Genomic DNA, 115,343 nt, shown 5'->3' with positions numbered 1-115,343 from the left:
GTTCGGACACCAGAAACTGGGCTACTACCGATACCCTGCAGCATTATATCCAACGTATCAAACCTACCTATGTCTTTGTATGTCTGGGCAGTAACGAACTATATACGTCTGATATGAAGGGATGTGAAAAACGCATCCGTGCCATCCTGAGCAAGATTGGTAATATTCCGACGATATGGATCGGTCCGCCAAACTGGTGTGAGGATAATGGATATAACAAACTCCTCCGTGAGGTGATGGGACCACGAGGCTATTATCCTAGTTACAAACTTACCTTCGAACGCCAGAAAGACGGCCGGCATCCGACTATGGCTTCATCTGCCATGTGGATGGATAAGATTGTAGAGTGGATGAATAGCGGGCATTGTGTGCATCCGTTCCGATTGGAAATGCCGGATAAGCGTGACCGCAGATACAGACAGATTACCATCTTGCCTCCTGGAACAAAACACAGGGCTGACAGTACGGCTGTGAAGAAGGATTCTCTTTCTATGCCTGTTGAGGAAACTGTGCCTGAAACCCCAGAAAGTTCTGCTGCAACCAAGGAACCTGCAACTGCAGGAAAAACGTCTCCGGCTGCTGCTGACAAGACGGTTCCAGCGGTAAAGCATGTAACCCATAAAGACTCCATATAAGAAAGAGTTCAATAAATAATATCTTCAGAACAGACAAATGAATTATTCAACATTCGAAATAAGTGCCTTGTGGCATTGGATAGGGCGGCTGTTTGTTTATCAGGCAGATTCTCCGCTGATGATGGGCAGCATTCCGTTTGCGCTGCTCTTCATCTTCTTCCTTGCCATTTATACCCTGCTCAAGAGCTATTCGCGCACAGCCATGATGATGTATGTCATCTGCTTCAGCCTTTTTTTTGCCTATAAGGTGAACGGAATGGTGATGTGGATGCTGCCGCTTACGGCTTGCATCAATTATGCCGTAACCCAGGAAATGAGACTGCATGAAGGGAAGGCGCGCAAGGCGCTGCTCACCTTCGTGGTGCTTGTAGACCTGACTCTGCTGTGCTATTTCAAATATACCAATTTCATCATTGGCGATGTAGTCAACGAGATGTTCAGCACCAACTTCTCCCTGCAGTCTATCGCTCTGCCTGTAGGTATCTCGTTCTATACCTTCCAGGCTATCAGCTATGCGGTAGATACCTATAAGCGTAAGTTCGACATGGAGGTAACGCTCCTGGAATATTGCTTCTATCTCACCTTCTTTCCGCTGCTGATGGCGGGTCCTATCACCCGTGCCGCCAATCTGATACCCAGACTGAAACGAAACGAACAGGCTTCCAGTAGAATGCTGTGGACGGGACTCTTTCTCATCATGCTGGGACTGGTCAAAAAGAATATGCTGAGCGATTATATCGCACAGTTCAACAACTGGGTGTTTGATGCGCCGCAAACCTTCTCGGGTTTCGAGAATCTGGCAGCACTCTTCGGATACCCTGTCCAGATCTTCCTCGATTTCTCGGGATACAGCGATATGAGTATCGGTGTGGCAGCCATCCTGGGTTTCTATCTACCCGACAACTTCTATTTCCCTTACTGCTCACTCTCGGTTACCGAGTTTTGGCATCGCTGGCACATCTCACTTTCCTTCTGGTTCCGCGATTATGTGTATATTCCGCTGGGTGGAAACCGGAAGGGAAAGGTGCGCATGTATTTCAACAACTTCCTCACCATGCTGGTGGCAGGCTTATGGCATGGCTCTTCCTGGATGTTCGTTATCTGGGGTGCTCTTCATGGTTTCGGACTTGTGGTGCATAAGTTCTTCAGCCGTCAGTTGGGCATAAGCTTTCCTCGTACGCTGGCTGGCAATTCCCTCAGCTGGCTCATCACCTATTTATATATATGCTTTGCTTGGTCGTTCTTCCGTGCTAAGGATTTGGGGGTGTTGGGGAAGATGTGGGATAAGGTGGCAAATGATTTCAGTATCGATTATCTGGTGCCTTTCTTCCATGCCCGTCCTGCCTGGACGCTTTGCATCATAGGTGTCATGCTGAGCTATCTCTTTACCGAGCGCCAGTATCACCGTCTTCAGGCGCGGTTCATACTTCTGCCTTGGGTGACCAAACTGCTGCTCTTCATCATCTGTCTGCAGATGGTAGTTGAGGCTTCTCAGGAGAGTGTACAGCCGTTCATTTATTATCAGTTCTAGTCTTTTATGGTTAATTTTCTGTAATAAAATCTTGCTTTATGGACTTGATACTGGAAAATGATGTAATTTTGTAGGTTGAAGTATATATATTTTGAAGTAACAGACAAAACAGAAAAATTGTATGAAGAAACTATTATTCTTTTTGCTCCTGACGACGGCTGTCGTCGGTAGAGCACAGACTTCGCTTGACTTGCTGCCTGTAGGCACCGAGGCTCCCGATTTCACGATTACTGACAGTAAGACGGGTAAGAAAATCTTCCAGCTCTCAGATAAGAAGACTCAGAAGGATAAAGACGGAAAGACGGTTCCGGGTGTCTGGACCGTGCTCGATTTCTGGGCTTCCTGGTGTCCTGACTGCAGAAGAGACATGCCGATGGTGAAGGCTATCTATGACAAATACAATACCAAGATCCAGGTAGTGGGTGTTTCTTTTGATACCGATGAGGCGAAGATGAAGAAATATCTGGGCGATAATCAGTATACCTGGTTGCAATACTGTGAGTTTAAGAAATGGAAGGAAACAAAGATTTCCAAGGATTATCACATCTCATGGATTCCTACCTCTTATCTTATCAATCCGGAAGGTAAGATTGCATTCTCTACCGTGAAGGCGGAGGAGATGATGAAGAAACTGGATTCGCTCGACCAGGCTGGAGCATTGAAACCTGCTCAGGTGCAGACTGCTCTCAAGAAGGTGTATAATGAAAGCATCGATCCGATGGCTCAGATTGATGAGGCTTTGGCTAAAGCTAGAAAGAATGGCAAGTTTGTTATCTGTCAGGTAGGTGGTAACTGGTGTCCATGGTGCTTGAAGTTTGCCTATTTTGTGGAGAAAAATGTTGCGGTCAACAAGATGGTGAATGATCATTTCGAATATATTCATGTGAACTACAATCGCAGAAAAACTGCCGGTGATGCGGCGGTGAAGAAGGCTGAGCAGCTGATGAAGCGACTGAACAATCCTCAGCGTTTCGGATTCCCGGTCTTTGTGGTGCTCGATGAAACCGGAAAGGTTCTCCATATCCAGGATTCCAGTTTTCTGGAAGAAGGTAAGGGATATAACGAAGAAAAGGTGCTCAGATTCCTGAAGAGCTGGACACCTCAGGCAGTAAAAGGATAAAGAAAGAGGGTGTGTCATTAACTTATGGCACACCCTCTACCTGTTTCATATCGTAATTTTATGCATTACAAACCTCTTGCTTTCAGAAATCCGGAAGCATCTGGCTTCTCCATACCAGTAAAGTCGGTAAACATTTCCATCTGGTCCTTGGTGTTGCCACGGCTCAGAATCTTATCGCGGAATGCCTGACCAACGGCTGGATCTAAGGCACCATGCTTTGCAAAGTAGTCGGCGATGTTCACAGCCAGCACCTCTGTCCAGAGATAGCTGTAATAGCCTGCAGCATAACCGCCGCCCCATACGTGGTTGAAGTATGATGTGCTGTAGCGAGGAGGAATCTGGGTGTTGAGCAAACCGATGTTGTGGAGCTCTTCCTTCTCGAAGGCACCTGCCATATAAGGTGAAGGCACCTCTTCTTCGCTAATCTTGTGCCAGGCAAGGTCAAGACAGGTCGCAGCCAGATTCTCGCCCAGTGAATAAGCGGTCTGGAAGCTGATGCTCTTCAGCATGCGCTCTTTCAGATCGGCTGGCATCGCAGCACCGGTCTCGGTATGACGGGCGTAATGGTCGAATATTTCCGGAATAGAAGCAAACGATTCGTTAAACTGGGATGGCATCTCTACGAAATCGCGGGCAACGGCTGTTCCTGAAAGGGTATTGTACTTGCAGTCGGAAAGGATTCCGTGAAGTGCATGACCGAACTCATGGAACAGGGTAGTAACCTCATCCCATGTGATGAGAGATGGCTGACCCTCCGGTGCCTTGGCGTTGTTGCATACATTATATATGATAGGCAACTGGCCGCGCTGCTTGCTCTGCTTGGCAAAGGCGCTCATCCATGCACCGCCACGCTTGGTAGGACGGCGGAAGTAATCGCTGTAGAAGAGGGCGATTGGCTTGCCGTTCTTATCGCTTACCTCGAATACCTTCATGTCTGGGTGATAGGTTGGAATATCCTTGCGCTGCTTGAAGTTCAATCCGTATACACGATGGGCGGCATAGAACACACCGTTCACCTGTACGCTGTCGATGTTGAAGTATGGCTTGATCTCATCATCGGTAATGTTGAGCATCTCCTTCTTCATCTTTGCAGAATAATAGAAGCGGTCGTATGGCTGCAGCTTGAAGTTCTTGCCTTCAGTCTTCTGTGCATACGCTTCTATCGCCTTGGTTTCAGCATCAGCCTTAGGAGCATATTCCTTGATGAGCTGCTTCAGGAAATCATCCACATTCTTGCTGTTCTTAGCCATCGTCTTTTCGAGCGAATAGTCGGCATAGTTGTCATATCCCATCAGCTTGCCCTTCTCGGCACGCAACTTGGCAATCTCGGTTACGATAGGGAAGGTGTTGAAATCAGGATTGGTTCCGTCGGCACGGTGGATGCTTGCCATATACACCTTCTTGCGCAGTTCGCGGTTCTGGAGATTGGTGAGGATAGGCTGCTGGGTGGTGTTGATGATGACGATGCAGTAAGGCGCCTTGCCTCCGCGGCTCTCAGCATCTTTCTTGCATTGTGCAATGTCTGCATCGCTCAATCCGGCGAGCTCTTCCTTGCTGTTCACCCAAACCACGGCGTTGTTGGTAGCGGCAGGAAGAAGGTTGCCCCATTCCTGCTGCAATTCAGAGATGCGGGAGTTGATCTGCTTCATGCGCTCCATCTTCTCGGCAGAAAGAAGGGCACCTGAACGTACAAAACTCTTATAGATAACCTCAGTAAGGCGCTTGTCTTCGCCCTTGAGCTTCTTATATTCATTATCGTAAACATACTTGATGCGCTCGAAGAGTTTCTTGTTGAACGAAATCTCATTGTCGAGTTCGGTCAGCAATGGGGTTGCCTTCTTTTCGGTTTCGGCGATGCCCGGAGTTTTGTGGGCGCTGGTGAGACCGAAGAAGATGTTAGTCACCTTTTCGAGCAGCGCACCGCTCTCCTCATAGGCGAGGATGGTGTTCTGGAAGTTAGGCTTCTTCTTGTTGTTTACAATCTTCTGGATGTTGGCACGCTGCTCCCTGATAGCCGCTTCGATGGCTGGCAGGTAGTCGCTCTCCTGAATCTTGCTGAAGTCAGGAGCACCGAATGGAAGACTGCTCTTTGTTAAAAGAGGATTCTGACGGTTACCGCCCGCAGTCTGTGCGAACGATGAGGCTGGCATCTGCAAGAGTGTTGCGGCCAAGCCCAGGGTAAGGAAAGTCTTGTTAATTTTCATCATGTTTCTTTGTTTATTTGAAATTCGTTTGCAAAGATAATCATTTATTTCGGATTATCGCATTTTTATTCATATTTCTTATGGAAAATCAGCAGACAGATGGCTCCTGCCAATGCCATCGGCACACCGATAAGGGCAGGGAAGTTGTATCCTAATCCCATCGCAACAGGAATACCACCGAGGAAAGCTCCCATGGCGTTACCCAGATTGAAGGCGCCCTGAATGCAGCAGCCGCCCAGCATTTCGCCACCCTTGGCATGCTTCACGATGAGGAATTGTTCAGGCGAACCGATGCCGAAAAGACAGGCGCAGCAGATGAACATCAGTACCACAGATACCCAGCCGAAAGGTGCGAGGAAGAAGGTGAGCAGAAGTGCCGCTGCCGCCAGAAACTGGAGATAACAGGTAAAGCGGCCCGGTTTGAAGCGGTCGGCAAGCAAGGCACTCACCTGATTGCCTACTACCATTCCGCCGCCTGCAAGAATCATCAGCAGAGAGATGCTGGTTGCGCTGAATCCGCTCTCCATCTGAAGCAGCGGCGAGATATAACTGAACCAGCAGAGAATGCCGCCATTGCCCAGGAAGGTGGCGGCGATGATGAGCCACGGAGCCTTGTTGCGGAGGAAATGGAACTGTGCCTTCATACCGTTGTTTGGCAGTGCTTCTACATCCGGAACCCATCTGTGAATCATGTATAAGGTGATGAGTCCGAGCACGATACAGCTGACAAAAGGTACTCGCCAGCTGAACATGTGACTCAGGAAGGTTCCCACCGGCACACCCAGCAGGTTGGCCACCGGCATACCTGCACACATCATCGCCACGGCATTGGTTCCCTTACCCTCTTTGGCAATCTTCACCGCCACGATGGTACCCGTTCCGAAGTAGGCGCCATGAGGCAGACCTTCTATAAAGCGGGCGCAGAGCAAGAGCCAGTAGTTAGGTGCTACTGAGGCGATGACAGCTCCGAAGGTGATGAGCGAAGCCAGGAACATCAGGATATTCTTGGGTCTGTATTTATGCATGAGAATCAACGAGAAAGCTCCGGCGCAGACGCCGAGTGCATAGATGGAGATGAGATGTCCTGCTTCCGGGATGGAAACGTTCATGTTGTTGGCGATGTCTGTGATGATGCCCTCGATGATGAATTCAGCGATGCCTAAGGTAAAGGTACCCAGCGCGAGTGCAAATAGTCCTTTTTTCATTTGTTCTTATGAGTCAATATTATCCTTAAAAAATAGTTTCTCTCTTATTTTATGTCTTTGTAAGACAATAGTTTCAGAAATTCGTGTGCAAAGTTACTCATATTCTCTTTATCCTGCAAGTTTTCTCGCAGGAATATAGTAAAGATTAACAGAAAGTGTGGGGTCATTCATGCTCATTCAAGAGCTGTTAAAGGTTATTAAATTATAGGGGTATTAAGTTTTTGTTTTGATGAAAATGCTTAATTTTGCAACTTGAGAAAAGAAAGGTGCAAAAAATAGGTATGAAACGTTCGCTCAACATATTGATGGCTTTGATGCTCTCGCTCATGGTGGTTTACTTGAGCGTGGGTACTACCGTCATGCACTGCCTTCACTATGACAAGGTGATGGTGGGTATGGTGACTGACTGTTGCGTGAAACGTAGCATGCACTATGACTGTTGCCAAGGTAAGCTGGGCACACAGGTGAACAAGCATTGCATGAAAGTGGAGCTGGTAAAACTGTCGCCTACGGTCTCTATCCAACACTTGGATTTCGATGCAGCACCAATGTTTGCAGGCATCGCGCCAGCCCTTTGGCAGACGTTGCCTCGTCCTGTTATCTGTAGCATTCAAAAGGCAAGATATTGGAATCAGAATGTTCCGCATTCGCCTCCAAGGGCTTATCTTGCCCTCCTTAACCTCCTGATTATTTGATTTTTCCATATTTGCAAATAGGTTGCAAAAGTTTTTTGGTACTTTTGCAGCCAAGATTGTCGTATGCCTATCCCTATCAGTAAAATCTTAGGGTTGCATACATATATAAAAATGGTAAAATCATCCGAAGCGAAGATTTAAGATTCGGATAAAAGGAAATATATTTATGTATTCAAGATATATATTGCTCAGTACCTTGCTGGTTATTGGTGCTGAGACTTATGCAAAAAATAATAAGACAGAGGTTGAGTCTCTGTCATCATCATATAATAATTCAGTAGAAAACAACTCTGTAGATTCCTCCTCTCAGGATTCCATTTTCAAGGACGAGACCTTGCATGAGGTGAAGGTGGTGGCTCGCAAGTCGGGCACTTCCCGATTGGCTGGTGCCGTGAATGGCATCGCCGTGAACAAGGATGAACTCTTCAAGGCGGCTTGTTGCAACCTGGGCGAGAGTTTTACGACCAATCCATCGGTGGATGTGGCTTATAATGATGCCACGACGGGCGCAAGACAAATCAAACTCCTTGGTCTTTCGGGCACTTACGTACAGATGCTCACCGAGAATCTGCCGAATTTCCGTGGTGCAGCCATCCCATACGCCCTGGGCTATGTGCCGGGACCTTGGATGAAAGGCATTCAGGTATCCAAGGGTAGTGCTTCGGTGAAGAATGGCTATGAGTCGATTACAGGTCAAATCAATGTGGATTACTTGAAGCCAGAGGATGAGCAACAGGTGGAGGTAAACCTCTTTGGTGATACCAAGAGCCGAATCGAGGCAAATGCCGATGCCAACGTTCATCTATCGGATAAGTGGGCAACGGAGATATTGTTGCATCATGAGAATATCCTCAAAAACCATGATGACAATGGCGATGGCTTCTATGATATGCCAGGCAGAGAACAATATAATGTACAGAACCGTTGGCTGTATAAAGGCAAGCACTACATCTTTCATGGTGGACTTGGGGCTTTGAAGGAGATTCGTACCAGCGGGCAGGATGAGGAACATGTTCATAGTGATGATATTTATCGAATCAAGCTCCATACCAACCGCTATGAGGGTTATATGAAACATGCCTTCATCCTCAATCACGAGCATGGCACCAATATTGCCTTCATGTCCTCAGCTTCGATGCACCAGCTCGATGCCCAGTATGGCAACAGGTTCTACGACCTCAATGAGAAGAATCTCTATGGCTCACTGATTTTTGAGACCAATTTTACTCATCAGCACAATTTGTCGGTAGGTTTGAGCGTCAACCATGATTACCTGGGGCAGCGCGCCAATGTGAATGTTTCTCCAAGACCGGCAGTAGGGCAAGAAGACTCTCCTTATCTTTTGTCGGAGATGCAGAGAATGAACGAGAAGGAGACGACTCCTGGAGCATACGCCCAATACACCTATACGTTAGGCACGAAGTTGACAGCGATGGCAGGTGTCCGTTTCGACCATAGCTCTATCTATGGCAATTTCTTCACCCCTCGGTTCCACGTGAAGTATTCGCCTGTCGATGCCATCAGCATCCGCTTGTCAGCAGGTAAGGGCTATCGCACGGTATTTGGCTTGGCAGAGTACAACTATCTCTTGGCGAGCGGCAGGGAGTTTCAGATTACGGGTGATAGACTTAAGCAAGAGGAGGCTTGGAACTATGGTATGAGTACCGCTTTCTACATCCCGATGTTTGGCAAGACACTGAAACTGAACGCCGAGTATTATTATACCGACTTCAAGAATCAAGCGGTGGTGGATTATGATGCCAACAAGGGGCTTATCTCCATCTACAATTTGATGGGTAAGTCTTATTCCCACACCTTCCAGATAGATGCCTCTTATCCATTGCTGAAGGGCTTGGAGATAACAGCGGCTTATCGTCTGAACGATGTGAAGTGTACTTACGATTATGGCAAAACCTTGAAAGAAAAGCCATTGACCAGCAAGTATAAGGCGCTCTTCACAGCTTCCTATAAGACTCCACTTGGCCTTTGGCAATTTGATGCCACCGTGCAGTTGAATGGTGGAGGCAGAAATCCTGAGCCTTACCAGTTGGCAGATGGAAGCCAGTCATGGTCTCCTCGTTTCCATAGCTTCGAGCAAGTGAGTGCGCAGGTTACGAGATGGTTCCGCCATTGGAGTATCTATGTGGGAGGCGAAAACCTTACTGGTTTCAAGCAGAAAACTCCTATCTATGGTGCCAGCAACCCATGGGGAAGCGATTTCGAGCCAACCTTGGTTTGGGGACCTGTAGAGGGCAGGATGTTCTACGCAGGAGTGAGAGTACACTTTTAATTGAAAATGTTTAAAGTTGAATGATTAAAGCAAATAGAAAAGTTATGAAGAAGATTTTAGTAATGTTCATAATGATGATGGTGGCAATGGTAACCTTTGCCAAGGACATCAAGACCGTAGTGTTCACCACAACCCCACAGATGCACTGTGCGGCTTGTGAGAATAAAATCAAGAGCAACCTTCGCTTTGAGAAGGGTATCAAGAGCATTGAGACTTCTGTGCCAGACCAGACAGTCACAGTACAGTATAATGCCGACAAGACAACCCCAGAGAAACTCCAGAAAGGTTTTGAGAAGTTTGGCTATAAGGCTCGCATCCTGAAAGATGGTGAGAAGGTTGAGAAGAACACTGGGGAGAAGTGTGACTTGATGTAATGCTCTACGTATGGCGCATCAGGTAATAAGTATAAATAGGGAACGCAGCGCGTTCCCTATCTGTTAGCCCCACTCCTTCTTCACATTAAAGCAGGGGCAGGCTTTGTTGGCAAATTCATTATGACCATGAATCGTGGCTAATGGATATTCCTCCTTCAGCTGCTCGATGAGGGAGCGCATTGCCACTTTCTGGTCTCGGGTTCTTGTATCCTTCGGCTTACCTTTCTTTGATAAGCCGCCGATGTAGCAGACGCCTATGCTGATGGAATTATGACCCTTGCAATGGGCGCCAACCTCCTCTATCGCACGGCCTACATGAATGCTGCCGTCACGATAAATCACGAAATGATAACCTATGCAGCGCATTCCGCGCTCGCGGTGCCAGCGGTCAATATCCGCTACGGTGAAGTTGCGACCTTCCTTGGTCGCACTGCAATGAATGATGATTTCCTTTATCTTACGCATGATATTACTATTTTAAATGAATGAATGTTAGGGTGGAAATCCTAAAATGCTATCGAGATATCATCACTACCCCAATCTATGATACGTAACTTGATACACTCCATCTTTTTAGAAGCCTTCCTTAATCGTTCACAAAGTCGGTCGAAGTATTCCTGAGAATGAATCACCAGCCCAGAGGCTACAGCCTTACCCAGAATGATGCATCCATATTTCAGCGTCATCGGACCATTTCCGGGCTTGAGACAAGGAGAATTGATGCCCACTTCCCAAACAGCCTGTCCCTTCCTCAGGATAACAGGCATTTTCCTACTCTTATTAGCTATAGAAACAAAAGCTATCTCATAGTCTCCTGCAGGCAAATAACGCTCAGGATGTTCTATGGTATTACAAACTTTCGTACCCTTTATTACTAATGTGCCATCTACTCCCCATCGGGTAAAGCGACGGCGATAAATGATTATTTCCATAAATATCTAATAATAAAATTGATTTATTGATAGGGCCATTAAGGATTTCGTTACTGAAAATCCTTAATGACCGAAAATGACCGTGACCGTTAATGACCGGATGTATTAATAGTCACTTATTTTGAACCTCTATTATACAGTAGGTTGAACCTTCTGGTAACGCATATCGGGCAGCACACCTATCAAGCCCTGTCGCTTCCAGTTTTTCAACATCTGTCTAACAACCTCTCGAGTAACGTTTGCTCCTTTTACCGCAATACTTTGCTGCAATGCCTGCTCGAAGGAGAAAGTAACGTCAAGCCGCTCGAAGATGGAATCATTTTTGCCGCGTCGGGAACGATCATAAGTTGTCTGACCGCAATAACTCTTGGATGAGAATGCATCCTCTATGCGACTGCGGAAGAAGTAGAGTGCATTGTCCAACTGATAATCTGCCAGGATATTGAAGGCTTCGAGCATGGTTGGTGTCTGCGTCTTTACGATCATTTCCTTCCATAACAGCGGATTCTGTTTCAGCTGCTTCTCGGCACCCTGGAAACCATGTTTCTGAATCAGCGTCTCAGCCACCTTACAGAGCATGATGCAGGTCATCATTCTCATGGTCGTAGGACAGATACGGAAACGCTGGCGGGCTTTCACCTTGTCGTCATTTTTCATGGTCTCCAATCGTATCTGTTCCAGCCACTCCCTGCCCTTATTCTCCAACTTAGGCAGAACCACCTCGCCCTCCATCAGGGGCAAGAGATGAGCTATCTGCCGTATGTGCTCACGTTGAGTTTCGGTCAGCACAAAGAGATTGTCTGTTAGCGGAGTGAACGTGTTGTCCGGCGTTCGCGCCACGACAATACGGCTTTGGAAACCATCCGTATAATTGTTCACTACTCGATAGAGTGCATCTGGCGTTCCGCACATCACAACATTCCACAAAAGATGTTCGATATGAACATTCACCGCATCTGCACTTCTTGCCTCGCGCTCATAGCTCGTTCCGTCGTAAGCCTGTCTTAACATGACGGAAAAGTCGCTCATTGCCGATTTCCACTTCTGTGCTACGGTGTCAGCTTCCGGAGTGAACGAGAAGGCGTGCTTGCCTTCAGTATTAGCCAGTCGTTCTGCAAGGTTAGCCACCGTATTATTTAAAGTAAGACATCTTACAGGCAGTTTCGGCTCTTCCGGTTGCTCCTTCTTGTTCTTAGCCGCACGCTTCTTGGCTCTCCATTCATCCTCCTGCTGCTGATACATTTTGTCCATCTGTTTCACTTCCGAAGTCCATGCATCAACCACGGGGTCGATGCTTCCCTTGCCTGATGCAAAATCACCGGCGATGTAGGAGATAAGGTTCAGCGAGTTCATCTTGCCGTGAACGGAAACCTTCACGCCAGTAGCAAGCATTCCGATGGCAGGACAGATGGATGTAATCACTGGCATTGCCAGAGCCGGTCCAACAGCACTGATGGAATCACGCACGCCTAGTGGCATCTTGGGTAAAGCATCGTAATAGAACAGATCATCCTTGGCGTTAGCCTCGTCCAAGGCATTCACTAGTGCCTCGCTGTCTTCATCTGCATTCCCGTTTGAAGCCCCCTGTTTCAGTTTCTCCTGTCTCAGCGCAGCCAGCACATCCTTCAGGCGCTTAGGCATTTGCGTGATTTTCTCGTTCAATGCCGAGTTGATGCAAGCCATCTTTTCCTGTTCAGGAAACCCATCGTAGCAGGGAATGATCTGAGCCAGCAGATTGCGGTCAAAACCACAGATATGGCGCAGATTCACAGCCAGCTCAAAGGTCAGCGTATTGCGGTTGGAGCGCATCGGCTCCTGCCCATCATTATACAGTTGCCACCACTTCTTAATGATTTCCCCATAAGGAATCCCAAGATAATTGTCCTGAGCAGCAGAAGCAGCAGCAGTTGACGCAGAAGAGGATGACGCAGAAGAGGAAGAAATTCTCGAATTCTTAAATTCCTGACCCTTAAAAACCCCTTGAGAATCCTTCTTGAATTCTTCCTTCCAAGGCTCATAATGCTTGTTTGCCTTGTGCGCCCCTTCCGGCAGTTCCTCCTGTCCGTATCTTTCACGCTCTTCTAGAACCTTCCCTTCAGCTGCCACGGCAGCCTCATCATATTCATCCTTGAAAAGCCGTGGCGAAAGGAAGAGCAAATCTTCGTCATCCGATGTAGTAGTGAAATAAACCCGGTTAATGTCGTGAGCCGAAGTATCCATTTCGCACTTGAGTATCGTAGCAATCCTAACCTGATTCTCCAAGATAGTCTTGCCCTTTTCGCGCTCAAACACCGCATGTCCGCCTTGTCGTGCGCTACGTTCCAGCATCAGCAGTCCGTACTTGTCCGGTTCTTTCAGCAGCAGCTTGGCAGCCTTGGCGAAAGCCTCCGGCTCATCCATATCAAATCCGAAAGCACCGCTTGGCAGTTTCATTCCCTTCACCACGCCTTGCGGATAATGGCCGGAGTAGTTAAACTGTACCAGTCTTCTTTTCGCAGCATCGTTTCCGGCACGAGCCAGGCGAAGATTCGCCTTCTGCTCATTGCTTCCACGCAGCTGCTTATACTCCTCTTCCGAGGTGATGGAGCGGGCAACCTTGTGCCCATTCTCCACCTTAATTAAATAACAACTCATCTATCTTATTACTTATCGTTTTAATTGATAATCCACTAAAGCATCAGCCCCTTCTGCTGACTCAACAGTCAGCGTTTGGGCGATGTTGAGTCCTTCATGGCAGAACACCTTCAGCGTGAGCTGAATAGCCCCATCCTTGGTCTTGCTCAACCGACCATGCGCCAGTTTCTTTATCAGTTCCGACTGGCTTTTCGGCTTAGAAACTGCTACGAAATCAAATGTTCCGTCTTGCATTTGCTGAGCCACGCCATGACGGCGAAAAGCTTCTACAACCCCCTGATTTACAGAATCAGGACTGAAGAGGAAATACTGCTTATCATCATAGTAAGCTATTCCACCGAGCTGCACATGCTGGCAGCCGTTATTATTCACCTGCTGGTTATTCACCTGCTTTTTGTTTGCTTTTTTCATAATCTGAATTGAATTTTAGGAGAAGAAACATCCGGATTGTTGCGCGCTTTACCATGGAAAATCCTCCTCAGTTTCAACTCAGTTTTACTTTTTACCCTTTATGGTAACGTGGTTGCAAAGGGTTAAGGTTCTTTTTACCTTTTTACTTTTTTACCCTTTTACCTTTTCAATGTCTGTAACCAGAATATCCTGATAAACCTGACCATTGTGCTCATGGGTAGTAAAGCGGAGCGTAACAGCCACCAGCTCACCAGCCGCATACTTACATTGCGCCATATTGCCGAGCATTGCCGCAGCATACTGGTTCTCATACTTGCCGCCCATCTCCTGGAGAACGATGTTGCATTTCATCATCTGTCCGTTCTCACTTTTCTGACTCTGTACAGCGAACGCCTCACCCTGCTGCACCACTCTCATAAACATTCCGTTCATAATCTATAAACCGCAAGGTCTAACCTTCCTTTAAGGTTTTCTTTAATCCGCCCAACCTTGCTAAAGCTGGTGCAAAGATAGCAACACTTTCGATGCGGCGGAATAGTTGGTGAAAGAATGCCCCCTCATCTTTTCACCACTTTTTATTTCAGCTCCGCTTCAAGGATGTTTTTCATCACGATAAGCAGGCTGACGGCTCCGTCGCCCCCACAGGCCATTCGCCGTTCATATTCCTTATTAATAAGGTCGAAGAAGAGTTTCAGATAGAACCGCTCCGTAGCTTTCTTCATCTTCTTCCCGTCTCTGATATTCCTCAGCGTAGGATAGTTGATGCTGCTGTCGAGCCTTGCCAGTTTGCTGTGCGTATAGCCCAGCTTGATGACGGCTTCATAGGCAATGCCCAGAGCCGTAAGCTGATGTTTTTTTTCTGCCATGATTCCTGATCGGTTTGCGAGAGAAGCCGTGGATTCCCGATGGCCATCTTCAATCACTTTGTGAGGTTCCCCGCCTCCGCTCAGGTTAATACTAAAATAAAAAAACTCGGAAATGAGAAACTGATTCCCAAATCCGAGCGCAAAGATAAGAATATTAGTCTGTAGATAAAAATACGCATAAAAAAATAAGGAGGCTATTTCTTATCAGCTGCTTATCTGCTGGTAATCAGACAGAAAGAGGGCGCTGACAGAAGTATTCCATCAACGCCCTCATTATCTTTATCTGTAACAGCTGCTTTTTATCCGATTGCAGATAATATGAATTGCTTTATTTTAGCATGCATTTCTTTGGTTAAAGTAGTATTACTGGATCCAAAATCGGCATGGTTTCCAATATAGGCTCTCACGTTCACTCCTACAGCATCGCTGATAGTCTGAATGCTTCCTGCTAACACGAAACCATCACCATAAGGAGTAACATGCAATATGCCCAGAACATTTGCTACCAGTTTCAGATTAAATCCCCATTTATTGTTTCGAGGTTGTTCCTTTTTGAGCAAAAGGGAAATTTCTTGTTCAGCACAAATATTCCTCCAAATAGTATCGTAAACAGTCCAGTCTATGTTCAGAAAGCCTCTGATTCCCCGTGTGAGTTTCTCTATCTCTTCTACCCATCTCTCCACTTTTACCTTAGCTTCTTCGTCCATCAATTCCAAAGGAGATTTCACATTCAAATAGTCTGTTACGGGTAAAATAATCTTATTTCCCTCGTTATCGTAGCGACGATGCTTGAATGCCTTGATCAACTTCTCAGTGAAAGATCTTATTTTCGGATTCATCAGAAGATGAGCCAAGACCGAACACACTGCTCGATTCGGATTTTGCACAGCAGCATCATCCTCATTACTGGATTCTGCATCACACATTTGAGTGAAGAGTACAGTAAGAATGATGACAGCGGTTTTTTCTGACTGATGCCGATTCTTTAGTTCGCCATAGAGAAATTCTACCTCATTATCACGATGTTCCTTGATTGCAGACAGTTTCTGGCGAATCATTTCCGTTTCACTCCATACTTCTACGGCATTTAGACCGTTCAGTTGTTGCTCAAGCAAACAGAGAATCCATGTCCAGGTTCTAAACAAATCATCGCCCCTATAACGGGCACGTAAGGAGGTAAGCCTCTCCTCCGAAAAACGTTCAAACTTTTCCATCCCCTAATCAGCTTAATGAGTAAATGTATCCGGCATATCCTTCATAAAACTCTTCACCTTATCCATAGCAGATTGTCCCATGCCAGGAATCGGCTGTGCTCCGATTACCAGATTATTAAACACCTCAGAATCGAGTTCACGCACCACGAATTGGTCTTTGCCGCATAATATAGCCTTTCCTTTTTCACCATTTGGAAGCATCTTTATCCATGCTCCCGCTCCTGATGCGCCTGCAATAAGTGCAGTCTGGCGCGAATTCTCCGGATCGATTTTTACCGCACCACCTTCGTTTGCACCGAATGTAAAATCAAGATCACTATCCCAATCCTCACGGGCAGTTTTGAGATATTTATCCATCACTTTGGTCAGACGATCTAAATTGAGATGAGGGAAATGAAAAGTCACTTTACTGAAGCCATTAGGGTATTTTTTCAGCATATCCCAAAACACATTCGAACTGTAAACCGCAGATAGTTCAACCTTCAACAGTTTACTCTTCAGCAGTTTGCAGAAGGATGCTTCGAGAATATTAGCCACAGTTTTTGTATGGCTGAAAGCCGTAGATTTTCGCTCTATGGCGATGCGTTGGATTCCTGGGCGATTGTCGATGATGACCAGACAATTTCTATAATCAGCATATTTTTGAGACATCAGGTGTTCGTCGGTAATCGTTACGTTTGTAACATTTGCCACACGCATTACATAGACATTATCTTGTGGTTTCACTATTTGTTTGTGCCAGTATGGTTTCTTTCTGGCATTCTCAAACGGGAATGGTTTCTCGAAATCAGTCAGCAAAAGCTCTTCAAGCAATTGCTGGCGATTTTCAAATGATTCTTGCACATTTACTTTTACCCAGTCGGGGAACTCAAGTTGATATTCTTCGTTAGGTCTTATGATGCGTAAGAAATTGTAGTTGTAAATTGCAAATCCAGACATAGTCTTCAATGTATGTTTATTTGTTTATAAGTTTATTCAAGTTTAAATTTTATATTTATAGCCTGCTTTTTATAGCAGAATTGCCTTCAAAGGTACAAAATAATTGCGAAACATCTACATTTTATTATAAATATTAACACAAAAATGAAGAAAAAGACTTACCTAGGGATTTTAACCATTTATACAAGGAAATGAGTATAAAAGCTGATTATGTAAATAATGCTTACCGCCCCAAACAGAGCAATATTAAAGGAAGAAACTATGCAAAGGATAATGATATAAAACATACTTATGATAGCCATGTTCGATATTTTTACTCTTCTATATAGAGAAGCAAAAGAACTGATATCAAAGTGGTTTTATAGATTTCCAAAGGGAAAAACGCAAAAATGCTCTTCCTCACATCAATTCATGCTCCAAAGAAAGGGCATTTATGGCAGAAATGAGAGCGAAGGGAAGGCGAAAAATGGGGCGAAGAAGCAACGATATTGTAGGAAAAGGGCGCTGACTTATGTAGCTTATTTCTATACATTTATACACAGATAAAAATATATAATGGCTTATTATAAATCATTAATACAGAACAAAATACAAGTACAATACTAGCATTAAAAGAGTATTAATTAAAGCCTCAGAATCCGGTCATTAATGCCCGGTCATTTTCGGTCATTAAGGTTTTCGGGGGGCGAAAAAAGAGCTATAATATAATATTAAAATATTTAATATATATTATAGGGGCTAAATGACCGGAAGTGATTTTTCTTAATGACCGATAATGACCGGTTACTAATGACCGGATGCAGCCCGTTGCCATGAATCTCTTCACCTACTCTCGAAAGGCTCCATTTCACAAGATTCCGGAAAACTGAATTCAAGTTGCCGGAAAAGTATTGCTTCCTACAGCGCTTTTTCGTACCTTTGCACCAGCAATCGAAAGAAAGCTATTTTGTACCTAAAGGCGGTCATCTATGAAGACCGAGACAGGGAGCAAAAGATGACAGGCGCCGGTCATCAATGAAGACTCTGAAAAGGACAAGAAAAAGCATCTGGGAAATTGTGATTTAATAAACTCTTTAAAGCATAACATAGTATGATTAATTACAGCATCGTAATGCGTAGCGTGAACGCAAATCTTCTGGAAATCAACCAGGCGAAGTCACGCATCAACCAGGCAAAGAAGGAGGGTACAACCCCTGACCCTAAGGACCTGGAACTCGTGAAGACTGAGAAGCAGAATGCTTTCGCCATCTCGCAGTACACCGACATCATGACCATCGAGAAGTTTGCCAAGCACATCACCTCTCATGGCAGTGTTTATTCAAGAGCTGACATCAGCGCCATCCTCTACATTGCCGTAGACTGCATGCGTGAGATGTTGCTTGAGGGCAAGAAAATCCGTCTGGGCGATCTCGGTGATTTCTCTCTCCTTCTCACCTCAAAGGGTGCTGAGGATGCTGACAAGTTCACCGCACAGAATATCACCGGCGTAAAGGTTCAGTGGGAGCCAGGTCAGGAGTTCAAGAACCTTCGTGATGACGCCGAGTTCAACCTCGTAGCCAGCCGCAGCGCTCAGGCAGCCGTTATCAAGGCGATTAAGGAGGGTAAGACCAACGTTGACCTCAACGCGCCAACTACTCCGGATAATACGCCTGGCGGTTCTACCCCAGGTGGTTCAAACACCGGTCAGACCGGCAGCGACGGTCAAGGCTCTGAATCTGGCGACGGCCTTGAATAGCCCAAGGATAGACTGGCTAGGGTGCTAGCCCCTAGCCAAGCCTATCCACCCCCAAAAAAGTCAACATTCAACACTCAACATTCAAAAAAAATGAAAGCGAACACTTGGAAAACAATTCTGCAGATAGCCATCAGCATACTGACCGCTATCGCTACTACGCTCGGAGTAACGAGCTGCATGGGATAAAGAACATGGAGTCTACCTTATTATAATAAGCAGACTCATCCATAAATAAATCGACCGCTCACCTCAATACGAGGAGAGCGGTCTTTTTTTGTTTCTACCTAAAATCCGGTCATTAAGGTCACGGTCATTTTCGGTCATTAAGGATTTTTGGGGTTCAAAATGCGAATACACTGTGTGCGCAATTGAATTGGAATGCAACGTTAACCTTTCCGAGCAGTATGCATATTTTTATCTTCTTTTAAAGTTCTACGAAAAATCAATTCTTTTGATCCTTTCTTTCCTCATTTCTTATTTTTTTTTTGCTTTTTCCTTTTCTGTTTCGAAGTTTTGCCGTACTTTTGTACCGGAATAGGAAAGAAAGATAAATAAGATGAATAGACGAAAAATGAAAACTGGGTCAATGGTGATGTTGAAAGCATCATTTCTTGTGGTGGTATTTTCTATGGGAGTACTTGCTCCTGCCATTGCCCAGAACGGACAGAACAGGAAACCTCGAAAGAAGCTGAAAGAACTACTGATGAAGGCAGATAGCCTGCGACTCCAGTTGCGACAGTCTGCTGATAGGGGACGTATGCTCCAATGGGGCGACTCTCTTTTCATGGCAGAATTGGGTAAGAGCAAGATGAGTGAGAAGAAAAAGCAAAGGTTCATGAAGCATTATGTCAAGATTCAAAGACGCTTGAGCCTCTACGATCGCCAATTGTTCAGAGGAGATTCACTGCTGGCAGCCAATTATTACAAGATAAAGTATGATACTACCTACATCTCCCGTCCTCATGCCCGATGGACCATCAAACTGAGAGGCAATCTTTCTGGAGCCGATTTGGAAACTACGGCGAAGACGGATGGAACGGAAACGCATACCAAGGTGATGGCCGACTGCCGTGGAACCCTCTCCATGGCTGTGGCTTATCGTGGCTTGGGGCTTGGTTTGGCTGTAAACCCAGCCAAGCTGGCTGGCAAGAATCAGGACTTTGAGTTCAACCTCAATTCCTATAGCAACCGCTATGGCTTTGATGTGGTCTATCTCTCGTCCAAGACATTCCGTGGTCATCAGAAAATGGGAGGTAGCGAGATAGATATCCATAAGGGAGAAATCTCGCAGAAGGCTCTGAATCTCAATTTCTATTATGCCTTCAACTACCGCAAATTCTCCTTCCCGGCAGCCTTCAGCCAGAGCTACATTCAGAAGCGAAGTGCCGGAAGTTGGATGGTTGGCGCCAGTTTTGACGGTTCCAAGACGAAGGTGAAGGGAATGACTATCCGCCTTAACGAGTTGGCACTCGGTGCAGGCTATGGATATAATCTCGTTCCATCTTCTCATCTGCTGTTCCATCTGTCAGCCTTGCCAACCATCACGGTATATTCTCATGACTATACCAAGATGAGGGCTGAAGTAGAGGAGGGAAGTAGTGATACAGAAATCCCAACCGTTAAAAACAGCATGAAATATCATTTCCCGTCTGCCATCATTACCGGTAGAGGTGCAGCCGTCTATTCCTGGCGCAACAAGTTTGCCGGTGCCGCTGCTGTTTATAATTTCTCTGTAGCAGGAGATGAGGATCACCTGCAGGTGAAGAGAAACAAATGGCGAGTAAGAATGTTTTTCGGATTCAGGTTCTAGGAGCATACTTTTCTTCTTCCTATGTCAGTTTTTTTGTCGCCACCGGATTGTAGTTTTGCAGCAGAATTGACAATAACTCTATATAATAAGGTATGAATGCAGAAAGAAGAGGGGTTAGGAGTCCCTGAAAATAAAATATAAGAGGAATCCATAAGATTTCTTGTTAAAAGTTTGGTGGTTCATCAGATTTTTACTAAATTTGCCATTGGATTAGTGACAGGGCAGGGTAAAGTTCTCGCTTGAAGTCGCTATGATGCAGAGAAACAAGATTATCTTGTGGACACGAGCAAGCTATTCAGTTCTGTAGGTTGAAATCTGGTAAATTGAAACGTAGAAAGAACGAGAATTTGTTTGAGCGAGTCTACACCGTCATATAGTGTAATTTGGAATTTTCCATTCCGACTATAAATGGTAAATCGAGGATTTTTGAAGATGGCAAATTTGAAGGGGGTATAGTCAAAAATAAAGGTCATATGATGATTGATACTCCAGTATTTCCTTATTGGTTAAGAATAGAAAAATCCAAGGATGAATTTTATTAAGATGAGAAAGTTATTTTTACGGTCAAAAGTAAACCAAATGAAAAGAATCCAATTGCAAAAGTTTGGTATGCGATAAATGTCAAATTTAAAAAAACGAATGCTGAAACGTAAAAATCCCTTTGATGGAGATAGCTATTATGCTCAGTTTGCACGAGTAACCTACAAACGATTTATAAGTCGTGAGTGGGTTACTCATGCTGATGTTATGGCAGAGTATCGTGGTTTGAATTCTTCAGAAGAATTACCTTGTGGAGTTTCTAAGTGTGAAGGAAATGGTGAACTTAAAAAAGCATTTTCTGATATACGTAATAAAATCATAGAAAGATTAGGAGGTGAAAGCTTTCTGGAGGAAGGAACGAAAAATAAGCGTATTCGTTATATCGGTAAGGATGATGATCCTTTGGCTGACTTGCGTACAGCCAAAGTCATCTGTGACTTAAAGCAGTATTGGCAATTCTGTCAAGATTCTGCAGGCTTCTTCCCAATTTCATGGTTGGATTATTTCTTTAAAGATAGTAGGGATTTACTGGAGATTAAAGATACGCAGAATAAAGGTCAACAGATATTAGAAGCAAGTGAAGATAGAAATCTCACCAATATAGAGTTGCTTCCATTTCTTTATGAGGCAATAAAAAGAAAGCAAGTTCTTGCTATCTGTTATATACATTATACTGATAGTACAAAGAAAGAACTGTCTTTGATAATCTCTCCTCATTATTTAAAAGAATTCAATGGTAGGTGGTATTTGTTGGGTCATACAATAAATCATGAGGGAAAGGTATGGCGGCATCATATTGCTCTCGACCGTATTGTTGCTCGACCAAGAGAAATCTCGTCTGGGGTAACTTATGTGGAACCACAGGCTCATTATTATGAAAATTATTTCAAAAATATAGTTGGAGTTACTCATCCTAATAATGCCGAAGTAGTAAATGTGCATGTATGGGCCCACAACCATTATATGTTTATGCTTACGGAGACAAAAAAATACATCTTAGTCAAAAAAGTAGAAATACCTTTTGGTGAGTATATGGATGGTGCGTATGGAGAGTTTTCTGTTCAAGTCGAAGTGAATGACGAATTTGTAGGGCGCATCTTGCAAATGGGAGCAGGTTTAGAAATAGTTTCTCCACAGAATGTTCGAGAAAAGTTCAAAAGAAGAGTAGAAGCACTTGCAGATTTATATAAAAAACAGAAATAGACTATAAGAATTGGTTCCTTTCTTCTTGTCTTCTTGGAACCAATTCTTTTTCATTTTTTCTTGCTCGTTTTGAAAAGTTTGTCTATCTTTGCAGCGCAATTCCAAACATAGGGAGTGCAAAGGTCTTTGACATATTGGAGATATATTCAGAATGGTGGACATGATTTGACATTTGATGTTGTCTAACACATGATGCGTTGTGTATATTATTTATTATTAATTTTCAATTTTATCAAACCGTTGGCGAATAGTAGGTAATAATTACTTGCTTTAGCTGACATAAAACCAACAAAGTTATGAAACGGAACAACAGAAAAGAAAGTGTCATCAATGGTAAGAATGTGTTGAGAACTGTAGCGTTGGCTAGTTCTTGTTTAGCAGTAGCAGCAATGCTTGTACCTGCAACTCCTGTAATCGGAGGAATTGGGCTTGTTTGTTCTAAGACAATCCCATCTTGGTTGCGAGGACACGCATTCTTTTAATGCCCTCATTTTTGCATTGCTTCTATACGGACAATGTTTGTGTAGAAGCATGTAAAAGATGGCAAGTGAGTAATGTGACATTTTGAATAATCTTTAAAAAATCAAAGATATGAAAAAAGTAAACGACAAAACAGTAATCAATAGCGCGTCAGCAACATGTAGCGCTCAGTCAACAAACAACTATATGCAGTACCCAAAGTATCGTAACAAGCAAGGACATGGCTGGGCTGCAGAAGATGCTAATGCAATGGCAGACCGTCTTTCTGGAAAGAAAGTAGAACAGGTTGGTCGTGACAACTGCCTTAACGGTGCAGATCGCATTAGCAATGGTATCGAAATTCAGACGAAGTATTGTTCTTCCCCATCTAAGACTATAGGGGCTGCTTTTTCTGATGGTTCGTATCGCTATGGTGGAATGAAACTTGAAGTTCCAAAGGAGCAGTACGATGAATGTGTTCGATTGATGGCTGATAAGATTCGTTCTGGTCAAGTTCCAGGTATAACAGACCCAGCAGTGGCAAAAGATATAGTCATTAAGGGCAATTGTACCTACAATCAAGCTGTGAACATTGCCAAAGCTGGAACTTTGGATTCTGTTAAGTTTGATGTAAAGACTCAATCGGTTTCTTGTTCTATCACCTGTGGTTTTTCCTTTGTGCTTGGATATGCTAATGCTATCCGTAGTGGTAAAAGTCATGGTGAAGCTCTCAAAACAGCGTCTGTACAAATGGCCAAGTCTGGAGGTACTTCTTTGGTTGTAGGTGTTGGAACACAACAGTTACTCCGTACAACTGTCGGTCGTTCAATGGCATCGGCTGCAACAAACTCTGCCAGGACCATACTTGATGTTGCAACAACAACTCAAGTCGGGAAGACTGTTGTCGAGAAGACGGCTTCGGCGTTAGTTGGCAAGGAAGTCGTTGGACAGGCTGCGAAGAATGTAATCGCTAAGGGTATGCGAACTAACATGATAACAGGTGGAATCATGCTGGCAGCACAGACGATACCTGATGCTGTGAAAATGTGCAAGGGAAAGATGTCGGCTGGCGAGTTTGCCGAAAACACAACAAGTAATGCAGCCGGAATAGGTGCAGGTTATGCTGGTGGAACCTTTGGCGCAGCGTTAGGAACTTTTGTTTGTCCTGGAGTTGGAACAGTTATAGGTGGACTTGTCGGTGGAGTTGCAGGTGGCCTTGCTGGTTCTTCCGTTGTACGTGGAGTATTCTCGCTTTTTAAGTGAGAATACTCGCAGTAAAGCATAAGTTTTTGAGTTTTTTGTAGAACACTTAGAAGGATAAATTATGAGCAAGATAGATTTAGTGAGCATATTAGTAAGGCAACTTTGTGAGGTGGATGACCATGAGAGCGATTTGGCAGAAGATGCTTTGTACGATTTTGTGAGCAATCCTAATACATCACTTTCTGAAAAACAAGATGCATTAGCTTTGATAGAACGTAAAATCAAGCATATAGCAGAAGATATCGGTTTCTTCGAGGAAGAAGATATTTCTGTTAGGATAAGTGATAAAGATAAGTTTGCGCTATATTCGCTTCTTGTAGCTCGACGTTATCTGATGGATCAGATAATGGGTGAGCCAAGCAAGGATTACGTGGAACGTGTCTCTTACCAAAGTGATAAGTTGGCAATGCTGATGGCCGAATGTTTGAAGCAAGGTACTGAAATGTGGGATGCTGTTCAGAACTCTTCATCTTTTAAGGCGAATGACTACCTGCAATATGGGGAGTATGTATTAGAATATAAGGCTGATTCTTGTCAGGCGGTATTGGTTTTGGAAGACGATGATGTCTATGGTTCGGCTTTTCCTTTCATACATCGGCTGATTTACACTCTTGGTGAACAGATAAATCTGTTTGACAATAACTTGATGAAGAAAAAGCTGATATTGGATGCTCTTGCAGATAAAGGTTGGGCTGCGGAGGATTTGCCATCTGAGGTCACTAGTTGGGATGAAAGTGTGCTCTTTACTCCAGCTTTTGAAAAGATCAAGATATGTCCAGCACTACTTGCTTTGCATTGTTCTTTGCCTTACAGTATTCCAGATATTGTGAGAATGAACAACTTTGTTAGCAGAACAGCCATTACGTGCGAGAAAAGCTTTAGTGAAGATACTTACCATGTCAATGATGATATGATGGATATGTAAGTGTTTTGTGAGTAATAACAAATAAAAGATAGAAATTATGGAAAAGAATATCAAGAAAAGAGTGTGTTGGTTGGCTGCGGTAATGAGTGCCGTGCTGGTAGTGTTATTTGGCTATTGGTTCTTCTTGAACCCTCATGGCTATTGGCAAAAGCAGAAAGAAGCTGAAAAAAATGAATACATGGAAAAGCAAATGCTTTGGCGAAAGTCGGAGAAAATGACCATGCAACAGATGTTATCAGACATGACGTTAATGGCTAAGGGGGATTCTGTCAAGGTTTGTTGGCTAACCGGTCTCTCGCTTCCTGTTTATCGTGACTTCATTCATGGTACTGCGCAACCTACAAGGAATGCTTGGGCTGAGACAAGATATTGGTATATGTCTTCTCTTGCTAAAGGCAGAGAATGGATGGAGGAAAGAATTGAGAAGAGAATTTGTAAAAGTTTAATCTTCGTAGAATCAAGTCGATTTCAGGTGCAGAAGGATTCCTTGAAGGATTATCGTAAAGAGAAACCTACTCATACGGAGATTGAATATAACAAGATGTATCCAGCTTTTGGTAAATCTACTGATAAAGAGTTTGAAGATTGGAGAAAAGTGTAGATTCTAACTTAAAAGTGTACCTGTCTGGAGCAGCTGGATTGGAACGAATTGCCTGAGGAAATCAAGCACTTGTTGCCAAGGGTGGAAACGCTGGACTTCATACATGAGCACAGAAATGTCGTCCTTTATGGAAACCCCGGTACGGGAAAGACACATGTAGCGACAGCCTTGGTCATAAAGGCATGCATGGAGGGGATGTACGTGCTCTTCAACCACCTCTCGCTTAGGGCTGACACCAAGTCCACCTTCATTACGACAAACCTCGCCTTTGATCGATGGGGAAAAATCATAAAGGATAAGGTGTTGGTGACTGCTCTGGTTGACAGACTCACACACAATGCTTTCTTGGTAAACATGAATGGAGAGTCATACAGATTAAAAGAAACTAAGAAATTTAATGAGCAAAACAGATGATTTTATGGATTTTATTTGGTTGTTTGATTATTTAAGCATACCTTTGCAATCGGTTTGGAGTTGTACACTTTAATTAGTATATACAGAGAAAAGAGTATAAACGTTTTCATTTGTTCTAAGGAGTATGAATGCAAAGATAAAATTGGGGTTGGCTTTAGTTTTAGTCTTGTGTTTCTTGGGTTTGTCTATAGGAGCACTAGATGTGGTACCCAAATATATAGAAGATAGATACTATGTTATGGGTGTGGAAGGTAAATGGTCGAATTTAGTTTCCCTCTTGTTCTATGTCATGGCTGAAATGTGTGGCTTTTATGGTTGGTTAGTGTTTAGACATATAAAATATAAAAGAAGATATGGATAGAATTTTGGGGTATCTAGCTATGGTCTACATCTTTTTGCCCTGGCGACCGATAGTTGTATTGGTGGCAGCGATACTGTTTGTCAACATCAATGGTACGGAATTGTATGGATGGCAAGCTGGTTTGGCGCATGGATTGTTCTTCCTGCCTAATCTGGTGAGGCATCTCTTTGACGGTGATGTCCTTTTCAAGGCTACCAATTGTACTACAGGTTATCATGTTGCCTGGTGGATAGTTACAGTCGGTTCGTGCATCGGTTGGCTCGTTGATGCAACCTTCTCTTTTATGAAGGCATCGGCATTTGTAGGTAGTGATAAAGAATAAATTAATATAAATACGATGAATAGTATGGTTGATTTATGTGGTAATTTCGTGGGCCATTCGCTTGGGAACCATGGCTTATGATTGGATAGTTTCATTGTTCTAAAATATGAATAGCAACATTTTCTTCTTGCCTTTTATTGGCAGGTATTATGCCAATGGAGGCTTGTTCGGTAAGCGAATAATGATATTGGGCGATAGCCACTATTGTGACGGAGGTTGCTACGACTGCGGCAACTGCGGCAACTGCCGTCTATGTAGGCAGTGTGCAAAGTTTACGCAGAATGTCCTCCGTGACTTTCTCGATGAGAGAAAGGAGCGTCAGAACTGGATGCGTACTTTCGTGAAGTTCGAACGGTCGCTTGTTGGAGAGAAGACCGATTGGGCGTTGAGACGGAAGATATGGGATTCTGTTATGTTCTATAACTATCTGCAAGTGGCGATGACAGGTCCTCGTAAAGCTGGTACGTCAACGCAATACAAACAGGCAGCTAATGCATTCTTTGATGTCATTGATGAGAACGAGCCTGAATGTATTATCGTTTGGGGTAAGCGACTGTGGAACAATATGCCAAACGAACGATGGCAGGATGGTGACGACATCGTAGTCGATGGTTACCATGCAGCTACAGGATATTATCTCTTACGCAATGGCAAGCGAGTGAAGGTCGTAGCTGTATACCATCCTTCTGGTGGATATTCCTGGAGTTATTGGTATCGAGTGATAAAACGTCTGCTTGAATAAAATCAGACAGAGTGTTAGTGCAGCACCAATGTGTGGCACTAATATAAAGATATATTGTTTTGTTAGACCGACAAAATGTTATATCTTTGCAATCGACAGAGGAAAAAATCTCTGTATTTTAGAAACTTACAAAGTTAAATAAGTATATAAAAAAGATATGATTAAAGACGATAAAATAGATAAAGAGTTGCAAGAGGCAGGTGTCAAGTTCCTACCTTTTGTGGGCGATGAGTATTGGAATGGCATTTCCTTTGACAAGGATGGAAACCTTGTACTTGGAACGGAAGAAAATCCTGGAAAGAAGGTGCTGGTTCTTGGTGAAAGCCACTATTGTGATGAAGATTTAAGTGACGAAGAATTATCATCGTTTACAAGAGATGTTCTGGATAGCTATTTAAATTCAGAAGAACGTTGTAGTTGGAAGCGAACCTTCCTAAAGTTTGAACGTGCATTGTCTAATGCTGACACAAATATCAATAGTAAAAGTATTTGGAACCATTTAATGTTCTATAATTACCTCCAATGTCCATTGCGAGGGCTACGGATGGCAGGTGAAAAATACTATGAGGAAGCTAAGGAACCATTCTTTGCCATTTTAGAGAAGTATAAACCAGACTATATAATAGTTTGGGGACGTAGGCTTTTTGTGAATTTACCTTCAGAAAATGTACTGGAAGGTGAATATATGCCGAGTATTGAAATTAATATTTGGAGTTATCAGATAGATGGTCATACGATTATGGTTTTACCTGTTGTCCATCCTTCAGGAGGGTTCTTGTGGGGATATTGGCATGAGGTTATTGTTGAATTATTAAAAAAATGATTTTATGGAACAGGAAACAACGTTTGAGTATAATTCACTGTCTTGCTTTTTGCAACTTGAGAATCTTGATACCGACAACAAACAGACCACACCAAAGGATTCTATATTTCGAGATGTAAGCGTTCTTAAATTATATTATGATATTTTACGTAATGTAGAGAAAGATCCATTTAAATATTGGAATATCTATGCTTTACGAAATTATCTTTGGTATTTTTATGAGCTTTCTCAATCTATGTATAGCTCAATACGCCATATTATACCAAACCCATTAAATATATTTGTATCATCTGGTTTTGCTATTTTCTTTACCGGGTTATATAGCAAATTAAAGAATAAAGGCTCTAAAGAAGGAATATTTATAGTTTGCAAAAAACAAGAAGATGAAACTATCAATAGATGTGTTATGTCTTATTCTGAACTTTTAGCTTCAGATTTTAAAGAAGGCTTAGACCAAATAACAATGAAGTCAACATTTGAGGAGTATCTTCCTTTAGCTATTGAAGGTGCTCCAGCAACTATAGAAAAAATAGAAGGTTTTTCAAACGATGAATATAATAACTATGAAATGTATGATAATGGAAATTATAAGGATACAAGGCTTCATATTTTAATTGATGGGGTGGATAATATTCCTAATGATTATTTTAGGATTCTTTATGGTATATGTCCTGGTAATAAGTATGTTGATTTGAACAACAAAAAACGGATAGTTTTAGAATCTGTTCAAAAAGGAACAAATGAATTTAATAACTATCAGAATGCTATGATAGAGGCTATTAATAAGGCTATTGAGACTGCAAAAAATGATAATAATTTTAATCAATTGCCATTAAATTTTTATTCCAATCCGAAAACTATTGGTAATCCATTTCAGTATTTATTACCAATTGATTTTACAGGAACGGGGAATCCTGATTTCTGTGCTTGTATATCCGTTGATGCAAAAGGAACTGGAAGATTGAAGACCATATTAAATATGAATGAGGTCTATGGTAATGTGAGAGTTTTTGGCATGGATGCTGTAGAATCTGTAAAGGATTGGTGGGTTTAGACATTATTAAATAATTGGCAAGATGCGTCAAGTAAAAAGCAATATTTTTAATGGAGATAGTTATAAAGCGATTTTTGCACGGGCAATCTACAAGCGACTCATGAGTCGTGAGTGGGTTACTCTTGCAGAGATAATGAGTGACTATCTTGGAGAGCCATGCGAGAATCCATCGAAAGAAGAGCACTATGGAGAACTTAAAAAGGCTTTCGGTGAGATAAAGGTGCTTATTATAGAGAAAGTGGGTAAAGACAGCATTGAGGTAGAAGGCAACAATCGTAGCCAACGTTTTCGCTATATGGGTGATGTGGAGAATCCTTTGTCCGACTTGTACAATTATGGTAGGGTTATCCGTGATTTGAAAACGTATTGGCAATTCTGCCAAGACTCTGCCGGGTTCTTTCCTGAATCATGGTTGGAATACTTCTTCAAAGAATGTCAAGACCTTTTGGAGATTAAGAAGAAAAAGGAAGATGGCGAACAGGTGTTGAGTGCCAGCTTGGATAGAAAGCTAACGAATATAGAATTGCTGCCGTTTCTTTATGAAACAATTATCCAAAAGAAGGTCCTGCAGATTGAATACAAACCATACAACAAGAAATGCCAAACACAGATCGTTCATCCCCATATGTTGAAGGAATTTAATGGAAGATGGTATTTGTTCGGTTATGAGGAAGGTGATGTACCTATGCATATTTGCAATATAGCCTTAGATAGGATATGTGCGAAGCCGAAAACATGTAATGGCGTGACATACCTGTCAGCACCAAAAGGATTCTACGATAAATATTTCAAGAATCTTGTTGGCGTAACTCATTATAAGAAAGCAACGGCATTTCAGATTCGTGTGCGAGCTCATAGCAATTATATGTTTAAACTGACAGAAACTAAGCCTATACACCAAAGCCAGCAGACAACCATCCCTTTCGGTAAGCATGAAGACGGAGAATATGGCGAGTTTACAGTCTATGTTGAGCTAAACAATGAGTTTATAGGTCGTATCCTGCAAATGGGAGCTGGTCTTGAGATTGTTGGTCCTGATGAAGTGAGGAGAGAGTTCAAAAAACGTACGGCTGAGCTTGCCAAGCTGTATGAATAGCAAAGACGAGAGTGTAAAAAACATCTAATTTTACACTCTCATGTCCGTTAATTATCCCACCGCAGGCTATTCATGGGAGTATTGGTATCGTCCGCTCTCTTCTAATATGGACTTGTATTGTTCACAACAATTCAATATCTTTGTCATGGATAAGGCTTTCAGTAATCTAAAAGTCACTTTCATTGTGCTTGTTTGCACTATCTCTTAACCATTGAAACTAACTATTCGCTGTTTATGATTGACGAATAATAGTTGCCATATTTTTATCTTTTATAATGGATATAAATCGGAAATATTTTATTTTTATCTTCTATAAAATACAAAAAAGGAGTTCCCTATGCAATATAGTTTTAGATAATCCGTTATCTAACAATCCGCAAAAACGAAAATGCTGATAATCTTTGTGGATGTAGTAAGATTTGAAGCAAAAAGTGTAACATCAAAACGATTAATTATGAGAAGAATTGCATTTTATCCAGTAGGAGGCGAGCGTGTTAGTCTACCAGAGAGGCATATCAAGGCTTATGTAGACGATTATTGTCACGAGTTTGGACAGACGGATACAGACACAAAGTTGATGCATCTGCTTTATGTTGCCGACAAGGGCTTTGATATTTTATCGCATATTCGTGAGTTTTTAGACAATCATCCTGAGATTGCCCAAGATAGTATCAAGCAAACATTGGCGTATTTCGTTTCGCATCTTAGATACCCTGAAGGCGATAGATATGTGGATGACCGGTTTGCAATGGCTAATTATCTTAAAGAAACACTTAGCTTAGAGAAGGTGTTGGATCTTCTCATGATGGAGATTAGATTGAGATTCTCTTATACAGAAGACGATAAGTCTGTAAATTTTACGCAGAAATATCTTAGATGGGATAGATTGGCTTCGTTGAAAAAGTCTTTGACAAGTGAAGAACTACTCAAACGAATTGTCAATCCGTCAGGATTTTACTGCGTTTCAGAATCAGATATTGTTAAAGAAAATCTTTGGCCTACGCTGGTTGGAGAATATATGCGTTCTCATTGGTATAATGAGGATATAAAGATAGTCTATCCAAATCCTTATGAAGAACAGGTAATAGATGAGTTCAACCGAAATGCAAAGGAAGATTATAAGTATGTACTTGGTGCTCCTGCTGAGCCATGGAGAGGTAACCCGCTCAAGGCGAAAGTTGTTATTCTTAGCTTAAATCCTGGATTTAAGTTGGGAGTGAATGATAATGTGCAATATGAAAGATATAGGGCACCTTTAGAGGATGCTATGGCGGAGTTGATCAATACGCTGTCATTTCAAGTGAGAGGATTGCTCACCCCACAGGAATCTTATGTTAAGAGTCATGAAGAGTTCAAGGAAAAATATAGCATGGAGGGTTCCCAAGTCCTTTGTGGCGATGCATTGAATGAAATCGGTGACTATTATTGGTATAACAATATTAATCGCCTCAATATAAATCATCAGAAAGAATATGAGTTTTTCCGAAACTTTGCAATAGTTCAGTATTGTGCTTACACTTCTGTTTCTTTTAAGGATTTTCCAAGGGGTGTTGTGTTGCCATCTCAGGAATTAACGAAGAAACTAATTAGATATTTGGCTTATGAAAGAGAAGATGTGGGGTTTGTTATTATGCGAAGTGCAGCAAAATGGAAGGAATTATTAGATGCTGATGTTTGGGAAAAAATGCAATCACGTCTTATCGTTAATAAGAACATGAGTCAGTCTTTGTCTGAGAATAATCTTGGTAAAAAGAACTTCAATATGCTCATAGAGTATTTGAAATAACTGAAGAAAGGGTACGAGGGTATCTTAGGTTACTTTTTTAAGTATCTTAAGATACATGGCAAAGTATCTTAAGATAGTTAACGATGTATCGGGAATATACCCTCACCATTCGCCCCAGCCGTGATTTCCTTCAGGAACTGTTGTGGCATGGCAGAAATATCATCGTACTGAAGCCTGAGAGCTTGAGGCAGGAGATGATTGGTATCTTAAAGGATATGACGAAGAGTTATGAGACGGGCGAATGCCTGAATGGGGAGGAATAAAAGAATCCTCAGATTGGGAATACACTGTGTGCCCAATCTGAGGAATTCCTGTTATTTATATTCCTTCAGTCAGGAACTTGCGAAGATGCAGGTGCGTGATGCCCTCATCATCATTTTTGGTGAGCAGAGGGGTCATGGAGATAACGTACTTCGGGTAGTTGTCCTTGATGGCACGGAGATTGCCAAACTCACGCTCTCTGGTTGCATCGTCGGCTATGATATAGGAAGCTTGCACGTAGATGCGTTCGCCGCCTGGTTTGGTACATACAAAGTCGATTTCTCCAGCTTGCAGTTGTCCTACATATACTTGATAGCCCAAGCGTATGAGGTTTTGATAGATGATATTCTCTATCACTTTCTCAATGTCTCCTTCACGTGTTCCCCCGGCAATGGCATTTCTGATGCCGTTGTCTTCGAAATAAAACTTATCGTTGGTTTCAAAGATGCGTTTGCCGTGGATGTCATAGCGGTTCACCTTGTGCAGGATATAGGCTTCACAAAGGAAGGATATGTAATTGATGATAGCCGTGGACGTTATAGATTCGCCTTGTGATTTCATATATTTGGCGATACTGTTGGCGGAAATCAACTTACCGGTGTTGTCTGCGAGAAAACGTACTAAATTCTCTAAGAATGGCACGTTTCTTATTTGGTTGCGCATAATGACATCCTTAAGTAAGACGGTATGGTAAATATCCATCTGGTATTCACGTGCATCATCCTCTTCCAGTCCTATCTTTGCCAGACCAGGCAAGCCACCATACTGAATGTACAGAGCAAGTGCTTCGTCATTATCTGATAGTTGATGAAATTCCAGAAACTCGTTATAGCTCAGCGATTGGATATAGATTTCCTTATATCTGCCACCGATGAGTGTGCTCAGTTCATTGCTCAGCATGCGGGCATTGCTACCTGTGATGATAATGTCGGTGTTGGGTTCTGTGCGATAACTTCGAATGGATCGTTCAAATTCCCTGATGTCTTGTATCTCATCGATAAGGATATAGTTATGTTTATCGGACTGAAAGTGCTCTCCGATATAGTCGTTGAGATCCTGATAGGTCTGAATGTTGTCAAACTCTCTTTTCTCCTTATCTATAAAGATGATATTGTTGCAGTCATCTGCCTTCTTGCGGTCACGAATCATTTTCATCATGCAGCTTTTACCTACACGACGTTGACCTACTAATACGATGATAGTCTCCTTACCAAGATACCTTTCTATCTTGTCGATATATGATTGACGAATAATAGTTGCCATATTTTTATCACTTATAAATGAAATTTTCTGCAAATATACGATTTTTATCTTTTATAATGGATGAAAATCCTAAATATTTTGCTTTTATCTTCTATAAAAGATAAAAAATGGCGTTTTATTCTCATTTTATGATAATCATAAAGTGATTATTTATCTTCCTTCAGATACCAGTCTTTGATGTAGCCGGAATAATGTTTGGCAAACTCCTCGGCTTGGCCGGGAGCGCAGGCTTTCACCTTTCTGGCTGGAATACCCGCCCAAATCTCATGTGCAGGAACCTTGGTGCCATGGGTAACTACAGCACCTGCTGCAATGATAGCTCCTTCACCGATATCAGCCTTGTCAAGCACGGTGGCATTCATTCCGATGAGTGCGCCTTTTCTAACGGTAGCTCCATGAACGATGGCACCATGTCCCACAGATACATCATCCTCCAGGATGCAAGGCATCGTACCGGTTTGATGGATGCAGGCGCAATCCTGTACATTCACTCTGTTTCCACATCTGATGGCATCCACGTCAGAGCGCAATACCGCACTATACCAGATGCTGCAGTCATCACCAAGAATACAGTCGCCGGTCAGTACGGCGTTCTCAGCGATAAAACAATTCTTTCCCCATTGAGGATTTTTTCCCTCTACTGTCTTTATAATAGCCATATTGAATATATATTTAAATTTGGGTGCAAAGGTAACAAAAATATTGAAATCACCTTATACTATTTCAGATACTTCTTCAGCCACAAATCGAAGAACTTGTCATATACCACGTAGGCATCATCCTGCTGGGTGATGAAATCTTTCTCCAGCAATCCCTTCAGGGCGGAATTTACAGAGCTTGGCGACGGGAGATGATATTTCTTTGCGAAGGCTCCGCTCTTTACGCTTCTGGCTTCGCCCTCTGCAGAGATGGCGATGAAGACATTGCGCTGCTTTTCTGGCATCTGGCGCAGAAGGGTCTCGTAGGTGTCTGATGCCATGTTGAGATTGTAGTTGATGGCGTCATCTACCATATCCAGAGTGCAGGTACCCTGTTCGGGAGTCTTGAGGAAGAGAACATTCATTACTCGCTGGATGTATGAAGTGACACCACCGAAACGGGCGAAGAGTTCTCCGATAATGGCAGTATCTAGATGTTTGTTGCGCTCCTCGAACTTGGCTGTGGCAAACTCCTTGTATTTCTCAATATCCAGTGGCTTCAGGTTCATCAGCGTTACGCTCTGATAGAATGGGCGGGCAGGAGATGTGAACATTTCTGCCATCAGATGGCGGTGAGAACCCGAGAAGATGAAGTGGGCATTGGTGCAACGCTGAATGTAGGTACGGAGTAAAGCTTCTATGCGGTTGTCGGCATAGTTGGTGATTTGCTGAAACTCGTCGATGGCAACAAGACATGGCTTGTCGGCTTGGTTGAGATAAGCGAATATCTCATCAAGCGTAATTTCGGGATTTACTATGTTGCCGATGCCTATTCCCCAAACTGGAGCCCCGTTGATATCGAAAGAGATTTCTGAACGGAGAGAAGAGAGTGCTATCAGGAATTTCTCCCAAGCGCTTCTGCCTTTAGGGCGAAGTTCATCAATAATGGCTTTGCCGAACATATTGACCAGATCGCTGACGGAATTGGTTGAATAGATGTCTATGATAAAAGTATAATAATCTTTTTGGATGACTGGCTGGGCAAAGCAATGGTGAATCAGCTCTGTCTTTCCGATGCGTCGAGGGGAAATCAGAGCCATGTTATTCTCATTGGTCAGCATCTCTGTGATGTGCTGGGTTTCTTCCACACGGTCGCAGAAGTATTCCGGACCGGCGTAACCATTTGTGACAAAAGGATTCTTCATTACCATATCTATACCTTATTATATATTCAACGGCTGCAAAGATAATGCAAAGGAGCGCAATGTAAGCTTGCTTACAAATTGCCGAGTGCAGCTTATCTTCTGCAAAGATACAACTTTTATTCCGATTATCATAAAGTGATTATCATAAAATGATAATAAAATAAGGAATTTTATCATTTGATGATTATTATAAATTGATAATTATGATATGGAGACCCCTTTAATGTCAATAGAAAAAGGGTTGCAATCCTCGAAAAGATGGATTACAACCCTTTATACCTTAATTATATATAAGAGTTAAGATAACTCTATCAAATATTCATTTGTGGAAGCTGATTACAGTTGAGCCAACTCTACAACCTTATCTACTGCAGCGCTCAAGCCGTCCTTGTTCTTACCGCCAGCCTGAGCATAGTGAGGCTGACCGCCACCGCCGCCCTGAATCAGCTTGGCAGCTTCGCGAATCATCTTACCAGCATTCAAACCGTGATCCTTTACCATATCATCGCTGAACATTACGCTGAGCATAGGCTTGTCGTTATAAACAGAACCTACTACGCAGATCATGTTCTCTGGCAATGCCTCGCGAACCTTGAATACCAAATCCTTGGCAGCTGCTGGCTCCATTGGCAATACGGCTGTAACAACCTTCACACCATTGATTTCTTTTGCATTCTCTACAAGCTTATCCTTGGCACGCTCTACAGCCTGAGCCTGGAACTTCTCAACATCCTTCTTCAAGGCATCGTGCTCGTCGATGTACTTTCTGATGACACCTTCGAGATCCTTGGCGTTGTTGAACAAGCCCTTCAAGGCTACGATGGTATCCTGCAAACCGTAGATAGCCTCCTCGCAAGCCTTGCCAGTCAAAGCCTCGATACGGCGGATGCCGGCTGCTACGCTGCTCTCAGAGATAATCTTGAAGAAACCAATCTTACCTGTGCTCTTGGCATGAATACCACCACAGAACTCGGCAGATGGACCGAAGCGAACCACACGAACCTTGTCGCCATACTTCTCGCCGAAGAGGGCGATAGCGCCAAGTTCCTTAGCCTCCTCAATAGGAGTATCGCGGTGCTCATCCAATGGATAGTCGGCACGGATCATCTCGTTTACCATGTGCTCTACCTTGCGGAGCTCCTCATCAGTTACCTTCTGGAAGTGAGAGAAGTCGAAACGCAAGGTGTCCTTATCTACATAAGAACCCTTCTGCTCTACGTGGTCGCCCAAAACCTGCTTCAGGCAGTAATCGAGCAAGTGGGTAGCTGTATGGTTGGCTGCACTTCCCTCGCGGTTCTTGATATCTACGCAAGCCATGAAATCTGCGTTTACATCCTTTGGCAACTCCTTTACGATGTGGATGCTTTGGTTGTTCTCGCGCTTGGTGTCGATAACCTGGATGGTCTCATTCTCGCTAACGAGTACACCCTTGTCGCCAACCTGTCCACCCATCTCACCATAGAATGGAGTGTTGTCGAGTACCAGCTCATAGAAAGAGTTCTTCTTCTGAGTCACCTTGCGGTAGCGCAGGATGTGGCACTCATATTCTGTATAGTCGTAACCCACGAAGTTCTGGTCGCCTTCTTTCAAAACCTCCCAGTCGCCGTTCTCTACAGCAGCAGCATTGCGGGCACGTTCCTTCTGCTTCTTCATCTCCTCGTCGAAGCCTGCAGCATCTACGGTGTAACCATTCTCACGGCAGATAAGCTCTGTCAGGTCGAGAGGGAAACCGTATGTATCGAAGAGACGGAATGCGCTTACGCCGTCGAGCTGAGTCTCGCCATGAGCCTTGAGCTCGTCCATATCGCCATTGAGGAGGTTGATACCTTTCTCCAATGTGCGGAGGAATGAATCCTCTTCCTCTTTCATCACGCGGGTGATGAGTTCCTGCTGAGCTGGCAACTCTGGGAAGGCTGCACCCATCTGCTCTACCAATACATTGACGAGCTTGTACATGAATGCCTGCTTCTGACCGAGGAATGTGTAAGCGTAACGTACGGCACGGCGCAAAATGCGTCGGATTACGTAACCTGCCTTGGCGTTGCTTGGCAACTGACCATCGGCGATAGAGAAGGCTACGGCACGGAGGTGGTCGGCGCAGACACGCATAGCGATGTCAATCTTCTCCTGCTCATCCTTGCCCTCGCCATTCTCACCAGTAGGAGTAGTGAAGCCATACTTCTTGCCAGAGATAGTCTCGATTTCCTTGATGATTGGCTGGAAGATATCAGTATCATAGTTAGAGTGCTTGTCCTGCAACATGCGAACCAAGCGCTCGAAGCCCATACCTGTATCGATAACGTGCATTGGGAGTGGTTCGAGAGAACCATCAGCCTTGCGGTTGTACTGCATGAACACGATGTTCCAGATTTCGATGACCTGAGGGTTATCCTTGTTTACCAACTCACGGCCTGGCACCTGAGCCTTCTCCTCTGGAGTACGGGAATCCACGTGAATCTCTGAGCAAGGACCGCAAGGACCTGTATCGCCCATCTCCCAGAAGTTGTCGTGCTTGTTACCGTTGATGATGTGGTCGGCTGGCACGTGCTTAGCCCAGTAACCTGCAGCCTCGTTGTCGCGTTCCAGACCTTCCTCCTTGCTACCCTCGAATACGGTAACGTAGAGATCGGCAGGGTTAAGCTTTAAAATTTCAGTAAGATACTCCCATGCCATATCGATGGCACCCTCCTTGAAGTAGTCGCCGAAGCTCCAGTTACCGAGCATCTCGAACATGGTGTGGTGGTAAGTATCGTGACCCACCTCTTCGAGGTCGTTGTGCTTACCGCTTACACGGAGACATTTCTGAGTATCAACACGACGAACATCCTTGCCTGGGTCTTTTGTACCGAGGATGATGTCTTTCCACTGGTTCATACCAGCGTTTGTAAACATCAGCGTTGGGTCATCCTTGATAACCATTGGTGCTGATGGAACAATCTTGTGGCCTTTACCTTCGAAGAATTTCTTGAAGGATTCGCGCACTTCATTAGCTGTCATCATATCTTTTTTATATTTATCTTTAATTTCTTTTTCCTGTTTGGGAGAGGGGATTGAGTGTCCTCTCAGAAAATATTTTTGCCCTTTAGGGCATTTTCTTCCGAAAATCTTTGCAAAGATAAGAAGAATTGTTTAATTTTGCAACTAAATTAATTATTTTTGAAATTAAAGACGGAAAAAATGGCAATAATTCCAGATAAAACAACGAAATTGTACTATTCTATCAAGGAAGTAGGTGAAATGTTTGGTCTAAACGACTCTACGTTGAGATATTGGGAAAAGGAGTTTCCTTTTCTCAAACCGAAGGTTGCTGGCAACAAAGTGCGCCAGTATACCGATAAGGATATTGAGCAGGTAAGGCTCATCTACAACCTTATCAAGGTGAAGGGATTGAAGATTGCGGCTGCCCGTAAGTATCTGAACCAAAACAGAACGGGTGCCGAGAAATCTTCTGAAGTTCTCGACACCCTTATTTCTGTAAGAGACCAGCTCAAAGAACTCAAAAAGCAGCTCGATGGACTGGTTTAGTAACTTTGGACTTTATGATTAGCTAGGGTTACCACGCTTCTTCGCCGAAGACATTCTTGATGGTAACTTTAGATGCTTCTTTCTTGGTGAGCTGACGGCTCCAGGCTACGCGTGCCTTGGTTGCAGCACCTGAACCGTGGTTGTTATATTCGCTGTAGCGGGCTGTCTGTTCGTTGCTATGCTTGCCCCAGTTGTGCCATCCTTCTGGACGGATGTGGCTGCCCATTTCGCAATTCATGAAGAGGGTAGCTGCATAAGGGCGCCATGGGCGGCCCAGATAAACCTTGTCTATACCTGGCTCGGCGGTAAGCTTGCACTTGTTGAATACATAGCCATATTCCTGACCGGCAGGACTGGATGCGGCTGTGATGTAGCTGTTGGCCTTGCTGCGAATCTCACAATTCTCAAACCATGCTCTTCCCGGACCAAAGATGAAATCGGTGGTTCCTTCGATGTAGCAATCATAGAAGGCTGAACGGTTGTTGGCTATACCTGTATAAACGGTATCCTGATTGCCCAGCAGACGGCAGTTCTGAACCAGGATATGATCGCCTTCAAGATGCAGGGAGACAGCTTGTCCCAGTTTGGCAGCATTGTTCTCAATGGTGATGTTCTTCAGGGTGATGTAACTGCCCTGTACCTTCAGGGTATAAGTGCGGAATGTACCCATCGGTTTACCCTTTACAGCAGCTTCTGAATCGAGTCCACCTGTAGGCATCTTGATGTTGGCATGATCGTCCCATGTAATGATAGTGTTATCACGGTCTTCACCACAGATGGTGATGTTGGTGAGCCATGAAGGGAGGATGAGTTTCTCCTTGTACACGCCTTTCTTTACGTAGATTACCTTGCTGTAATCCATGAAAGCACGACATACTTCGATGGCTTCGTCGATGGTGCGGAATTCGCCGGTACCATCACGGGATACTACAATCGTGTCGGGGTTGTCATACTTGTTGGCTGCTGCCAGAGGCAACAGGGTCAACATCATTAAAAATGATAAGAATAATTTTTTCATATTGTTTTTAAGTTTGTTGTTTTGAATCTGTTTTTATAAGATGTTGAAATCTGTATGATTTCATAGAGAATCGCCAGATTTTAAATCCGGCGATTCTCTATTATTTATCTTTTCTTTATTATCATAAACTCCTAAGTTACAGGATCCTCTGTACTTCTTGCAGATCATCAATATTTCGGAGTTGGTTCATAATGGTCTTAACTTCTTCGCGGTCGTGAACACGGAGTTCGATGGTACCGTCGAAGATGCCGTTGTCGCTACTGATAGTTACCTTGTGGATATTGATACCCAACTGGTCGCTAATCACCTTACTTACATCCAGCAGCATGCCCTTACGGTCGATACCCTTGATTTCGATGGTAGCATCGAAGAGTATCTGCTTGTGCATGTCCCATTTGGCATCTACGATGCGGTTGCCGAAACTGGACTTCAGTTTGGCTGCTATGCTGCAAGAGCGCTTATGGATTTCGATGCGGTTCTTGTTGTCGATAAAGCCCATAACGTCATCGCCAGGAATCGCATGGCAGCAGCTAGGGAAGATAAACTGGTTGATGTTCTCCTCGGTCAGGATGAGTGGCTTCTTCTTGTTGAAGTCTTTGCCCACCACGAAAAGATCCTGAGGCTTCACGATGCCTTTTTCTTGAGCCTTCTCCTTGCTCTTGCCCAGGAATGGGATATAATTGCGCCAGCTGCTGGTCTGCTGTTTTTTAGGCTTGCCCTGCAACTCATCGAAGTCTTTATCGCCTAGGATAATCTGATGGTCTCCCAATGACTGGAAGAGGGTTTCAGGCTTCTGGATATTATGAAAATCGCATAGGCGGTCTACCACCGACGCACTCATCTCGATGCTGTTCTTCTTGAGCCATTCGGTGAGTATGTTTTCTCCCTTCTTCTGAACCTCTCGTGAATCGCGGCGCAGGATGGCCAGAATCTTGCTCTTTGCCTTGGCCGAACTGACGAAGTTTACCCATTCTTCCTGTACATGCTGGCTCTTGGAAGTAAGAATCTCAACCTGGTCGCCACTTTGCAGCTTATGGCTCAGCGGAACCAGCTTATGGTTTACCTTGGCTCCGATACAGTGGCTGCCCAGGAAGGTATGAATCTGGAAGGCGAAGTCGAGGGCAGTACAGCCTGCCGGCATCGTCTTGATTTCTCCCTTTGGTGTGAAGACGAAGATTTCTGAAGCATAGAGGTTCAGCTTGATGGCATCGAGGAAGTCCATGGCATCCGGCTGCGGATCGTCCAGAATCTCCTTGATGGTGCTGAGCCAGTCGTTCAGCTCGTTCTCATCTTCTGTATATTCACCTTCGTTTCCTTCTTTGTATTTCCAGTGGGCAGCAAACCCCTTTTCTGCTACCTCGTCCATACGGTCGGAACGGATCTGCACTTCTATCCATCTTCCCTGCTTACTCATCAGGGTAACGTGGAGTGCCTGATAACCGTTTGCTTTCGGATGGTTCAACCAGTCGCGTAGACGGTCAGGATGGCTTTTGTAGATTTTGCTGATGGCTACGTAGATATTGAAACATTCGTTTACTTCGTTTGCTCTTACCTTTGGCGTAAAGATGATGCGCACAGCAAGAATGTCGTAAATCTCATCGAAGGTAACGTGCTTGTTCTGCATCTTGTTCCAAATAGAATAAGGGCTCTTCACACGTGCTTTGATTTTGTATTCTACGCCTAACTTGTCGAGTTCTTCGCGGATAGGTGCAGTAAAACTCTCGAAGAGGGTATCGCGCTGCGATTCGGTATCGGCAAGTTTATGCTCTATGTTGGCATACTCCTGTGGATGGTCGTAGCGGAAGCTGAGGTCTTCGAGTTCGGTCTTGATCTTGTTCAAGCCCAATCGGTTGGCGAGAGGTGCATAAATATACAAGGTTTCGCCCGCAATCTTGTATTGTTTGTTGGCTGGTTGCGATTCCAGCGTGCGCATGTTGTGCAGGCGGTCGCAAATCTTGATAAGGATAACACGGATGTCATCGCTCATAGTGAGCAACAGTTTTTTGAAGTTTTCTGCCTGTGCTGATGCCTTATCGCCGAAGATTCCACCACTGATTTTGGTGAGTCCATCAACGATTTGTGCCACCTTGGCTCCAAAGATGTTTGAGATATCTTCTACTGTGTAGTCGGTATCTTCTACCACATCATGAAGCAGTGCGGCACAGATGCTCGTTGAGCCGAGCCCCATCTCCTCGCAGGCTATCTGAGCCACGGCGATAGGGTGCATGATATATGGTTCGCCCGACAGGCGCACACCTTTGTGCGCCTGTCGGGCGAAATTGAATGCCTTGGTCACTATATCTACCTTCTTGCGGTGTCGCGAACTCAGGTAGGTGTCAAGCAGGTGTTGAAAGGCATCGCCAATCAACTGGTTATCAGCCTGCTCTCTTTCGAGGTCTTTCAAGTTCTGGTCATCCATAGTGGGTCTCTCCAATAAATAATGTTCTTAATTAGACTGAAAAAACTACAGCGGACGTAGTTCTTTTATTTCACTTTGATTTTCTTTCCGGCACGGATACTGTTACCCTTGATGCCGTTCAGTTTGCGCAGTTTCTTAACGGTTGTTCCGTGGCGTGCTGCTATTTCAGAAAGGGTATCACCATTCTTGATGGTAACACTCTTGCTGCCTTGTTTTCTGTTTCTGCCTCGTTTGCTGCTCTTCTTGCTGCGTGAATAAGCACTGTGGCGACTGTAGCTGCTTCGTGGGCGGCTATAGGTAGGCTGTGCATCGTTGACATCTACTATAGCGCGCTTCTGGAAGAGTTCGTCGGCTCTGTAAGCACAGATGCTGTCCTGCTGGTCGATGAAACTACCGATGAGGGTAGATGGAAGACGCAATACCATCGGATGGTTCAATCCGTTGATGATATCATGACGATACTGTGGATTCAGATTGCGCAGGTGCTCGATGTTGATGTTCAGCACTTTGGAAATCTGCTCCAGGTGGATATCTTTTGATACTACGATAGTGTCTGTCTTTACTGGCAGTTCGCTTACCATAGGGCAGATGTTATGATCGCAGTAGTAGTTCATGATGTAGTTGGCAGCGATGAAAGCTGGTACATATCCACGTGTTTCCTTTGGCAGATATGGATAGATGTTCCAGTAGTCGGCGTTGCCTTTTGCACGATGGATGGCCTTGTTGACATTGGTTGGACCGCAGTTGTAAGCTGCAATCACGAGGCTCCAATCGTCGAATATTTTGTACAGGTCGCTCAGATAGTGAGCGGCTGCATAGGATGCTTTTACCGGGTCGCGGCGTTCATCGATGAGTGAGTTTACTTCCAGACCATATCGCTTGCCGGTAGGCAGCATAAACTGCCATAAACCTGTGGCACCAACGCGTGATACAGCTTTAGGGTTAAGTGCCGATTCGATAACTGGCAGATATTTCAGTTCCAGTGGCAGGTTGTAAGCCTCTAATGCCTCTTCGAAAATAGGCATGTAGAAGTTGCTTGCTCCCAACATGAAACTTACCGAACGGCGTAGTTTGCCGCTGTATCGGTCTATGAATTTCTGTACTACCTCATTGTATGGCATTTCGATGATGGTAGGCATTCTCTTCAGACGGTCGATATACACTTCCTTCTCAAAGACAGGGTTTACATCGCGGTATTTGCAGGTTGTATCTGCCATCATGTAAGTCTGTGCATTGTAAAGGTGGAGCAGGCTATCGAGGTTATCTTCCATTCCCTCAGGTACTTCGATTTCCTCCTGCTTTCCGTCTTTGTCGGTAACGGTGATGATATCATCGTTATCTGTTTCTTCTGTAACGTCGGTTTGGGCATGAATGCCTTGTAAGCTGAACAGCATCGCTGCTGCCATGACTAGTATTTTCTTCATATTGATGTTTTATCTCGTCTATGTTTCTAATTTCTATTTTGCGTTATAATATATATAGGTGTATTCTAACTCCTCACGCATTAAAATGTGAGTGAGCAACTTACGCCGAGGCTTCCAGACCGCAGCGGATTGGCAGTCTTGTTGCCGTTATTCAGCATGGTAGGCTCTATTCTGAGCGAGAGATCATCGGAGATGTCAAATTCCGAGAGCGATGCATCTACGTAGGCATCAATCACTGAGAAGGCATAGATGCCTATCATGACGAAGGTTCCCAAGTCTCTCCAACGGCGATATTTATCTTTTCGCTTGCGGAAGATTTCCTTATAGCGTTCTATGTTCGATTCGTTGATCTGGGCACCCAAGTGCAGAAACTGATTGTAGCTCTGGGTGTTGGGGTCATCGTCCATAATATCCATGTAGGCTTGCGAATAGTCGTGATACATCTGGTTGTTCCAGGTGATGGCGTATGTACAGCCTACGAAACCGCCATAGATGAAAGGCAGTTTCCAATATTTGCGATTGTATATCTGTCCGGCACCAGGTAATACAAGTGCCAACCACATGGCACGCTTGGTATCAGGTCGCCAGGTTGCCCAGTTGCGCTTTTTGCGTACAGGCTTTGCTGATTGGGTGAGGCTTGCCAGTTTGCTGCTGTCTTGTGCGGTAAGCATCGAGTCTATGGCTATTTTTGCCGAGTCGGCTGATGCAATGGTTGGCACATCGGTCACTTGTTTTTTTTGTTTCGACTTCTGTGCCTGTGCGCCCATCGGTGCCAGAAGCAGCAGGGTTGCCAAACAGATTTGTGATATACTGAGTTTCACTTTTATTCTTGCTTTAACTGATCGAAAACATTCATGATGTGCTCCAGCTCCTCTTCGTTGGCGAATGGAATGCTGATTTTTCCCTTGCCCTTAGCAGAGCAGGTGAACTGCACTTTTGTATTGAGAAACTGTGACAGGCGGTTTTTGAGTTGTGTAAATTCCTCAGACATCTGAGCCTTAGCCGTGATGGTTTTCTTACCGCTCTCGATGTCTTCTCCGCTCTTGAGTCGCTGTACCATCTCTTCAACCTTTCTTACTGAGTAGCCGTTCTTTTGTATCTCCTTGAACAACTTGATTTGCAGCGAAGGTGAGTCGAGGGCCAGTAGGGCACGGCAATGACCCATGTCGATTTCTTTCTTCTGTAGTGCCATCTGCACCTGGGCAGGAAGTTTGAGCAGTCGCAGATAGTTGGCGATAGCTGCACGGCTCTTGCCCACACGTTCTGAAATTTTCTCCTGTGTCATACCCTCGTTTTCCAGAAGGTGTTCGTAGGCGAGTGCTATTTCTATGGCGTTGAGGTCTTGGCGCTGGATATTCTCTACGAGCGCCATTTCCATTACGTTCTCATCGCTGATGGTGCGGATGTATGCAGGGATAGCTGTCAGCCCCGCAAGTTGTGAAGCGCGCCAGCGGCGTTCACCGGCGATAATCTGAAATCTGTTTTCTGAAACCTGTCTTAAGGTGATAGGCTGGATGATGCCTATGGCCTTGATGCTTTCGGCGAGCTCATGTAGGGCTTCGTCGTCAAACTCCCGGCGTGGCTGATTGGGATTCGCCTCAATCTGGTCGAGAGGAATTTCATTGATGGTACTGCTGCCCTGGGTGCGCACTCCCTCGGTAGAGATGAGGGCATCGAGTCCGCGTCCTAAAGCGTTGCTCTTTGTACCGTTGTTGTATTTCTTGTGTACTGCCATTTTTTTTACTTTTAATTTTGAACATTGAACTTTCTAAAAGAGTTCAATTTCCAAATCTTAACTATTCTTGTTGATAATCTCCTTTGCCAAGGCCAGATGGTTCTTGGCTCCATTGCTTTCTGCATCGTAAAGGATAACTGGGAGACCATGGCTCGGACTCTCGCTCAGCTTCACGTTGCGCTGGATTACGGTCTTGAACACCAATTCCTGGAAGTGGCGTTTCACCTCGTCGTATATCTGGTTGGCAAGGCGTAGACGACTATCATACATGGTGAGCAGGAAACCTTCTATCTCAAGTTTCGGATTCAGCTTGCTCTTGATTATCTTGATGGTGTTGAGCAATTTGCTGATACCTTCAAGAGCGAAATATTCACATTGAACTGGGATGATGACACTGTCGGCTGCCGTCAACGAATTGACGGTGATGAGGCCGAGCGAAGGCGAACAATCTATCAGGATATAGTCGTATTCGTCACGGATAGGCTGCAGTAATGTCTTAATCACCTTTTCGCGATTTTTGAGATTCAGCATCTCTATCTCGGCACCTACCAGGTCGATATGACTAGGTATGATGTCGAGTCCATCAATGTCAGTGGTGTAGATGGCATCGCGCACGTCTGCATGGTCGATGATGCATTCGTAGAGCGAGCAGTCTACCTCGCTGATGTCCACGCCCAATCCACTGGAAGCGTTTGCCTGTGGGTCGGCGTCCACTACGAGTACCGTTTTCTCTAGCGTGGCAAGCGATGCTGCCAAGTTAATGGTGGTAGTAGTCTTTCCTACACCGCCTTTTTGGTTAGCTAATGCGATGATTTTTCCCATTTTCTTAGTAAATTTTCGGCAAAGATACAAAAATATTGTGAGAAAGTCGCTATCTTTAAAGGTTTTTTCGTACTTTTGCACCAAAAAGAAAGATATTTTTATGGAAAATAAGAAACCGTTAGTATTAATTTCGAATGATGATGGCTATCATGCCAATGGAATCAAGACCCTGGTGAGCTTTCTGAAAGACTGGTGCGACCTGCTGGTTGTTGCACCGGAAAGTGCCCGTTCGGGATTCGCCTGTGCCTTCTCGGCTACTACTCCCTTGCGCCTGAAGCGTCGCCACAATATGGGGAATGATGTTGAGGTTTGGTCATGTAGCGGCACACCGGTTGACTGTGTGAAACTAGCGTTGGATCAGTTTCTTGCTGATCGCAAGCCTGATCTGATTATCGGCGGTATCAATCATGGTGACAATTCGAGCGTGAATAATCATTATTCGGGAACTATGGGTGTAGCTAAGGAGGGCTGTATGCAGCATATTCCAAGCATAGCCTTCAGCAGTTGCAATTATGATGAAAATGCTGATCTCACTCCTTTGCACGATGGGGTACTGAAGGTTGTTAAGATGGTGCTGGAGAAGGGATTGCCAGAATATACCTGTCTGAATGTCAACTTCCCGGCTTTGCCTCCGTTCAAGGGTTTCAAGGGTTGTCGGATGACTCATGGCTCCTGGATCAATGAGGTGGATCATCGCACTCATCCGCATGGATATGATTATTATTGGATGGTGGGTGAATACCGTAATGACGAACCTGAGACAACGGATACCGACCAGTGGGCTGTGAATCATGGTTACATCGCTATTACCCCAACTAAGATTGATGTAACGGATTATGATTGGTTAAAGAATTTTGAATTATGAAGTATTACCTGATAGTAGGCGAGGCTAGTGGAGATTTGCATGCCAGCAGATTGATGCGCTCGTTGAAAAAAATAGACGAGTTTGCTGAATTCCGTTTCTTCGGCGGTGATTTGATGGCTGCTGAAGGTGGCACTCGCGTCAAGCATTTTAAGGAGTTGGCTTATATGGGTTTTGTGCCTGTACTGCTACATTTGGGTACCATCTTTTCGAACCTGAAGAGATGCAAGGAAGATATTGTGAAATGGAAGCCGGATGTAGTGATACTGGTAGATTATCCGGGATTTAATCTCAAGATAGCTAAGTTCTTGAAAAAGAACACCAATATCCCTGCCTATTATTACATTTCTCCTAAGATATGGGCATGGAAGGAGTGGCGGATCCGCAGCATTAAACGTGATATCGTTGAACTCTTCTCTATCTTGCCATTCGAGGTGCCGTTCTTCGAAAAGAAGCACCGTTATCCTATTCACTATGTGGGTAATCCTACGGCTCAGGAAGTAGGGGAGTTCAGGTCGGGATATCATCAGAGTTTTACGGAGTTCTGTCAGGAGAATAATCTTGACACCTATCGTCCTGTTATCGCTTTGCTGGCAGGAAGCCGTCTGCAGGAAATCAAAGACAATCTGCCGGCGATGATTGAGGTGGCTGAGCGTTTTGAAGATTATCAGATGGTGCTTGCCGGTGCTCCTTCGATAGACGATGCTTACTATGAGAAGTTTATCAAAGGTACACCTGTCAAACTGGTGCGTAACAAGACTTATCCGCTCTTGTCGCATGCTACGGCAGCTCTTGTTACCAGTGGTACTGCAACTTTAGAGACGGCTCTTTTCGATGTGCCTCAGGTGGTATGTTATGAAACGCCTGTACCTCATCTCATCCGTTTCGGTTTCAAGCATATCATCAAAGTGAAGTTTATCTCGCTGGTGAATCTTATCGCCAATAAGGAGATTGTGCCGGAGATGCTTGCCGACCGCTTTACGGTTGATGGTATTGCCAACGAACTTTATCAGATTCTTCCGGGAGAACCTGGCAGGGATAAGATGCTGGCAGAATATCAGGAAGTTCGAACTCAGTTAGGCGATAAGGTTGCGCCGGATGAGGCTGCGGGCATCATGTTTGATCTTCTGGTTAAGCGTAGGGAAATGCTTCTCCGTATGGCTCGTGAGCGTGCTGAAGCTGAAGCCAAAGCTGCAGCTGAGGCTGCAGAACGTGCGCGACAGAAGGCGATAGCTGAAGCCGAGGCTGCTAAGAAACGTGCCGAAGAGGAAGCTTTGGCGGCGCAGAAGCGAGCAGAAAAAGAGGCTGAACTGGCAAGAATAAGAGCAGAAAAAGCCCGACTGGCTGCTGAGGCTAAGGCACGTGAGGCTCAGCAGCGTGTTGCCCAGGCACAGTATGAGGCGCAGGAAGCCCAGAAGGGTGAACGCTTTGAAGAAGAACAGGAAAAAGGTGAAATGTTTTGATAAAAATCAATCTCTTTCAGTTCTGCAGCGGATATCAATCCGCTGCAGAACTGCTGACTAAGGCAGATTTGTATCTGCTACCTATGTAGGAGTATTAGCTATCCTAAAAAAAACAAACCCAAAAATATATATTTAATTTTAAACCCTAAAAAAAATGAAAAAACTAATGACCCTCATTTGTGCCCTCTTTTGTATGGCACAAGTGTATGCAGCAAACCCTGTAAAGCAATGGGGACAGTTGCAGGTAAAAGGTGCGCAGCTTTGCGACCAGAGTGGTAACCCTGTAGTGTTGAGAGGCGTGAGTCTGGGATGGCACAACATCTGGCCTCGGTTCTACAACAAAAATGCGGTGAAATGGCTTGTGCAAGACTGGCATGCCAACATCATCAGAGCAGCCATGGGAATTCAGATAGACGACAACTATCTGGAAAATCCAGACTTTGCTCTAAAATGCATTACCCAGGTGGTAGATGCCGCCATCAAGAATGATACCTACGTGATTATCGACTGGCATGCACACAAGATGCATACAGCCGAGGCTAAGGCCTTCTTCGGAAAGATGGCGCAGAAGTATGGTAAATATCCTCATGTGCTTTACGAACTCTACAATGAACCTGTTGAGGATAAATGGGAAGACTTGAAGGTATACGCTAAAACCATCATCACGGAAATCAGAAAGTATGATCCGGATAATATCATCCTGATGGGCTGTCCGCATTGGGACCAGGATATTGATATCGTAGCAAAGAGCCCTATCGAGGGTGTGGAGAATGTGATGTATACCCTTCATTTCTATGCAGCCACCCATAAAGATTATCTGCGTGATAAACTGGAGGCTGCCGTGAAGAGCGGTTTGCCGGTCTTTGTATCAGAATGTGCTGGTATGGAGGCTTCGGGTAATGGTCCTCTGGCTCCTGATGAGTATCAGAAATGGCTCGATGTAATGGAGAAAAACAAGGTGAGTTGGGTAAACTGGTCGGTTTCGGATAAGGATGAAACCTGTTCCATGCTTTTGCCACGTGCCAAGGCTACCGGCAACTGGACAGATGATCTCATCAAGCCATGGGGCAAGATGGTGAAGCAGGCACTGAAGAAATATAATAGATAACAGCATAGTTTATCGCAAGTACTTTCGTGAGCCAACGAAGCTACTTGTGTTTTTTATGGTGATATGAAAAAAAAGAAAGGCAGGGGTTCTTTGAGGAATCCCTGCCTTTCTTTGTGCTTGGCCAAACTAAGGTTTGGCCTTTATCTCATAAAAGATGTATTATCCAAACAACTGGATGGTGTATAGGTAGATTACTGCTGCCGGTATCGCCATGAGCGAAGAGTCGAAGCGGTCGAGCATGCCTCCATGTCCTGGCAGGATGTTGCCGCTATCCTTTACTCCGAGGGTACGCTTGAAGAGGCTTTCTACCAGATCGCCCCATGTGCCGAAGAATACCACAACCAGACCTAAACCTTCCCAACCGAGAATGCTGAGACGGTGGGCTTCGCCATCGTTGGCGATATAGCCGATGATACCTGCTGCTATCAGTACGAATATGCCTCCGCCTATGCTGCCTTCCCAACTCTTGGCTGGACTGATGCGAGGAAAGAGCTTATGCTTGCCGAAAAGCGAACCGCTGCAATAGGCACCGGTATCATTGGTCCAGAGGAAAATGAAAATGCTCAAAGGCAACAGCATGTCGTAATGTATCTGGCCATCGAAAGCTGATGTCTCGAAACTCAATACATTGATCATCGAGAAAGGCAAGGCGATGTACAACTGAGAGAGCATAGTGTAAGCCCAATCGTTGATGGCATCCTTGTTGCCTGTATACAGTTCGCTGATGAAGAGATAGAGGATGGTGAGCAGATAAGGTACGAAAACCACAAAATTGCCCACAATGCCCATGCGGAAACCAGCCACGGCAAGGAAGAAGTAAACACCCGCCACGGTGCTGATGAAACGGTTTACCGTAACATTCTCCTTCTGGTTTACCAGTCCGCAATACTCCCAGATGCTCAATCCGGTAATGAGGGCGAACAGGATAACCATTGCCCTGGGATTGAGAAAGCAAGATACCATGCACATCACGAAAAATACGCCTGTGATGGATCTTATCACTAGATTCTTCTGTTTGTCAGTCATATCGGTTTGTTTTATTCGTTCTTGTTTTCTTCCGAACCTTCATCCTTCTTGGAAGTCTCATCAGAATCTGCATTCTTCTTCTGGTTCTCTTCATGCTCCTTGATGGCAGCCTGAACTTCAGGAAGTTCCTTTACGGCGTCATCGTCTATCTTAGGCTGTTCGTCTTCCATGATTTCCTGCGAACGGCTCAACCAAGGGCGTTTGCCAAAGATATGTTCTACGTCTTCTGCCATAATCACCTCTTTCTTGATCAGAAGTTCTGCTAAGGCATTGTGGCCTTCCTTGTGCTCCATCAGAATGTTCTTGGCACGAGTATACTGCTCGTTGACAATCTTCAGAACTTCCTGGTCTATCTCGCGGGCTGTAGACTCAGAGTACGGACGCTGGAATGCATATTCGTTCCGGTTGTAAAAGCAGATGTTTGGCAACGTCTTGCTCATACCGAGATAAGCTACCATAGCATAAGCACTCTTTGTGGCGCGCTCCAGGTCGTTCATGGCTCCTGACGAAATATGACCGGTGAAGAGTTCTTCTGCGGCACGTCCACCCATTAATGAACACATCTCGTCGAGCATCTGTTCCTTGGTGGTTATCTGGCGCTCTTCTGGCAGATACCATGCAGCACCGAGAGCCTGACCACGAGGCACGATGGTAACCTTGATGAGAGGGTTGGCATACTGGCAGAACCATGAGATGGTTGCGTGGCCTGCTTCGTGGAGAGCGATGCTACGCTTCTCGTCGGCAGTCATCACCTTAGTCTTCTTCTCCAGACCGCCTACAATACGGTCTACTGCATCGAGGAAATCCTGTTTGCACACAGCCTTCTTGTCGTGGCGTGCAGCAATGAGGGCTGCCTCGTTACAAACGTTGGCAATATCTGCACCCGAGAAACCAGGAGTCTGACGGGCCAGTAGATCAACATCTACTGTTTCGTCTATCTTGATAGGTTTGAGATGAACCAGGAAGATAGCCTTACGTTCGTTCAAACCAGGGAGATCTACGTGAATTTCACGGTCGAAACGTCCGGCACGGAGCAAGGCGCTGTCGAGCATGTCTACACGGTTGGTAGCTGCAAGGATGATGACACCACTGTTGGTACCGAAACCATCCATCTCTGTAAGGAGAGCGTTCAAGGTGTTCTCGCGCTCATCATTACCACCCATGGCTGGGTTCTTGCTGCGGGCACGGCCTACAGCATCAATCTCATCGATAAAGATGATACAAGGTGATTTCTCTTTAGCCTGGCGGAACAGGTCGCGTACACGTGAGGCACCTACACCTACGAACATTTCAACGAAGTCGGAACCGCTCATAGAGAAGAAAGGTACGCCAGCCTCGCCGGCAACAGCCTTAGCCAAGAGGGTCTTACCAGTTCCCGGAGGGCCTACGAGAAGGGCTCCCTTTGGAATCTTACCACCCAAGTCGGTATATTTTTGTGGGTTTTTCAGGAAGTCTACAATTTCCTTCACTTCCTGCTTGGCACCTTCCTGTCCGGCCACATCCTTAAAGGTGATGCCGATGGCATTTCCCTTTTCGTACATCTTAGCTTTGCTTTTGCCCACGCTGAAGATGCCGCCGCCCATACCGCCGCTGCCCATACCGCCGCTGAATCTTCCAGACATCCAAAGGATGAAGAATACGAAGAAGAGCAGAGGTGCCAGATTGAAGAGCGTGCTTAAGAAGTCGTTATCCTTCTGGTTGTCGTAGCTGAAGGAGCGTATCTTCTTTTCCTTCAACATCTGGTTGGCATAGCGTTCCACTTCGTCAACCGAGCCGAACTGTACTTTTACGTATGGGTTAGGACCTACAGACTTTGCCGGCATATTGTATACATCGCGCGTATATTTCGGGTTGATGTATATTTTGAGGGTGCTTTCTGTTTTATTGGCCACAACACTGAGCACATAACCCTTGTCTACATACTGTTTGAACTGGGTGTATGTGGCTTCCTTGGCAGCGCTGCCTCCAATCGCATCGCCTCCTCCTGTAAAGAAGAGGATGATCATGGTGATGAGGCAGATGGTGAAAAGCCAGGTCATATTAAATCGTGGCATCTTTGGTCCGCCATTGCCACGAGGCTTCATATTATTGCTTTGTTCCATTTTATTTTATATGTATAACTTTTAGTCGAAAAACAATGTCTGATTCATCATGTAGGATGAGAGAGACTGACTAGTCTAGATTAGGTATATGGGTAAGCTTTGCATCCTCCCATAAATGTTCGAGGTCGTAATAAGCACGTACTTCCGGAAGGAAGATGTGTACTAATACGTCAACAAAGTCCATTGCCACCCACTGGTCGTTGCCGAGACCAGCTACATTTACAGGTTTTTCTTTCAGGTTCTTGCGCACGATGTCTCCTACAGAACCTGCGATAGCTTCAACCTGAGTAGGGCTTCCTCCCTGGCAGATGATGAAGTACTTGGCAATGCTTCCATCGATTTCTGTCAGGTCGGCGATAACAATGTCTTGACCTTTCTTTTCTTGTATACCTTCTTTAATAGTCTCTACGAGTTGTTTAACTGTGTTCATTTATCTTTTCTTTCTTACTTAATTTATATTCTCTATTTTTCTGCAAAGATACATTATTATAATGGAAAATCGACTTAAAAGGCAAAAAAAATGTGGAAAATTAAAGAAATTGCGCTTTTTTTAGAAAAAAGTGCCGAAAAATTTTGTTGGTTCAAAAAAAACTAGTACCTTTGCACTCGCAATTAAGAAAAGAACATCTTGTTTGCTGATATTGGGATATGGTGTAATGGTAACACTACAGATTCTGGTCCTGTCATTCCTGGTTCGAGTCCGGGTATCCCAACAATCAAAAAGTTCTATTTTAAGTTTGGGATATGGTGTAATGGTAACACTACAGATTCTGGTCCTGTCATTCCTGGTTCGAGTCCGGGTATCCCAACTCATACGGTAAGGCATCTTTCAGTAATGAAAGATGTTTTTTTGTTTATAGGAATTCTGTTTTATGGAGTATTCATAACAATAACCCCCAGAGCTTTCGCCCTGGGGTTTATTGTATTTATTTCTTCTCGGCATCAATAGCCTTGATTTTCTGCTTTACCATTTCGAGGTCAGCCTTGAGTTTCTCAATCTTACGGTTCATTTCTTCTACCAGGCTGTTGCCCTTCTTGCTGGCCGTATTGAAGAAACCGAGGTTGTTCTCGTAGGTAGTAATCTCGATGCGCAACTGGTCGTAGCGGCGCAAGAGTTTACCACGCTCATTGCCGAGTGCATTGCCGCCTTCTTTGGCAACATTCTTCAGGTTGTTCTTGAAGTTGTCGAAGTGGCGCTTTGCGTTGGTGGCGTGAAGTTTCTTGTAGGCTGCATCGATAGCCTCATGATACTCTTTATAGACCTTGTCTTTCTCTTTGAAAGGAACGTGTCCAATTGCACTGTATTGCTTGGCAAGATTTTTGAGCTTCTTTTGGAAATCGTTGTCTGAAATCTCTGCAATTACAAGTTCCTTGAGCTGGGCAATAATGTTGCGCTTCTTGTCCAGATTAGCATGTTCCTCGCTGCGTGAACCGGCATTCTGCTTGTTGCGGGCTTCAAAGAACTTGTTGCAGGTATCCAGAAATTCCTTCCAGAGCAATTCGCCTTGTTTGTGAGGTACGGTACCCACCTTCTTCCATTCTTTCTGAAGAGCGATGAACTTGTCGCCAGTCTTCTTCCAGTCTGTACTGTCAGCCAGTTCCTTTGCCTTGTTTACGAGTTGCTGTTTCTTTTCGAGATTGGCAGAGTAGGTATCTTTCAATCCTTTGAAGAATTCTGCCTTCTTGTTGAAGAATTTATCGTTGGCGATGCGGAAACGCTCGAAAATCTTGACGTTCATCTTCTGAGGGGCAAAACCGATAGTGCGCCACTCTTTCTGAATCTCTATGATTTCCTGGGTAACCTTTTCCCAGTCCTTGGCAGTCTTGTATTCTCCTTGGTTGGCAGCCTCTACCTTTTCGCAGAGGGAAGTTTTCTTGGCGAGGTTTTCCTCTTCCTTGGCACGCAGGTCTTCGAAGTGCTGCTGGTGCTTCTTGTTGATAACAGTGCTAGCAGCCTTGAAACGTTCCCAAATCTGCTCTCTCAACTCCTTGGCAACAGGACCGATTTCGCGATATTGCTGGTGGAGGTCCTGAAGCTGGTGGAAGGCAGAAATAACATCCTCTTCCTCATTGAGTTTCTCTGCAGCCTCGCAGAGTTGGGTCTTGGCTTCAAGATTCTTCTTGAAGTCATATTCGCGAGCTTCGCTGTTCAACTTGAGCATGTCGTAGAACTGCTCTACATAGAGCTGATAGTTCTTCCATACCTCGTTTGCCTTGTCTGCAGGGATGTTTTTGATTTCCTTCCATTCCTGCTGCAAGGCCTTGAAGTCCTGATATGATTTGTTGGCCTCCTCCGGTGAGGTGGTCATGGCCTTTATCTTTTCGATAATTTCCTCTTTTTTGCGGAGATTATCTTGTTTTTCTTCTTCTTGTGCCAGGAAGATCTTGGCTCTTTTCTCCTTGATGAGTTGCATCTCAGCCTTGAAGGCTTCTTCGGTGTCATCCGGTAGAAGGATATACTTCTCTGGGTCACCGCCTTTTGCGAGATACTCTTTCATCTGTGCGTCTCTTTCTGCGAGATGAATCTTGTAGAAAGTAGTCTTGAGTAGGTCGAGTTCCTCCTTGTTTGGATTTTCGCTGCTATGAGCGATTTCCTTTACTCTTTCGAGCACTTCCTGCTTGGTGGCATAAGCCTTCTTGGCAGGGTCTTCCAGGGTGCTCTGCTGCAACAGAGCTTTTTCTTGAGAGTCCATCATGTCACTTTGTTTAGTTTATGATTCGAGTTTCTTGGGCCGATAGTCGCTTATCCGCAATTCGACCCCATACAAAATTATATTATTAATAAGTTGCAAACTTAAAAAAAAAAAATCGAATATCATGCCATGATACTCGATTTTTTAATTTTTTTTGTATTTATAATTGCCTTTTTCTTGCTAATCATCGTTTTATGTGCTCTTTCGGGCTACTTAATGCATATCAGAGTGGTATATGCTTAGAGCAGGCGCTTGTATCTAAGGAAGCCCCATGAAAGTGCAGAAACGAGCACGGAGATAACCAGGGCAATGGCAAATCCGTAATGGCTGTCTTCCATACCGTTGATTAAGTTCATACCGAACAATGAGGAAATCAGCGTAGGCAACATCATGACGATACTGATACTGGTCAGGGTACGCATCGTGGTATTCATGTTGTTGTTGATGATGCTCGAATAGGTATCCATCGTCGACTCCAGAATGTCGGAGTAGATGCTTGTAGTTTCGCGTGCCTGTGTCATCTCGATGTTTACGTCTTCGATGAGGTCGGCATCAAGTTCGTCCACCTGCAGCTTGAACTTCAACTTAGACAGGAGATTCTCGTTGCCTCGGATAGAGGTGATGAAGTAGGTAAGGGAGTCCTGCAGGCGGCTCAGGCCAATCAGGCTCTCATTGTTCACACCATGATCGAGGTTTCGTTTTGCCTTTTCTATGAGCGAATTGATCTGTTTCAATCGCTTCAGATACCAAACCGCTGATGAAAGGAAGAGACGGAAGGTCATGTCTACATAGTCGGTGAACCCCTCGCTGCGCTTCTGTTGGTAGCTTACGAAATCAATCATCATGTTGGTTTCATAATAGCATACGGTGATGGTAACATCGCGCTTATGGATGATACCCAAAGGCACGGTGGTGTATGGGGTACGGCTGCGTATTTCCTTGACATAAGGGATACGGAGGATGATGAGCATCCAGCCATCGTCATATTCATAGCGGGCACGCTCATCAGTATCGCTGATATCCGAGAGGAAATAATCAGGGATCTTGAATTCTTCTTCCAGCAAGCGCTGGTCCTCATCAGTTGGACATGTTACTTGTATCCAGCAGTTTGGCTGCCACTCATTGAGTACAGTCAGATTCTTGTCTATATTCCAATAAGTCTTCATAGTTTGCTAATCTCCACATAATAAAAGTTTGGGGTATGGAGACTAGCGCTTGGGTACGGCCTACTGAAAGGCTTCGTCGTTGCTGAATCTCCACGCCTTACAATTCATTATTGTTCTCCGCGTGATAATCGTCCATTTTGGTGTTATTTTAATGAAACTTATGCAAGTGAATTTGTATGATCTGCTACAGAGATTTTACAAGACTTGCGAAATCGACTGCAAAGGTAATGATTTCTTTTGAAAACTGGAACAAAAAAGCCGAGAATTTTCACTCTCGGCTTTCTTTTTTAATCTTTTTGTAATTTCGTTCCCCATTTTTTTTACTTTGCAGGAATCTCTGTCAGGAGCTGCTTGACGAGGTTCCAGAAAGGAGCTACGCAACTGATCTGGCAACGCTCATTGGCTGTGTGAGGGCTAAGAAGGGTAGGACCGAATGATACGACATCGAGGTTAGGATACTTGCTCAGGATGATAGAGCACTCCAGACCTGCGTGAACAGCCTGTACCTTACCGTCTGTGCCGTTCTGTTCTTTGTAAACCTTCAATACGTGTTCCAGAATGTCGCTCTTAGGGTTAGGGTTCCATCCCATATAGCTGCCGCTGAATTCAACCTTCATGCCTGCCATGTTGAAACAGCTTTCTATCATTGTGGCAAGATACATCTTGTAGTATTCGTGGCTAGAACGGGCCAGAATCTTGATAGCAGCCTTGCCGTCACCAATCTCAACGATTGCGAGGTTTGAAGAGGTCTCTACGATTTCAGGCATAGATGGAGCCATACGCAATACGCCATCGTGGCAAGCGTAGATTGCATCTACAAGATTATCCTGGATTTCGGCAGGAACCTGCATCTTAGGAGTTTCTACATTCTCAGCGAAGAACTCGATGTTCTCAGTTGTTTCAATGCCTTCGAACTCATCACAGATTTCGTCTTTCCAGTCTGCTACCAGGTCATTCAAAGCTTCAATATTCTCCTTAGGCAGGGTCAGAACAACCTCAGCCTGGAATGGGATGGCATTGCGCATGTTGCCGCCCTGCCATGAAGCTAGACGGGCATCGAGTTCTGAAATAGCTTCACGCACGAAACGAACCATGCACTTGTTGGCATTCGCTCTGCCTTCGTTGATTTCGATACCGGAGTGACCGCCTTTCAATCCCTTGAGGGTTACCTTAACGGCAGCATCTTCCTTGTCGGTTTCTACCTCTTTATAGTCGAGAGTTGCTGTGATGTCGATACCGCCAGCGCTACCGATAACGAACTCACCCCAAACCTCGGTATCGAAGTTTAAGAGAATGTCGCCGTTCAGTTCGCCTGCTGGGAGATCGTTGGCACCATACATGCCTGTCTCTTCGTCGGCGGTAATCAAGCCCTCGATAGGACCATGCTGCAAATCTTTTGATTCCATTACAGCCATGATTGTAGCTACGCCAAGTCCGTCGTCGCTACCGAGTGTTGTATGATTAGCACGTACCCAGTCGCCATCGATGATGGTTTCGATAGGGTCTGTTTCAAAATTATGCTTGCTGTCTGGTGCTTTCTGAGGAACCATGTCCATGTGCGCCTGCATAATAACGCCTTTGCGGTTCTCCATACCTGGAGTAGCAGGCTTGCGCATCACGATGTTGCCTGCTGGGTCTTGGAAAGCCTCTACACCAGCTTCTTTTGCCCAATCGAGCAAATAAGCCTGAATCTTTTCCAAATGTCCAGATGGACGTGGAACTTGTGTTAACTTGTCAAAGTTACGCCAGATTTCAACTGGGTTCAAATTCTTAATGTCAGCCATAATATTTTTATTTTAATGTTAAATGTTCAATGTTAAGTTGGGCATACGCCCTAAAGCAAGAGGATTCTTCACTCCTCACTCTTCACTCTTCACTTTCCCGGTAAACGCCAGTGCTATCCAGGCATAGATTCCCAAAAGGACTACAAGCAGGGTTTGCACGGAGTGTACGATGAGAACGAAGAAGAGGGCATCGTTTGCCTGAATGCCATAGAGTATGAGCATTGTCTTGACGGCAAAATGCCAAGGTCCGGCTCCGTTAGGAGTTGGTACGATGACCGCTATGCTGCCCACGATGAATGTCACCAGACCGCACATCAGATTAAGATGGGAGGTTGCCTCAAAGCATTGGAAGGTGAGATAGTAGTGGAAGAAATAGCTCAACCAGATGCCCAGTGTAAGGGCGATGTAGAGCGGTACATTTCTGACACCTTTCAGCGAGATGATACCTTGCCAGAGTCCTCCCAGTGTTGCTTTCACCTTATTATATATAGCGAGTCGCTTGAGCAGATAGTGAGCCAGGATGAGTACTGCTATGCCACAGATAGCTGTCACTATGTAACCTGTGGCTGTAAACTGGCTGAGTAAACTGTCCATGCTCGTACCTGTTTTCTCAAAGAAATTGAGGAATACCGGAATCTGCATCACAAAGACCAGCGCCGTAATCAGCAGCACGAGGAGTGAATCGATGGCTCTTTCTGTAACGACGGTACCCAAGGCTTTCGGAAACGAAACATCATCCCATTTCTTCAATACGCCGCATCTGGCAAACTCGCCCGCACGAGGAATTACAAGACTCAGAGCATAGGACAGGAAGATGGAGTAGATGCTGATACTGGAGCGGGCCTTCTCGCCTAATGGTTCCAGCGACTGTTTCCATCTCCATCCTCTGAACACCTGGGCAGAGATGCCAAAAGGGAACGACAGCAGCATCCAGGTCCAACTCATCTTGTGAAGCAGAACATCTTCTACTTGCTTGAAGTCGAATCCGCGATACATCCAATAAAGGATGGCGCCACCCAGAATAAGCGACAAAGCCACCTTCCATATGTTGTTTGCTATCTTCTTTATATCCATAATTAGATGCAAAGATAATACTTTTATTGACAATATCGTTCGAATCTGCATATTTTTAGCATAAATAAACGCTTGGGCGCCATTTATGGCTAAAAGTATAGCCTTTTTTTTAAGAAACAAGTGGCTCTTTCCCTTTTTTACCCAAAAAGATAAAAAAAATCGCATACTTCGTGTGGATTCTCAAAAAATAATCGTATTTTTGCAAAATATATAATATAAAGATAAGATATGAAAGCTGTAAAGCCTAAGAAGAATCTCGGTCAGCACTTCTTGACCGACCTCAATATAGCAAAGCGCATCGCCGATACAGTGGATGCCTGCCCGGATATACCTGTTCTCGAAATCGGACCAGGTATGGGCGTTCTTACCCAATATCTCGTAGAGAAACCAAGACCCGTCAAGGCGGTGGAAATCGACTCGGAGTCGGTGGCGTATCTTCATGAGAATTTCCCTACACTCAAGGATAATATTATCGGTGAAGACTTCCTGAGAATGGATTTGAACCAGATATTCGATGGAAAGCAGTTTGTACTGACAGGTAATTATCCATACGATATCTCATCGCAGATATTCTTCAAGATGCTCGATTACAAGGATCTCATTCCTTGCTGTACCGGAATGATTCAGCGCGAGGTGGCATTGCGTATGGCATCAGAACCAGGCAACAAAGCCTATGGTATCCTCAGTGTGCTCATCCAGGCATGGTATGATGTGGAATATCTCTTTACGGTAGATGAGAATGTGTTCAACCCACCACCAAAGGTAAAGAGTGCGGTAATCCGCATGACTCGCAACAAGGTGACTGACCTTGGCTGTGATGAAAAACTGTTTAAGCGTCTGGTAAAGACTGTCTTCAACCAGCGTCGCAAGATGCTCCGTGTAAGCCTCAAGCAGATGTTCCCGGGTGTAACCCCACGCGAGGATTTCTACACCACCGACATCATGACCAAGCGCCCTGAACAGCTCACTATCCAGCAGTTTGTAGAACTCACCAACTATGTGGGCGAAGAATTGAAAAGATTAGAATTAATAAAATAAAAACATATAATTATGATAGACGTTAAAGAAACTTTGAATTCTGCAGCAGAGCGTATGGAGATGGCAGCAATGTATCTCGCAGAGGAACTCTCTCATGTTCGTGCTGGTCGTGCTAATGTAGCCATCCTCGATGGTGTGCGCGTAAATAGTTATGGCAGTATGGTTCCTCTGAACCAGGTAGCTACAGTTACAACCCCTGATGCCCGTACTATCGCTATCCGCCCTTGGGACAAAAAGGCTATCAAGGATATCGAAAAGGCTATTATGGATAGTGGTGTAGGTATCACTCCTGAGAACAATGGCGAAATCGTACGTCTGGGTATTCCTCAGCCAACAGGTGAGCGCCGTAAGGAACTCGTAAAGCAGTGTAACAAGATTGCTGAGCGTGCTAAGATTGAGGTGCGCAACGTGCGCCAGGAAATCAAGGAGAAGTTGAAGAAAGCTATCAAGGATGGACTTTCTGAAGACTTGGAGAAGGATGCTGAGAACGATTTGCAGAAACTCCACGACAAGTACATCAAGCAGCTCGAAAACCTGATGGACGAGAAGGAGAAGGAAATCATGACAGTCTAAATCATTCTGGACTTACATTATTTAATAAGTGATAATGAGAGGACTCGTTATTAAAAATACAGGCAGCTGGTACACCGTCAAGACAGACGATGGCCAGCTGATTGAAAGTAAAATCAAGGGCAATTTCAGATTGAAGGGCATCCGCAGCACCAATCCTGTGGCTGTAGGCGATTATGTGCAGCTTATTACCAACCAGGAGGGTACGGCATTTATCTCTTCTATCGAAGACCGCCAAAACTATATCATTCGTAAATCACCTAACCTCAGTAAGCAGAGTCATATTCTGGCTGCTAATGTAGACCAGGCGCTGCTTGTGGTAACGGTGAATTATCCGCAGACTTCTACTACCTTCATCGACCGATTCCTGGCTGGCGCTGAGGCCTATAGAGTGCCTGTTATCATCATCTTTAATAAAAGTGATATACTTTCAGAAGAAGAATTGCATTACGAGAAGATGATGTGCACGCTCTATGAAACCATCGGATATAAATGTATCGAATTGTCGGCAGCTACAGGAGAAGGTGTTGAACTGTTGCGACCTCTTATCAAGGATAAGAAATCTTTGTTGAGCGGCAACAGCGGGGTAGGAAAGTCAACCCTCATCAACCAGCTCATTCCTGATGCAGAGCAGCGTACCGCCAAAATCAGCGAGGCGCATAATAGCGGAATGCATACCACAACCTTCAGTGAGATGCTGGAACTGCCGGAAGGTGGTTATCTCATTGATACTCCGGGCATCAAGGGCTTTGGTACCTTTGATATCGAAAAGGAAGAGCTGACCAGCTATTTTAAGGAAATCTTCAAGTTCTCTCAGGATTGTAAGTTCTCTGACTGTACCCATACCCATGAACCGGGGTGCGCGGTAATCAAGGCGGTTGAGGAACATTATATTGCAGCTAGCCGCTATCAGAGTTATCTCTCTATGTTGGAGGATAAGGATGAAAATAAATACAGAGAGGCTTTTTGATAGGGAAGAGTGAAGAACGAAGAGTGAAGAAATTTTAAAAATCATATTAATGAAAGAACAGAAGGACGTCAGGCAGCGTATCGAAGAAGGTGAGTTCGCACAGAGTGCAGAAATCAGTGCGAGCTATCTGGATGAGGACATCTTGATTATAGATAATGTCAAGGTGTTGCAGAACCCCGACCCTGTGAGATTCCAGATGAACATGATTGCATCCTGTCAGAGAGGCAGCCTGAGAGCTGAACTCAACGGGCGGGAATTCACCGTGGAGAAGGGCGATATATTTATCAGTCCGCCTAACTCTATTCTCGACATCAAAGAGGTGTCGGAAGATTTTGCATGCACAGCCATGTGTGTCAGCAATCACGGCTTGCTTGGTATTCTTCGTTCTCATATCTCGGTATGGAACCGTGCCATGTATGTGAGCAAGGTTTCGGTGTTGAAGATGAACGAGGTGGATATGGTGTTCTATTCTAAGTTTACCGACTTGGTGCGCCTCTGTCTGGATCCGAAGTTCAACGATCGCAGTTCATGGAAACCTTATCGCCGTGAGATAGTGGAGACGCTCCTGAAGAGTGCTCTCCTTGCCGTGAGCAATCTTTTGCTGACAGATCTCCCGAAAGAAACTTTGGGAACCAGTGCCAGCGATTTCTTTGATAAGTTCCTGGAGATGTTGCAGCAGAGCGAAATCAAGCATCAGCCTGTAGAATATTTTGCGCAGCAGCTTTGCATCACGCCCAAATATCTCTCCATCATCTGCAAGCGCCATTCCGGCAAGACAGCCATCGAGTGGATTACGGAGTATACGCTTGCTGATATCACCTATTATCTCCGTTCTACAACGAAAACAATCAAGGAGATTTCTGGTATACTGGGCTTCTCCAATACCTCATTCTTCGGTAAATATGTAAGAGAGCATCTGCACATGTCACCTCTGAAGTATCGTGAAAGTTTGAGAAAACAATAACAGCAAAATAAAAACTCGCAAATTCTAAAGAAAGAATCTGCGAGTTTTTTGTTTCTATCAAATAGGGTGGAGCTGGAGGGATTCGAACCCTCGTCCGCACAAGGAAACCATACGCTTTCTACATGCTTATTCCAGCCTTCGGTTTTCGAGGCATGACAGGACCTGGACCACCAATCATACCCTTATCCTCTAAAATTTCATCCATGCAACGAGGCGTACATGAACTATTTCCGATTTACCTGCACCGCTTGATCAACAAGATTCGGAACAACATCCGTTGAGCGATGTCTCGTTCCAGCACCCTGTGCTGGAATAAAGCTAGTTTACTATACTTCGACTAGGCAGCGAGAGCGTAGTTATTTTCGCCAATTAATTTTTTGTTCACTAGGATTTAGGAGGTAGCCAACGAGCCTCCGCATGCTTACGTACCATTTCATCTCGCCGTCAAATCCAGTCAACCCCGAGATTTTTCTGATATTGGGTGCAAAGATAAGGCGAAAATTTGAAACTACCAAATTTTTTAAGGAAAAAATCATACTAAAGATTCCAAATAGCTTAAAATGAGCGTTTTATGAGTTCTTGCCTTAAACATGCTAACCAAACTCTTAATGCAATGGCTGTAATAGCATCCTCATTATCATTATTTTTAGGTATTGCATACCTTCTTAGAAATATGTACCTTTGCAGCCTGATTCAAGATAGTAATAATGATTATGAATATGCTAAATAAAAAAATAACTTGGAGAAAACAACATAAATGGTTAGGCATCGGTATGAGTTTTTTCATACTGATGTTCTGCTTGTCGGGTATTTTGCTCAACCACCGTTCGCTTATCAAAGATGTGGACGTGAGCAGGAAATATCTGCCAAGCCGCTATGAATTTAAGAATTGGAATGGCGGGTTGCTGAGGGGAACGCTTGCTTTGGATGATGCCATATTGCTGTATGGAAACGGGGGAATCTGGCAAACGGATTCTAGAGCATCCACATTCAAGGACTTTAATAAGGGGATGCCAGCAGGAGCAGACTGCCGACAGATAAGAAATGTTATCAGAACGGATGATGGTTCTGTCTGGTCGGTATCTCCATTTTCACTTTACCGGTTGGGGAGTCACAAAATATGGAAAAGCGTAACTCTTCCGACAGAGCCGGAAGAGAAGTTGAGCGACATTTCTGCTCATGGAGATACGCTTTTGGTTCTCAGCCGCTCCTATGCTTATGTTTCCTTGCCACCTTATCAGAACTTCCACCGGATAGAATTGCCTATGCCAAAGGAGTATGATGGGAAGGTTACAGTCTTTCGTACGATATGGCTGCTTCACAGTGGAGAGTTGTTTGGCAGCATTGGTAAACTCATCGTAGATGGCATTGCCATCATCCTGGTGTTGCTCTGCATCTCAGGTCTTATCTTCTGGTTAAAGCCTAAACAGAAGAGGTTGCTTCGCTTTTCGCTGCAATGGCATGACAAAATAGGTCGATATACCATCATGCTTACTTTGTTGATAGCCCTGACAGGTTGGTGCCTTCGTCCACCTGTGATGATAGCCTTGGTGTTGAACAAGATGCCGTCTATTCCAGGGACGACGCTTCATAGCAAGAACCCTTGGAATGACAAACTCCGTGTGGTGCGTTATGATGAAAAGTTCGGTGACTGGCTCTTGTCAACTTCGGATGGTTTCTTTTCCGTGAATTTCCAGACAGGAAAGTTGGAGTCCATCTCCAATACTCCACCAGTCAGCGTTATGGGATTGAATGTCCTTCAGCAAAACAAAGATGGTAAATGGTATTGCGGTTCGTTTAGTGGTCTCTTTGTTTGGGATAGAGTAAAGGGGACAACCGTTGATTATTCTACCGGGAAAGCTGCTTTAAAGAACGCTGGTGCACCATTCGGAAAAATGGCGATAGCAGGTATGAGCCAGGATTTCTCTGATACGCCTGTCATTGCTGAGTATAATGAAGGAACCGACTTTGCGCCACAACCCGCTTATATGAACCAACTGCCCATGTCATTATGGAATGTGGCTCTGGAGGCTCATAGCGGTAGAATCTTCATAGGTAGTATTGCTACATATATATTTATCTTCGTGATGGGAATACTTGCCGTATGGTGCCTTTGGTCTGGGTATGTCATTAGACTAGTGAAGAAAAAATAAAAAAAGTTTTAAGGTTCTTCTCAAATTTTGGTACATTTATGTATCTAAGTTTGAGGAGACCTTTATCTGCAAAAGAGAAATCGATGCTCTTCCACCCATAATTCGCTTTGCGGTCTTTATCTTGTTGACCGAACCTTCAAGGATTCCATTGTTCAATTTGCTAGCAATAGAATTATTGATGGCGGAATAGTCCTTAATCAGTCCTTTGGCAAACTTTTCCATTTTCTCATTACCACATCCTATGACCATGTTAATCCATTTGTACAAGTTCATTTTGACCTCTCCGCTCAAAATGCCTTGAAATGTTGTTATATAATAGGCTAAATCGGTAACATGCAAGTCCTGCAGAAACAATCTGACAGTCTCCGTCTTGGTTTTCCAGTTGAAGTGAACTATTGAATTCCAAAGGTCATACTCTTCGTTCCTGATAGTTGCCTTTGCAAGAAATGCCTTGTAGGCATCATCGTATGCCTTCCAGTCTTCCTTCCATTTTCCTCTCAGTAGAAAAAGAAGTCTTTTCAGTATTTCTTTCTTCTCTGTAGAATGTAACCCCTTGGTAACCACAGAGTAATCCAATGACTTTTTACAGAGAATCCTATTTGTAATAGATTCTATGGCTTTGTAAGCCCTTAGTTGCGTTGGGTTGAGCAAGTCCTCATATTTGGTGTTCCTTAGCTTTCCCATCTTAAATCCATCAAACCCTGTTTTGTCATGGATTTCACTCAAAGTCAGTCCTTGCCTTGCATAAAGATCCATGAAAGTGTTCCATTCAGTCATTTTCTTGATTCTTCTTGCATCCTTGCACATCGATTCCAAGACTGCATATATGCTGTTATAAAGCCAACCTCTACTTATTTGTGGCTTAATGGGACCAACTAGACCTTGAGTCAGCAACTCCATTCTCTTATGCAAAAACTCCTGCAGAATCTTTGGAAAGACTGCGCTCGTCAAGTCTTCAATGACATGGAATTTGTCTGTGATAGCATGTGCTGATGGGGCTCCTTGCTTGATAGCCTTAATGAAGCATCGTCCCCTATCACGAGTGATAGTATTGACTTTCTTGTATTGTTTCAAGACATTTGCCACAATCGAAGAATCTCTAGAGTCTATCAGTTCCAAAATCTCGCCTGTGTCATGGTCTACGATAACACTGCCATAGGTATGTCTCTTTCTCTTGGCAAAGTCATCTATGCCTATATTCCTGGCAGTCCTGTCTGGAAGTCTTTGGATCTTTTTCAAATGATTTATGCAAGTATTTGGACAGCAAGTGATTCCCATCTTTCTCATGACCTTGGAGGTCGACACAGATGACATATGTATATGAAGCAGGTTCATCAACTCTATGCATCTTACACTGAATCTTGCATATTTGTTTAGCCACTTCGTCTGTTGCTCTACAAATATATGTTTATCAGACTGGCAGTAAAAACGGCGCATGTAAAGGGTGAGAACAAACCGTTTACACCCTAAAGGACACATCGTGACCGTTCTCTTTTGCCAGCCACGGGTATGAGTGGTTTTCTTGCCACAACGGTCGCAGAAGGCATGGGTAGCCGTACTCACGAGAACCATTTTGAGTTCCGTGGAAGAGAAGTCACAACTTGCGATAAAAAAGCCATCTATGGCAGGAAAAATGTCCATAAGAAGTTTTTCTCCGACCGTAGAAGCATTTATATCGGATTTTATTTGGTTGTTTCTTATCTTTTTTATAATTTTGCATCTGTTAGCGATTGTATCCATTGTAAGTCATATTTTATGATCACTTTAAACTTACATATTTTTGGAGACAATCGCTAATTTTTTATATTAAACTTTCTCAAAAATATTGCTCCTTCATATAAAATATGGGGCTTTGTACTAAAATTTGAGAAGAACCAGTTTTAATGCGTTGTTTTAATAGCCATATTGCTATATTGTATGTGTAAATGGTTGATACTCAGCGTAAAAGTGTGTATGGCAATTCTCGGAAAAGCACCGGGAATTGCCATATATTGTTATAGTGAGAATTAGTACCCTCATTTTCGTCGCGACGTATCAGATGCTACGTCGGGACGCAGTTGTTGTTACGTCGCGATATATCAGATGCTACGTCGGGACGTAATTTCTTCCGCATCGATGGCGAAGTTATGAATAAAGATTGTTCATGGCAATATATGGCAGATAACCCCTAAAAATAAAGAATTGCCATATCCCTAACAGCTTTGTAATCAGAGAGATTACTGGCTGGTATGGCAATATGGCAATTCTTGAAAGAAAAATATTTAAAAATAAGTCTTATTACTTCACGCTCCACTCAAACAAACCACAGGACAGAGTCTCTGGCTGCTTCAGCTCGAGCTTAACTGCCTTGGTCTTCACTGGGTCGAAATTCACGATGCAGGCTACACCTCGCTTGCATGGATAAGCATCGGCTCCTGGAACTTCCTTCCAGTTGCCTGCCTCGTCCTGATAGTAGAGCTTCCAGCTGTTTGGCACCTTGCAACCGCCCCATGGCTGGTCGTCGTACCAATATATGGTGCTGGTCTTGATCTCCTTGCTCTCTGGGAAGGTGTAGGTAATCCACTCTGTAGTGTTCTTCTTTGGCCACCAGTGGATGTATGGGACAGAGCGGTCGTTCTCATCGGCTGGAACCAGTCCGTCGGTGATGCTGCTCTTGGCAGGCACTGGAGAAGAGAATTCTACCTTAGCCTGAGCTGCGAGAGTTGCAGGAGCTGATGGCTTTGCAGCCTTGACATCCTGTGGCAACCATACCTTCATATTGCCGTTGCCACGATGAGCCCAGGCGAAGTATGGGATGAGAGTCAGGGTCTGGTCCTTGGTGCTCAGCTTGCCGCTCTTGTCGTAGGCGAGGGTCTGCACGTTCTCGGTCAAGGTCTCCATGTTCTGACCCTTGTAGAGTGTCAGCACATTCTTATATTTAGGGTCGATGAAGTCATCGTACGAGAGCTTGCCCTCAGCGAACTGAGGTTCGCGGTTCTCCAGGATGCTCATGATGTCGAAGCCCTGGTTGTCTGGCCACTCTGCACAATATACGATAGGACCACGCTCGATGCTGATGCAGCCACGGTCGGCCTCTACCTTGTTGTTGGCACGTACGGTGCGTGCCTCCATGTCGAAGTGAACGCGAACCACATCGCCCTTCTTCCACTTGCGGTTGATGGTATAATAGCCATCCTCTGTTACCTTGGCCTCTACCTTCTTGCCGTTTACGGTGATGGTATAGCCCAGTCGCTTGCCGTCGCTGTAGTAGTAGAGGTCAGATGGAACAGGCTGTCCCTTCACCCATCCAGGGATGCGAATCTTCATACCGAACTGTCCAGCCTTGTTGTCATCTACCTTGATGGCGATGTCGCCGTTCCAAGGATATTTTGTGTCCTGGCTCAAAGCCACCTTCTTGCCGGCTACTTTCAGAGAAGAAGAGTTGCTGAGGAAGAGGTTGACATATACATTCTTATCCTTTACGGCATATACGTAGCCTGGGAGGGATGGCAGGAAACGGCAGATGTTGCTAGGGCAGCAGGCACAGCCGAACCAAGCCTGGCGCTGATGCTGACCCATGCTCTCCAATGGGTTAGGGTAGAAGAAGCCGCCGCCGTCCATGCTCACACCACTGATGAGACCATTGTAGAGGGTACGCTCCAATACATCGTAATACTTACTCTCGCCATGGAGGAGGAAGAGACGGTAGTTGACATAAACATTGCCGATAGCTGCGCAGGTTTCGCAGTAGGCACTCATGTTAGGCAACTCGTAGTTCTTTCCGAAAGCCTCGCCGTTGTTAGTAGCTCCGATACCTCCGGTGATGTAGAGCTTCTTGCTCACGATGTTGTCCCAGATGCGGTCGATGGCGTGGATATAGGCAGTATCTCCGGTAAGGGCAGCTACATCTGCCATACCAGCATACATATAGGTAGCACGTACAGCATGACCTACAGCCTCGTCCTGCTCCAATACCGGTTTGTGGCTCTGAGAATATTCCTGTTTGATAGATGTCTTGCCACGATAGTCGAGGAAGAACTTAGCCTCTTCGAGATATTTCTTGTTGCCGGTAGCGAGATAGAGCTTGCAGAGCGCCATTTCGGCAATCTGATGTCCCGGTACCACGCAAGCCTGTCCTGGGTTGGGACCAACCTCGCGAACCACGCAGTTGGCATAGCGGATAGCGATGTCGAGGAACTTGCGGCTACCTGTAGCCTGCCAGTGAGCCACGGCACCTTCTACCATGTGACCGAGGTTGTAGAGCTCGTGGCTCAGATCCTCTTCCTTGCTCCAGCGCTTGTCGCCAGCCCAGAAATGAGGATGCTTCGGATTCTGTGTACGGGCGGTATAGAGATATCCGTCAGCCTCCTGAGCCGGAGCGATGATATCGAGCACGCTATCGATATACGCCTTGAGTTTCTTGTCTGGGTAGGTCTGTAGCACGTAGCTGGCACCCTCAATCGTTTTGTATGGGTCGGTGTCGTCGAAGCTGTAGGGCATCAGTTTGCCCACATCATAGGTGTCGCTTGGATGAGCGGCACGCTCAAAGTTCTTGTATCTTCCCTCCGACTCGCATTTGCTGAAAGCCAAAGGTATAGTCACCTTGCGAGAGGTTTCGATACGCTGTCCCCAGAACGTATTGTTCCAAACCTTTACTGATGTGAAAGGCACCGGAGTGATAGGATAACCACCCGAGCTCTTGTTTACCTTTTGTGCCGAAGCAGGCATCAATGCCAATGCTGCCAAGGCTGATGTTACTAAAATCTTCTTCATGTATTGCTAGTTTATTTTGTTTGTCTTTTGTAAGGAATGTATTCATCCCAAAGTTTCAATGAGTGCAGATAGCCTGAGAAAGGCCATGCCTCTTCGGCATTCTTGCCCAGAAGCATAAACTGCGATGGCTTGACGAGGAGCTGGATATCCTTCTGGCTGATGAGCTTGTCGTTGATGTAGATGCTCTCGATTCTACCATCGAAGCAGACGTATACGTGCTGCCACTTGCCTTCCAGGGTCTTCATCTCCTTGTAGCCGGCATCCTCATACCATCCGTAGTGGTTCATCACACCGCAGCGTGGTTCGGTGCCGTTTACCAGCATCAGCTTTTCCAGTTCATCGTGAGAAGAGGTGAAATCGGCTACGCATTCATTCTCGGCAATCTCCGGATTCAGAATCCATGCCTCGATGGTATATGGAGCGTTGTCGCGGATAGTGGCTGGGAGCATGAAGTTGCTTCTGTAACTCTCCTTGCCGGTAAAGGCGAATGCCTTCTTGCCCTCTATGGTCTTGATGATGGCTGCTGTATCGTGCTGCGTCTCGAACTCGCCCTTGAGGTGAACATCCAGCGGACTGCCGTTCTTGATGTAAGGCACGGTATCGCCCTCGTTGTAGTAGTCAGCGCTGATATCTACCACTAGTCCCTGACAGTTCTTGTCGGCTACTGCCTCACGCACGATGCTGCTCTGGGCATCGAAAGCCTTTTCTGCCGCCTCCTGTTCCCAGTTATAATAACGGAGATTGGTGAGGGTAAATTGTTTTTCGCCTGCAAGAATTTCCAGTTTTCCTTCAGAAAGATTCAGACGAGGATCGTTTTCATCTATCTGATGCCAGCTTCCGTTGTCGAAAGCTTGGGCGGTGAGGGTATGCTTGCGTGTCTTGCCGAGCTGTGGATGAGTCATCACGAGCTGGGCACCCGGTTGCAGGGTGATGGCATCTTTGCCAGCCATACGCTCTCTGAGGGCTGTACCCTGAAGAAGCGAGAACTTGCCGGCGAGCATTCCCTCGTTGTTATGCCAGGTTTTGCCGTCGAAATCGGCTGCTGTCAGACCGAGCCACTGCTGTGGGGCTGAATCTTCTACGGAACCGTAAACCTTGATGTTCCAGATGGCGCCACCGAAACCGTTCTTCTGTCCGCCGGTATAGGTGAGACGGATGTACTGCGCCTTGGCATTTCCGAAATCTACCATCGGCGAACCAGCTAGACGGTTCTGTCGCTTGTCGGAGAAGGTCTGCCAGTGCTTACCGTCATTCGATGTCTCGATGATATACTGATAGAACTGGGTTCCGTATTCAAACTGAGTCCAGATGCTCTTGATGCTCTGCTTCTTGCCCAGGTCAATCTGAATCCAAGCCGGTCCGGTGGTGCGAGGGCGCCAGAGCGTTCCGTTGTTGTCATCAACCGCATATTCCGGACGGAAGTCGTTGTCGTAGTAGGAAGAGGCGGTAACCTTGGCACCGAAGGCGAGGTTCTTAGCCACCTTCATCTCCGGTTTCAGATCGAGACCTTCATGGGTTGGAACGACTTCCTTGATGGTACCGTCGGCATTGAATTCGAGTTTATCGATTGCCACCTGGCGATGGAATCCACGGTTGGAGTGCGGATTGTCGTGGCGATGATATACGATGTAGTAGTTGTCGCCTTCCTGCAGTACGCTGTTGTGTCCCGGACCATGAACGGTTCCGTCGGCATTGGTCTTGAGGATGGTGCCGTGGTAGGTATAAGGACCGAGCGGACTCTTGGCTGTTGCGTAATCCACACGATAGCTGGCATCCTCGCAATGCTCGCAGGAGTAGAGGAAGTAGTAGATGCCGTTGCGCTTGAAGACGAAAGGAGCCTCGAAGAAGTGAGTAACCTCGGTGTTCGGGATGAGTTTGGTTTCGCTGAACGACTTCATATCAGGATTCAGCTTGCCTGCTCCGCAACCGAAGCCTTTGTAGATGCCCCAGGTTCCCCAGTACATATAGACCGAACCGTCATCATCTCGGAAGGTCTGACCATCCAGGGTGATGGCATTCTTCACGAATCTGTCTTCCACCAGCACAGCTTCGCTTTCGCCCAGTACGTTCTTCCAAGGACCGCGAGGTGTATCGCCCACACCCAGATGGAGCTTGCAAGGCTGGCAGTAGAGATAGTAATACTTGCCGTCGGCTTCGTTCTTCATCACGTCCGGTGCCCATATCCAGTGGCTGTCTGGCCAGTTCATCGGCATCAGAGTCCAGTTCTTGAAATCCTTGCTGCACCAGAGCTGTGCCGGTCCGAAACCGGCTCCGCTTCCGTCTGTGGTAGCATATATATAATAGGTGTCACCAAACTTCTTGATGGTTGGGTCGGCAAAATAGCCAGGCAGGATAGGGTTGCCGGCTCCCGGAGTGTTGTAAGCAGCTTTCTGGGCAGCCCCCATCTGAGGAACTGCCGCAGCTGCCGTTACGAATAGTGTTACAATTATATTCTTATTAACCATATCAACTTCTTTTTTAAAATGTTCATTTCTTGATAACCTTGATGACGAATCCACCGCCCGAAGCAAGATGGATCTTCATTTCTGAATTCTGATGGATGACAGATTTCTCTATCTTGTAATCCTCTGCATCGTGGTTGGCATTGATGCCATCCTTCAGTACGATTGCCTCGTAATCGCCATCTGCGAGGAAGTCAAACTTCAGGGTGAGCGTGCGCTCATCCCAGTTGCTCTGACCGCCTACATACCAGTCGTTGCCCTTCTTTCGGGCGGTAACGATATACTTTCCGATTTCTCCCTGAGGCACGATGGTCTTGTCGAAGACTACTGGCAATGAAGCGATGTATCGGGTGTATGGCTCATCCGCCTCGTAGTTGGTAGGAGTGTCGGCGAGCATTGTAAACGGACTGTCCTGTACGATATAGCAGGCAGCCTGGTGGCATCGTGTACCCATCGAAATCGGTTTGGTGTAGATTGCCTTCCAGTTGTCGCGGGTTCCGTTTCTCATCGCTCCCGGTGTGAAATCCACCTGTCCTGCCATCATTCGGATATATGGGAAGGTGACGTCGTAGAGCGGCATATCATTCTTAGCCTCCGTCCAGCGGCATTCTTCCATACCGAATACACTCTCGTAGTTGAGGATGTTAGGGTAGGTGCGGTTCAAGCCGTGTGGCTTGTAGATGCCATGCAGGTCGAGGATAAGATGATGCTTGGCGGTGCAGGCAGCCAGGCGTTCTACCATTTCGATGGCTGTCTGGTCGTCGCGGTCCATGAAATCCACCTTGAATCCCTTGATGCCCATATCAGCATAGGTCTTACAGATGGTTTCCAGGTTCTCGTCCATCACGTTGAAGACTGCCCAGAGCACGATATCCACGCCCTTGCTCTTACCGTATTCTATGAGCTTAGGCAACTGGATATCGTCTATTGGTTTCAGAATGCTTCCCTCTTTCGAGTTGTACCATCCTTCATCGAGGACGATGTATTCCAAACCATGATTATGAGCAAAATCTATATAATACTTGTAAGTTTCAAAATTGATGCCTGCCTTGAAATCCACCCCTTTCAGATTCCAGTCGTTCCACCAGTCCCAAGCCACCTTTCCGGGTTTGATCCAGGAAGTATCTCCAATCTTGTTGGGAGCAGCCAGGGCATACACCAGGTTGTTGGTCGGCATCTGGGTGTCGTGCTCTGTGATGGCGAAGATGCGCCAAGGATAATTTCGCTTGCCGGAACTTACAGCGATGTAATCGTGGGCACTCTTCACGTGGCTCATGTGTCGCCAAGGGTAGTAAGCCATCTCCTTAGGATAAGGAGCAAAGGCGGCTCTCAGGATTCCCTTCTCCTGATCCAGTTTGCTGCTGTTAGCCTTCAGCCACATGCCCGGATAGCTCTGCAGGTCGCTTTCCAAAATGGTAACCTTCGCCTTGCCGCAATCTATGGTAGCTGGCAGAAAGGCTAAATCCTGCTTAGCGGTATCGAGCTGAGTCTCGTGATAGATATTCTGGAAAGCCATAGCAAAAGGCTTTTCGGGTGTAGTGGTGTATGGCAGCCATGCCTTCTTGTCCTTGCCGAACTGGTAGGCGGCTGTTTCATTCAGGATGATGGTCTTGCCTTTTCGCTGAGTATAGAATCGGTAAGCCACTCCCTCATCGTAAGCTCTCAGGATGATGCCGAAACCGTTCTTCAGTTTCAGGTTCAGCTCCTGATAGCTGGTTTCGATGCTTGGCTGGCGATAGAACGGTGCCTGGATGATTTCCTTGTGGTTGGAGATTTTGCGGCTCGCAACCTTCGGGTTCTTGCCCAAGTCTATTCCATCGCTCAGCACTACACCTATTGAAGACTCCTGTAAAAGAATGGAGCCATTGTATTTAAATTGAAGAGAGAGAGACTTGTTGGTGTTGAGTTCTGCTACGATTTTACCATCTGGTGATTTCACCAGATAGTTCTCTGCCGATACTGTTGCCCCTATATATAATAAGGTGGCGATGAAAAAGAGTTTCTTAACCATAACTTTCTAGGTTTATTGTTGTTTTGTCCGTTTTGTTGTTTGCTTGGTGGCAATGCCTGTATTACCGGATTACCACAAGTTTTTATTTCTGCTGCAAATTTACGAATAGAATTGTTTATGTAATGCAAAGAAAGTCCAAAATGATGAAAATATCGTATCAAAAGCCCCCTGTTAGACGATAGTTGCATCTTTATGTACGATAATTTTAGGACTTCGTTGATTTTTTCTGTTATTTTGCAGCCAGAAAAATAAACGAAACAATAATAAACCTAGAAGATATGGATTTAAAGCAGTTCACATTATTAATAGGAGTAGCTTGTTTGCCTGGAATGACAACAGCAGCCACGGTTTATCGCACTATCTCTAAGGTGGAGGCAATATCAGTGGATTGTCCGGTGGGCACAACTCCCCGACTTCCTAATCTCGTATGGGTAACCTATTCTGATGGTTATTCAGAGTATCGCCAGGTGCGCTGGGCTAACGCTCCGCTTGCTGATGAGCAGGCTGAGGCTGATGCACAGAAGCATCCTGCCGGGAGCCAATATGAGATAGGTGGTTTTGTGATTGGTGATGAGACTACCGACAATGGTTATCCTGTCAAGGCACAAATCAAGGTGGTGGCTGAAGGCTATCAGACTCCAGAAAAGGAAGTGGCTCATACCTTCTCACTCGCTGATGTGAGCATAGATGGTGACAACCGACTCACCCACAACCGTGATGAGGCTATCCGTGAGATCTGTTCCTGGGATGTTACCCAACAACTCTACAACTATCGCGATACCTACGGACTCAGTACCGAAGGGTATACCAAGAGTGATGGCTGGGATTCGCCAGACACCAAGCTCAAGGGTCATGGATCAGGCCACTATATGTCGGCAATCGCACAGGCATACGCCGTGGCAACCAATCCTGAACAGAAGGCAATCCTCCGCAAGAACATCACCCGAATGGTGAATGAGTTGCGAGAGTGTCAGGAGAAGACCTTCGTATATAATAAGGAACTGAAGCGCAACTGGGAGGCTCGTGATTTCGCTCCTGAGGCTGAACTCAGAGAGATGAAGGGCACCTGGGCTGCTTTTGATGAGTATAAGAAGCACCCTGAACTTTATGGTTACGGCTATATCAACGCCATTCCGGCTCAGCATTGTGCTCTGATTGAAATGTATCGTGCTTACAACAACTCCGATTGGGTTTGGGCTCCTTATTACAGCGTACACAAGCAACTTGCCGGTCTGATAGACATCGCAACCTACTTTGATGATAAGGAAATCTGCGATAAGGCTCTCCTCATCGCCAAGGATATGGGACTCTGGGTATGGAACCGCATGCACTACCGCACTTACGTAAAGCAGGACGGCACCCAGGATGAGCGCAGAGCCAAGCCGGGCAACCGCTACGAGATGTGGGACATGTACATCGCCGGTGAGGTGGGAGGTATGAGCGAATCGCTCTCCCGACTTTCCGAGATGGTTTCCAATCCGGATGAAAAGGCAAAGCTCCTCGAGGCTGCCAACTGTTTCGATGCGCCTAAGTTCTATGATCCGCTGAGCAAGAACATCGATGACATCCGCACCCGCCATGCCAACCAGCATATTCCGATGATTATCGGAGCGCTGCGCAGCTACAAGAGCAATCAGAAACCATACTATTACAATCTGGCTGAGAACTTCTGGAGACTGGTGCAGGGCAGATACATGTATGCGATGGGTGGTGTAGGAAATGGAGAGATGTTCCGCCAGCCATATACCCAGATTCTGAGTATGGCAACCAATGGACTGCAGGAAGGCGAATCGGAGGCTTATCCGGATATCAACGAAACCTGCTGCGCGTATAACCTCGTCAAGTTGAGCAAGGATTTGAACTGTTATAACCCTGATAATGCGCAGTATCTCGACTATATCGAGCGCACGCTGTACAATCAGATTATCGGTTCCCTCAATCCAGACCAGTATCAGACCTGCTATCAGTATGCGGTAGGATTGAATGCCACCAAGCCATTCGGCAACGAGACTCCTCAGAGTACCTGCTGCGGCGGTACAGGTTCTGAAAACCATACCAAGTACCAGCAGTCGGCATATTTCGCCAACGACAACACCCTCTGGGTAGGTCTCTATATGCCAACCACCCTCCACTGGAAGGAGAAGGGCGTGACTATCAAGCAGGATTGCCTGTGGCCGGCACAGCATTCAGCCATCAAGATTACGGAAGGCGAGGGCGATTTCACCCTGAAACTTCGTGTACCATACTGGGCAACTCAAGGTTTCTCTATCAAGGTGAACGGCAAGGAAGTGGCAAAGAGCTATCAGCCTAGCACCTATGTAGAACTGGAGCAGAAGCACTGGAAGGTGGGAGATGTCGTAGAAATCGACATGCCATTCAGCAAGCATATCGAATATGGTGCCGACAAGCTTTCGAGCGATGTGGCAAGTCTGGACGGTACTCCGCTGAAGACATCCTGGGTAGGAACCCTGATGTACGGACCATTGGTGATGGCAGGCACAGGCGCACAGACCTGGAACCAGGCTACGCTGAACATAGACTCCAAGTTGAGTAAGATAACCGTGGGCGAATCAAATGGCGTGACAACAGGTGCGGGAGCCAATCTCCTTACCCTGAAGCTGGATGGCAAGGAATTCCAGCCAGACTATTATCGCAACGCTAACAGTACCCACTACTACCGCATCAACCTGACCGATGCCAAGAGCAAGAAGAGCAAGAAGGTGAAGATAGATTTCACCGAACTGAATTCTCTCCTGAATCTTGCCGCAGAGCGTAAGGCAGACCAGGAGAAGTGGAATGCCCTCTCTCAGAAGGTTCCGGAGTATGCTCCATGGGCACCATTCGGCTATGAGCGCATGCAGAAGGTGATGGCTCAGGCACAGGAACTGGTGTCAAAGGGCAAGAAGAAGGTAACCCAGGATGAACTGGAAGGTACTACTGCCATCCTGAACCGTGCCATCAACACGATGCGCCCTGGCAATCTTGCAGAGATGGAAGACCTCCGAGAACTTTCCGGTCTGCTTCGCCGTGCCGGTTGGCCGGATGACAACACCAGCGAGGAACTCAAGGAAGCTATCAGTTATGGCAGAATGGTTCAGAAATACGTAACCGACGGAAGTGGAACCCACGACATGATTCATGCCGCTGTGGAAAAACTGAAGAAGGCGATGAAACAATAAAAAAGATATAGAAACAACAAAACAATAAAACATTAAAGACAACAAAGACATCATTTAGAATAAACAACATTTAAGAGTAACAAAATCGGCTTAAAAGACGAAAATATCGTCTAAATCGCCAGGTTTGGACGATATTTTCACTCTTTTAGACGATAATGTGGCACGATATGCAAAATATTGTGTTACTTTGCAATCGAAATTTAAACAATAATAAACCTAGCAAAAATAGAAAATGAGACAGACACAAAAAATCTCAGGCTTTGTACATAGCCAAGCTTATGTTAAAGCCATCGCGTGTTTGGTCCTTGCCTGCGGAGGTACATTACCTACTATTGCGGCAAATGAGACCTTATCAAACCCTTCTGTACAATCTGTTCAGCAGAATGGTACCACCATTAAAGGTGTGGTTGTAGATGAACAGGGCGAACCTATCATTGGTGCAAGCGTTGTAGAAAAAGGCAATGCTAAGAATGGTACTGTTACCGATCTTGATGGTAACTATACCTTGCAACTCAAGAAAAGTAATGCTCCTGTTGTAGTTTCCTATATCGGATATAAGAGTGTAACCATCGTCAAGGGTGGCAAGGTTACTCTGCAGGCAGACAACAAGCTCCTGGATGAGTTGGTTGTCGTAGGTTATGGTACCCAGAAGAAGGCTACCCTTACTGGTTCTGTATCTTCTATCGGTAGTGACGAATTGAGTAAGATGGCTGCTACCAACATTACCAATGCCCTGGCTGGTAAGACAGCGGGTGTCATCGCCAATACCCGTACAGGTGAGCCTGGTGCTGATGATGCCAACATTCTTATTCGTGGTAAGGGTACAATGGGTGATACATCCCCATTGATTGTAGTTGATGGTGTTGCCGATCGTTCTTTCGGTCGTTTGAATCCAGATGACATCGAGAGTATTTCCGTATTGAAGGATGCTTCTGCTGCCATTTATGGTGCGCGTGCAGCCAATGGTGTTATCCTCGTTACCACCAAGCGTGGTAAGGCAGGTAAGGTACAGGTGAAGTATGATGGTACTGTATCTTTTTCTCAGCCTACCCGCATTCCTAAGATGCTGAATGCTTATGAGTATGCTACCTATACTAATGAGTTTGATAAGAACCGAGGTGCTGCACTTACCTATCCGGAAACTGCCATTCAGAAAATCAAGGATGGAACAGACCAGATTAGCTTCCCTGATACCAACTGGTGGGATGCTGTAGCACAGGATTGGGCTACCAATACCCAGCATAGTCTTTCAATTAGCGGTGGTACAGAGAAAATTTCTTTCTATACTTCTGCTCAATATATGCAGCAGGATCCTATTTACAAGAATAGTCCGCAGAAATATAAGCAATATCAGTTTACCACGAATCTTGATGCACAAATTAACAAGAGCATCAAGTTGAGTATGGATATCTTGGGTCGTCGTGAAACCCGCGACCGTGGTGTACGTTCTACAGAGGAAATGTTTGGTTATTTCCTGACCACCAATCCTATGTCGGCACCTTATTATCCTAATGGATTGCTCCGCAAGGGATTTGATGGTGTAACCAATAATGCAGTCTTGATGATTTCTGATATTCCTGGTAAGAGCAATACAACCAATAATACATTGAATATCAAACCGAAAGTTCATGTAGATTTGGATGTTGTTACCAAAGGCTTGTATGCGGAAGGATATGCAGCGTTGGATTTCAATTACAACAATGGAAAGACAATGTACACTCCTTTTGATATCTATCAGTACAACTCGGAAACTCAGGAGTATGATAATTTGAGAAGTTCTACTGGTAATATTTCGCTTGATTCTTGGTCTAGCAACTCTGACCGTATCACTTTGAATGCCCGCATTGGCTACACTCGTACCTTTGGCGATCATAAGGTGGATGCTTTCGTATCTTACGAGCAGATGAAGTACAAGTACAATTACCTGTATGGTTATCGTACTAATTTCATGTCATCTGCACTTCCTGATCTTGATTTTGGTGGAACCAAGGATACAGACAAAAATAATTCGGGAAGTTCTGATGAGTTTGCTCGCCAGAACTGGTTCGGTCGTGTAAACTATAACTATAAGGATAAGTATCTTGCAGAGGCAACTTTGCGTTATGATGGTTCTATGAACTTTGCCAAAGGTCACCGCTGGGGTCTGTTCCCTGCTGTGTCTGCTGGTTGGGTAATGTCTGAGGAAAGCTGGTTTAAGCCACTCACCAAGGCTGTCAATTTCTTGAAGTTGAAGGCTTCATGGTGTTATGGGTAATGATAATATCTCGGCTTATCAGTATTTATCTACCTATTCTTACCGTGTAGGAGACAATGCAAACTTGTATGCCTTTGGTACAAATCCATCCTTAGTACAAGGTATTTACTCTTCAACTGTGGCTAATCCATTGGTAACATGGGAAAAGGCTCATTCTTGGAATGCCGGTTTCTCTTCTCAGTTCCTGAATGGAATGTTTGGCTTGGATTTCGACTGGTTTAAGTCTGCCCGTCGTGATATCTTGATTACTCGTAATGCTTCTGTTCCAACCTATTCTGGTTTGACTTTGCCTTCTGAGAATCTCGGTAAGGTAGATAATACAGGTTTCGAAGCAGTTGCTTTCTATAAGGATCACAAGGGTGATTTCTCCTGGAATGTATCTGCCAATGTTACTTATGCAAAGAATGAGGTGATCTATATGGATGAGGCTGTGAAGACTGTAGCTTGGCAGTGTATAACAGGTCATTCTATGGAAGGCTATACACTTTATCATGCCACTGGCATCTATCAGACTCAAGAAGAAGTGGATAATTCTGTTCATTTGCCAGGAGCAAAACCTGGTGACTTGATTTATGAGGATACCAATGGTGATAAGCAGATCACTTGGGATGATGCTGTTCGTACGGATAAGAGTGCTACACCACGTTGGATGTTCGGTCTGACTCTCGGTGGTTCTTGGAAAGGTATTGATTTCACAGCATTCTTCCAGGGACAAGCTGATGCACAGATTCTCGTAAAGCCAACCATGAATATGGCAAAGGAGTTCTATGATGGACGTTGGAGAGAAGATGCTTCTGAGTCAGAAAGACTCAATGCAAAATATCCACGTGCATTCATGTCTGTATCTCAGGTTGATACCCGTAATGCGCTGGATTCAGACTGGTGGTTGCGAGATGCTTCTTTTGTTAGATTGAAGTCTATGGAAATTGGTTATACATTCCCTAAGACTCTGATTCAGCATATAGGCTTGAGCAATGCCCGTATCTACGTGAATGGTAACAATCTCTTTACTATTGATAGCGTGAAGATTTTCGATCCTGAGATGACTGCCGGTATCAAGGGATATCCTATTCAGCGCTCATGGACATTCGGTCTTAATTTAGCATTTTAATTAAAAAATAGACAACAATGAAATATAATATATTTAAAGGAAGTGCCATTGTTTGTATGGCATTAATGATGGCATCTTGCTCCGATTTCCTGGATGTAGATCCTCATAATAAAATTTCTGATGCTGCTGTCTGGAGTAATGTTGATTTGGCAAATGCTGCTCTTAGCGATTGCTACAGATATGTAGAAGGTGAGAATGAACAAGGCGTGCCTTTCTGTAGTTATACAGATGATGTTTATCACCGTACAGGTTATGCAACAAATGTTTATTGCGAGGGTAATGTGTCCTGCGATAACTACAACGTTGGTTTTTCTGAGGCTCGTGGTAACACTTGGCATTTCTATTATACAGGAATCAAACAAGTGAATGAATTGTTGGAAAATATAGATAACGTTCCTGCAGCAGAAGGTACTTCTGATGCAACTAGAAAAAAGCTTATCAAGGGACAGGCTTATTTCCTTCGTGCATTCTTCTATCATCAATTATATTCACTCTATGGCCGTGTTCCTCTGATTTATTCTACTCTCGGTATCAATTCAGAGTTTGGTCAGACACGTGCTCCTATGGATGAGGTTGCTGATTCCATTTGCAACGATTGTGATCGTGCGGCAAATATTCTGCCAACAAAATACAGCTCAAGTGATGACTTCGGACGTGCAACAAAGGGAGCGGCTTTAGCTGTTAAGGCTCGTACTTTGCTTTATAAGGCTAGTCCTTTGTTTGGTACTCCTTCCCAGGAGCGTTGGCAGGCTGCTGCTGATGCCAATAAGGCTGTCATTGATTTGAACGTTTACAGTTTGTCTTCTGTCAGCAATGCTGATGAGTATGCAGCTCTGTTCTATAATGCAGAAAATCCGGAAATTATCTTTGAGAAGCTTTACAATGTAAAAGACCCAGAAGGTGGTGCATTAAACTATCTTTTCCAAGCTCCTATGGGCGCCTTTACTGGTGGACATGGTTGGGGTGTATGGTTACCAACTTATCAGGCTGCTGATGTTTATGAGAATGCGGATGGTAGTAAGTTTGAAATGAAGAATGTCGGTCCACATGCTATTCAGATGCCTAGCGTTGTTGATGGACAAACCGTTTATAAGGATACAACGATTTTGGCTACCTCGAATTCTCCATACGAAGGTCGTGAGATGCGTTTCTATGCAAACTTTATTTATGATGGTTCAAAATGGGGCTATGGTGATGCCAATCGTGTAATTGGAATTTACGAACCAGGTCAAGCTGGTGTCAAGGGTGGTAATTCGTCTGCTTGCAATACTGATGACGAGTACTGGAATGCAACCAAGACCGGATATTATATGAAGAAGTTCCTGAATCCTCAATATAATAATGAGCAGGAGGATGAGGTGGATACTACTCCTTGGATTTTCTTCCGCTTGGCTGAAATCTATCTGAACTATGCTGAATGCCAGATGGAGCTTGGCAATAAGGCTGAGGCTTTGAAGTATATCAATCTGGTTCGTCAGCGTGTAGGACTTCCTGCTGCAACTGGTAAGAACTTGCGTGCTGAATACGAATATGAGCGTCGTGTTGAGTTGATGTTCGAGGGACAGCGTTTCTTCGATCTCCGTCGTTGGCAGAAAATGCCGGAAGCATATTCTGCTGCAAATCTTCCTACTGCCATGAAGATTTACAAGATGAAGGATGGTTCGTTGCTTTACTCTCATGATTTGGCTCCACTTCAGACCAGAACATTCAGAGATAAGATGTATTGGATGCCGATTCCTCGTTATGAGTTAGAGAAGTGTCCGAATTTGGATCCTGCTCCTTATTCTGTGGCAGACAGTAAAAATTAAAAGTTAAATATATGGGATAACTGAGTTTCTTGAAATTTAGTTATCCCATTTTTGTTTTAAAATAATAACCAGAACTTTTGCTCGTGGTTCAAGAACGGGCAGAAGATCCGAAACTCCTAGCCCAGAACGTATGGAGTTTATTAGCGAAAGTTCTGTAACAATACTGCGTTAAATTAACATTTAATCGTCTGTAAATCAATAACTTATATTAAGAAATGCTTATGAAAACTTAACTATAAAAAGTTGGTCAAGTCGCTGATTTTTCAGTAACTTTGCAAATCACGACAAACGCAAAATTATATGAATACAGGACTTGACCAATATATGGATATCTTTAAAGATGCAGTTGAAGATTAGGCTGCAAAGTTAACAAAAAGTTTCGAGAAAATACTCATCGAGGTGATAATTTTGTTCATGGTAATACCAAGAAAGATAAATTTCACCCAAATGGGGAGGTATGGCTCGCATGTTGAGCAAACCTATCGCAACGCATTCGGCTTAAAAAAGTCGAAAAGCATTGACTGGCTCAAACTTAATGTCTCACTTGCCAAGCGCTTCTTTGGTAAACAGGGAAGATGGGCTATTGCCATTGATCCCAGCTACATCAGCAAAGCTGGCAAGAAGACTCCACATATCGGTCGTTTTTGGTCGGGATGTGCACAGTCTGTTAAACATGGTCTCGAAATCATGGGTATTGGCCTCATTGATATTGATGCCAAAGACTGCATGATGTTAAAAGCACACCAGTCGCTAAGTAATAAAGAACTGAGTCTTAGAAACAAGACTATGGTAGATTTCTATATCAGCGTCATTAAGCGTTATCGCAAGGAACTTCTCAAACTCTCAACCCTCATAGTTGCAGATGCTTACTTCTCTACAAGTACATTTGTTAATGGGATAAAGAAAGAAAGGTTCTCTTTGATAAGCCGCTTTCGTGACAATGCTTGTCTCTTTTATGTCTATGCTGGTCCACGTACTGGAAAACGTGGTCGCCCCAAGACCAAGGATGGCAAGATTGATATGAAGAATCTTGACCTCACTCGAATGGAGAAGATGGAGATGAAAGATATAGAAGGAACAGCTTATACTTTGATAGCCTATTCCAAGGCACTCAGGTGTAAAGTTAGACTTGTCATCTGGCAGATGCCGAATGGCAAGAAGAAACTATTCTTCTCTACAGACACCTCACTTTCGGGTGAAGAGGTACTTCTTTATTATAGAACCAGGTTCCAGATTGAATTTTGCTTTCGTGACGCCAAAGGCTATACTGGTCTTATGGACTGCCAGGCTCGCGATAAGTGGAAACTCGATTTTGCTTTCAATGCTTCGTTCACATCACTAAATGTTGCCAAGGTAACTATGAAGGAGATGGGAATGGAATATTCTATGTCTTCATTCAAGTCACTGATGACCAACATTTATCTGGTGAAACGAATTTTTAAAGCAAGCGGGTACACCCCGAACCGAACTTTAATTAGCAAGATTTTCAAAGATCTCTCGTGCTTACAGCGTATAGCTGCTTAGCACATTATTGAATTATTAACGAACTATTGCTGTAAATCATGAAACAAATTAAACTGAATACGAGAAACGTAGCAATATTGTCTTTTTTCCTTTTATACCTCAGTTCGGGATAAGAAATAGTGCCTAAAAAAGTTGGTAATCTCCGATATTTTTTGTATCTTTGTAGTTGAAATCCAATTAGTTACAAACATAAAAAGATATCATTATGGAGATTACCAAGGACAAAGTTACAGAATTATTTTGTATTATTGATGAATTTTACAAAGTTTTTGATGCTGAAAATGCAGGAAAATTGCTTTTGGGTGAAGATGGAGTAAAGCGCAGACGACGTAAAGCCTCTTTATCTGATAGTGAAATCATGACGATTTTGCTGTATTTCCATTTCGGCTCGTTCCGAAACTTCAAGCATTATTACCTATTCTTTATTAGAGGAACTTTGAAGTCATATTTTCCAAATGCGGTGTCTTATAACCGTTTTGTAGAACTTGAAAGTCGCGTATTCTTCCCTCTCATGTTCTTCCTGAATCTCCGTGCTTTTGGCAGATGTACAGGTATAACCTTTGTTGATTCAACCATGATACCAATATGCCACAATCTCAGGCGTTATGCCAACAAAGTGTTCAAAGGCATTGCCACAAACGGAAAGGGAACAATGGGATGGTGTCATGGGTTCAAGCTACATCTGGCTTGTAATGATAGAGGTGAGATAATTGCTTTTGTTCTCACTGGTGCAAACGTTAGCGACAAAGATCCAACGGTATTCGATGTGTTGGCTAAACGTCTGTATGGTAAGCTGTTTGCAGATAAAGGATATATCTCGCAAAAACTCTTCGATTCGCTTTTTGAGGAAGGCATCCAGTTGGTAACAGGACTGAGAGTGAACATGAAGAACAAACTAATGCCGTTCTATGACAAGATGATGCTACGCAAAAGATACATCATTGAAACGATTAATGACCTGTTGAAAAATACGGCTCAGATAGTACATTCACGTCACAGGTCTGTTGCGAATTTCATCATAAATATTATTTCTGCATTAGGGGCATACTGTTTCTTTGACAACAAGCCCAAGGCACTTACTGGATACGTTATCGAAGATACGAAACAGCTTAGTCTTTTCTAACATTGCATATTTTACATGAGGATTTTGTCTCAGCAACCATCCAAGATATATAGATGGTTGCCAAGCCTCTGTGTCCCTTATATAAAAACATTATAAAGCCTTTAGATAGAGCTCGTTATCCCGAACTGAGGTCTTTTATTGTTATTGGGCAGTTGCAGCTCCAGTAATGATTCCATGGGAACTGATAGTCCTGAGAATCCTAAACCTTCTGATGTGAAGCTGATGGATAAATTAAAGATTGTTGACTATGGTAAGTACTATTGTCCTGCTAAATGGAATGAGGGATCGGTTCTTGATAATTATAAAATGCAGATTTATCTCCTTTATCAGACTGATTGGCTTGCTATAGGTTCTGGCTATGATGACAAGATTGGTGCCCTTTGGGTAAATCCATCTACCTGCAAGCTGGTATCGCAATGCCTGGGATGATGATGAGACCAATGATGAGCAATGGCCTTATCGTGTGAAGTTCTCGGGGACAGACTTGCTCGTCTTGCAGTAGATAGTTAGTACTATCAGATGAAATTCGTATGAAAAATAAGTTGGTGCATAACAGCTGGTCAACGCTCGCACATCACTTGTTGTGCGAGCGCATATCAGCTGTTATGCAAGCGCACAACAGCTGTTGTGCGGGCTACGATATTAACAATCTCGACAACTTCTCCTATATTCTTAGACAACTTCTCTTATTAACTTAGACAACTTCTATTGTATTCTTTGATAGCTGGCAGCCGTGACTGCTCAGAATACCAAGGCAACAATCCCTGCTCATGGTGTATTGATGGTGAGACTTTCGAAGAAAGCTAAATAGTTAGAAAGTAAAAAAGTGGCAACTGGTTTTCCGGTTGCCATTTTTACTTTACAGTTTGAGCGTGGCTGGAAAAAATCTTAAGAGAAGAAATCATTTCCCTTAAGGAAAAAAATAAAAACCCTTAAGGAAAAATTCTCAATCTCTTTTTTCCCCATTTTTCGGGTGTTTTTGCCTGATTTACTTTCTTAGGAATATTGTTTACATAGGGGGATTGGGGAAGATCCTTATTAAGAATACTAAAGAAAGCATTCTTTCATCAAAATGATAAGGGAATACGATATTGAGGTTTCGTATTAAAAAAGAAAACCATCCGATAGCATTAGTTCCATCGGATGGTTTTCTTGTTTTATTATTGTTTAAACAAGTCTCTCTATATCTTCTATTGAAAGACCTGTACCTTTGGCAACTTGCTCTTGTGTGAGCCCCATGTCGAGAAGACGCTTTGCGGTGGCCAACTTTTCTTTGGCAACCCCTTCTTCTCTGCCTTCTTTCCTGCCTTCTTCTCTGCCTTCTTCCTTCGCTGTATCGATCGAATTTTTAATGTCTCGGTAAGCTTTGAGGCTGTCTTCATATTCACGTAGCTCTTGTTGACTGAATTTTGCGATTTCAGCTTCTTCAAACAACTTCGTGAAAATTCTCTCTTTTAAAGCTTTCGGTCGTTTGTCAAGCTTGGGTAAATTCTTGAGTACATAGAGCCATTTGTCATACAGAGTTTCTAGCTCAGTCTCGCTTTTGTTGAATTTGGCAATCTCAATATATTTGAAAGAAAGCTTGTCGTTAAAGACCTTGAATGTCTTTTTGTCTAGCAGACCAACATCGTGATTGATTTCTTTTTGGTCGAAAGCTTCTTCCTTAAAATCAAAATTGAGTAATGCTACTGTATAAACGTGGTCTAGCTTGAAATTCCAATCCTGTCCTTTTGGTGCTTGCTCTCTGATAGGAAATGTAGAGTAGAAGAGAGAACGATCTTTGAAGTATTTCTGAAAAGCGTTCTGCATTTCAACGATGAACTTTTCTCCTTTCTCATTTTCACAATATACGTCAAAGATAGCTTTGCGCTCTGCGAAAACATCACCAACGTGTTCGCTATTGAGGTAGCGGACATCCTTAATGACTTGCTCTCCATCGAAAAGTGAATTCAGAAAGTTGATGAGCAAGTCTTTATTTGGCTTTGTTCCAAATATACGTTTGAAACCAAAGTCGGTAAGTAAGCTGATATATCGTTCTTCTGATAATCTCATAATCTGTTCTTTTTATAGAATTCTTTTGGCAAAGATACGACTTTTTATAATATCTCCCAAGTTTTTTTGCACAAATCTATCATTTTGATGTAATTTTTGACAAATCTCTAAGATGTTCTTTGAGAAGATACGATATTTATATCATTTTAGACGATATTGCGAGCGTTTTTGCAAGATTATCAGTACTTTTGTGGCGAAATATCAATAACGAAAAGAATAAATAACGCAAAAATATAAATAACGCAAAAATCATAACCGAAATGAAACGAATCTTTTTATCGCTGATACTCACAGCGGCAACCTTGCCTTGGGCTACTGCAGCCCTGGCACAACAGGACCCATCTGAGGCTCCTGCCACCAGACCCGTAAATCCTGTATCTGCACCACAGAAACTCATCTTTGTACCGGACTCTCTGAAACCCTATGATTTCAACAAGGATGATGAGAGATGGTGCTGGCGACATAGTGCACAGACCCAGAATATCGTGTATTTCTGGGAAAAGCCATTCGGAGACAATCCGCAGAATCCTCCTTCGCTCGAAGGTAAGCCGATGAAATTCGACCTGGGCAATCTACAGACTCAGGTAGAACGGTTCTATCGTTTCTTCCGTGACACCCTGAAGTTCTCTCTGCCGGGCAGCATCTGCGACAAGTATAAGATGATGGTGATGGTGAACTATTCGCTGGAAGGAACTGCTTACGGCGGAACTTACGATGACTTTATCGGAGCGCTCTGGGTAACACCTAACCGTATTCAAGATAAGAAACTCAACTGTTTGGCTCACGAGTTGGGACACAGTTTCCAACTTCAGATTATGGCAGACAAGACGGGCGAAGCCTGGGGAGGAAGCGGCTTCTTCGAGATGACATCCCAATGGATGCTCTGGAGAGTGAATCCCGACTGGATAACAGATGAGAAGTATCATTTTGATGCCTTCAGACAGCTTACCCATAAGGGTTATCTGCATCTGGACAACATCTATCATTCGCCATACGTGATAGAATGGTGGGCCGAGAAGCATGGATTGGAAAGCATCGCCCAGCTCTATCGGGAGGGAAAGGTAGGAGAGGATCCGGTTGTTACCTACAAGCGGAAGTATAAGATGAGTCAGAAGCAGTTTAATGATGAGATGTTCGACTGCTATCGTCATCTCGTGAACTTCGATTTCGATTATGCCCGCAAGGAGACCCGTCCTTATGCCTGCACTTTCGATACCAAGATGCTGAAGCAGAAGTATGGTTATCTTCGTCCGGATACAGCTTCGGTTCCAGAGAACTATGGCTTTAATGCCATCAAGTTGGAAATCCCGAAGGCTGGCAAGAAGGTTACTGTAGATTTCAGAGCCCTCGATGCCGAGGGCAAGGTGTTCAAGGCATCCAAGGACAAGATGGCACGCACCATCGGTTACCGTTATGGTTTGGTGGGAGTAACCGCCGATACTGATGAATGCATCTATGGTCAGATGGGTGATGCGATGAATGGAAAGGTTTCGTTTCAGGCTCCAAAGTCCCAGCTTCTCAAGGCGCTCTATCTCGTGGTGATGGGAGCTCCTGCGAATCATTCGCTCGATCCATCTTCCTGCCGTTTCCCTTATGAGGTAAGAGTGAGGTAAGAGTGAAGTAAGATTCGGATAAGAATCAAGTACGAATCGAATAAAAATCATCTACATAAAAAATATCATAGCTTATGAAGAATAAGACTTTATTATCGGCATCTCTTGCCCTGGTGATGGCGATGTCGGCAGTTACAGCTTCAGCACAGGGCACTTTAGAAGATTACAACAGAGCCTATGCGCTGCGTCATCAGTTTTCAGCCGATTCCGTGTTCCATTGGGCACGCTCATCGGCTTGGTGCGATTCCACCCACGTACTGCATTATCAGATTTCTACTCCTCAGGGCAGGAAGTTTGTATCCTATGATGCCGACAAGAATGAGATGAAGACTTATGATTCTCAGGAAGCGATGGAGAAGGCGCTGGGCATCAAGCCTCGCCGCCCTTATAAGCCTCAGTTTGGCAGACGCCATGAGCGCCATTGGATGGAGGTAGATGAGGAGAAGGAGGCTTATCCGGTACTTTCGCCCGACGGCAAGATGGAAGCCTACATCGAAGGTTACAACGTGGTGGTTCATAAGGCAGGAAAACCTTATACCGAAGCCAAGCGAATCCTTACCCAGGATGGTACCATCGGATGCTATTACAGCAACCGCATCCAATGGAGCCCAGACGGCAAGCACATCTTCGTATGCAAGCGTGTGCCGGTAGAGAAGCGCTATGCCTACTACGTAGAATCTTCTCCTGCCGACCAGCTGCAGCCTATCCTCCACAAGCAGGAGTATGCCAAGCCGGGCGATGCCCTGCCACAGCACTATCCGGTCATCATCGATGTGGCTACCGGAAAGAAGGTGGAGGCTGACAAGCATCAGATAGAAAACCAGTATGAACTGGAGTGGATGCAATGGACACCAGACAGCAAGGAGGTGACGATGGAGTACAACCAGCGTGGGCATCATCTCTATCAGATGCTGGCGATGAATGCCGAAACCGGCAAGCTTCGTGCCGTGGTAGAGGAGCGTGCCAATACTTTCGTGAACTATGGTCGTCTGTGGCGTCAGTTTATCAAGGATGGCAAGCAACTGCTCTGGATGAGCGAGCGCGACAACTGGAATCATCTCTATCTCTACGATGTGCAGAAGTCGAAGGTTATCCGACAGATTACAAAGGGCGACTGGTTTGTTCGCGGCATCCAGCGTGTGGATGAAGAGAAGGGAGAAATCTATTTCTCGGCTAGTGGCGTGAACAAGAATGAGGACCCATATCTCGTACATTATTATAAAATAGGTATGGACGGCAAGAATATGGTGGCGCTCACTCCTGAAGAGGGCAATCATAATGCCCAGTACACCAATGATTACCGCTATCTCCTGGATACCTATTCTAAGGTGGATGCCGCTCCTGTTACCGTGCTCCGTGATGCGCAGACCGGTAAGCTCGTCAAGACTCTGGAAACGGCTGATATTGCTACTTTGAAGAAACACGGATGGGTGGCTCCGGAAGTGTTTGTGGCTAAGGGACGTGACGGCAAGACGGATATGTGGGGCATCATCCAGCGCCCTACCAATTTCGATCCTCATAAGAAATATCCGGTTATCGAATACATCTATTCGGGGCCGGGCGATGCCTACACTCCGAAGAGTTTCATGCCATACAACTGGTATACCACTTCGCTTGCCGAACTCGGTTTTATCGTAGTTCAGCTCGATGCGATGGGAACTTCCTATCGTGGCAAGAAGTTTGAGGAGGTTTGCTACAAGAACCTGAAGGATGCCGGATTCCCAGACCGTGAACTCTGGATCAAGGCTGCAGCCAAGAAGTATCCTTATATGGATGCGGATAATGTGGCAATCTACGGTTGTTCGGCAGGCGGACAGGAGAGTACCACCGCCGTATTGCTGCATGGCGATTTCTACAAGGCAGCCTATAGTGCCTGCGGCTGTCACGACAACCGGATGGATAAAATCTGGTGGAACGAGCAATGGATGAGCTGGCCTATCGACTCCAGCTATGTGGAGTGCAGCAACGTGGAGAATGCCCACAAGCTGGAGCGCCCGTTGATGCTGGTAGTAGGCGAGATAGATGATAACGTAGATCCATCGAGCACCTATCAGGTAGTGAATGCCCTGGAGAAAGCCAACAAGGATTTCGAACTCGTGGTGATTCCTGGAGCCCATCATACCATGGGCGAACTCTATGGCGAGCACAAGCGCTATGACTTCTTCGTGAAGAATCTGCTGGGTGTGAAACCGCCTAAATGGAGCGATGTAAAGAGCAAGTAATTCAGACTTCAATCTGTTGATAGTGAAACTTCTCACTTGAATCATTATTTAAGTTTTTGCCTCGAAGCAAACGGATAGTCTTACTTTTAAAAAGTAGCTATTTGCTTGTTTCGGGGCTTTTTTTGTTCATTTTATTGCTATTTCTCGTTATATTTTTGTAATTTTGCGGCATTAATTTATCTAACAACAGAAAATAAAGACTCATATAATGAGAAAGATATCTATACTAATGGTTTCTGTGCTCTGCATGATGATGCCTGTAGGGGGTGAGGCTCAGGTGCCTACCGCCTTTGTTTCGAAAGGAACTACGGATATTCAGGCGCAGCCACATACGATAACGCAAACCAGTTCCGGTGCACAATGGGCTCGTGTCGACCCTATGGTGCGCTCTATCACGATGGATGATGGTTTGCCGAGTAATTCCGTGCGTAGCGTGGTTCAGGGTTCTAAGGGATACATGTGGTTTGGTACAGACAACGGATTGTGCCGCTTTGACGGTTATGATGTCAAAACCTATTATAATCCCTTTACGACTGTAGACCAGTATGTAAGTGCCTTGACCGCTTGTGAAGAAGGACTCCTCGTAGGTTGCAATAATGGAGCCTATCTGTTCAGTTATGAAACCGACCGGTTCCAGAAACTGAGCGATAAGATTACGGCTCCTGTTCTTAATTTCTCGCTTGACGGCGATCAGAATGTGTGGATTTCTACCAACGGACAGGGGGTGTTCAGATACAATCGGACTACTCACGAACTGCACCAGTATCCGATGAAGAATATTCAGGGTATAGTGCAATGTATGCTGGTTGATGCCAATAACCAGGTATGGATGCTCTCTAATCATAGTAAAGCCAGCATCTATCATCTCAATAAGTCGACCGACCAGTTTGAGGCTTTCCCGGTAAAAGGCGATGCAAACAAGTTTTATGGCCTGGCGATGCTTGCCTCACCAGATGGCAATATTTATGTCGGAACCTGGGATAACGGACTTTTCAAACTAAACGCCGATGGTAGTGCCGAGCAGCTCATCAGCGGAACTCTGAGTAATGCAGTTCATCATATCCACCAGCTTTACAACAACGGCAACAAGTATATTCTCATAGCCAGCGATGATGGATTGGTGCAGTATGACATCCAGAACCGCTCCTGGAGAATGTTGTCGGAAGTAAACAATCCGAGCCGGAGCACGAGCGAGCGTTTTGTTTATGGTATTGCGGGCGATAATGAAGGCGGCATCTGGGTTACTACTTTCTATGGAGGTGTGAGTTATCTTCCTTCTACGAGTATTGAAGAACGTTTCCGTGCTTACTCAGCCCGCCAGGGGGGATTGCGCGGTAATGTGGTAGGAAGATTCTTCGAAGACCAGCAGCATCGCATCTGGATAGCTACCGATGATGCCGGACTCGACTGCTTCAATCCCCAGACCAACAGTTTTGTTCCTTATCCGGGCAAGGCGGCTATGGGCAAGTATAATGTTCATGCGCTCTTTGCTGATGAAAACGATCTGTGGGTGGGAACCTATGGTAATGGTGTCATCAGAATGAATATGGCTACCGGAGCGCAGCAGATTTTCCAAACCGATGGAATGGTTTCGGGAAGTAATGCCTATTGTATTTATCGCGACAGGAAGAACCGGCTGTGGGCGGCTTCGATGGATGGAGCCAGTCTTTTCGACGAAGGTCAGCAGAAGTTCAGAAGAATCAAGTCGTTCAAGTCGCTTACCATCGATATCAAGGAAGATCCTCAGGGCAACGTATGGTTTGCTACCCAGGGAGGTGGCTTGTGGCGCTTGGGTAAGAATAATGCCTGGAAACAATATAAACATGTAGAGAATGATTCTACTTCGCTGGTGAGTGATCAGGTGAACTGTCTGACTATTGGCGAAAAGGGGCAGCTCTATGCTGCAACCGGCGACGGACTCTGCGAATTCCTGCCTTCTAAAGGTATCTTCCGCCGTATCTCCATCGATGCGCCTAGTCAGGATTTCACGAGCCTTGTAATTTCGCAGGGAGTAATGTGGATTTCTACAAGCAAGGGAATTGTGAAATATACGCCGGGTGAACCTGTCCAGCTATTCAATAAATATGACGGACTCACCTGCAACGAGTTTATGCCAAATGCCGGACTCCTGGCTTCTGACGGCAGAATCTATTTCGGTTCGACAAGAGGTTTCAACTGTTTCTATCCATATCTCGTCAAGATTAACCAGGTAGCTCCTCCTGTGGCAATTACCTCGGTAGAACTCTTCGGAAAGCCGATAGAGGCGGGAAGCGACCAGTTGGATAAATCTCTGAGTCATGCTACAGAACTTAATCTGTCTCATAATGAGAATACTATCAATATCTCGTTTGCAGCCTTGAGCTATGTATCGCCTGAGAAGAACCAGTATGCTTACAAGCTCGAAGGAATCGACAAGGATTGGGTTTATACCCATGAGCATCGTGCCAACTATACCAACCTTCCTGCCGGAACCTATACCTTCCTGGTTAAGGCAACCAATAATGATGGCGTATGGTCGAAGAATGAGGCAAAACTGCAGATTGTGGTTCATCCGCCGTTCTGGTGGTCTTTACCAGCCAAGATTCTGTATCTTCTGCTTATCGGTTACGCAATCTATTGGTTCACACAGAGCCGGTTGAAGCGTGAGAAGCGTCGCCATCAGGAAGAACTCGACCAGTTGGAGCGCAAGCAGGATCAGGAGATGAGAGACGCCCGCCTGCAGTTCTTTACGATGATTGCCCATGAAATCCGTACGCCGGTAACGCTTATCATCGGACCTTTGGAGAGTCTGAAAGAGCATTGGAAACAGGTTTCCGGAAAACTTTCTGATGGTGAGACTATCACGCAGACGCTTTCTGTTATCGATCGTAACGCCCAGCGTTTGCTCCTGCTCGTCAATCAGCTGCTCGATTTCAACAAGGTGCAGCAGAAGGGCATGCAGGTTCATTTCCGCTTGAATAACATTTCAAAACTGATGCATGCTGTGGCTGAGCGTTTTGCTCCTACCTTCGAGCAGAAAAGCATCCGTTTCAAGGTAGATTATCCAGCCGATGATCTCGTGGCGATGATAGACCAGGAGGCGGTTACCAAGGTAATCAGCAATCTGATGACCAACGCCTTGAAATATACGGAGGATTATGTGCGCCTGTCCTGCCGCCTGCTGGAGGATGGAACCCATTTCCGCATCGAGGTAGAAGACAACGGATTGGGAATCAGTCCTGACGAGAAGAAGAAAATCTTCGGAGCCTTCTATCAGGCACGAGATAACAAGCCGGGAACCGGAATCGGTCTCAATATCGTGAAGAATCTCGTTGAGGCTCATCATGGTATGGTAAATGTAGAATCGGAAGTAGGCAAGGGCTCTACCTTTATCGTAACCCTGCCGCTCAACCAGCTGGATGCTGTGGTAGAGAAGGCGGATGAAATGGTGAAGGAAGAAGAGGCTGCCGCAGAGGAAAGTCTGCTGACAGATGCATCTCTGGCTGAACAGGGTTCTGAAAAGGCAGGCGAGGCTGTTGTCAGTCCACTTCGTGAACCGGTAAAACCGGCGATGCTGATTGTGGATGATGATGAAGACATGCGCCAGTTTGTGAAGGCTCATTTCGAGAAAATGTATACGGTTTATACAGCCGACAACGGAAAGGATGCACTCCGAAAACTGGAGAAGCATCCGGTTTCGCTCATCATAAGTGACTGGATGATGCCTGAGATGGACGGTCCGGAGTTCTGCCGTAGGGTGCGTGAGAATTCAGAATACTCTCATCTCCCATTCGTAATGCTCACGGCAAAGACCGATGATGCGTCAAAGACGGAGAGTATGAACTGTGGAGCTGATGTTTACATAGAAAAGCCGTTCTCGATGAAGTATCTTGAGGCGAGCGTAAGACAGCTTCTCGAGATGCGCCGTCTGTTGAGGAGTAAGTTCTCGCATACTCCGCTTGAGCCGATAGCAGAGATTGCTCCAACTCAGGTTGATAATGCGTTCCTGGAGAAGATGTCGAATATTATCGAAGAGAATGTGGCAAATCCGGAACTCAACGTGGCGTTCCTTGCCGAGAAGATGGGCATGAGCCGCTCGTCGCTCTTTAATAAGATTCGCGGTCTTGCCGATGTTACGCCAAATGAGATGATCCAGCTCGTGAAACTGAAGAAGGGCGCACAGCTCCTGAAAGAAGGAAACTACCGCATCAGCGAAATCAGCTATATGGTAGGTTTCAGCAGTCCTAGCTATTTTGCCAAGTGTTTCCAGAAGCAGTTTGGCGTCAAGCCGATGGATTTCGTGGCTGCGGAATCGTAGGATAAAAGAACTATTCGGATAGAATAAAAAATCGCCTGGGTGCTCAGATGCATCCAGGCGATTGTCTTTTATTATAAATAGGGGTTGTCCTATTCTTTATTTCTTTGTGGCTCTGATAAAGAAACCGATGAGGCAGATGTAAGCCAGGAGCGAACAAACCTCAGACATCGGATTTACCCACCAGCTGTCGGCGATGCTTACCTCGATACCGCCAAACTTCAGAAGGGCGCTAACCACACCCATCAGGGCTCCACCGGCGATGAAACCGCTGGCGATGAGCGTTCCCTTCTCACCACGTTCGCTGTTCACCTTGGCATCCTTGCTGCGCGAAGTAACATACCAGTTGATGGCGCCACCCACGAGCAGAGGAACGTTCAGTTCCAGCGGAATGAACATACCCAGAGCGAAAGCCAGGGCAGGAATCTTGAAATAAGTCAGCACGATGGCTATTACGGCTCCGATACCATAGAGCACCCAAGGAGCGCCCACGCCATTCATCAAAGGGTCGATGACCGCAGCCATCGCATTAGCCTGAGGAGCAGCAAGCGAACCTGATGCGAATCCGTAAGTCTCGTTCAGCAGCATCATCACGCCGCCCACGGTAGCCGCACTCACCAGGGTACCGAGGAACTTCCATCCTTCCTGTTTCTTAGGAGTTGTTCCCAGCCAGTAACCAATCTTCAGGTCGGTAATAAACGAACCTGCTACCGAGAGGGCTGTACAAACCACACCACCCATAATCAGGGCAGCCAGCATGCCGCCAGGACCTTTCAGACCTACAGCCACCATCACCACAGAGGCGAAGATGAGCGTCATCAGGGTCATTCCCGAAACAGGGTTTGAACCCACGATAGCGATGGCATTAGCCGCTACGGTAGTAAAGAGGAAGGCGATGACAGCTACGAGCAGGATGGCGATAATGGCGAAGAGAAGGTTGCCCTCCATCACGCCAAACCAGAAGAAGAGGAAGGTTACGAGGATGGTAACGAGCGAACCGATGGCGATAATCTTGAAAGAGATATCGCGTTGGGTGCGCTTCACGTTCTCATCTACATCGCTCTTGCCCTTCAGCTCCTTGGCAGCCAGTCCTACGGCGCTCTTGATGATGCCCCAGCTTTTGATGATGCCGATGATACCCGCCATGGCGATACCGCCGATACCGATGCTGCGGGCGTAGGCACGGAAGATTTCCTCCGGACTCATGGCGCCCACGGTCTTCACGATGCTAGGATCCCAGGCGCTCAGCACGCTATCATGGAAGATAACGCTCATGCCCGGAACTATCAGCCACCATACTACGAGCGAACCCAGACAGGTGAAGAAGGCATACTTCAATCCGATGATGTAACCCAGACCTAATACGGCAGCACCTGTATTCACCTTGAACACGAGTTTCGCCTTGTCAGCCAGGTCGCATCCCAGACTTACCACACGCGATGTGAAATTCTCGTTCCACCATCCCAGGCTGGCTACGATAAAGTCGTAAAGACCACCCACCAGTCCGGCTATGAGCAGCGGCTTAGCCTGGTCGCCACCCTTGGCTCCGCTTACCAGTACCTGTGTGGTAGCCGTAGCTTCAGGGAATGGATACTTACCATGCATATCGCTTACGAAGTATTTGCGGAAAGGAATGAGGAACAGGATTCCCAACACACCTCCCAAGGCAGAAGCCATGAAAATCTTCATAAACGAAGTAGTCATTTCCGGGTATTTAGCCTGCAGGATGTAGATGGCTGGCAGGGTAAAGATGGCTCCTGCCACCACAGCACCCGAACAGGCTCCGATGCTCTGGATGATGACATTCTCGCCCAGCGCCTTGCTACGCTTGGTAGCGGTACTTACGCCCACGGCGATGATGGCGATAGGGATGGCAGCCTCGAACACCTGACCCACCTTCAAGCCCAGATAGGCTGCGGCGGCAGAGAAGATGACTGCCATCACGATACCCCATGTAACCGACCATCCGTTCACCTCAGGATAAACCTTGTCAGGCGACATCAGCGGCTTATATTCCTCCCCGTCTTTCAGTTCGCGGAATGCGTTCTCGGGGAGTTGCAAATTGTCTTTTTCTTCCATTATTTCTCTATTCTGATGATATACTCACTCATGAAACTTGCACCTGGCTGCAGACGGTTCATCAGATACTTGTCCTTAAACTCGCCATCATATTCAGCCCAGTCGCTCAAACCATACCATGGCTCGATGCAGATGAATGGAGCGTGCTTGCCTGTTGGGTTCCAGATACCTACGGCTGGAGTCTTGAACTCGAGGGTTACATGAGGTTCGCCCTGCTCGTTGAGAATGCTCACCTGCTTAACCTGACTCTTGTCGAAGATAACAGCATCTTCTGCGAAAGTCTCCTCGTTTACTTCCCAGATACCCTTGTCGGTTTCTACGGTTTCCTTAGCCTGACGGTCGATGCATCCGCCTACGTTACCATAGAGACGAACAGGAGCCTCGTTGTCGAGTTTCAGGGTAGCCTTCATTTCTTCGCCCTTCTTGCAGCCAGGAACCATGAATGCTGGGTGACCGCCAATCTGGAAGAAGATTTCCTTGTCGTCGGTATTCTCTACGTGCCAGATGACATGAATCTCGTTGCCCTGCAGGCGGTAAGAAATGGCAAGGTTGAAGTGGTAAGGATAGTTCTTCTGAGTCTCTTCGTTGTCGATGAGCGCGAAGGTGAGGCGGTCGGCAGTCTTGCCAACGAGTTTGAACTCTGTATCGCGTGCGAAACCATGGCGAGGAAGGTGATACTCCTTACCCTCTGTGCGATAAGTGTCTTTCCACAATCCGCATACGATAGGGAAGAGGATAGGAGAGTGGCGGTTCCAGTATTTCTCGTCGCCATCCCAGAGATATTCATTACCATTAGCATCCTTGATGCTCTGAAGTTCTGCTCCGAGAGATGAAATCTCAAGTGTGAGCTGATCATTCTTAATCTGTTCCATTGTTATTAATTCTTTTGTTTAGTTTTTAATGTTTCATCTGATTATCTTTTTTCAAAGATATTGCAAAGGTACAATTTATTTTCGTAAAGCACAAGAAAAGAGCGTTTTTTCTCAGATATTACAATATATTTATACGATTTTGTTAGCTTATCTCGAATATTTGCTGTAACTTTGTAGCCCGAAATAGATAGATAACAAGAAGTATAAGAAAAAATAGTATTTAATCTAATGAGAAGCAGTAATAAAGTTAAAGGCTTTGCGGCGGGCATTGTTGCCGCAGTATGTTATGGTACCAATCCTTTGGGCACGCTCGAACTCTATGGCGACGGATTCAATTCCAGTTCTGTACTCATCTATCGTTATCTCTTGGCGGTACTGATGTTTGCCGTGGTGATGCTGTTTCGCAAGGAGAGTTTCAAGGTGAAGTGGGGACATCTGATTCGTCTTGGCGTGCTGGGCTGCATGTTTTCGCTCTCATCAGCTACGCTTTATGTCAGTTTCCATTATATGGCGGCAGGTATTGCCAGCACCATCCTCTTCGTTTATCCTATTATGACGGCCATCCTGATGACGGTCTTCTTCCACGAGAAGGTAACGTGGTCTACCTCGCTTGCCATTCTTCTGGCGGTATCGGGAGTAGGATTGCTCTATCAGGGCGATGGAAACGATAAGTTGAGCACGGCGGGTTTTGCCCTCGTCATGTGTTCATCCCTGCTCTATGCCCTTTACATCATCTCCATCAACCAATGGAAGAATCCGGGCATGTCGAACATCAAGTTTACCTTTTATATATTAGTCTTCGGACTGCTTACGATGTTTGTCTATTCGTTTATTGCAGGCGAGCCGATACAGATGCTTCAAACACCTAAACAATGGCTCTGTGCTGCCCAGCTGGCTTTGTTGCCAACGGTATTGTCGCTTTTCTTCATGACCATCTCCATCAATCTCATCGGCAGCACGCCAGCCGCCATCATGGGAGCCCTGGAGCCTGTAACGGCGGTAATCATCGGCGTCTGCATTTTCGGCGAGAGTTTCTCCCTTCAGCTTGCCTTCGGCATCCTCGCCATCCTGGCAGGTGTAACGATTATCATCGCAAGAAAGAAAGGGTAAAAAGGTAAAAAAGTAAAAGGGTAAAAAGCCCCCTTGCGTCCCCCGTTCCCAGCGATTCCATCGCTGGTCCCCATAAAGGTAAAAAGAAGAAAAAATCCTCGCTCGAAAAAGAACTCGAACGAGGATTTTTTTATCTGTTCTAGCCGCAAGCAAATAGGCTCGCGAGCCGCCAGGCGTTAAGATGATTATCTCAGGATATCCTTCAGCGCAAAGTTGGCGAGGATGCTGGTGCTCTGGCTCAGCATGCGGATGAACTCCTGGGCTGAGTTTTTCATGTAAGCATCTTTCAGAATGTGGATGCAGCCATCCATTTCGTTGTCGGCAGCATCGATAGGAATCGCCTTCATGCCGTTCTGCAGAATGGTGGTCGATTCGGAGAGAATGGTCACCAGATTGCTGCGGCTCAGAAGGTCGAAGATGATGTTTACATTATTCACCTCTACCATAATCTTGTAGTTCAAATCTTTGCCCTCTACCATGTGATCAAAGGCGTTGCGTGCCTGCAGACCCTTGCAAGGAAGGATGAGGTCGTAACGCTCCAGATCGGAAAGCTTGACCGATGAAAGGCGCGCCAGCGGATGATTCACGTTCACGATGGCGGCAAGACGGTTGCTGAAAATAGCTCGGCTGTCTACCGCCTTTTCGTTCTTCAGAGGCTTGAAAGCCAGAACGAGGTCGAGTTCGCGCTTCTTCAGTCCGTCCATCAGTTCCTGCATGGTGCGGTATTGGATGTTGAGCTTTACATGAGGATAGGCGTGGAGAAAGGCGATGAGCGTCTCGGACATGATGTTGCTGAAGGAGAACGTTACGCCGATGTTCAGTTCGCCTGTAAGCATTTCCTTCAGATCGTTCATGTGGTCTACACAGGCTTCGGCAGAATTGACCGCGTTTTGGGCGTAAGGTCTCAATTCCTTGCCCGCCTCTGTGAGGTAAACCTCATGAGAATTGCGCTCGAAGAGGGGCAGACCAATCTCCTGTTCCAGATGCGAAATCTGTTGTGAGAGGGTACTCTGGGTGATGTATAACTTGCGCGAAGCTTCTGAGAAGTTGAGCGTCTCGGCTACCTTCAAGAAATATTTCAGTTGTCGTATTTCCATATTGTTCCTTTATTGAAGCTATCGGCTATAGAAATAACCGATAGCTAAATTTGGGTGCAAAGATAAAACATTTATTTTAATATCCTCTTTTGGGGAAGAATAAAATGATGTTTTATCGCATCTCTACTTCTTTTTATCCGGTTATCATCCGATGAAAATCAGATTTCCAACCAGATGATTATTTGATTTCTACTTCGTGCAAATCTACGAATTCGCCATTCTTCTTCTTTCTTTCTACCAGCATGGCAAGCAGCTTGCGCTTGCGGTTGTCGGCGATGAAACGGCGGAAGAATACGTTTGGAATTGCCACACCCAGGGCGATGCAGATGATGGCGAGCGAAGCCTTGATGAGGTTGTTCATACCCACGGTTACTTCGCCTATCACGCCATGAATGTCGATGAAGGCAAAGAGGGCGCGATACATCAGAACTCCCGGTACCATTGGGATAACGCTAGGAATGGTGATGCATTGGTGAGGGGTATGGAACCAATGGCGCGCCTTGATCACAATGATGCTGATGAGCGCAGAACCGGCAAGCGAACCGATGCTCAGACCCATGTCGAGACCGATGTTGCCGTTAGATGGACCCAGATTGACGAAATTGCGGAAGCATACGGCGATGATACCGCCCACGGCTACAACCGGCAACAGACGGCGAGGTATGCTGAAGATGGTAGAGAAACCCATGGCCGATACGGCAGCTGCTATGGCAAACTCCCAGTATTCGTGATGAGGAGTCATCGTAAGATCCTTCACAAAGTTGTCGATATGGCAAACCTGGATAGCGAAGGCGATACCGAAAGCCATCGCGAAGATCATCAGCAGGGTGTTCAGGGCACGAACCATTCCCACCTCAATATATCCGTCGAGCATATCGCACACAAAGTTGATGAGTGGAACTCCCGGCACGATGAAGAGGGCACACGCCATCAGCGGATGCCAAGGGGTATCTGAATGCATGAAGGCTGGAAGCGCTTCGGCAATAGATGGGTTGAGCGAAAGGAATGAGGTCAACCAGGCTATCAGGGTGGCTACGAAAGCCGAAATGCCGATGGCTACATAGTTGTTGCAGCCTTTGGTTGGCAAGAACATTCTCAGGCGGAAACCCAATATGGCTGCAAGCGAACAGAAGAAGAAGGCTGGCCAGTCGCAACCGAACTGGATGCAGAATCCGCCGCAGGCAAAACCGCCACCGATGGCTACCTGCCAAGGGGTGAAGCTGCGTGGGGTGGCCTTGATGTCGTTCAGGGCCTGCTCATACTGTTCGAGCGAATAGTTTTCCTTGATGGCCTTCCAGGTGAGCTTACTTACCTGGGAAATAGAGGTGAGGTTGATACCGTGCTTCTCGCATCTCTGGAACTTGGAGAAGGAATGCTCCTCGTCGCTATAGTTTACCATCAGCACGTTCCAGTTGATGTAAAGGTGCATGTATCGCTCGTCGAGACCGAGGAAAGCTGCTGCACGCTTCATGGTTCGCATGATGCGGGATGTGTCGGCAGCACTCTCCATGAGAATGCTACCGGTACGTAATAATAAGTCGAGTTTTCTTCTGAGTTCTGATTCTGCTATTTCCTTGCAGTTGCAGTTGTCCTCTACGCAAGCGCAGGTTTTCAATTCTTTTTCTGTCATATATGTTTATCCGAATACAAAAATAATAATCTGAATGGTTACAATTCTGAGGAACATGGCGAATGGATATACATTCGCATAGCCTACTGTTGGCGCATCTGCCGAAGTCTGCTCACGTACGTAAGCCAGGGCAGAAGGGTTGGTGTTGGCACCTGCCAATACGCCGAGTAATGTATAATAATTGATGTGGAACACGAGCTTGCCGATGATGCCGCCCAGAATGATTGGTATCATGGTGATGGCGATGCCGTAGAGTATCCAGGTCAGTCCGCTTTCTGATGCTACGGTCTGGATAAACTGTTCGCCTGTGCCGAGACCCACGCAAGCCAGGAAGATGCAGATGCCGATTTCGCGAAGCATCAGGTTGGCTGAAATGGTATTGTAGGTAACGAGGTTGTATTTCGGTCCGAAGTAACCTATCAGAATGGCTACTACCAATGGACCGCCGGTAAGTCCGAGACGCAGATTCTCGTTGATGCCTGGGATGAAGAACGGAATGTTGGCTACGATACAACCCAGCATGATGCCCAGGAAGATTGGGATGAGGTTAGGGTAGTTCAGACGCTTCATCTGGTTACCCAGCACCTTCTCGGTATGAGCGATGGCGAGTTCCTTGCCCACTACGGTTACGCGGTCGCCCAACTGGAGTTTCAGGTCTGGGGTCGCGATGAGGTCTACACCATTTCTGTTCACGCGGGTAATGTTGGCGCCAAGGTTGCTTCTAATCTGCAACTGGCTGATGCTCTTGCCGTTGATGCCCGGTTTGGTAATCAGGATTCGGCGGTTGATGAGTTCGCTGCTGAATTCCTCGTCCTTTACGTCAACCTTCTCGCCGAGCAGGGCGATGATAGGTTCTTCTACGGTAGGATGAGCCACAATCTGCAGAATGTCGCCCTCTTCTATCACGGTCTGTCCGTTAACCACCTCGTTCTGGCGTTCGCCGTTGTTACGGATAATCTTGGAAACCATGAAGTCGCGCTTCAGGAGATAGCGGATCTGCTTGACGGTATCTTTGAAAACCATCTGGTTAGAAACCTTTACGGCGAAGGTGTTCAGGGTCATCGCTTCAAGATGTCCTTTGCCTCGCTTAGCTTCATCCTCTTCCTTCTGCTTGTCTACGCGTAGCGCAAACCTTAATATAATGAAACTGAGGATAACGCCGAGCACACCCATAGGATAGGCGATGGCATAGCCGGCTGCGATGGATGGGGCGTCGATGTGGCGCAGGTCGCTGAATGCCTGCTGGGCTGCCCCCAATCCAGGAGTGTTGGTTACGGCACCCGAAAGGATACCTGCCATAGAGGTGATGGATGTTCCCGAAAATGAGAAGATGACTAAGGTAGTAATGATACTCAGGGCCACAACGATCATGCTGAGCAGGTTGAGACTCTTGCCGCCGTTCTTGAACGAAGCGAAGAAGCCCGGACCTACCTCCAGACCGATAGAGTAGACAAAGAGGATCAAGCCAAATTCCTTGAGAAAGTGGAGCAGATGCTCGTCAAGGTTGAGAGAGAAATGTCCAAAGATAAGACCGATGAACAGAATCCAAGCCAAGCCCAGGGAAACACCTTTTACTCTGAGCTTACCTAAACACAAACCCAAGGCGATGACCAGCGAAAGAATCATCACAGAGTGGGCTACTCCGCCTCCCCAAAGGTCTGGGAAGCCATAAAATAGATTTTTTAAAATCTCCATTTTTCTTTATCTATTAATGTAAATACTGAATTTTCAAAAACATTCTTTCTTATCGATTTCTGAAATCGATTGCAAAGGTATGGATAAAAACGAAAGCAAAACTCGTTTTATGTTTAAAAGCTACGAATGCGGCTATAAGTGTTTTCTATAACAAAAATAGGCTTTGCGGGCTTTTTTTTTCTCTTTCTTATGCATTTCTAGCCCTTTCTTTGCTTATTATATCAGTTTTTTTTCGTAATTTTGCAACCGGATTATTATAAACAGGAAAGAATATGCTGAATATTGATGAAATAAAAGATAAGAGAATTGCCGTGCTCCTTTCGGGAGGTGTCGACAGTTCGGTTGTGGTTTGGGAGTTTGCCCAGCTGGGCCTGCATCCTGATTGCTTCTACATCAAGATTGGTCCTGAGGAGAAAGAGGAGTGGGACTGCTCTTCGGAGGAGGACCTGGAGATGGCTACGGCTGTGGCTAGAAAGTATGGGTGCAAGCTGCAAGTGGTTGACTGTCATCATGAATATTGGAACGAGGTAACCCGTTATACGATGGAGAAGGTGAAGGCGGGTTTTACGCCTAATCCGGACGTGATGTGCAACCGCCTTATTAAGTTTGGCGCCTTCGATGAGAAGATGGGGCACAACTACGACCTCATCGCCACGGGGCATTATGCGCAGACCGAAACGGATGAAAATGGCGATAAATGGCTTGTCACGAGTCCTGATCCTGTGAAAGACCAGACCGATTTCCTGGCTCAGATAGAGAGCTGGCAATTGAAAAAAGCGATTTTCCCTATCGGCCATCATATCAAGAATGAGGTTCGCGAGATAGCCGAAGAGGAGCATCTGATAAATGCCAAGCGCAAGGACAGCCAGGGAATCTGCTTCCTGGGACAGATAAATTATAATGATTATATCCGCCGTTATCTGGGCGAAAAGCCGGGCGATGTCATAGAGATGGAGACGGGCAAGCGCATAGGCGAGCACAAGGGTTTGTGGTTTCATACCATCGGCCAGCGCAAGGGCTTAGGCTTTGGCGGCGGTCCCTGGTTCGTGATTAAGAAGGATGTAGAGAACAATATCCTGTATGTGAGTCATGGTTATGATCCGCAGTCGGCCTACAAGAAGGATTTTCCTCTCCATGATTTCCATTTTCTTACGCGCGAGGTAGCTATGCAGAAGGTGACTTTCAAGATTCGTCATACGCCGGAGTATCATCCTGCTACTATAGAAAAACTGGAAGACGGCCGCTGGATGATTCATTCAGAAGAGGCAATTCATGGTGTGGCTCCCGGCCAGTTCTGTGTAGTTTATGATGAGCATCATCATCGTTGCTATGGCTCGGGCGAGATTACGGTATAAATATTTTAAATTGAAAAAAGGGATGAGTCATCAATCTGATATTTTGATGATTCATCCCTTTTTGTTTTATCTGTTTTTACCCTTCCCCGATAATGCTGTCCAGTAACTCCTGGCAGGCATCTTCGAGAAGCGTGATGACGAGCTCGAAGTCGCTATAGTCGCCATAATACGGATCGGGAACGGTGGTGTATTCGCGATGATGGGTCAGAAAATCGGCCATGCGCACTACTTTTTTCCTATCAGACTCTGAAGAAGCCATGGAGGTAATGGTACGGTAGTTTTCGTTGTCCATTACCACGATGGTTTCGAAACGGGCGAAGTCTGACTTCTGGAACTGGCGGGCATGGCTGTTGAAATTGTAGCCATGCTCGGCGCCACATTTGCGCATGCGGCTGTCGGGCAACTGACCTACGTGCCAGTTCCCGATGCCCGCAGAATCGATTTCAAACTCATCCTGAAGCCCTGCTTTTTCTACAAGACTCTTCATGATTCCCTCGGCTGCCGGAGAGCGGCAGATGTTGCCCAGGCAGATAAATAATACGGTATGTTTACCTTTCTTTGTCATGTTGCTAACTTTTTTTGTTTGCAAAGTTAGCATAAATCTCTGTATTATGCAAGATTTTTCTTCATTTTTCTTCCCACAAAGTTCCAGGCTGGCATCTTCTTCAGGGTGCTGCGGATAGGCTGAATGTCCCAAAGCAGGAAGATGATGAGCACGCCGATGCCGATGAGGAAATACATCATTACGGGATAACATACCATCGTTGCCACGCCTATCGTGAGCAGTCGGGTATATTTCTGATGGAGCACCTTGCACCAGAACAGGCAGAAGAGGCATCCGGCGAGGAATATATCCGTTGAACGAAGGGACGCGGAAGGGTCCCTGTAACATAGGAGGTCCTGGCATTTTTTTAATTAATAATTTATAATTTATAGAACATTCTATCTATAGTTTATAGAACATTCTATTTGAGGCGAACCTTGGTTTCTACGTTCAGACCGGCACGGAGCAGGGCTACCTGTTTAGGGTCGTTATCGCGGGTGAGGACGATGCGAACCGGTACGCGAACCGCCCAGCTGCTGGGTCTGTACGTTGCGAACCGAGGCGGCACTTGCCTTCCGGCTGCTTGCCTGCTCATAACGTGCCTTGGCTCCCAGATAGCGGGCGTAGGCATTATCATATTGCTGGCGGGTTACCGCATCCTTCTTCATCAGGGCTGCAAAACGGTCGAAATCCTGCTTGGCGTTCATCATGTCTACACGTGCCTCTTCGATACCTGCCGAAGCCGTCTGCACGTTGGTAGTGGTGGTTCCCATGCTGGCTGATACAACCGAAGAACCGGCCTTCGAGCCGCGCAGACCAGCCTCTGCCTGAGCCACATGCAGGCGGAATTCTGAATCTTCGATAATGACGAGTGTATCGCCCTTCTTCACGTGCTGATAGTCGGAGAAACAAATTTCCTTGATAAATCCTGATACGTGCGTGTTGATAGGTGTAATGTGGCGGTTCACCTGGGCATCATCGGTATAAACCACGTCGCTACCATGATAAAAATGGCTGAAACACCAGCCGATGGCTCCTATAAAACAGAGGATGATAACTACATTATATATTCTCTTGATAATCTTCTTGTTCATAATTTATATTTGTTTTATTGTTTGAAAAAGAGCAGACGAATTGGCTTTCCCTTCGGACGCCGAACGTTGTTTCTTCGTTCTTCACTTCCTAAATTTCTCCCGCTATGTATTTCATGCGGTAATAAGCGTATACGATGTTGATGCGGGCATCTACCTCATTCAGTTCGGCGTTGAGCTTCAGGTTCGATGCATCCACCATGTCCGGTTACCAGCGCCACTTTCGGCAGCAGGTCGCTCTTGGCAATTTTCTCCTTCTGTTCCGCTATTCTGATGGCGTTGCTGCTCTGTTCCAGCAGGGGCGAATTCATCGTGCTTGCCGTCTGCCAGTAAGCTTCGCCATCCTTGGCGTAAGCCTTGTCGGCAATCGTAGCGTCCGGAATAATCTGCATCTCCTGTTTCCCTTTATCTTCCTGGTTCATGCCGAGCGTATTCAGGAGCTGGTGGTTCAGGATACTGCGGTTGTTGCGTAGTGAAGTGAGTCCCAGTTTCAGGCTCTCCATCTGCAGTTCGTATCGGGGGATGTCGTTCTTGAGCGCCATTCCCTGGGTTTGTTTCGCCTTGATGTCGGCGATAAGCTGGCGGGTGAGCTCGATGTTTTTTCATATACCTTGATACGGTTGTCTATCTTGTAGAGGTCCAGATACTGTCCCAGGGCGATGAAGCGAGCCTGCTGACGGGTGAGTTTCACGCCCACCTCTGCCTGCTGCTTGCCCAGTTCGGCGAGGCGTATGCCTGCGTTGATGGCGCCACCAGCATAAACCACCTGCTGTGCCTGGAAGGCGAAATTATTGCCGAAGTGGGGCGATTTCAAACCTTGGGCGTTACTGAAGTCGCGGTCGGTCATCAGGGCGTTTCCGATGTAACTGAAGGAGAGGGATGCATCAAGGTCGGGCAGTTTCTTGCTTTTAGCCGATTCGATACCGATGCTGGCAGCTTCTACACCCGATTTCGAGGTTCGTAGCGACTTGCTGTTTTCTTCGATTCTCTCGAAGAGTTGGGCGATGGTCATTCTGGTTTGAGCCACAGCCCATAGAGAGCCTCCCCAGATGAGAAGGCCTGCAATCATCATTTTCTTTATCATTCAAAAATCTGTTATTATTATTATTTAAAAATTCCGTTATCTCATGAATTCGGGTGCAAAGGTACGGCGATTTGGGCGAATATCCATTTTAAATTTTTCGTGCCGCATGGATTTTTTCGGAACAAAAGTTCTTTTTTCTCACATTATTTCCGTATATTTGCACGCAAAAAGCGAATAAAAGGTATTTATGATAGAATTATCAGAACAGAACAGTTATCAGGAGGCCAGTCTTTTCTGCTCCGATTTGAGCGAGTGGCAGGAGGGTCCGCAGGTATTGACCTATGGAGCCATTCTCCTTTGCCGCAAGGGCAGGGCCGTGCTGAATGTGAATTATAAGGATTGGGATCTCTATGAGGGAGCCGTCATCACCCTGTTTCCGAATGATGTGGTAGAGGTGAAGAAGGTGGAGTCTTCTGCTTCCTGCGAGGGGGATACTTGTGCCGGAATGAATGCTTCTGCCTTCGAAGTGGAGATGCTGAAATATAATCCATCTCTGCTGCGCGAAGCCAGTCTGCAGCTGGAACAGACGGTTTATTCAGCCCTGCGCGAGGACCGATGCCGGCAGGATTCGCCCGTGGTTACCCGTATCATCGACAGCATGTTTTCCCTCCTCAGACTCTATTTCGAGCAGCACGACTGTACCTGTATCTCGCAGCTGGTACTCTATCAGCTCAAGGCCTTCTTCATAGGGTTCCATGAATATCTGCAACGCAATCCGCAGAACTGCCCCGACGAGGTGAAATCTTACAGGGTGAGAGAACTCTTCAACCGCTTCATGAAGCTCATGGAACGCGATTACAAGAAATCGAGAGATGTCAACTATTATGCCGAGCAGATGAACATCACCTCCAAGTATCTTTCGAATATCGTGAGGCAGGTAACGGGGCATACACCCAAAATCATCATCGACCAGTATGTGGTGCTCCAGCTGAAGATGCAACTCAAGCGCTCCGCCCAGAGCATCAAGGAGATGGCATGGGAATATCATTTTGCTGATGCCAGCTTCTTCTGCCGCTATTTCAAGAAACATACCGGAATGACGCCGCAGCAGGTGAGAGAATAAATACAGTAATTATAACATAAAAATTTTCAAAACATGACAACAACACTTATCATATTGGTTATTACGGTAGCCCTATTCATCTGGGGCAGGGTGAGGGTCGACATCGTGGCACTTACCGCCCTGGCTGCACTCCTGGTTCTGGGTATCCTGACACCTGCCGAGGCGCTGGCGGGCTTCTCTTCGCCCATCGTCATCATGATGATAGGACTCTTCGTGGTGGGTGGAGCTATCATGCAGACCGGACTTGCCAAGCTTACGGGCAATAAGCTCATGGCGCTCTCGCGCGGCAACGAAACCATCACCTTCCTGCTCGTAATGCTCGTAACCTCCTTTATCGGCGCCTTCGTGAGCAATACCGGAACGGTGGCCCTCATGATGCCTATCATCATGAGCATAGCTGCGGGCTCGGGCATGCAGTCGTCGCGTTTCCTCATGCCACTCGCCTTTGCCGGAAGTCTGGGTGGAATGCTTACTCTCATCGGTACGCCGCCCAACCTGGTTATCGATGAAGTATTGACCGAGGGCGGTTATCAGCCGCTTGCCTTCTTCAGCTTCTTCCCTGTGGGCATCATCGTCATCGCCATCGGCATCATCGTGCTCATGCCGCTCAGCAAAATCTTCCTTAGCAAAAAGCAGAGCGGAAAGAAAAAGAAGCAGGGCAAATCGCTTGATGACCTGGTAGACGAATATCAGCTGCTCGATAATCTGCATCGCTACATCGTGCCTAGCCGCCGCCCTTCTGCCGCCCTCGACGAGAATGGCGAGCAGATGGATATCGTGGGCAAAACCCTGAAGGAGCTGAGCATTCAGAAGAAATATGGCGTGAGTATCATCGAGATAAGAAACGAGAAGAAATCGCGACTGGGACTGGTGAAGGATGTGAGCCAGAACATGGCGAAGAGCAGCAGTACCATTCAGGTTCACGATACCTTATATATAATAGGTGAGGAGGAGAAGATGAAACGCTTTGCCAGCGATTACGGCCTCAGGAAGATGAAGGATGTGAAGATTGATTTCTACGACCTGGGACTGACCGAAATCGTGGTGATGCCTACGTCTAATTTTTCCGGTCTGCGCATAGGCGATGCCAACCTGCGCAAGCGTTTCGGCATCAACGTGCTGGGCGTAAAGCGTGGCGATGAATATATTACCGACAATCTGATAGCCACCAAGCTGCATGTGGGCGATATGCTCCTGGTGCAGGGCGAATGGACCAATCTGGCTCATCTGGCTACCGATACGAGCAACTGGGTGGTTATCGACCAGCCAGAGAAGACTGCCGACAAGGTGCTCTTGGATTATAAGGCGCCTGTGGCGGCTGCCATCATGCTGCTGATGATTGCGATGATGGTGTTCGATTTCATTTCTGTGGCTCCGGTCACGGCGGTCATCATCGCCGGACTGCTGACCGTCTTTGCCGGATGTTTCCGGAATGTGGAGGCGGCTTACAAGACCATCAACTGGGAGAGCATCGTGCTGATAGCCGCCATGATGCCGATGTCTACGGCGCTTGAGAAGACGGGTGCTTCTGCCTTGGTTTCTCAGGGGCTGGTAGAGAGTTTGGGTTCGATGGGACCTACGGCTCTCTTGGCAGGTATCTACTTCACCACTTCTCTGATGACGATGTTTATCAGCAATACAGCTACGGCTGTACTGATGGCTCCTATTGCCCTGGTGGCGGCCCAGCAGGTAGGAGTGAGTCCTTATTCCTTCCTCTTTGCGGTTACGTTGGGCGCCAGCATGTGCTTTGCCTCTCCGTTCTCCACGCCTCCTAATGCGCTGGTGATGAAGGCGGGTGGCTATACGTTTATGGATTACGTGAAGGTAGGTTTGCCGTTGCAGATTATCATCGGCGTTGTGATGACCTTCGTTCTTCCGCTCCTGTTTCCTTACTAAGGATTTTTGATATCAAAATAAAAGCCCCCGATGTTTTTCCCGCATTGGGGGCTCTTTTTTTATCGGATTAAATCAGGCTTTTTTATTTTCCCAATTTGGGAGATTTTTTTCTCCAACTGGGCAAGTGATTTTGCGCGCTTTCTGAATCACGATGCAAAGATACGAAATCCCGATTTATCAGTTGTGCGATAGCGTGCGATGCCATGCGATAGCGGAACATTTTTCTCCAATCTCTTTTCTTCGTGTTCACGGAAGTTGGGACAGATAGTTTCAGCGATGTTGGACAGTTGTTCCTTATTATAGCCCGAATCGGCAACAAGATAGGTCTTCATACGGCATGATTTCCCCTAATTGAGGGCGGAATACTGAAAAATAACCCCATTTATCTCCACTTCGAGTATCGGGAAGAGCATCGGAAATAAGGGTTCCTGCATGTCTTTTGATGCCTGAGAGAGCAAAAGTTGCACCTATTCGATGCTTTTTCCCAGCTTTTTCATCGTCGGAGCGGTTGAAATGGGGATATTGTACTTCAAATTCTTAGTCTCTATTTCTACATAATTTATTGATTATGAGCCTTTTAGAGAGAAGTGTGGTTGGACGGAGCGTTCCAGTTCCAGTTGTTCCAAGGTTCTTCTCAAATTTTGGTACATTTATGTATCTAAGTTTGAGGAGACCTTTATCTGCAAAAGAGAAATCGATGCTCTTCCACCCATAATTCGCTTTGCGGTCTTTATCTTGTTGACCGAACCTTCAAGGATTCCATTGTTCAATTTGCTAGCAATAGAATTATTGATGGCGGAATAGTCCTTAATCAGTCCTTTGGCAAACTTTTCCATTTTCTCATTACCACATCCTATGACCATGTTAATCCATTTGTACAAGTTCATTTTGACCTCTCCGCTCAAAATGCCTTGAAATGTTGTTATATAATAGGCTAAATCGGTAACATGCAAGTCCTGCAGAAACAATCTGACAGTCTCCGTCTTGGTTTTCCAGTTGAAGTGAACTATTGAATTCCAAAGGTCATACTCTTCGTTCCTGATAGTTGCCTTTGCAAGAAATGCCTTGTAGGCATCATCGTATGCCTTCCAGTCTTCCTTCCATTTTCCTCTCAGTAGAAAAAGAAGTCTTTTCAGTATTTCTTTCTTCTCTGTAGAATGTAACCCCTTGGTAACCACAGAGTAATCCAATGACTTTTTACAGAGAATCCTATTTGTAATAGATTCTATGGCTTTGTAAGCCCTTAGTTGCGTTGGGTTGAGCAAGTCCTCATATTTGGTGTTCCTTAGCTTTCCCATCTTAAATCCATCAAACCCTGTTTTGTCATGGATTTCACTCAAAGTCAGTCCTTGCCTTGCATAAAGATCCATGAAAGTGTTCCATTCAGTCATTTTCTTGATTCTTCTTGCATCCTTGCACATCGATTCCAAGACTGCATATATGCTGTTATAAAGCCAACCTCTACTTATTTGTGGCTTAATGGGACCAACTAGACCTTGAGTCAGCAACTCCATTCTCTTATGCAAAAACTCCTGCAGAATCTTTGGAAAGACTGCGCTCGTCAAGTCTTCAATGACATGGAATTTGTCTGTGATAGCATGTGCTGATGGGGCTCCTTGCTTGATAGCCTTAATGAAGCATCGTCCCCTATCACGAGTGATAGTATTGACTTTCTTGTATTGTTTCAAGACATTTGCCACAATCGAAGAATCTCTAGAGTCTATCAGTTCCAAAATCTCGCCTGTGTCATGGTCTACGATAACACTGCCATAGGTATGTCTCTTTCTCTTGGCAAAGTCATCTATGCCTATATTCCTGGCAGTCCTGTCTGGAAGTCTTTGGATCTTTTTCAAATGATTTATGCAAGTATTTGGACAGCAAGTGATTCCCATCTTTCTCATGACCTTGGAGGTCGACACAGATGACATATGTATATGAAGCAGGTTCATCAACTCTATGCATCTTACACTGAATCTTGCATATTTGTTTAGCCACTTCGTCTGTTGCTCTACAAATATATGTTTATCAGACTGGCAGTAAAAACGGCGCATGTAAAGGGTGAGAACAAACCGTTTACACCCTAAAGGACACATCGTGACCGTTCTCTTTTGCCAGCCACGGGTATGAGTGGTTTTCTTGCCACAACGGTCGCAGAAGGCATGGGTAGCCGTACTCACGAGAACCATTTTGAGTTCCGTGGAAGAGAAGTCACAACTTGCGATAAAAAAGCCATCTATGGCAGGAAAAATGTCCATAAGAAGTTTTTCTCCGACCGTAGAAGCATTTATATCGGATTTTATTTGGTTGTTTCTTATCTTTTTTATAATTTTGCATCTGTTAGCGATTGTATCCATTGTAAGTCATATTTTATGATCACTTTAAACTTACATATTTTTGGAGACAATCGCTAATTTTTTATATTAAACTTTCTCAAAAATATTGCTCCTTCATATAAAATATGGGGCTTTGTACTAAAATTTGAGAAGAACCTGTTCCAATTAATTTTTTGAGCGTTCCATTCCACCTTCTTATATATAACTATCTATATATTAAGTAGTTATAGAGTCTCTATAAAGGGATATTGTCCTATGAAAACCTATTTGAAACAATTGGAACAACTGTAAGCGGCTCCGCGTTTATACCTTGCATAATTCAAAAAAAAGCAGTAACAGCTGATTAAATTAATGCTGTTGCTGCTTTTTCCATCGGTCAGGAAGTAAGTCTCTATATTTTTCTAATGGGGTATTGGGTTGCCATTCTACAGTCTTTTCTATTACGTCGCATATGTATTCAAACAGATTAATGCCATTCAGCCTGCATGAGATTGCGATAGAATATAGGATAGCCGCCCGGCTTGCTCCTTCGTGCGAACCAAAGAACATTGAGTTTCTTCTTGATAGTGATATGTATCTCTGGATTCTCTCAATGTAGTTGTTATCGAGAGCCGTATCACCTCTTTTGAAGATGTCACAAATGGCATTATATTCATTAAGGGCATAGCCGACCGCCTGCGCCAAGGTAGACTTGGGCAGCAAATCTTTCCTGGAAGATATTTCCTCCAGTTTCTCCAATAAATCCTGCAAAATGTCCGGTGCATATGACTGCCGATAGGCTAGATGGTCTTCAACGGTCCATCCATTTACCCCAACCTTATGTTTTTTGTCTTCTCGATAAAATCTGTTGAGGATATCTACGACCTCCTGAGCATCCTTGTCTTCCTTGCCGCAGTCGATGAAATCTCTCTTGACATGCTGCAGGCAGGCGATTCTCATAATGTCAGGATAAGCATCCGACTCCAGTTTCCGGTAAGGAGCATATGCATCACTCTGTATGGTACCTTTATAATCAGAGAATATGTTAAGTATGACCTGCTCAGAGCGTGATCCATCCTCATATACGAAGAAGACAAGTCCCAGTTTAGGCGCACTTACAGCCCAGAAGTAGCCTTTCTTCGAACCCTTGTCCGTAGGCTTTGTCTTGGCTAACAGCACTTTATGGTATGTCTCGTCTGCCGAGACATAATCCTGCTGCAACACTACTTGGCAGATAGCCTTATAGAAGTTTTCCAGTACATCGGCACTTCTGGCAATCAGTTTGTTTGCCGTGGCTTTCCTTAACGTAAACCCATTGTCGGCAAAGTATTTGATGATTCGCTCTACCGGCATGGAATAGATGTATCGCATCTGCAGGAGTCCTGCTGCAAAGGAAGGTGAATAGGAAGAATTCAACAACAGAGCCGGCGGAGTTTTCCCCGGATACATGATACTTCCATCAGTATAAGTGTTGATGTGATACACGGTCTTGATGAATTTGATGGGTTCCATGCTGTAACGTATACAGGTACGAGTTCCGAAGAGACGCAACGTCTTCAAAAACTCTGCATCCATGACTGGATCTATCGTAACATGCACCTCTTTCATCTCGTAATGCATGTCACGCTTGGCTCCGTTGTTTT

Annotated in this window: 85 protein-coding genes, 2 tRNA genes, 1 other RNA gene and 4 pseudogenes (2 of these 92 running past the window's edge); 46 read left to right on the top strand and 46 right to left on the bottom strand. The window is 45.4% G+C overall.

The window, feature by feature from the left end; translation table 11 throughout:
- The 3 genes from KUA48_RS05355 to KUA48_RS05345 form a co-directional block, all read left to right on the top strand.
- Nucleotides 1–635: the 3' portion of a hypothetical protein gene (locus tag KUA48_RS05355; protein ID WP_218432395.1), read on the top strand. It extends 310 nt beyond the left edge of the window; 635 of the gene's 945 nt are visible here — the last part of the coding sequence; its start codon lies beyond the left edge, outside the window; its stop codon occupies nt 633–635.
- Between the two features lie 37 nt (nt 636–672).
- Nucleotides 673–2,166 (top strand): MBOAT family protein, encoded by a 1,494-nt coding sequence (locus KUA48_RS05350; protein ID WP_218432393.1) that lies wholly within the window; start codon nt 673–675, stop codon nt 2,164–2,166.
- Between the two features lie 121 nt (nt 2,167–2,287).
- Nucleotides 2,288–3,286: a thioredoxin-like domain-containing protein gene (locus KUA48_RS05345; protein WP_153086972.1), complete on the top strand. Its 999-nt coding sequence runs from the start codon at nt 2,288–2,290 to the stop codon at nt 3,284–3,286.
- Nucleotides 3,287–3,351: 65 nt separating this feature from the next.
- Here KUA48_RS05345 and KUA48_RS05340 read toward each other — a convergent pair whose 3' ends face one another.
- Both KUA48_RS05340 and KUA48_RS05335 read right to left on the bottom strand, forming a co-directional pair.
- On the bottom strand, nt 3,352–5,490 hold the full coding sequence (locus KUA48_RS05340) for a M3 family metallopeptidase (protein WP_153095123.1): 2,139 nt from the start codon (nt 5,488–5,490) through the stop codon (nt 3,352–3,354).
- Nucleotides 5,491–5,555: 65 nt separating this feature from the next.
- Nucleotides 5,556–6,695: an MFS transporter gene (locus KUA48_RS05335; protein ID WP_218432391.1), complete on the bottom strand. Its 1,140-nt coding sequence runs from the start codon at nt 6,693–6,695 to the stop codon at nt 5,556–5,558.
- A gap of 281 nt (nt 6,696–6,976) precedes the next feature.
- Between KUA48_RS05335 and KUA48_RS05330 the strand changes: the two genes are divergently transcribed.
- The 3 genes from KUA48_RS05330 to KUA48_RS05320 all read left to right on the top strand — a co-directional run bounded on the left by KUA48_RS05330 (nt 6,977) and on the right by KUA48_RS05320 (nt 10,054).
- Nucleotides 6,977–7,390 (top strand): hypothetical protein, encoded by a 414-nt coding sequence (locus KUA48_RS05330; protein ID WP_218432389.1) that lies wholly within the window; start codon nt 6,977–6,979, stop codon nt 7,388–7,390.
- Nucleotides 7,391–7,556: 166 nt separating this feature from the next.
- Nucleotides 7,557–9,680 (top strand): TonB-dependent siderophore receptor, encoded by a 2,124-nt coding sequence (locus KUA48_RS05325; protein WP_218432387.1) that lies wholly within the window; start codon nt 7,557–7,559, stop codon nt 9,678–9,680.
- A 44-nt stretch (nt 9,681–9,724) separates the two neighbouring features.
- Nucleotides 9,725–10,054: a heavy-metal-associated domain-containing protein gene (locus KUA48_RS05320; RefSeq protein ID WP_153086435.1), complete on the top strand. Its 330-nt coding sequence runs from the start codon at nt 9,725–9,727 to the stop codon at nt 10,052–10,054.
- Between the two features lie 63 nt (nt 10,055–10,117).
- Here the strand turns inward: KUA48_RS05320 and KUA48_RS05315 are convergent, their stop codons facing one another.
- The 8 genes from KUA48_RS05315 to KUA48_RS05280 form a co-directional block, all read right to left on the bottom strand.
- A complete protein-coding gene (locus KUA48_RS05315; RefSeq protein ID WP_153080097.1) occupies nt 10,118–10,519 on the bottom strand; it encodes an N-acetylmuramoyl-L-alanine amidase in 402 nt (133 codons plus the stop codon).
- A 41-nt stretch (nt 10,520–10,560) separates the two neighbouring features.
- Nucleotides 10,561–10,986: a DUF5675 family protein gene (locus tag KUA48_RS05310; RefSeq protein ID WP_215652442.1), complete on the bottom strand. Its 426-nt coding sequence runs from the start codon at nt 10,984–10,986 to the stop codon at nt 10,561–10,563.
- Between the two features lie 132 nt (nt 10,987–11,118).
- Nucleotides 11,119–13,620 (bottom strand): DUF3987 domain-containing protein, encoded by a 2,502-nt coding sequence (locus tag KUA48_RS05305; RefSeq protein WP_218432385.1) that lies wholly within the window; start codon nt 13,618–13,620, stop codon nt 11,119–11,121.
- A gap of 12 nt (nt 13,621–13,632) precedes the next feature.
- Entirely contained in the window at nt 13,633–14,031 is a 399-nt protein-coding gene (locus KUA48_RS05300) for a hypothetical protein (RefSeq protein ID WP_218432384.1), read from the bottom strand.
- 150 nt (nt 14,032–14,181) lie between these two features.
- Complete coding sequence (locus KUA48_RS05295; RefSeq protein ID WP_153079902.1) at nt 14,182–14,463, bottom strand: DUF3127 domain-containing protein; 282 nt, start codon at nt 14,461–14,463, stop codon at nt 14,182–14,184.
- 143 nt (nt 14,464–14,606) lie between these two features.
- Nucleotides 14,607–14,897, bottom strand: coding sequence for a hypothetical protein (locus tag KUA48_RS05290; RefSeq protein WP_153083287.1), 291 nt, complete (start codon nt 14,895–14,897; stop codon nt 14,607–14,609).
- A gap of 299 nt (nt 14,898–15,196) precedes the next feature.
- Entirely contained in the window at nt 15,197–16,111 is a 915-nt protein-coding gene (locus tag KUA48_RS05285; protein WP_218433358.1) for a hypothetical protein, read from the bottom strand.
- Between the two features lie 12 nt (nt 16,112–16,123).
- The gene (locus KUA48_RS05280) at nt 16,124–17,050 is read right to left on the bottom strand and encodes a hypothetical protein (protein ID WP_218433357.1); all 927 of its coding nucleotides are present in this window, start codon (nt 17,048–17,050) and stop codon (nt 16,124–16,126) included.
- Nucleotides 17,051–18,140: 1,090 nt separating this feature from the next.
- On the opposite strand from KUA48_RS05280, the gene KUA48_RS05275 reads away from it, so the two are divergent.
- From KUA48_RS05275 to KUA48_RS05200, 16 genes and pseudogenes are all read left to right on the top strand, one after another.
- A complete protein-coding gene (locus KUA48_RS05275; RefSeq protein WP_218433356.1) occupies nt 18,141–18,785 on the top strand; it encodes an HU family DNA-binding protein in 645 nt (214 codons plus the stop codon).
- Nucleotides 18,786–18,875: 90 nt separating this feature from the next.
- On the top strand, nt 18,876–18,971 hold the full coding sequence (locus tag KUA48_RS05270) for a smalltalk protein (RefSeq protein ID WP_153072405.1): 96 nt from the start codon (nt 18,876–18,878) through the stop codon (nt 18,969–18,971).
- A 370-nt stretch (nt 18,972–19,341) separates the two neighbouring features.
- Nucleotides 19,342–20,595, top strand: a complete 1,254-nt coding sequence (locus KUA48_RS05265; protein ID WP_334649338.1) for a DUF4421 family protein — start codon at nt 19,342–19,344, stop codon at nt 20,593–20,595.
- Nucleotides 20,596–21,234: 639 nt separating this feature from the next.
- On the top strand, nt 21,235–22,338 hold the full coding sequence (locus KUA48_RS05260) for a YafY family protein (RefSeq protein WP_256624478.1): 1,104 nt from the start codon (nt 21,235–21,237) through the stop codon (nt 22,336–22,338).
- Nucleotides 22,339–22,929: 591 nt separating this feature from the next.
- The gene (locus tag KUA48_RS05255; protein ID WP_218433353.1) at nt 22,930–24,060 is read left to right on the top strand and encodes a hypothetical protein; all 1,131 of its coding nucleotides are present in this window, start codon (nt 22,930–22,932) and stop codon (nt 24,058–24,060) included.
- A 61-nt stretch (nt 24,061–24,121) separates the two neighbouring features.
- Nucleotides 24,122–24,985 carry a hypothetical protein gene (locus KUA48_RS05250; protein WP_218433351.1) on the top strand — a complete coding sequence of 288 codons (864 nt, stop codon included), beginning with the start codon at nt 24,122–24,124 and terminating at the stop codon, nt 24,983–24,985.
- A gap of 37 nt (nt 24,986–25,022) precedes the next feature.
- Complete coding sequence (locus KUA48_RS05245; protein WP_218433349.1) at nt 25,023–25,586, top strand: hypothetical protein; 564 nt, start codon at nt 25,023–25,025, stop codon at nt 25,584–25,586.
- 24 nt (nt 25,587–25,610) lie between these two features.
- Nucleotides 25,611–26,000 (top strand): annotated as a pseudogene (locus tag KUA48_RS05240) (ATP-binding protein); the annotation flags it as partial.
- A 124-nt stretch (nt 26,001–26,124) separates the two neighbouring features.
- Nucleotides 26,125–26,361, top strand: coding sequence for a hypothetical protein (locus KUA48_RS05235; protein ID WP_218433347.1), 237 nt, complete (start codon nt 26,125–26,127; stop codon nt 26,359–26,361).
- Nucleotides 26,354–26,683: a hypothetical protein gene (locus tag KUA48_RS05230; protein ID WP_218433345.1), complete on the top strand. Its 330-nt coding sequence runs from the start codon at nt 26,354–26,356 to the stop codon at nt 26,681–26,683. Before KUA48_RS05235 ends, KUA48_RS05230 begins: the two co-directional genes overlap by 8 nt.
- Before the next feature lie 106 nt (nt 26,684–26,789).
- On the top strand, nt 26,790–27,425 hold the full coding sequence (locus tag KUA48_RS05225; RefSeq protein WP_218433343.1) for a hypothetical protein: 636 nt from the start codon (nt 26,790–26,792) through the stop codon (nt 27,423–27,425).
- Between the two features lie 157 nt (nt 27,426–27,582).
- Nucleotides 27,583–28,248: a hypothetical protein gene (locus KUA48_RS05220; protein ID WP_153092214.1), complete on the top strand. Its 666-nt coding sequence runs from the start codon at nt 27,583–27,585 to the stop codon at nt 28,246–28,248.
- Between the two features lie 4 nt (nt 28,249–28,252).
- Nucleotides 28,253–29,302 carry a DUF3825 domain-containing protein gene (locus tag KUA48_RS05215; RefSeq protein WP_153092212.1) on the top strand — a complete coding sequence of 350 codons (1,050 nt, stop codon included), beginning with the start codon at nt 28,253–28,255 and terminating at the stop codon, nt 29,300–29,302.
- A gap of 22 nt (nt 29,303–29,324) precedes the next feature.
- The gene (locus KUA48_RS05210) at nt 29,325–30,398 is read left to right on the top strand and encodes a YafY family protein (protein WP_218433342.1); all 1,074 of its coding nucleotides are present in this window, start codon (nt 29,325–29,327) and stop codon (nt 30,396–30,398) included.
- A gap of 388 nt (nt 30,399–30,786) precedes the next feature.
- Nucleotides 30,787–32,184, top strand: coding sequence for a hypothetical protein (locus KUA48_RS05205; RefSeq protein ID WP_218433340.1), 1,398 nt, complete (start codon nt 30,787–30,789; stop codon nt 32,182–32,184).
- An 83-nt stretch (nt 32,185–32,267) separates the two neighbouring features.
- Nucleotides 32,268–32,447, top strand: a complete 180-nt coding sequence (locus KUA48_RS05200; protein WP_218433338.1) for a WYL domain-containing protein — start codon at nt 32,268–32,270, stop codon at nt 32,445–32,447.
- A 55-nt stretch (nt 32,448–32,502) separates the two neighbouring features.
- On the opposite strand, the gene KUA48_RS05195 is transcribed toward KUA48_RS05200, so the two are convergent.
- From KUA48_RS05195 to alaS, 4 genes are all read right to left on the bottom strand, one after another.
- A complete protein-coding gene (locus tag KUA48_RS05195; RefSeq protein WP_218433336.1) occupies nt 32,503–33,708 on the bottom strand; it encodes an ATP-binding protein in 1,206 nt (401 codons plus the stop codon).
- Nucleotides 33,709–33,854: 146 nt separating this feature from the next.
- Nucleotides 33,855–34,367, bottom strand: a complete 513-nt coding sequence (locus tag KUA48_RS05190; protein ID WP_218433334.1) for a gamma carbonic anhydrase family protein — start codon at nt 34,365–34,367, stop codon at nt 33,855–33,857.
- A 59-nt stretch (nt 34,368–34,426) separates the two neighbouring features.
- Nucleotides 34,427–35,551: an ATP-binding protein gene (locus KUA48_RS05185; protein ID WP_218433333.1), complete on the bottom strand. Its 1,125-nt coding sequence runs from the start codon at nt 35,549–35,551 to the stop codon at nt 34,427–34,429.
- Nucleotides 35,552–35,887: 336 nt separating this feature from the next.
- Nucleotides 35,888–38,551, bottom strand: a complete 2,664-nt coding sequence (gene alaS / locus KUA48_RS05180; protein ID WP_218433331.1) for an alanine--tRNA ligase — start codon at nt 38,549–38,551, stop codon at nt 35,888–35,890.
- Nucleotides 38,552–38,728: 177 nt separating this feature from the next.
- Here alaS and KUA48_RS05175 point away from each other — a divergent pair, with 177 nt between their 5' ends.
- On the top strand, nt 38,729–39,076 hold the full coding sequence (locus tag KUA48_RS05175) for a MerR family transcriptional regulator (RefSeq protein ID WP_022121419.1): 348 nt from the start codon (nt 38,729–38,731) through the stop codon (nt 39,074–39,076).
- Between the two features lie 28 nt (nt 39,077–39,104).
- Here the strand turns inward: KUA48_RS05175 and KUA48_RS05170 are convergent, their stop codons facing one another.
- The 6 genes from KUA48_RS05170 to KUA48_RS05145 form a co-directional block, all read right to left on the bottom strand.
- Nucleotides 39,105–40,094 (bottom strand): pectinesterase family protein, encoded by a 990-nt coding sequence (locus tag KUA48_RS05170; RefSeq protein ID WP_218433329.1) that lies wholly within the window; start codon nt 40,092–40,094, stop codon nt 39,105–39,107.
- Nucleotides 40,095–40,230: 136 nt separating this feature from the next.
- Entirely contained in the window at nt 40,231–42,513 is a 2,283-nt protein-coding gene (locus tag KUA48_RS05165) for a bifunctional (p)ppGpp synthetase/guanosine-3',5'-bis(diphosphate) 3'-pyrophosphohydrolase (RefSeq protein WP_369503327.1), read from the bottom strand.
- A 65-nt stretch (nt 42,514–42,578) separates the two neighbouring features.
- Nucleotides 42,579–43,937, bottom strand: a complete 1,359-nt coding sequence (locus KUA48_RS05160) for a lytic transglycosylase domain-containing protein (RefSeq protein WP_218433327.1) — start codon at nt 43,935–43,937, stop codon at nt 42,579–42,581.
- An 80-nt stretch (nt 43,938–44,017) separates the two neighbouring features.
- Nucleotides 44,018–44,704: a DUF5683 domain-containing protein gene (locus KUA48_RS05155; protein ID WP_118255530.1), complete on the bottom strand. Its 687-nt coding sequence runs from the start codon at nt 44,702–44,704 to the stop codon at nt 44,018–44,020.
- 56 nt (nt 44,705–44,760) lie between these two features.
- Nucleotides 44,761–45,672: a ParB/RepB/Spo0J family partition protein gene (locus KUA48_RS05150; protein ID WP_118255523.1), complete on the bottom strand. Its 912-nt coding sequence runs from the start codon at nt 45,670–45,672 to the stop codon at nt 44,761–44,763.
- Between the two features lie 57 nt (nt 45,673–45,729).
- Nucleotides 45,730–46,494, bottom strand: a complete 765-nt coding sequence (locus KUA48_RS05145; protein ID WP_117586026.1) for a ParA family protein — start codon at nt 46,492–46,494, stop codon at nt 45,730–45,732.
- Nucleotides 46,495–46,594: 100 nt separating this feature from the next.
- On the opposite strand from KUA48_RS05145, the gene surE reads away from it, so the two are divergent.
- From surE to KUA48_RS05130, 3 genes and pseudogenes are all read left to right on the top strand, one after another.
- Complete coding sequence (surE, locus tag KUA48_RS05140; RefSeq protein ID WP_153072690.1) at nt 46,595–47,359, top strand: 5'/3'-nucleotidase SurE; 765 nt, start codon at nt 46,595–46,597, stop codon at nt 47,357–47,359.
- Nucleotides 47,356–48,495, top strand: a pseudogene (lpxB, locus tag KUA48_RS05135) (lipid-A-disaccharide synthase); the annotation flags it as partial. The gene surE and the pseudogene lpxB, both read left to right, overlap by 4 nt.
- 478 nt (nt 48,496–48,973) lie before the next feature.
- Nucleotides 48,974–49,927, top strand: coding sequence for a glycoside hydrolase family 5 protein (locus KUA48_RS05130; protein ID WP_153072692.1), 954 nt, complete (start codon nt 48,974–48,976; stop codon nt 49,925–49,927).
- A gap of 159 nt (nt 49,928–50,086) precedes the next feature.
- Here the strand turns inward: KUA48_RS05130 and KUA48_RS05125 are convergent, their stop codons facing one another.
- From KUA48_RS05125 to rsfS, 3 genes are all read right to left on the bottom strand, one after another.
- Nucleotides 50,087–50,953, bottom strand: coding sequence for a phosphatidate cytidylyltransferase (locus KUA48_RS05125; RefSeq protein WP_118255520.1), 867 nt, complete (start codon nt 50,951–50,953; stop codon nt 50,087–50,089).
- 11 nt (nt 50,954–50,964) lie between these two features.
- On the bottom strand, nt 50,965–53,055 hold the full coding sequence (ftsH, locus tag KUA48_RS05120; RefSeq protein WP_118255519.1) for an ATP-dependent zinc metalloprotease FtsH: 2,091 nt from the start codon (nt 53,053–53,055) through the stop codon (nt 50,965–50,967).
- A gap of 70 nt (nt 53,056–53,125) precedes the next feature.
- A complete protein-coding gene (rsfS, locus tag KUA48_RS05115) occupies nt 53,126–53,485 on the bottom strand; it encodes a ribosome silencing factor (RefSeq protein ID WP_117586022.1) in 360 nt (119 codons plus the stop codon).
- 212 nt (nt 53,486–53,697) lie between these two features.
- Here rsfS and KUA48_RS05110 point away from each other — a divergent pair.
- A tRNA-Gln gene (locus KUA48_RS05110) sits at nt 53,698–53,768 on the top strand.
- A gap of 25 nt (nt 53,769–53,793) precedes the next feature.
- Nucleotides 53,794–53,864: transfer RNA gene (locus KUA48_RS05105), tRNA-Gln, on the top strand.
- Between the two features lie 117 nt (nt 53,865–53,981).
- Here KUA48_RS05105 and KUA48_RS05100 read toward each other — a convergent pair.
- The 4 genes from KUA48_RS05100 to KUA48_RS05085 form a co-directional block, all read right to left on the bottom strand.
- On the bottom strand, nt 53,982–55,751 hold the full coding sequence (locus tag KUA48_RS05100) for a DUF349 domain-containing protein (protein ID WP_153080405.1): 1,770 nt from the start codon (nt 55,749–55,751) through the stop codon (nt 53,982–53,984).
- A 236-nt stretch (nt 55,752–55,987) separates the two neighbouring features.
- A complete protein-coding gene (locus KUA48_RS05095) occupies nt 55,988–56,914 on the bottom strand; it encodes a magnesium transporter CorA family protein (RefSeq protein WP_022121433.1) in 927 nt (308 codons plus the stop codon).
- A 320-nt stretch (nt 56,915–57,234) separates the two neighbouring features.
- Complete coding sequence (locus KUA48_RS05090; protein ID WP_022121434.1) at nt 57,235–58,698, bottom strand: aminoacyl-histidine dipeptidase; 1,464 nt, start codon at nt 58,696–58,698, stop codon at nt 57,235–57,237.
- Between the two features lie 75 nt (nt 58,699–58,773).
- On the bottom strand, nt 58,774–59,772 hold the full coding sequence (locus tag KUA48_RS05085) for a lysylphosphatidylglycerol synthase transmembrane domain-containing protein (RefSeq protein WP_215651498.1): 999 nt from the start codon (nt 59,770–59,772) through the stop codon (nt 58,774–58,776).
- Between the two features lie 228 nt (nt 59,773–60,000).
- Here KUA48_RS05085 and rsmA point away from each other — a divergent pair, with 228 nt between their 5' ends.
- The 4 genes from rsmA to KUA48_RS05065 are packed head-to-tail and all read left to right on the top strand — an operon-like array spanning nt 60,001 to nt 63,314.
- Entirely contained in the window at nt 60,001–60,810 is an 810-nt protein-coding gene (gene rsmA, locus KUA48_RS05080) for a 16S rRNA (adenine(1518)-N(6)/adenine(1519)-N(6))-dimethyltransferase RsmA (protein WP_022121436.1), read from the top strand.
- Nucleotides 60,811–60,822: 12 nt separating this feature from the next.
- Nucleotides 60,823–61,383, top strand: coding sequence for a ribosome recycling factor (frr, locus tag KUA48_RS05075; protein WP_006847159.1), 561 nt, complete (start codon nt 60,823–60,825; stop codon nt 61,381–61,383).
- A 34-nt stretch (nt 61,384–61,417) separates the two neighbouring features.
- Nucleotides 61,418–62,350 (top strand): ribosome small subunit-dependent GTPase A, encoded by a 933-nt coding sequence (rsgA, locus tag KUA48_RS05070; RefSeq protein WP_218433325.1) that lies wholly within the window; start codon nt 61,418–61,420, stop codon nt 62,348–62,350.
- Nucleotides 62,351–62,399: 49 nt separating this feature from the next.
- The gene (locus KUA48_RS05065; RefSeq protein WP_118066058.1) at nt 62,400–63,314 is read left to right on the top strand and encodes an AraC family transcriptional regulator; all 915 of its coding nucleotides are present in this window, start codon (nt 62,400–62,402) and stop codon (nt 63,312–63,314) included.
- Between the two features lie 64 nt (nt 63,315–63,378).
- On the opposite strand, the gene ssrA is transcribed toward KUA48_RS05065, so the two are convergent.
- Nucleotides 63,379–63,776: a transfer-messenger RNA gene (ssrA, locus tag KUA48_RS05060) on the bottom strand.
- Nucleotides 63,777–64,021: 245 nt separating this feature from the next.
- Between ssrA and KUA48_RS05055 the strand changes: the two genes are divergently transcribed.
- On the top strand, nt 64,022–65,467 hold the full coding sequence (locus tag KUA48_RS05055) for a PepSY domain-containing protein (RefSeq protein ID WP_218433323.1): 1,446 nt from the start codon (nt 64,022–64,024) through the stop codon (nt 65,465–65,467).
- 36 nt (nt 65,468–65,503) lie between these two features.
- Here KUA48_RS05055 and KUA48_RS05050 read toward each other — a convergent pair whose 3' ends face one another.
- The 4 genes from KUA48_RS05050 to KUA48_RS05035 form a co-directional block, all read right to left on the bottom strand.
- Nucleotides 65,504–67,039 carry an ISL3 family transposase gene (locus KUA48_RS05050; protein ID WP_264949399.1) on the bottom strand — a complete coding sequence of 512 codons (1,536 nt, stop codon included), beginning with the start codon at nt 67,037–67,039 and terminating at the stop codon, nt 65,504–65,506.
- A 705-nt stretch (nt 67,040–67,744) separates the two neighbouring features.
- Nucleotides 67,745–70,219, bottom strand: coding sequence for a glycoside hydrolase family 127 protein (locus KUA48_RS05045; RefSeq protein WP_218433667.1), 2,475 nt, complete (start codon nt 70,217–70,219; stop codon nt 67,745–67,747).
- Nucleotides 70,220–70,230: 11 nt separating this feature from the next.
- Complete coding sequence (locus KUA48_RS05040) at nt 70,231–72,684, bottom strand: family 43 glycosylhydrolase (RefSeq protein ID WP_371833702.1); 2,454 nt, start codon at nt 72,682–72,684, stop codon at nt 70,231–70,233.
- A gap of 22 nt (nt 72,685–72,706) precedes the next feature.
- Nucleotides 72,707–74,692: a glycoside hydrolase family 97 protein gene (locus KUA48_RS05035; protein WP_218433669.1), complete on the bottom strand. Its 1,986-nt coding sequence runs from the start codon at nt 74,690–74,692 to the stop codon at nt 72,707–72,709.
- Between the two features lie 329 nt (nt 74,693–75,021).
- On the opposite strand from KUA48_RS05035, the gene KUA48_RS05030 reads away from it, so the two are divergent.
- The 6 genes and pseudogenes from KUA48_RS05030 to KUA48_RS05005 form a co-directional block, all read left to right on the top strand.
- The gene (locus KUA48_RS05030; RefSeq protein WP_256624512.1) at nt 75,022–77,871 is read left to right on the top strand and encodes a beta-L-arabinofuranosidase domain-containing protein; all 2,850 of its coding nucleotides are present in this window, start codon (nt 75,022–75,024) and stop codon (nt 77,869–77,871) included.
- A 232-nt stretch (nt 77,872–78,103) separates the two neighbouring features.
- Nucleotides 78,104–81,236, top strand: a pseudogene (locus tag KUA48_RS05025) (SusC/RagA family TonB-linked outer membrane protein).
- 17 nt (nt 81,237–81,253) lie between these two features.
- Nucleotides 81,254–83,044 carry a RagB/SusD family nutrient uptake outer membrane protein gene (locus KUA48_RS05020; RefSeq protein ID WP_218433674.1) on the top strand — a complete coding sequence of 597 codons (1,791 nt, stop codon included), beginning with the start codon at nt 81,254–81,256 and terminating at the stop codon, nt 83,042–83,044.
- Between the two features lie 414 nt (nt 83,045–83,458).
- Complete coding sequence (locus KUA48_RS05015) at nt 83,459–84,568, top strand: transposase (RefSeq protein ID WP_369503326.1); 1,110 nt, start codon at nt 83,459–83,461, stop codon at nt 84,566–84,568.
- A gap of 205 nt (nt 84,569–84,773) precedes the next feature.
- A complete protein-coding gene (locus KUA48_RS05010) occupies nt 84,774–85,691 on the top strand; it encodes an IS982 family transposase (RefSeq protein ID WP_118142112.1) in 918 nt (305 codons plus the stop codon).
- A 285-nt stretch (nt 85,692–85,976) separates the two neighbouring features.
- Nucleotides 85,977–86,114: pseudogene (locus tag KUA48_RS05005) on the top strand (DUF6055 domain-containing protein); the annotation flags it as partial.
- 744 nt (nt 86,115–86,858) lie between these two features.
- Here the strand turns inward: KUA48_RS05005 and KUA48_RS05000 are convergent.
- Nucleotides 86,859–87,743: an Rpn family recombination-promoting nuclease/putative transposase gene (locus KUA48_RS05000; RefSeq protein WP_218433612.1), complete on the bottom strand. Its 885-nt coding sequence runs from the start codon at nt 87,741–87,743 to the stop codon at nt 86,859–86,861.
- A 260-nt stretch (nt 87,744–88,003) separates the two neighbouring features.
- On the opposite strand from KUA48_RS05000, the gene KUA48_RS04995 reads away from it, so the two are divergent.
- The 3 genes from KUA48_RS04995 (at nt 88,004) to KUA48_RS04985 (ending at nt 95,875) form a co-directional block, all read left to right on the top strand.
- Nucleotides 88,004–89,356 carry a DUF6055 domain-containing protein gene (locus tag KUA48_RS04995; protein ID WP_218433611.1) on the top strand — a complete coding sequence of 451 codons (1,353 nt, stop codon included), beginning with the start codon at nt 88,004–88,006 and terminating at the stop codon, nt 89,354–89,356.
- Nucleotides 89,357–89,430: 74 nt separating this feature from the next.
- Nucleotides 89,431–91,578 carry a DPP IV N-terminal domain-containing protein gene (locus tag KUA48_RS04990; RefSeq protein WP_218433609.1) on the top strand — a complete coding sequence of 716 codons (2,148 nt, stop codon included), beginning with the start codon at nt 89,431–89,433 and terminating at the stop codon, nt 91,576–91,578.
- A 208-nt stretch (nt 91,579–91,786) separates the two neighbouring features.
- The gene (locus KUA48_RS04985) at nt 91,787–95,875 is read left to right on the top strand and encodes a hybrid sensor histidine kinase/response regulator transcription factor (protein WP_256624503.1); all 4,089 of its coding nucleotides are present in this window, start codon (nt 91,787–91,789) and stop codon (nt 95,873–95,875) included.
- Between the two features lie 96 nt (nt 95,876–95,971).
- Here the strand turns inward: KUA48_RS04985 and KUA48_RS04980 are convergent, their stop codons facing one another.
- Nucleotides 95,972–97,951, bottom strand: a complete 1,980-nt coding sequence (locus KUA48_RS04980) for an OPT family oligopeptide transporter (RefSeq protein WP_218433607.1) — start codon at nt 97,949–97,951, stop codon at nt 95,972–95,974.
- Nucleotides 97,951–98,823, bottom strand: coding sequence for an aldose 1-epimerase family protein (locus KUA48_RS04975; RefSeq protein ID WP_022121584.1), 873 nt, complete (start codon nt 98,821–98,823; stop codon nt 97,951–97,953). Before KUA48_RS04975 ends, KUA48_RS04980 begins: the two co-directional genes overlap by 1 nt.
- Nucleotides 98,824–99,051: 228 nt before the next feature.
- Between KUA48_RS04975 and KUA48_RS04970 the strand changes: the two genes are divergently transcribed.
- Nucleotides 99,052–99,933, top strand: a complete 882-nt coding sequence (locus tag KUA48_RS04970; RefSeq protein WP_153072706.1) for a DMT family transporter — start codon at nt 99,052–99,054, stop codon at nt 99,931–99,933.
- A gap of 185 nt (nt 99,934–100,118) precedes the next feature.
- Here the strand turns inward: KUA48_RS04970 and KUA48_RS04965 are convergent, their stop codons facing one another.
- From KUA48_RS04965 to KUA48_RS04955, 3 genes are all read right to left on the bottom strand, one after another.
- On the bottom strand, nt 100,119–101,030 hold the full coding sequence (locus tag KUA48_RS04965) for a LysR family transcriptional regulator (RefSeq protein ID WP_117586008.1): 912 nt from the start codon (nt 101,028–101,030) through the stop codon (nt 100,119–100,121).
- Nucleotides 101,031–101,208: 178 nt separating this feature from the next.
- On the bottom strand, nt 101,209–102,660 hold the full coding sequence (locus KUA48_RS04960) for a threonine/serine exporter ThrE family protein (protein WP_194251945.1): 1,452 nt from the start codon (nt 102,658–102,660) through the stop codon (nt 101,209–101,211).
- Nucleotides 102,661–102,666: 6 nt separating this feature from the next.
- Nucleotides 102,667–104,355 carry a putative transporter gene (locus tag KUA48_RS04955; RefSeq protein ID WP_118189829.1) on the bottom strand — a complete coding sequence of 563 codons (1,689 nt, stop codon included), beginning with the start codon at nt 104,353–104,355 and terminating at the stop codon, nt 102,667–102,669.
- 275 nt (nt 104,356–104,630) lie between these two features.
- Here KUA48_RS04955 and mnmA point away from each other — a divergent pair, with 275 nt between their 5' ends.
- Nucleotides 104,631–105,710 (top strand): tRNA 2-thiouridine(34) synthase MnmA, encoded by a 1,080-nt coding sequence (gene mnmA, locus KUA48_RS04950; RefSeq protein WP_040552972.1) that lies wholly within the window; start codon nt 104,631–104,633, stop codon nt 105,708–105,710.
- A gap of 76 nt (nt 105,711–105,786) precedes the next feature.
- Here mnmA and KUA48_RS04945 read toward each other — a convergent pair whose 3' ends face one another.
- The 5 genes from KUA48_RS04945 to KUA48_RS04925 all read right to left on the bottom strand — a co-directional run bounded on the left by KUA48_RS04945 (nt 105,787) and on the right by KUA48_RS04925 (nt 108,429).
- Nucleotides 105,787–106,275, bottom strand: a complete 489-nt coding sequence (locus KUA48_RS04945) for a low molecular weight protein-tyrosine-phosphatase (protein ID WP_228113204.1) — start codon at nt 106,273–106,275, stop codon at nt 105,787–105,789.
- A gap of 44 nt (nt 106,276–106,319) precedes the next feature.
- Entirely contained in the window at nt 106,320–106,520 is a 201-nt protein-coding gene (locus KUA48_RS04940) for a hypothetical protein (protein WP_153080391.1), read from the bottom strand.
- A gap of 222 nt (nt 106,521–106,742) precedes the next feature.
- On the bottom strand, nt 106,743–107,348 hold the full coding sequence (locus KUA48_RS04935; RefSeq protein WP_153080390.1) for an HlyD family secretion protein: 606 nt from the start codon (nt 107,346–107,348) through the stop codon (nt 106,743–106,745).
- A 155-nt stretch (nt 107,349–107,503) separates the two neighbouring features.
- On the bottom strand, nt 107,504–107,887 hold the full coding sequence (locus tag KUA48_RS04930) for a hypothetical protein (RefSeq protein WP_228113203.1): 384 nt from the start codon (nt 107,885–107,887) through the stop codon (nt 107,504–107,506).
- The gene (locus KUA48_RS04925; RefSeq protein ID WP_228124030.1) at nt 107,836–108,429 is read right to left on the bottom strand and encodes a TolC family protein; all 594 of its coding nucleotides are present in this window, start codon (nt 108,427–108,429) and stop codon (nt 107,836–107,838) included. Before KUA48_RS04925 ends, KUA48_RS04930 begins: the two co-directional genes overlap by 52 nt.
- 187 nt (nt 108,430–108,616) lie before the next feature.
- Here KUA48_RS04925 and KUA48_RS04920 point away from each other — a divergent pair, with 187 nt between their 5' ends.
- Both KUA48_RS04920 and KUA48_RS04915 read left to right on the top strand, forming a co-directional pair.
- On the top strand, nt 108,617–109,492 hold the full coding sequence (locus KUA48_RS04920) for an AraC family transcriptional regulator (protein WP_153080389.1): 876 nt from the start codon (nt 108,617–108,619) through the stop codon (nt 109,490–109,492).
- 33 nt (nt 109,493–109,525) lie between these two features.
- Nucleotides 109,526–111,388, top strand: coding sequence for an SLC13 family permease (locus KUA48_RS04915; RefSeq protein ID WP_153072708.1), 1,863 nt, complete (start codon nt 109,526–109,528; stop codon nt 111,386–111,388).
- 146 nt (nt 111,389–111,534) lie between these two features.
- Here KUA48_RS04915 and KUA48_RS04910 read toward each other — a convergent pair whose 3' ends face one another.
- From KUA48_RS04910 to KUA48_RS04900, 3 genes are all read right to left on the bottom strand, one after another.
- A complete protein-coding gene (locus KUA48_RS04910) occupies nt 111,535–111,720 on the bottom strand; it encodes a hypothetical protein (RefSeq protein WP_153080388.1) in 186 nt (61 codons plus the stop codon).
- Nucleotides 111,721–112,038: 318 nt separating this feature from the next.
- Nucleotides 112,039–113,574, bottom strand: coding sequence for an ISL3 family transposase (locus KUA48_RS04905; RefSeq protein ID WP_264949399.1), 1,536 nt, complete (start codon nt 113,572–113,574; stop codon nt 112,039–112,041).
- Nucleotides 113,575–114,069: 495 nt separating this feature from the next.
- On the bottom strand, nt 114,070–115,343 hold the 3' portion of the coding sequence (locus tag KUA48_RS04900; protein ID WP_369503212.1) for an IS66 family transposase. 316 nt of this gene lie beyond the right edge of the window; only the last 1,274 of its 1,590 coding nucleotides appear in the window; the start codon falls outside the window, past its right edge; its stop codon occupies nt 114,070–114,072.

The sequence above is a fragment of the Segatella copri genome (genome assembly GCF_019249795.2).
GTDB classification, from domain to species: Bacteria; Bacteroidota; Bacteroidia; order Bacteroidales; family Bacteroidaceae; genus Prevotella; species Prevotella copri_B.
This window is presented reverse-complemented; position numbering and strand designations above follow the sequence as displayed.

Coding starts and splice junctions, on each gene's coding strand:
- KUA48_RS05130 (WP_153072692.1), top strand. CDS start 48,974: ATGAAAAAACTAATGACCCTCATTTGTGCCCTCTTTTGTATGGCACAA.
- KUA48_RS04965 (WP_117586008.1), bottom strand. CDS start 101,030: ATGGAAATACGACAACTGAAATATTTCTTGAAGGTAGCCGAGACGCTC.
- KUA48_RS05065 (WP_118066058.1), top strand. CDS start 62,400: ATGAAAGAACAGAAGGACGTCAGGCAGCGTATCGAAGAAGGTGAGTTC.
- KUA48_RS05335 (WP_218432391.1), bottom strand. CDS start 6,695: ATGAAAAAAGGACTATTTGCACTCGCGCTGGGTACCTTTACCTTAGGC.
- KUA48_RS05050 (WP_264949399.1), bottom strand. CDS start 67,039: ATGGTTCTCGTGAGTACGGCTACCCATGCCTTCTGCGACCGTTGTGGC.
- KUA48_RS05185 (WP_218433333.1), bottom strand. CDS start 35,551: ATGAAGAATCCTTTTGTCACAAATGGTTACGCCGGTCCGGAATACTTC.
- KUA48_RS05305 (WP_218432385.1), bottom strand. CDS start 13,620: ATGAGTTGTTATTTAATTAAGGTGGAGAATGGGCACAAGGTTGCCCGC.
- KUA48_RS05235 (WP_218433347.1), top strand. CDS start 26,125: ATGAATGCAAAGATAAAATTGGGGTTGGCTTTAGTTTTAGTCTTGTGT.
- KUA48_RS05125 (WP_118255520.1), bottom strand. CDS start 50,953: ATGACTGACAAACAGAAGAATCTAGTGATAAGATCCATCACAGGCGTA.
- KUA48_RS05300 (WP_218432384.1), bottom strand. CDS start 14,031: ATGAAAAAAGCAAACAAAAAGCAGGTGAATAACCAGCAGGTGAATAAT.
- KUA48_RS05150 (WP_118255523.1), bottom strand. CDS start 45,672: ATGGCAGTACACAAGAAATACAACAACGGTACAAAGAGCAACGCTTTA.
- surE (WP_153072690.1), top strand. CDS start 46,595: ATGGAAAATAAGAAACCGTTAGTATTAATTTCGAATGATGATGGCTAT.
- KUA48_RS04955 (WP_118189829.1), bottom strand. CDS start 104,355: ATGGAGATTTTAAAAAATCTATTTTATGGCTTCCCAGACCTTTGGGGA.
- KUA48_RS04970 (WP_153072706.1), top strand. CDS start 99,052: ATGAGAAGCAGTAATAAAGTTAAAGGCTTTGCGGCGGGCATTGTTGCC.
- KUA48_RS05195 (WP_218433336.1), bottom strand. CDS start 33,708: ATGGCAACTATTATTCGTCAATCATATATCGACAAGATAGAAAGGTAT.
- KUA48_RS05245 (WP_218433349.1), top strand. CDS start 25,023: ATGGAAAAGAATATCAAGAAAAGAGTGTGTTGGTTGGCTGCGGTAATG.
- KUA48_RS05340 (WP_153095123.1), bottom strand. CDS start 5,490: ATGAAAATTAACAAGACTTTCCTTACCCTGGGCTTGGCCGCAACACTC.
- KUA48_RS05330 (WP_218432389.1), top strand. CDS start 6,977: ATGAAACGTTCGCTCAACATATTGATGGCTTTGATGCTCTCGCTCATG.
- KUA48_RS05015 (WP_369503326.1), top strand. CDS start 83,459: ATGGTAATACCAAGAAAGATAAATTTCACCCAAATGGGGAGGTATGGC.
- KUA48_RS05145 (WP_117586026.1), bottom strand. CDS start 46,494: ATGGGAAAAATCATCGCATTAGCTAACCAAAAAGGCGGTGTAGGAAAG.
- KUA48_RS04980 (WP_218433607.1), bottom strand. CDS start 97,951: ATGGAAGAAAAAGACAATTTGCAACTCCCCGAGAACGCATTCCGCGAA.
- KUA48_RS05155 (WP_118255530.1), bottom strand. CDS start 44,704: ATGGGCGCACAGGCACAGAAGTCGAAACAAAAAAAACAAGTGACCGAT.
- KUA48_RS05315 (WP_153080097.1), bottom strand. CDS start 10,519: ATGCGTAAGATAAAGGAAATCATCATTCATTGCAGTGCGACCAAGGAA.
- KUA48_RS05295 (WP_153079902.1), bottom strand. CDS start 14,463: ATGAACGGAATGTTTATGAGAGTGGTGCAGCAGGGTGAGGCGTTCGCT.
- KUA48_RS04910 (WP_153080388.1), bottom strand. CDS start 111,720: ATGAAGACCTATCTTGTTGCCGATTCGGGCTATAATAAGGAACAACTG.
- KUA48_RS05020 (WP_218433674.1), top strand. CDS start 81,254: ATGAAATATAATATATTTAAAGGAAGTGCCATTGTTTGTATGGCATTA.
- KUA48_RS05055 (WP_218433323.1), top strand. CDS start 64,022: ATGATTATGAATATGCTAAATAAAAAAATAACTTGGAGAAAACAACAT.
- KUA48_RS05200 (WP_218433338.1), top strand. CDS start 32,268: ATGTATCGGGAATATACCCTCACCATTCGCCCCAGCCGTGATTTCCTT.
- KUA48_RS05290 (WP_153083287.1), bottom strand. CDS start 14,897: ATGGCAGAAAAAAAACATCAGCTTACGGCTCTGGGCATTGCCTATGAA.
- KUA48_RS05225 (WP_218433343.1), top strand. CDS start 26,790: ATGAATAGCAACATTTTCTTCTTGCCTTTTATTGGCAGGTATTATGCC.
- KUA48_RS04915 (WP_153072708.1), top strand. CDS start 109,526: ATGACAACAACACTTATCATATTGGTTATTACGGTAGCCCTATTCATC.
- KUA48_RS05100 (WP_153080405.1), bottom strand. CDS start 55,751: ATGATGGACTCTCAAGAAAAAGCTCTGTTGCAGCAGAGCACCCTGGAA.
- KUA48_RS05045 (WP_218433667.1), bottom strand. CDS start 70,219: ATGAAGAAGATTTTAGTAACATCAGCCTTGGCAGCATTGGCATTGATG.
- rsfS (WP_117586022.1), bottom strand. CDS start 53,485: ATGAACACAGTTAAACAACTCGTAGAGACTATTAAAGAAGGTATACAA.
- KUA48_RS04905 (WP_264949399.1), bottom strand. CDS start 113,574: ATGGTTCTCGTGAGTACGGCTACCCATGCCTTCTGCGACCGTTGTGGC.
- KUA48_RS05165 (WP_369503327.1), bottom strand. CDS start 42,513: ATGGATGACCAGAACTTGAAAGACCTCGAAAGAGAGCAGGCTGATAAC.
- rsmA (WP_022121436.1), top strand. CDS start 60,001: ATGAAAGCTGTAAAGCCTAAGAAGAATCTCGGTCAGCACTTCTTGACC.
- alaS (WP_218433331.1), bottom strand. CDS start 38,551: ATGATGACAGCTAATGAAGTGCGCGAATCCTTCAAGAAATTCTTCGAA.
- KUA48_RS04930 (WP_228113203.1), bottom strand. CDS start 107,887: ATGGCGCTCAAGAACGACATCCCCCGATACGAACTGCAGATGGAGAGC.
- KUA48_RS04945 (WP_228113204.1), bottom strand. CDS start 106,275: ATGACAAAGAAAGGTAAACATACCGTATTATTTATCTGCCTGGGCAAC.
- KUA48_RS05040 (WP_371833702.1), bottom strand. CDS start 72,684: ATGGTTAATAAGAATATAATTGTAACACTATTCGTAACGGCAGCTGCG.
- KUA48_RS05350 (WP_218432393.1), top strand. CDS start 673: ATGAATTATTCAACATTCGAAATAAGTGCCTTGTGGCATTGGATAGGG.
- KUA48_RS04990 (WP_218433609.1), top strand. CDS start 89,431: ATGAAGAATAAGACTTTATTATCGGCATCTCTTGCCCTGGTGATGGCG.
- KUA48_RS04985 (WP_256624503.1), top strand. CDS start 91,787: ATGAGAAAGATATCTATACTAATGGTTTCTGTGCTCTGCATGATGATG.
- rsgA (WP_218433325.1), top strand. CDS start 61,418: ATGAGAGGACTCGTTATTAAAAATACAGGCAGCTGGTACACCGTCAAG.
- KUA48_RS05030 (WP_256624512.1), top strand. CDS start 75,022: ATGACAACAGCAGCCACGGTTTATCGCACTATCTCTAAGGTGGAGGCA.
- KUA48_RS05010 (WP_118142112.1), top strand. CDS start 84,774: ATGGAGATTACCAAGGACAAAGTTACAGAATTATTTTGTATTATTGAT.
- KUA48_RS05160 (WP_218433327.1), bottom strand. CDS start 43,937: ATGAAGAAAATACTAGTCATGGCAGCAGCGATGCTGTTCAGCTTACAA.
- KUA48_RS05275 (WP_218433356.1), top strand. CDS start 18,141: ATGATTAATTACAGCATCGTAATGCGTAGCGTGAACGCAAATCTTCTG.
- KUA48_RS05265 (WP_334649338.1), top strand. CDS start 19,342: ATGAATAGACGAAAAATGAAAACTGGGTCAATGGTGATGTTGAAAGCA.
- KUA48_RS05090 (WP_022121434.1), bottom strand. CDS start 58,698: ATGGCTGACATTAAGAATTTGAACCCAGTTGAAATCTGGCGTAACTTT.
- KUA48_RS05260 (WP_256624478.1), top strand. CDS start 21,235: ATGCTGAAACGTAAAAATCCCTTTGATGGAGATAGCTATTATGCTCAG.
- KUA48_RS05085 (WP_215651498.1), bottom strand. CDS start 59,772: ATGGATATAAAGAAGATAGCAAACAACATATGGAAGGTGGCTTTGTCG.
- KUA48_RS05270 (WP_153072405.1), top strand. CDS start 18,876: ATGAAAGCGAACACTTGGAAAACAATTCTGCAGATAGCCATCAGCATA.
- KUA48_RS05205 (WP_218433340.1), top strand. CDS start 30,787: ATGCTGATAATCTTTGTGGATGTAGTAAGATTTGAAGCAAAAAGTGTA.
- KUA48_RS05215 (WP_153092212.1), top strand. CDS start 28,253: ATGGAACAGGAAACAACGTTTGAGTATAATTCACTGTCTTGCTTTTTG.
- KUA48_RS05250 (WP_218433351.1), top strand. CDS start 24,122: ATGAGCAAGATAGATTTAGTGAGCATATTAGTAAGGCAACTTTGTGAG.
- KUA48_RS04925 (WP_228124030.1), bottom strand. CDS start 108,429: ATGATAAAGAAAATGATGATTGCAGGCCTTCTCATCTGGGGAGGCTCT.
- KUA48_RS05175 (WP_022121419.1), top strand. CDS start 38,729: ATGGCAATAATTCCAGATAAAACAACGAAATTGTACTATTCTATCAAG.
- KUA48_RS05280 (WP_218433357.1), bottom strand. CDS start 17,050: ATGTCTGGATTTGCAATTTACAACTACAATTTCTTACGCATCATAAGA.
- KUA48_RS04975 (WP_022121584.1), bottom strand. CDS start 98,823: ATGGAACAGATTAAGAATGATCAGCTCACACTTGAGATTTCATCTCTC.
- KUA48_RS05285 (WP_218433358.1), bottom strand. CDS start 16,111: ATGGAAAAGTTTGAACGTTTTTCGGAGGAGAGGCTTACCTCCTTACGT.
- KUA48_RS05095 (WP_022121433.1), bottom strand. CDS start 56,914: ATGAAGACTTATTGGAATATAGACAAGAATCTGACTGTACTCAATGAG.
- KUA48_RS05230 (WP_218433345.1), top strand. CDS start 26,354: ATGGATAGAATTTTGGGGTATCTAGCTATGGTCTACATCTTTTTGCCC.
- KUA48_RS04960 (WP_194251945.1), bottom strand. CDS start 102,660: ATGACAGAAAAAGAATTGAAAACCTGCGCTTGCGTAGAGGACAACTGC.
- KUA48_RS05170 (WP_218433329.1), bottom strand. CDS start 40,094: ATGAAAAAATTATTCTTATCATTTTTAATGATGTTGACCCTGTTGCCT.
- KUA48_RS04995 (WP_218433611.1), top strand. CDS start 88,004: ATGAAACGAATCTTTTTATCGCTGATACTCACAGCGGCAACCTTGCCT.
- KUA48_RS04920 (WP_153080389.1), top strand. CDS start 108,617: ATGATAGAATTATCAGAACAGAACAGTTATCAGGAGGCCAGTCTTTTC.
- KUA48_RS05210 (WP_218433342.1), top strand. CDS start 29,325: ATGCGTCAAGTAAAAAGCAATATTTTTAATGGAGATAGTTATAAAGCG.
- KUA48_RS05325 (WP_218432387.1), top strand. CDS start 7,557: ATGTATTCAAGATATATATTGCTCAGTACCTTGCTGGTTATTGGTGCT.
- KUA48_RS05320 (WP_153086435.1), top strand. CDS start 9,725: ATGAAGAAGATTTTAGTAATGTTCATAATGATGATGGTGGCAATGGTA.
- KUA48_RS05000 (WP_218433612.1), bottom strand. CDS start 87,743: ATGAGATTATCAGAAGAACGATATATCAGCTTACTTACCGACTTTGGT.
- KUA48_RS05220 (WP_153092214.1), top strand. CDS start 27,583: ATGATTAAAGACGATAAAATAGATAAAGAGTTGCAAGAGGCAGGTGTC.
- KUA48_RS05345 (WP_153086972.1), top strand. CDS start 2,288: ATGAAGAAACTATTATTCTTTTTGCTCCTGACGACGGCTGTCGTCGGT.
- KUA48_RS04935 (WP_153080390.1), bottom strand. CDS start 107,348: ATGAACAAGAAGATTATCAAGAGAATATATAATGTAGTTATCATCCTC.
- KUA48_RS05255 (WP_218433353.1), top strand. CDS start 22,930: ATGAAAAAAGTAAACGACAAAACAGTAATCAATAGCGCGTCAGCAACA.
- frr (WP_006847159.1), top strand. CDS start 60,823: ATGATAGACGTTAAAGAAACTTTGAATTCTGCAGCAGAGCGTATGGAG.
- KUA48_RS05310 (WP_215652442.1), bottom strand. CDS start 10,986: ATGGAAATAATCATTTATCGCCGTCGCTTTACCCGATGGGGAGTAGAT.
- KUA48_RS05190 (WP_218433334.1), bottom strand. CDS start 34,367: ATGGCTATTATAAAGACAGTAGAGGGAAAAAATCCTCAATGGGGAAAG.
- ftsH (WP_118255519.1), bottom strand. CDS start 53,055: ATGGAACAAAGCAATAATATGAAGCCTCGTGGCAATGGCGGACCAAAG.
- KUA48_RS05035 (WP_218433669.1), bottom strand. CDS start 74,692: ATGGTTAAGAAACTCTTTTTCATCGCCACCTTATTATATATAGGGGCA.